Origin of the sequence: Clostridium sp. UBA7339 (genome assembly GCF_002470865.1) — a bacterium.
In the GTDB taxonomy this organism is placed as follows: domain Bacteria; phylum Bacillota; class Clostridia; order Clostridiales; family Clostridiaceae; genus Clostridium_J; species Clostridium_J sulfidigenes.
The window spans coordinates 115343-230685 of the sequence record NZ_DKPI01000006.1; the positions used below are offsets into that span (position 1 = coordinate 115343).

General features: G+C 30.5%; 100 protein-coding genes, 1 other RNA gene, 3 pseudogenes and 1 riboswitch (2 of these 105 running past the window's edge). Of the genes and pseudogenes, 11 read left to right on the top strand and 93 right to left on the bottom strand.

All coding sequences use genetic code 11. The annotated features are described in order from the left end of the window. The 32 genes from B2S02_RS03965 to B2S02_RS04120 form a co-directional block, all read right to left on the bottom strand. Nucleotides 1–458, bottom strand: the 5' end (the start) of a protein-coding gene (locus B2S02_RS03965) for a LegC family aminotransferase (protein ID WP_346920323.1). Its footprint begins 706 nt before the window's first position; 458 of the gene's 1164 nt are visible here — the first part of the coding sequence; its start codon is at nucleotides 456–458; its stop codon lies beyond the left edge, outside the window. Between the two features lie 18 nt (nucleotides 459–476). After that, on the bottom strand, nucleotides 477–1466 hold the full coding sequence (locus B2S02_RS03970; RefSeq protein WP_346920324.1) for an NAD-dependent 4,6-dehydratase LegB: 990 nt from the start codon (nucleotides 1464–1466) through the stop codon (nucleotides 477–479). A 13-nt stretch (nucleotides 1467–1479) separates the two neighbouring features. Further along, nucleotides 1480–1779 carry a hypothetical protein gene (locus tag B2S02_RS03975; RefSeq protein WP_346877359.1) on the bottom strand — a complete coding sequence of 100 codons (300 nt, stop codon included), beginning with the start codon at nucleotides 1777–1779 and terminating at the stop codon, nucleotides 1480–1482. Continuing rightward, the gene (locus tag B2S02_RS03980; protein WP_346920325.1) at nucleotides 1769–3580 is read right to left on the bottom strand and encodes a motility associated factor glycosyltransferase family protein; all 1812 of its coding nucleotides are present in this window, start codon (nucleotides 3578–3580) and stop codon (nucleotides 1769–1771) included. Before B2S02_RS03980 ends, B2S02_RS03975 begins: the two co-directional genes overlap by 11 nt. Nucleotides 3581–3701: 121 nt before the next feature. Further along, a complete protein-coding gene (hag, locus tag B2S02_RS03985) occupies nucleotides 3702–4547 on the bottom strand; it encodes a flagellin Hag (protein ID WP_346877357.1) in 846 nt (281 codons plus the stop codon). A gap of 189 nt (nucleotides 4548–4736) precedes the next feature. Further along, complete coding sequence (locus B2S02_RS03990; protein ID WP_346877356.1) at nucleotides 4737–5066, bottom strand: hypothetical protein; 330 nt, start codon at nucleotides 5064–5066, stop codon at nucleotides 4737–4739. A 6-nt stretch (nucleotides 5067–5072) separates the two neighbouring features. Then, nucleotides 5073–7100, bottom strand: a complete 2028-nt coding sequence (gene fliD, locus B2S02_RS03995) for a flagellar filament capping protein FliD (protein ID WP_346920326.1) — start codon at nucleotides 7098–7100, stop codon at nucleotides 5073–5075. 12 nt (nucleotides 7101–7112) lie between these two features. Further along, nucleotides 7113–7502, bottom strand: a complete 390-nt coding sequence (fliS, locus tag B2S02_RS04000) for a flagellar export chaperone FliS (RefSeq protein ID WP_346877354.1) — start codon at nucleotides 7500–7502, stop codon at nucleotides 7113–7115. Between the two features lie 15 nt (nucleotides 7503–7517). Beyond that, nucleotides 7518–7865: a flagellar protein FlaG gene (locus tag B2S02_RS04005; RefSeq protein WP_346847867.1), complete on the bottom strand. Its 348-nt coding sequence runs from the start codon at nucleotides 7863–7865 to the stop codon at nucleotides 7518–7520. 228 nt (nucleotides 7866–8093) lie between these two features. Beyond that, nucleotides 8094–8309 (bottom strand): carbon storage regulator CsrA, encoded by a 216-nt coding sequence (gene csrA, locus B2S02_RS04010; RefSeq protein WP_346847866.1) that lies wholly within the window; start codon nucleotides 8307–8309, stop codon nucleotides 8094–8096. Nucleotides 8310–8313: 4 nt separating this feature from the next. Next, nucleotides 8314–8715 carry a flagellar assembly protein FliW gene (gene fliW, locus B2S02_RS04015; RefSeq protein ID WP_346877353.1) on the bottom strand — a complete coding sequence of 134 codons (402 nt, stop codon included), beginning with the start codon at nucleotides 8713–8715 and terminating at the stop codon, nucleotides 8314–8316. Nucleotides 8716–9036: 321 nt separating this feature from the next. Beyond that, the gene (gene flgL / locus B2S02_RS04020) at nucleotides 9037–9972 is read right to left on the bottom strand and encodes a flagellar hook-associated protein FlgL (protein ID WP_346877352.1); all 936 of its coding nucleotides are present in this window, start codon (nucleotides 9970–9972) and stop codon (nucleotides 9037–9039) included. 25 nt (nucleotides 9973–9997) lie between these two features. Then, entirely contained in the window at nucleotides 9998–11686 is a 1689-nt protein-coding gene (flgK, locus tag B2S02_RS04025) for a flagellar hook-associated protein FlgK (protein ID WP_346878714.1), read from the bottom strand. 10 nt (nucleotides 11687–11696) lie between these two features. Further along, nucleotides 11697–12107, bottom strand: coding sequence for a flagellar protein FlgN (locus tag B2S02_RS04030; protein WP_346847862.1), 411 nt, complete (start codon nucleotides 12105–12107; stop codon nucleotides 11697–11699). Next, nucleotides 12108–12395, bottom strand: coding sequence for a flagellar biosynthesis anti-sigma factor FlgM (flgM, locus tag B2S02_RS04035; protein WP_346847861.1), 288 nt, complete (start codon nucleotides 12393–12395; stop codon nucleotides 12108–12110). Nucleotides 12396–12516: 121 nt separating this feature from the next. Further along, nucleotides 12517–13701 (bottom strand): flagellar motor switch phosphatase FliY, encoded by a 1185-nt coding sequence (fliY, locus tag B2S02_RS04040; protein WP_346847860.1) that lies wholly within the window; start codon nucleotides 13699–13701, stop codon nucleotides 12517–12519. Next, a complete protein-coding gene (fliM, locus tag B2S02_RS04045) occupies nucleotides 13694–14689 on the bottom strand; it encodes a flagellar motor switch protein FliM (RefSeq protein WP_346877349.1) in 996 nt (331 codons plus the stop codon). Before fliM ends, fliY begins: the two co-directional genes overlap by 8 nt. Before the next feature lie 26 nt (nucleotides 14690–14715). Further along, the gene (locus B2S02_RS04050) at nucleotides 14716–15114 is read right to left on the bottom strand and encodes a chemotaxis protein CheW (RefSeq protein WP_346847858.1); all 399 of its coding nucleotides are present in this window, start codon (nucleotides 15112–15114) and stop codon (nucleotides 14716–14718) included. 16 nt (nucleotides 15115–15130) lie between these two features. After that, on the bottom strand, nucleotides 15131–15490 hold the full coding sequence (locus tag B2S02_RS04055) for a response regulator (RefSeq protein ID WP_346847857.1): 360 nt from the start codon (nucleotides 15488–15490) through the stop codon (nucleotides 15131–15133). Between the two features lie 17 nt (nucleotides 15491–15507). Then, a complete protein-coding gene (locus B2S02_RS04060; RefSeq protein ID WP_346847856.1) occupies nucleotides 15508–16101 on the bottom strand; it encodes a chemotaxis protein CheC in 594 nt (197 codons plus the stop codon). A 10-nt stretch (nucleotides 16102–16111) separates the two neighbouring features. Continuing rightward, on the bottom strand, nucleotides 16112–18268 hold the full coding sequence (locus B2S02_RS04065; RefSeq protein WP_346880219.1) for a chemotaxis protein CheA: 2157 nt from the start codon (nucleotides 18266–18268) through the stop codon (nucleotides 16112–16114). An 11-nt stretch (nucleotides 18269–18279) separates the two neighbouring features. Next, complete coding sequence (locus B2S02_RS04070) at nucleotides 18280–19044, bottom strand: protein-glutamate O-methyltransferase CheR (RefSeq protein ID WP_346878712.1); 765 nt, start codon at nucleotides 19042–19044, stop codon at nucleotides 18280–18282. Further along, nucleotides 19044–20171, bottom strand: a complete 1128-nt coding sequence (locus B2S02_RS04075) for a chemotaxis response regulator protein-glutamate methylesterase (RefSeq protein ID WP_346920327.1) — start codon at nucleotides 20169–20171, stop codon at nucleotides 19044–19046. The genes B2S02_RS04070 and B2S02_RS04075 overlap by 1 nt, the downstream gene beginning before the upstream one ends. A gap of 25 nt (nucleotides 20172–20196) precedes the next feature. Continuing rightward, nucleotides 20197–20685: a chemotaxis protein CheD gene (locus B2S02_RS04080; protein ID WP_346920328.1), complete on the bottom strand. Its 489-nt coding sequence runs from the start codon at nucleotides 20683–20685 to the stop codon at nucleotides 20197–20199. Between the two features lie 3 nt (nucleotides 20686–20688). Beyond that, complete coding sequence (locus B2S02_RS04085) at nucleotides 20689–21147, bottom strand: chemotaxis protein CheW (RefSeq protein WP_346867717.1); 459 nt, start codon at nucleotides 21145–21147, stop codon at nucleotides 20689–20691. 11 nt (nucleotides 21148–21158) lie between these two features. After that, the gene (locus B2S02_RS04090) at nucleotides 21159–22922 is read right to left on the bottom strand and encodes a FapA family protein (protein WP_346920329.1); all 1764 of its coding nucleotides are present in this window, start codon (nucleotides 22920–22922) and stop codon (nucleotides 21159–21161) included. Nucleotides 22923–23015: 93 nt separating this feature from the next. Continuing rightward, nucleotides 23016–23837 carry an aminotransferase class IV gene (locus B2S02_RS04095; RefSeq protein WP_346920330.1) on the bottom strand — a complete coding sequence of 274 codons (822 nt, stop codon included), beginning with the start codon at nucleotides 23835–23837 and terminating at the stop codon, nucleotides 23016–23018. A 2-nt stretch (nucleotides 23838–23839) separates the two neighbouring features. Next, entirely contained in the window at nucleotides 23840–24478 is a 639-nt protein-coding gene (locus tag B2S02_RS04100) for an HAD-IB family hydrolase (RefSeq protein WP_346848211.1), read from the bottom strand. A gap of 140 nt (nucleotides 24479–24618) precedes the next feature. Next, complete coding sequence (locus B2S02_RS04105; RefSeq protein WP_346847848.1) at nucleotides 24619–25011, bottom strand: DUF1292 domain-containing protein; 393 nt, start codon at nucleotides 25009–25011, stop codon at nucleotides 24619–24621. Between the two features lie 173 nt (nucleotides 25012–25184). Continuing rightward, complete coding sequence (nifJ, locus tag B2S02_RS04110; protein WP_346847847.1) at nucleotides 25185–28697, bottom strand: pyruvate:ferredoxin (flavodoxin) oxidoreductase; 3513 nt, start codon at nucleotides 28695–28697, stop codon at nucleotides 25185–25187. Nucleotides 28698–28921: 224 nt separating this feature from the next. Next, a complete protein-coding gene (locus tag B2S02_RS04115; RefSeq protein ID WP_346877345.1) occupies nucleotides 28922–30322 on the bottom strand; it encodes an MBL fold metallo-hydrolase in 1401 nt (466 codons plus the stop codon). 215 nt (nucleotides 30323–30537) lie between these two features. Continuing rightward, nucleotides 30538–31611, bottom strand: coding sequence for an undecaprenyldiphospho-muramoylpentapeptide beta-N-acetylglucosaminyltransferase (locus B2S02_RS04120; protein ID WP_035129182.1), 1074 nt, complete (start codon nucleotides 31609–31611; stop codon nucleotides 30538–30540). 363 nt (nucleotides 31612–31974) lie between these two features. On the opposite strand from B2S02_RS04120, the gene B2S02_RS04125 reads away from it, so the two are divergent. Together B2S02_RS04125 and B2S02_RS04130 are read left to right on the top strand one after the other, a co-directional pair. After that, nucleotides 31975–32178 (top strand): small, acid-soluble spore protein, alpha/beta type, encoded by a 204-nt coding sequence (locus B2S02_RS04125; RefSeq protein ID WP_150845036.1) that lies wholly within the window; start codon nucleotides 31975–31977, stop codon nucleotides 32176–32178. Between the two features lie 128 nt (nucleotides 32179–32306). Beyond that, nucleotides 32307–32498 (top strand): alpha/beta-type small acid-soluble spore protein, encoded by a 192-nt coding sequence (locus B2S02_RS04130; protein WP_035129176.1) that lies wholly within the window; start codon nucleotides 32307–32309, stop codon nucleotides 32496–32498. Between the two features lie 150 nt (nucleotides 32499–32648). On the opposite strand, the gene recJ is transcribed toward B2S02_RS04130, so the two are convergent. The 11 genes from recJ to B2S02_RS04185 all read right to left on the bottom strand — a co-directional run bounded on the left by recJ (nucleotide 32649) and on the right by B2S02_RS04185 (nucleotide 49688). Next, a complete protein-coding gene (recJ, locus tag B2S02_RS04135; protein ID WP_346920670.1) occupies nucleotides 32649–34424 on the bottom strand; it encodes a single-stranded-DNA-specific exonuclease RecJ in 1776 nt (591 codons plus the stop codon). Nucleotides 34425–34439: 15 nt separating this feature from the next. Beyond that, complete coding sequence (locus B2S02_RS04140) at nucleotides 34440–35759, bottom strand: pitrilysin family protein (protein ID WP_346920331.1); 1320 nt, start codon at nucleotides 35757–35759, stop codon at nucleotides 34440–34442. A 21-nt stretch (nucleotides 35760–35780) separates the two neighbouring features. After that, entirely contained in the window at nucleotides 35781–38696 is a 2916-nt protein-coding gene (locus B2S02_RS04145; RefSeq protein WP_346920332.1) for a DNA topoisomerase IV subunit A, read from the bottom strand. Between the two features lie 11 nt (nucleotides 38697–38707). Next, a complete protein-coding gene (locus B2S02_RS04150) occupies nucleotides 38708–40663 on the bottom strand; it encodes a DNA topoisomerase IV subunit B (protein WP_346847842.1) in 1956 nt (651 codons plus the stop codon). Between the two features lie 400 nt (nucleotides 40664–41063). Further along, nucleotides 41064–42098, bottom strand: coding sequence for a tRNA 2-selenouridine(34) synthase MnmH (gene mnmH, locus B2S02_RS04155; RefSeq protein ID WP_346878705.1), 1035 nt, complete (start codon nucleotides 42096–42098; stop codon nucleotides 41064–41066). A gap of 181 nt (nucleotides 42099–42279) precedes the next feature. Next, complete coding sequence (locus tag B2S02_RS04160; protein ID WP_346847840.1) at nucleotides 42280–43221, bottom strand: alpha/beta hydrolase; 942 nt, start codon at nucleotides 43219–43221, stop codon at nucleotides 42280–42282. A 148-nt stretch (nucleotides 43222–43369) separates the two neighbouring features. Next, nucleotides 43370–44770: an MATE family efflux transporter gene (locus B2S02_RS04165; protein ID WP_346847839.1), complete on the bottom strand. Its 1401-nt coding sequence runs from the start codon at nucleotides 44768–44770 to the stop codon at nucleotides 43370–43372. Nucleotides 44771–44975: 205 nt separating this feature from the next. Next, nucleotides 44976–46250 (bottom strand): serine dehydratase subunit alpha family protein, encoded by a 1275-nt coding sequence (locus tag B2S02_RS04170; RefSeq protein ID WP_346847838.1) that lies wholly within the window; start codon nucleotides 46248–46250, stop codon nucleotides 44976–44978. Nucleotides 46251–46435: 185 nt separating this feature from the next. After that, nucleotides 46436–47305 carry a radical SAM protein gene (locus tag B2S02_RS04175; protein WP_346920333.1) on the bottom strand — a complete coding sequence of 290 codons (870 nt, stop codon included), beginning with the start codon at nucleotides 47303–47305 and terminating at the stop codon, nucleotides 46436–46438. Between the two features lie 200 nt (nucleotides 47306–47505). Next, a complete protein-coding gene (locus tag B2S02_RS04180; protein WP_346920671.1) occupies nucleotides 47506–48303 on the bottom strand; it encodes a hypothetical protein in 798 nt (265 codons plus the stop codon). Between the two features lie 209 nt (nucleotides 48304–48512). After that, nucleotides 48513–49688: an FprA family A-type flavoprotein gene (locus tag B2S02_RS04185; protein WP_346847835.1), complete on the bottom strand. Its 1176-nt coding sequence runs from the start codon at nucleotides 49686–49688 to the stop codon at nucleotides 48513–48515. 460 nt (nucleotides 49689–50148) lie between these two features. On the opposite strand from B2S02_RS04185, the gene B2S02_RS04190 reads away from it, so the two are divergent. Beyond that, a complete protein-coding gene (locus B2S02_RS04190) occupies nucleotides 50149–50727 on the top strand; it encodes a sigma-70 family RNA polymerase sigma factor (RefSeq protein ID WP_346920334.1) in 579 nt (192 codons plus the stop codon). A 340-nt stretch (nucleotides 50728–51067) separates the two neighbouring features. Here B2S02_RS04190 and B2S02_RS04195 read toward each other — a convergent pair whose 3' ends face one another. Then, nucleotides 51068–51883, bottom strand: a complete 816-nt coding sequence (locus tag B2S02_RS04195) for an SGNH/GDSL hydrolase family protein (RefSeq protein ID WP_346920335.1) — start codon at nucleotides 51881–51883, stop codon at nucleotides 51068–51070. Nucleotides 51884–52246: 363 nt separating this feature from the next. On the opposite strand from B2S02_RS04195, the gene B2S02_RS04200 reads away from it, so the two are divergent. After that, nucleotides 52247–54271 (top strand): methyl-accepting chemotaxis protein, encoded by a 2025-nt coding sequence (locus B2S02_RS04200; protein ID WP_346920336.1) that lies wholly within the window; start codon nucleotides 52247–52249, stop codon nucleotides 54269–54271. 173 nt (nucleotides 54272–54444) lie between these two features. On the opposite strand, the gene B2S02_RS04205 is transcribed toward B2S02_RS04200, so the two are convergent. Beyond that, nucleotides 54445–57282, bottom strand: a complete 2838-nt coding sequence (locus B2S02_RS04205; protein ID WP_346920337.1) for a cell wall-binding repeat-containing protein — start codon at nucleotides 57280–57282, stop codon at nucleotides 54445–54447. A gap of 289 nt (nucleotides 57283–57571) precedes the next feature. On the opposite strand from B2S02_RS04205, the gene B2S02_RS04210 reads away from it, so the two are divergent. Beyond that, the gene (locus B2S02_RS04210; protein WP_035129150.1) at nucleotides 57572–58000 is read left to right on the top strand and encodes a CBS domain-containing protein; all 429 of its coding nucleotides are present in this window, start codon (nucleotides 57572–57574) and stop codon (nucleotides 57998–58000) included. Between the two features lie 65 nt (nucleotides 58001–58065). Here B2S02_RS04210 and B2S02_RS04215 read toward each other — a convergent pair whose 3' ends face one another. Then, the gene (locus tag B2S02_RS04215; RefSeq protein WP_346920338.1) at nucleotides 58066–58215 is read right to left on the bottom strand and encodes a hypothetical protein; all 150 of its coding nucleotides are present in this window, start codon (nucleotides 58213–58215) and stop codon (nucleotides 58066–58068) included. A gap of 395 nt (nucleotides 58216–58610) precedes the next feature. Between B2S02_RS04215 and B2S02_RS04220 the strand changes: the two genes are divergently transcribed. From B2S02_RS04220 to B2S02_RS04235, 4 genes are all read left to right on the top strand, one after another. Continuing rightward, nucleotides 58611–58958 carry a zinc ribbon domain-containing protein gene (locus tag B2S02_RS04220; RefSeq protein ID WP_346920339.1) on the top strand — a complete coding sequence of 116 codons (348 nt, stop codon included), beginning with the start codon at nucleotides 58611–58613 and terminating at the stop codon, nucleotides 58956–58958. A gap of 144 nt (nucleotides 58959–59102) precedes the next feature. Next, nucleotides 59103–59489 carry a DUF2085 domain-containing protein gene (locus tag B2S02_RS04225; protein WP_346877331.1) on the top strand — a complete coding sequence of 129 codons (387 nt, stop codon included), beginning with the start codon at nucleotides 59103–59105 and terminating at the stop codon, nucleotides 59487–59489. Between the two features lie 29 nt (nucleotides 59490–59518). Then, nucleotides 59519–60370, top strand: a complete 852-nt coding sequence (locus B2S02_RS04230) for a zinc ribbon domain-containing protein (RefSeq protein WP_346920340.1) — start codon at nucleotides 59519–59521, stop codon at nucleotides 60368–60370. Between the two features lie 33 nt (nucleotides 60371–60403). Next, nucleotides 60404–60751, top strand: coding sequence for a zinc ribbon domain-containing protein (locus B2S02_RS04235; protein WP_346880202.1), 348 nt, complete (start codon nucleotides 60404–60406; stop codon nucleotides 60749–60751). An 85-nt stretch (nucleotides 60752–60836) separates the two neighbouring features. Here the strand turns inward: B2S02_RS04235 and B2S02_RS04240 are convergent. The 22 genes and pseudogenes from B2S02_RS04240 to B2S02_RS04345 all read right to left on the bottom strand — a co-directional run. After that, nucleotides 60837–61049, bottom strand: a pseudogene (locus B2S02_RS04240) (polysaccharide biosynthesis protein); the annotation flags it as partial. Between the two features lie 286 nt (nucleotides 61050–61335). Beyond that, nucleotides 61336–61743, bottom strand: coding sequence for a glycerol-3-phosphate cytidylyltransferase (gene tagD, locus B2S02_RS04245; RefSeq protein WP_346878695.1), 408 nt, complete (start codon nucleotides 61741–61743; stop codon nucleotides 61336–61338). Nucleotides 61744–62025: 282 nt separating this feature from the next. Next, the gene (locus B2S02_RS04250; RefSeq protein WP_346885470.1) at nucleotides 62026–62364 is read right to left on the bottom strand and encodes a HepT-like ribonuclease domain-containing protein; all 339 of its coding nucleotides are present in this window, start codon (nucleotides 62362–62364) and stop codon (nucleotides 62026–62028) included. A 268-nt stretch (nucleotides 62365–62632) separates the two neighbouring features. Then, the gene (locus tag B2S02_RS04255) at nucleotides 62633–63613 is read right to left on the bottom strand and encodes an Rpn family recombination-promoting nuclease/putative transposase (RefSeq protein WP_346878694.1); all 981 of its coding nucleotides are present in this window, start codon (nucleotides 63611–63613) and stop codon (nucleotides 62633–62635) included. 375 nt (nucleotides 63614–63988) lie between these two features. After that, nucleotides 63989–65095 (bottom strand): annotated as a pseudogene (locus B2S02_RS04260) (UDP-N-acetylglucosamine 4,6-dehydratase family protein); the annotation flags it as partial. A gap of 40 nt (nucleotides 65096–65135) precedes the next feature. Then, nucleotides 65136–66284 carry a non-hydrolyzing UDP-N-acetylglucosamine 2-epimerase gene (gene wecB / locus B2S02_RS04265; RefSeq protein WP_346920341.1) on the bottom strand — a complete coding sequence of 383 codons (1149 nt, stop codon included), beginning with the start codon at nucleotides 66282–66284 and terminating at the stop codon, nucleotides 65136–65138. 56 nt (nucleotides 66285–66340) lie between these two features. Then, a complete protein-coding gene (locus B2S02_RS04270) occupies nucleotides 66341–67498 on the bottom strand; it encodes a Coenzyme F420 hydrogenase/dehydrogenase, beta subunit C-terminal domain (protein ID WP_346920342.1) in 1158 nt (385 codons plus the stop codon). 78 nt (nucleotides 67499–67576) lie between these two features. Beyond that, a pseudogene (locus B2S02_RS18235) lies at nucleotides 67577–67682 on the bottom strand (DapH/DapD/GlmU-related protein); the annotation flags it as partial. Between the two features lie 491 nt (nucleotides 67683–68173). Beyond that, a complete protein-coding gene (locus tag B2S02_RS04280) occupies nucleotides 68174–69349 on the bottom strand; it encodes an NAD-dependent epimerase/dehydratase family protein (RefSeq protein WP_346920344.1) in 1176 nt (391 codons plus the stop codon). A 70-nt stretch (nucleotides 69350–69419) separates the two neighbouring features. After that, nucleotides 69420–70946, bottom strand: coding sequence for a lipopolysaccharide biosynthesis protein (locus tag B2S02_RS04285; RefSeq protein WP_346920345.1), 1527 nt, complete (start codon nucleotides 70944–70946; stop codon nucleotides 69420–69422). Nucleotides 70947–71044: 98 nt separating this feature from the next. Next, nucleotides 71045–72268 (bottom strand): polysaccharide pyruvyl transferase family protein, encoded by a 1224-nt coding sequence (locus B2S02_RS04290; RefSeq protein WP_346920346.1) that lies wholly within the window; start codon nucleotides 72266–72268, stop codon nucleotides 71045–71047. Nucleotides 72269–72285: 17 nt separating this feature from the next. Next, entirely contained in the window at nucleotides 72286–73515 is a 1230-nt protein-coding gene (locus B2S02_RS04295; protein WP_346920347.1) for a hypothetical protein, read from the bottom strand. A gap of 251 nt (nucleotides 73516–73766) precedes the next feature. After that, nucleotides 73767–75101, bottom strand: coding sequence for a hypothetical protein (locus B2S02_RS04300; protein WP_346920348.1), 1335 nt, complete (start codon nucleotides 75099–75101; stop codon nucleotides 73767–73769). 319 nt (nucleotides 75102–75420) lie between these two features. Then, a complete protein-coding gene (locus tag B2S02_RS04305) occupies nucleotides 75421–76206 on the bottom strand; it encodes a glycosyltransferase family A protein (protein WP_346920349.1) in 786 nt (261 codons plus the stop codon). 174 nt (nucleotides 76207–76380) lie between these two features. Next, nucleotides 76381–77151: a glycosyltransferase family 2 protein gene (locus B2S02_RS04310; protein WP_346920350.1), complete on the bottom strand. Its 771-nt coding sequence runs from the start codon at nucleotides 77149–77151 to the stop codon at nucleotides 76381–76383. Between the two features lie 20 nt (nucleotides 77152–77171). Further along, on the bottom strand, nucleotides 77172–78035 hold the full coding sequence (locus B2S02_RS04315; protein WP_346920351.1) for an NAD-dependent epimerase/dehydratase family protein: 864 nt from the start codon (nucleotides 78033–78035) through the stop codon (nucleotides 77172–77174). Nucleotides 78036–78055: 20 nt separating this feature from the next. Then, the gene (locus B2S02_RS04320; protein WP_346920352.1) at nucleotides 78056–78688 is read right to left on the bottom strand and encodes a sugar transferase; all 633 of its coding nucleotides are present in this window, start codon (nucleotides 78686–78688) and stop codon (nucleotides 78056–78058) included. A 44-nt stretch (nucleotides 78689–78732) separates the two neighbouring features. Then, nucleotides 78733–79260 carry a hypothetical protein gene (locus tag B2S02_RS04325; protein WP_346920353.1) on the bottom strand — a complete coding sequence of 176 codons (528 nt, stop codon included), beginning with the start codon at nucleotides 79258–79260 and terminating at the stop codon, nucleotides 78733–78735. Between the two features lie 158 nt (nucleotides 79261–79418). Next, a riboswitch (cyclic di-GMP riboswitch) is annotated at nucleotides 79419–79502 on the bottom strand. A 120-nt stretch (nucleotides 79503–79622) separates the two neighbouring features. Further along, nucleotides 79623–80393, bottom strand: coding sequence for a tyrosine-protein phosphatase (locus B2S02_RS04330; RefSeq protein ID WP_346920354.1), 771 nt, complete (start codon nucleotides 80391–80393; stop codon nucleotides 79623–79625). 36 nt (nucleotides 80394–80429) lie between these two features. Then, entirely contained in the window at nucleotides 80430–81083 is a 654-nt protein-coding gene (locus B2S02_RS04335) for a CpsD/CapB family tyrosine-protein kinase (protein ID WP_346877313.1), read from the bottom strand. A gap of 50 nt (nucleotides 81084–81133) precedes the next feature. Then, nucleotides 81134–81808 carry a YveK family protein gene (locus B2S02_RS04340; RefSeq protein ID WP_346920355.1) on the bottom strand — a complete coding sequence of 225 codons (675 nt, stop codon included), beginning with the start codon at nucleotides 81806–81808 and terminating at the stop codon, nucleotides 81134–81136. A gap of 50 nt (nucleotides 81809–81858) precedes the next feature. Beyond that, complete coding sequence (locus B2S02_RS04345; protein ID WP_346920356.1) at nucleotides 81859–82533, bottom strand: YveK family protein; 675 nt, start codon at nucleotides 82531–82533, stop codon at nucleotides 81859–81861. Between the two features lie 429 nt (nucleotides 82534–82962). Here B2S02_RS04345 and B2S02_RS04350 point away from each other — a divergent pair, with 429 nt between their 5' ends. After that, nucleotides 82963–83934 (top strand): LCP family protein, encoded by a 972-nt coding sequence (locus B2S02_RS04350; protein WP_346920357.1) that lies wholly within the window; start codon nucleotides 82963–82965, stop codon nucleotides 83932–83934. 61 nt (nucleotides 83935–83995) lie between these two features. On the opposite strand, the gene B2S02_RS04355 is transcribed toward B2S02_RS04350, so the two are convergent. The 23 genes from B2S02_RS04355 to B2S02_RS04465 form a co-directional block, all read right to left on the bottom strand. Next, nucleotides 83996–85321 (bottom strand): nucleotide sugar dehydrogenase, encoded by a 1326-nt coding sequence (locus B2S02_RS04355; protein WP_346878672.1) that lies wholly within the window; start codon nucleotides 85319–85321, stop codon nucleotides 83996–83998. Nucleotides 85322–85439: 118 nt separating this feature from the next. After that, complete coding sequence (locus B2S02_RS04360) at nucleotides 85440–86564, bottom strand: DegT/DnrJ/EryC1/StrS family aminotransferase (RefSeq protein WP_346876511.1); 1125 nt, start codon at nucleotides 86562–86564, stop codon at nucleotides 85440–85442. A gap of 288 nt (nucleotides 86565–86852) precedes the next feature. Next, nucleotides 86853–87812: a hypothetical protein gene (locus tag B2S02_RS04365; RefSeq protein ID WP_346878671.1), complete on the bottom strand. Its 960-nt coding sequence runs from the start codon at nucleotides 87810–87812 to the stop codon at nucleotides 86853–86855. Nucleotides 87813–87821: 9 nt separating this feature from the next. Further along, complete coding sequence (locus B2S02_RS04370) at nucleotides 87822–89291, bottom strand: MBOAT family O-acyltransferase (RefSeq protein ID WP_346920358.1); 1470 nt, start codon at nucleotides 89289–89291, stop codon at nucleotides 87822–87824. A 262-nt stretch (nucleotides 89292–89553) separates the two neighbouring features. Continuing rightward, nucleotides 89554–90375, bottom strand: a complete 822-nt coding sequence (locus B2S02_RS04375) for a LicD family protein (protein ID WP_346878669.1) — start codon at nucleotides 90373–90375, stop codon at nucleotides 89554–89556. Between the two features lie 63 nt (nucleotides 90376–90438). Continuing rightward, complete coding sequence (locus tag B2S02_RS04380; RefSeq protein ID WP_346885454.1) at nucleotides 90439–91854, bottom strand: hypothetical protein; 1416 nt, start codon at nucleotides 91852–91854, stop codon at nucleotides 90439–90441. Further along, entirely contained in the window at nucleotides 91835–93199 is a 1365-nt protein-coding gene (locus B2S02_RS04385; RefSeq protein WP_346878667.1) for a hypothetical protein, read from the bottom strand. Before B2S02_RS04385 ends, B2S02_RS04380 begins: the two co-directional genes overlap by 20 nt. Nucleotides 93200–93218: 19 nt before the next feature. Further along, nucleotides 93219–94427, bottom strand: coding sequence for a glycosyltransferase (locus tag B2S02_RS04390; protein WP_346878666.1), 1209 nt, complete (start codon nucleotides 94425–94427; stop codon nucleotides 93219–93221). Then, a complete protein-coding gene (locus tag B2S02_RS04395) occupies nucleotides 94424–95626 on the bottom strand; it encodes a glycosyltransferase (protein WP_346920359.1) in 1203 nt (400 codons plus the stop codon). Before B2S02_RS04395 ends, B2S02_RS04390 begins: the two co-directional genes overlap by 4 nt. A gap of 1 nt (nucleotide 95627) precedes the next feature. After that, nucleotides 95628–96752: a non-hydrolyzing UDP-N-acetylglucosamine 2-epimerase gene (wecB, locus tag B2S02_RS04400; protein ID WP_346920360.1), complete on the bottom strand. Its 1125-nt coding sequence runs from the start codon at nucleotides 96750–96752 to the stop codon at nucleotides 95628–95630. A gap of 2 nt (nucleotides 96753–96754) precedes the next feature. Further along, nucleotides 96755–97861: an NAD-dependent epimerase/dehydratase family protein gene (locus B2S02_RS04405; protein ID WP_346920361.1), complete on the bottom strand. Its 1107-nt coding sequence runs from the start codon at nucleotides 97859–97861 to the stop codon at nucleotides 96755–96757. Further along, a complete protein-coding gene (locus B2S02_RS04410) occupies nucleotides 97861–98883 on the bottom strand; it encodes a nucleoside-diphosphate sugar epimerase/dehydratase (RefSeq protein ID WP_346878662.1) in 1023 nt (340 codons plus the stop codon). Before B2S02_RS04410 ends, B2S02_RS04405 begins: the two co-directional genes overlap by 1 nt. 24 nt (nucleotides 98884–98907) lie before the next feature. Further along, on the bottom strand, nucleotides 98908–100107 hold the full coding sequence (locus B2S02_RS04415; protein ID WP_346878661.1) for a glycosyltransferase family 4 protein: 1200 nt from the start codon (nucleotides 100105–100107) through the stop codon (nucleotides 98908–98910). Nucleotides 100108–100142: 35 nt separating this feature from the next. After that, nucleotides 100143–100805, bottom strand: coding sequence for a sugar transferase (locus B2S02_RS04420; protein ID WP_346878660.1), 663 nt, complete (start codon nucleotides 100803–100805; stop codon nucleotides 100143–100145). 649 nt (nucleotides 100806–101454) lie between these two features. Then, the gene (locus B2S02_RS04425; RefSeq protein ID WP_346878659.1) at nucleotides 101455–102306 is read right to left on the bottom strand and encodes a hypothetical protein; all 852 of its coding nucleotides are present in this window, start codon (nucleotides 102304–102306) and stop codon (nucleotides 101455–101457) included. A 34-nt stretch (nucleotides 102307–102340) separates the two neighbouring features. Next, nucleotides 102341–102907 (bottom strand): papain-like cysteine protease family protein, encoded by a 567-nt coding sequence (locus B2S02_RS04430; RefSeq protein WP_346848488.1) that lies wholly within the window; start codon nucleotides 102905–102907, stop codon nucleotides 102341–102343. A 492-nt stretch (nucleotides 102908–103399) separates the two neighbouring features. After that, nucleotides 103400–103807, bottom strand: an RNA gene (gene rnpB, locus B2S02_RS04435) — RNase P RNA component class A. Between the two features lie 283 nt (nucleotides 103808–104090). Beyond that, complete coding sequence (locus B2S02_RS04440) at nucleotides 104091–104885, bottom strand: Nif3-like dinuclear metal center hexameric protein (protein ID WP_346920362.1); 795 nt, start codon at nucleotides 104883–104885, stop codon at nucleotides 104091–104093. A gap of 20 nt (nucleotides 104886–104905) precedes the next feature. Further along, nucleotides 104906–105592, bottom strand: a complete 687-nt coding sequence (locus B2S02_RS04445; RefSeq protein ID WP_346878657.1) for a class I SAM-dependent methyltransferase — start codon at nucleotides 105590–105592, stop codon at nucleotides 104906–104908. 20 nt (nucleotides 105593–105612) lie between these two features. Next, entirely contained in the window at nucleotides 105613–106500 is an 888-nt protein-coding gene (locus B2S02_RS04450; protein ID WP_346920363.1) for a PH domain-containing protein, read from the bottom strand. Nucleotides 106501–106612: 112 nt separating this feature from the next. Next, entirely contained in the window at nucleotides 106613–107686 is a 1074-nt protein-coding gene (rpoD, locus tag B2S02_RS04455; RefSeq protein WP_346878655.1) for an RNA polymerase sigma factor RpoD, read from the bottom strand. 18 nt (nucleotides 107687–107704) lie between these two features. Then, nucleotides 107705–109480 carry a DNA primase gene (dnaG, locus tag B2S02_RS04460; RefSeq protein ID WP_346878654.1) on the bottom strand — a complete coding sequence of 592 codons (1776 nt, stop codon included), beginning with the start codon at nucleotides 109478–109480 and terminating at the stop codon, nucleotides 107705–107707. A gap of 273 nt (nucleotides 109481–109753) precedes the next feature. Further along, nucleotides 109754–110770 carry a deoxyguanosinetriphosphate triphosphohydrolase gene (locus B2S02_RS04465; RefSeq protein WP_346920672.1) on the bottom strand — a complete coding sequence of 339 codons (1017 nt, stop codon included), beginning with the start codon at nucleotides 110768–110770 and terminating at the stop codon, nucleotides 109754–109756. Between the two features lie 366 nt (nucleotides 110771–111136). Between B2S02_RS04465 and B2S02_RS04470 the strand changes: the two genes are divergently transcribed. Then, complete coding sequence (locus B2S02_RS04470) at nucleotides 111137–112213, top strand: CotS family spore coat protein (protein WP_346920364.1); 1077 nt, start codon at nucleotides 111137–111139, stop codon at nucleotides 112211–112213. 84 nt (nucleotides 112214–112297) lie between these two features. On the opposite strand, the gene ppdK is transcribed toward B2S02_RS04470, so the two are convergent. Together ppdK and B2S02_RS04480 are read right to left on the bottom strand one after the other, a co-directional pair. Further along, entirely contained in the window at nucleotides 112298–114952 is a 2655-nt protein-coding gene (gene ppdK / locus B2S02_RS04475) for a pyruvate, phosphate dikinase (RefSeq protein ID WP_346920365.1), read from the bottom strand. Between the two features lie 53 nt (nucleotides 114953–115005). Continuing rightward, a protein-coding gene (locus B2S02_RS04480) for a helix-turn-helix transcriptional regulator (protein WP_346848511.1) crosses the window boundary here: on the bottom strand, nucleotides 115006–115343 show its 3' portion. The gene runs 295 nt beyond the window's last position; 338 of the gene's 633 nt are visible here — the last part of the coding sequence; its start codon lies beyond the right edge, outside the window; the stop codon is at nucleotides 115006–115008.

Genomic DNA, 115343 nt, shown 5'->3' on the forward strand with positions numbered 1-115343 from the left:
ATATTTACACTATTACCAAAAACATGAACTACAATTATGGCTTTTATATGCTTCCTATTAAGCTTATTTATTAATTTTCCACCAATAAATTCACACTCTTCTTCACAAAACATTTTTAGTTTATTAGCATCCATTGTTAATGAATCATCACAATCCATAAATATAGGTTCTGCTCCAATATATCTAACAGGATTTACTGCTGCAATAAATGTCAATGTAGGAACTATGACTTCATCTCCAGCATCTACTCCACTTAAAATTAACGATAAATGAATACCAGCAGTTCCACTTTGACAAGCAACGGCAGATTCAACATTAAGATATTTAGCTATGCTATCCTCAAATTCATTTATATATGCTCCACCAGTAGATACCCATTCTTTTTCTACTGCATCTACTACATACTTTAATTCATTTCCTTTTAAATTAGGTACTGAAAGCGGAATAAACTTCTTCACTTAGCCCATCTCCTTTAATTAAATATTATATATGTCAGCTTTATACTTAGCTAAGTTTTCTGGTTTTCTAAACCATTCTATAGTTTCTCTAATTCCTTCTTCAAAAGTATAACTAGGCAACCAATTTGTTAACTTCTTAATTTTTTCATTTGAACCTAATAATCTATTTACTTCACTTTTATCAGGTCTTAATCTTTGATCATCACATACGATTTTTGCATTTAGATTTATTTGTCTTATCATTTCCTCTGCTAATCTTCCTATGGATATTTCATCTTGAGTAGCTATGTTTATCTCTTCGCCTATGGTTCTATCTGATTTAGCAATTTCTATAAATCCTCTTGCTGTATCCTTAACAAAATTAAAGTCTCTTGTAGGTGTTAAAGAACCTAATTTTATTTCAGTTTCTCCAGATAATAATTGGGTAATTATTGTTGGAATAACAGCTCTAGCTGACTGTCTTGGGCCGTATGTATTAAATGGTCTAACAATAGAAATCGGCATATTAAAGCTTCTATAAAAAGATTCAGCTAACCTATCTGCACCTATCTTAGTTGCTGAATAAGGAGATTGACCCTGATATGGGTGCAATTCGTCTATAGGTACGTACTGGGCTGTTCCATAAACTTCTGACGTAGAAGTTACCAGTATCCTTTCAGTCTCCAAGTCTCTTGCAGCTTGTAGCACATTCAGAGTTCCTTTTATATTAGTATCAACATAAGAATCTGGTGAATGATAACTAAAAGGAATTGCAATTAAGGCTGCAAGATGAAATACTTCATCTACTCCTTTCATAGCTTCTCTAACTCCATTAGGATCTCTTATATCTCCTGTAAACACTTCAATTTCCTTTAACTTATCTTTAGACAATGTATCTAACCAGCCCCATGAATTAAATGAATTATAATATGTAAATGCCTTAACATCATAACCTTCTTCTAAAAGTGTTTCTGTAAGGTGACTTCCAATAAATCCATCTGCTCCTGTTATTAATACCTTTTTACTCATCTAATACACCTCATTAACTTAATTGTTCTATAACTTTATTTATTTCTGGTATAATCTCATATTCAAACATATCACTCATTAAGATTAAATCATTGTTTTTTAGGGCTTCTAATATCTCTTTAAGAATTTCATTGAATTTTTCTATATTAATACAATTACTATTTACTTTTATAGCTTCTGTCATGAATATTTGTATATATTCAAGTATACTTTCAAACACTTGAGTATTTATTTTACCCCCATTGTTTCTTGTTTCTTCATTATTTATACTAATAAGTTCTACTAAATTTTCTGCAAATTCCTTAATATTCACTGTAAGTTTCCCCTTTACATATAGATTTTCTTTCATTTTTTATATATTTTAATGCATATTCAGCTTCATTTAACAAGTTTGAATATAGTATTTTACTTTTTTCATATATTTTCTTAGCCTTACTTAACTCCGTATCTTCATTTCCAATTTTATAATCTGGATTATATAAAACGATATTAATAGTATCTGCAAATAAATATTCTATAAATCTAATTTCTTTAGGTATTTCTCTTATAAATTTATCTGTATCTTCTAAAATCTTTAATGAGCTCTTTAATATTTTATGTTTACTAGTAAAATTATCATAATACTTTTCATTATGTTTTATAGCTTCTATTAATTTTATCTCTAACTCTTTTAAATAATTTATAGCACAATCAATTATATCTATAACTTTATCATCGCTTATACATCCAATCATATTTTCATAATTAACAGATATATGATTCTTATCTATTACATTATCAAACATAACTTTATTATCCATAAATTTTTTAATCTGTGTTCCCTTGATATTTGCTCCGCCTTCTGTGGAATTAATAAATTCTATTTGAGAGTTTCCCTTAATAATTTCCTCAAATTCTTCTCTAAAAAAATTTAATGTCATACTTGTTCTTACCTTATTTCCATATATATCTTCCACGTACGGACTAAAGTTATCAGCTACCTTAGTGATATCTTCTTTATCCTTATACTTTTCTTGTACAAATTCAGCATTTTCTGCATGAACCTTATCATCTGTATATGCTAAATCCTGACCTAAAAATATTATAGGATTACATCCCATATACATAGCTAATTTTGTACAAGTATGTGCAACAGATGAATGAGTAAAATTATAATTAGGATTTTCCACTATATCATTTATCCAAGGTGCATAAGGATAGAACACTCTATTTCCTTTATGTAATTTCAGAACTTTATTAGGCAAAATCTCTGAATGTACTAATGTTACCTCTTCTTTATTAATAACTTCATCAACCAATTCATAAGATAATTCATGGGCATCTATTATAGATAGAAAATCCGCCTTTATTCCTTCTTCTATTAGAGTTCTCCATGTTCTTCCTCCAGTAAAAATCACAGCCTTATCTTCAAACTGTTTAAGTTGACTTATGTTCTTGGATAGTGATGGTCCTGCTGATACTATAACTGCTGGTTTATCACTATATGCATTTTTCATATTCACTATATTTTTACTTTTACTTAAATATTTAAGATCAGAAATGGTAGATTCAAACCAAATCTTAGAAAAAAATATATTGGTGTTTCTATTAATAACTCTTCTTCTTGTGACGCTTCTAATAAGCTCATAAATATTATGAACTTCTGCAGGATATGCATTTCTATAATTAGGGTATTCTTGAACTACAAAGGATTTTAAAGCAATGCTTCCAATATACATTTCTAAATACTTTAAAAATTCATCTGTCATAGAAATTATTGCTATGTTTTCATACTTATTTTCTTTTCCATAGATATATTTATTATAAACCTCAATATTAGGTTCGATTATAATCAGCTTATTATCTTCTTTAATTAAAGGCTCTATTTCTTCTATGTACTCTCCAGTTCCTAATCCAATGATTATACTATGTTTATCTCCATTACTTAAAATAAAATCCTTTATTGAATCTATGTCCCTTTGAACAGAATATTTACTTCCTAAATAAATACTTTTTCCCTCAGTAAATATTCTTAGTATTTTTTTATTATCTTTACTTATTTCTTCATATACTTCATATTCTATAGCTTTATCTATATTATTTTGTGTTAATCTATTAATAGCTATATAAATCACTCCTTTTTTATGTCACTTTTCTATATATCACTATTATCGTTGTTTCAAACAAAAACTTAAATACTCTACACAAAAAAGGCACCGATAAATCGGTACCTTTTAAAAATAATCCAGTTCTAAATTATCTTAATAATTGAAGAACTCCTTGTGGTTGTTGGTTAGCTTGAGCAAGCATAGCTTGTGCAGCTTGTTGTAAAATGTTATTTTTAGAGAAATTCATCATTTCTTTAGCCATATCAACATCTCTAACTCTTGATTCTGCAGCTGTTAAGTTTTCTGATGAAGTATTAACATTAGCAATTGTATGCTCTAATCTGTTTTGCATTGCTCCAAGTTTTGCTCTTTCTCCAGAAACAGTATCTATTGCAGTGTTTATAGTATCTATCATTGCTGTAATACTAGCTGCACTAGTAGCAGATGATATAACTATTTTTCCAGCACTTACTCCTAAAGCACTTACTGTCATAGTTGCAATCTTTAAAGTAACAGTTTGTTTTGAGTTAGCTCCAACTTGTAATAATACTGAAGCATTGTTATCAGCTCCTGATAAAGATCCATTGATAAGTTTTTTCTTGTTAAACTCTGTTTGGCTTGCTATTCTGTTGATTTCATTTTGTAATTCTGTAATTTCTTTACCAATTTGAGCTCTATCATCTTGGATATTTGTATCACTTGATGCTTGAACTGCTAATTCTCTCATTCTTTGAAGAATGTTGTGAGTTTCATTTAAAGCACCTTCTGCTGTTTGAATTAAAGAAATACCATCTTGAGAGTTTCTTGAAGCTTGCTCTAATCCTCTGATTTGTCCTCTCATTTTTTCAGAAATTGCTAATCCTGCAGCGTCATCTCCAGCTCTGTTTATTCTTAAACCTGAAGATAATTTCTCCATAGATTTACCTGCTGAAGTAGTGTTGATTCCCATGTTTCTGTGTGCGTTTAACGCATTCATGTTGTGATTAATTATCATAATTAATTCCTCCTTGATTTTAACGGACATCCTTGTCCTTTTATATTTATAACTTCTTTGATAGAAGTATATAACTAGATATGTTTCTCATGAGTTTATTCTAATTTTATCTTCTAATATATTTATCGGTAGGTTCAAGATGAACTTTATACCTTTTTTTATTTTTTTATCAATTTTTCTTTTTTAATTTTATATCTCTTTATTTATAAAATTAATACCATTAAATTTATTTTCATATGCAAAAGCAGCCCTTTTACTTTTTTTTAATTGAAAGATTTCATCCTTTATTTTACTTCTTTCTTCATTAAGAATATTAAAAGCTTCTTTTTCCACAGTTAACAAATTTATTTCTTCTACTACTTTCTTTAATTCTTCTTTTTTTATATTCATACTGTTCATTTCTTCTATTATTTCTGTTCTTTCTTCTAGAAATTTATCGGCTTCTTCATCATTTTTTATAGCTTCAATAAACTTCTCTGTAATTTCTTTATACCTTAAAAGCAATTCCTTTAATTCCATAATATACTACATTCCTAATTGAGATGTAAGATAACTTTGTTGTGCATTAAGCTTATTCATCATAGATTCTATGGTTGCCCATTTAGAATATAGCTGCTGTTCTCTTTTAGCAAAATCCTTCTCCATATCTTCCATCTTTCTATCATATTTTTTTATAGCTTTTGTTATCTCACTATTAACTGATGAAGCTGAACCTTCTATACCAACTTTTTTAATTAAACTTGATGATATACTTACAGTTTCATTATATAGTATGCCTTTTAACCTTTGAGCAACGCCTGTTGATTTATTCTTTTCTAGAGCAGATAAACTATCATCTGATGGTGGAGTTGAAATAAATAATTTCATTACATCTTCTAAATTATTTTCTAAAGCATTAGTAAGTTTATCTTCATCAATAACAAAAGTTCCATTTTTAGTTCCTTGATAGTCTGCAACTGGTTTAATACCAAACTTCTCTAAATTTCCATCTACTCCATCTACAAGACCTCTCATAGCACTCTTCATAGAATTTGCTATTCTTGATACATCAGAATCTTTATATAACTGTCCTTGCTTAACCTTTTCATTCCAAATTTTTATCTCATTCTCTGACATTTCTTTCTTTTGCTCATCTGTTAATGGCATATAGTTTTTATTTCTTTTTTCTATAGTTAAGGTGTTAAGTTTTTCCATAAGCTTATTATAATCGTTAATAAAATTAACAAGCTTATCTTTTACCCCAGCAGCATCATTTTTACCATTTACACTTATCCCTTCTGCTGGTATTTCTCCTGTAAATTTAAAAGTCATTCCATCTAAAGTTAACGTATTAGAAATACCAGTATGGGTAAACACTCCACCTTTATCATCTTTTACTACTATTTCAGCGTCTGTGCCTTGTGATGACATTGTTGTACCATCTAATATACCTACATCAACTTTACCATCTGCTCCAGCTTTGGTAGAAGTAAATATAATCTTACTTGTATCAACTTCATCTAACTTAGCAGTTACCTTTATGTTTTGTTCTTTTAATACCTTATTTAAATATTCTACTTCTTGTCCATCAACTGCTTTAGATAAGTCAATAACATTTCCATTAATAGATATAGTTTTCCCTTTTATATCAGCTGCATTTAAAGTATTAGTAGTATAAGTAGCATTTATTCCACTAGTAAAAGTTCCAGTATTACCACTTATTTTGATATTAGGATCTTCAACTTTACTTCCTAATACTGTGCTACTAAAAGTAATATTTCCACTGTCATCAATTTCCGCAGTTAATTTTTTATCTTTCAATTTACTCTGTAATAACTTCTCTATATCATCATTAACATTTTCAGGTGTAATATCAATAGTTACTATCTCACCATTTACATTTATTTCGCCATTAGCATCTTTTAAATCCTGAACTGTAAAACCAGTTACAGTTGCGGCTGTTGCATCTATTCCCTCTACTATAGTTCCTACTAATGAACTTGTCCCACCTATTGTAAATGTACTATCCTTACCTAAAACTGTAGATTCAAAGATAAATCCACTTTGATTTCCAGCTTCTGTTCCTGCAAAATCACTATATCTAACCGATACATTCATTCCTGCTGCTTTTAATTCTTTATTTAAGTTTTCAGCCCTTGCTTTTACTGTATCACCTTGTAGCGTAAATTCTTTTCCATTTATCACAAGGCTATTACCTGAATCTAGTCCCTCTGTCACTATTGCCTTAGCTGCTGTGGCTGTATTCCCTGTTACTGTGTAATTTCCCGGCTTTACATCACTACCACCAGTTACAGTTAACACATTCTCATTGGATGATTGAAATTTTACTGTTGACCAATTCTTGCTTAATAGTAAACTATCTGTTTTCGCAACATCAAAATACTTATCATAAAGTTCCTTAGACTCCTTAATTAAGTCTCTGTAAAGTTGTTGTTTTATCTCCATTATGTCTTTTTGTTGCTTCTGTTGTTGAATTTTAATTCTATAGGGCTGCATAGTTTCCTTGACTAATTGGTCCATATCCATTCCTGTGGCAAGTCCTGTTATTCTCATACTTAGTCCTCCTTATCTTTTTCCTTTTGAAACTTCATAAGCTTCCTGCCATGTGTTTCTTACTTCTTCTATAAGTGGCATAACTTCATCTATAATTTTTACATCCTTTTTAATGTTTGCCTGGAAAAGTCTTTCTTTTATAAACTCATATATCTTATACATATTCACTGCCCATTCACCGGCATTTTGATCTAAAGTAATCATAAGCTCTGTAAATATATCTTGAGTTTTCACAAGATTTTCATGACTACCTTTTACATCTTTATCTAATATAGCTTGTCTAGCCATTTTAGCAAATTTTACAGCTCCATCTAAAAGCATTAATAGCAATTGCTCCTTAGAAGCATAATTAACACTATTACTTTTGTACGCGTTATATGCATTAGCACCTGCATTATACATTTTATCTCCTCCAGTTTAGGCCTTTTTGTCTACAAGTATCCCCACCATTTCACACATTTTAGCAACCATATCTAGGATTTTTTTTGGTGGTACTTCGAGTAATACATCCTTGGTTTTATTATCTACTATTTTTATCATTATCTGATTAAATTTATCATGTACCTCATACTCTGCATGGATATCTTCGTCTTCCATAAATTTATTAAGTTTATCAACAGCCTTATGAATCTCTTCTAATTTATAATTTTGATTTTTATCTATAGCTTCCTGTGTCGTTGCATTATTTTGTGATATAGGTTGAACTTCTCTTGCTGGAGTTACACCTTCCATGGCTCTTCCAACATTAACTCTACTAACTTCCATATTAATTCCCCCAAATTATAATATTTTATAATAAATGTTTCGGTAAATTATATTAATTATCTTCCCTGATATATATACTTAACCTCTCAACCCCGCACTATGACAACAACTAGTTAACTATTTAACTAGTTATATAGCTATATAGTTTTATACTTATATAGCTAACTATTTATATAGTCATATAGTTAAAAGTGTGAATATTTAACTATTTGGGGGTTATGTATAAAATTATTTTTTTATTTTAGGTAATAGCTCCATGTTTATTTTAGAAGCATTGATGTTTTCTTCTCCTACTTCTTTATAAAGCTCACTTCTTAATATTTTAACTTCCTTAGGTGCATTGATAGATACCTTAACAGAGTTATCGTCAATTTTAACTATAGTTATCTCTACATTGTCTCCAATTTTAATTCCTTCACCTGGTTTTCTTGTTACCACTAGCATACTATCACTCCTTTATTAAGGGATGTTTAATGCTATAGTTTTCCCTATCTAGAATCATTTGATACCCTAAGTTATTTTTTGAATTTATTATAATAGGAGCCTTTAAATTAGTAGTTATCTTCTTAACATCACTATTAAGAGTAACCGTATTTAAAATCAAAACATCTTCAGGAGCTTCTATCTTAAGAGAATTTATAACAGCCTCTGTTAACTTAACTTCATAATCCACTTTGAAATCAAAGGGAACTATAGTAACAAAGCCAATATTCACATCCTCTGTAGACTTAAGGGTCTTAAAAGGCTCTGACCCTTCTATCTCCTCAAGAACAAAAGTTTTTAAACTCTCAAACCCCGGCAACCCATTATTAAAGGTAATAATATTCTTTTCTTTTTCCTCTACGGCCATAATGACACCTCTTATCTCTATTAATTACTGCTTATCTACTATCAACTTTTATGTGACTTTCTTATATTTGAAAATTCTTTGTAGTGACAAGGATAAGTGGTGCAGAAGCAATAAAATTTGTGATTCTCGAAACTCTTAGTTGTAGCGTTGTGAAATTACCGTAACTCTTGCCACTGACGGCAAGAGCCGAGCTCTGAGCCAGGATGGCCAATAGTGAGGATAGGTAATTTCACAAAAACGTAGACTTAGAGTTTCTTAATTAAAAATATGCTTCAAACACTTATCATGTCACGGAAAAGAATTTTCATAGCCTACAAGTCTCTATAAAAAGTCTAGAATTGATGGCTGAAGGACTTTGGAGCTAGTTTGTAGGGATGCTACGTAGATGGTTCTTGCTACAGCCATCTCCATACTCTTTTCCATGAAATCTATATCTTCATTACCAGATAGTATTTCTGTAAGGTTTTCATTTTGTGCTGTATTCAGCTCCTTAGCACTTTCCATCCTATTTTGCACAGTACCAACCTTAGCACTTATACTAATCATATTTTCTATTACCTTATCCATCTGATCCAAGTTTTCTCCTACAACCTTAGACTTACCATTTACATCACTCAAGTTATGTAGAAGGTCATCAAAGAATTGTGTAACTTCAATATCATTACCTGCTTTGTCCTTAAACTTTAAAACTTCTACAGCATTTACATTGTAATCCACTTTAACACCAGAAGATATCTCTACTTTTAGAGATTTATTTATAATATTTTCATCTCCTGATATACTTATGGAATTTTCACCTGTTACCCCATCTAAATTTACTTCTACTGGTTTTAAAGCTCCATCTTTACCACCAAAGATATACTTTCCATCAAAGCTAGTATTTAAGATCTGTCCAAATTCTGCTACTCTCTCATTTATCTCTTCTTTAATAGCAGTAAGTTCTGATGAACCATAGGCAGCATTTCCAGAAGATACCATAAGTTCCCTTATTCTTTGAAGACACTTAGTACCATTGCTTAGAGCTGTGTCTGTGGTATCCATCCAGTTTATAGTATCCTTTATATTAGTGTTATATTGTTTATTAGCATTTATTTCTGAATACATCTGCATGGATCTTGCTACTTTAAAAGGGTCATCTGAAGGTTTTGAAAATACCTTACCAGTATTTAATTGCTTTTGTATTTTGTTTAAGCTATTTAAGTTAGTATTCATATCACCTAAAAAGCCACTAACCATTACACCATGAGTTATTCTCATTTTATCACCTCAACTTCTTATCTTTTTATCTAACTAGACCAATTACTACATCAAGGAGTTGGTCTACCGTTGTTATTACCTTTGCATTAGCTTGGAAGGCATGTTGGAATTGTACAAGATTTATAGCTTCCTCATCTAAGGATACTCCTGAAGTTGAAAGTCTTCTTTCAACAAGTCCCTTTAACAAAGTGTTTTGGTTTTTAACAATTCTAGTAGCTTCCTCAGACTGAACTCCTAACTTATTTATAGTATTTTTAAAGAATCCCTCTACCTTGACTCCTCCATCTATAGTATTAAACTTTGGTACCTCTCCTCCAGCAGTAGTACCTAGATGTTCCTCTACAAAAGCTTTATAGTCATATACTGAGCCATCCTTCTTTTTACCACTTTGAATACTATCTATATTAAGTCCAAAGTCTCTTAGGCTTGCTAATGCTCCTGCTCTATCTCCATCAGTAGAACCTGAACCCTTACTTGCTCCAGCCTGAATTAGCATAACATTTTTTAGGATATCTGAATTCATTGTTATATTTCCTGCTGTAATACCATCGTAATCAAGAGGGTCATTTCCTGAATTAACAAAGAAGGCATACTGTTCACCTGCTGGAACTCCTTCTGTATGAATAGCATTTACTGCAAATGCTAAAGTCTTTGCCAAGGTATTAACTTGTTCGATGTAACTTTCAGCATCTTCGTGAATTGATTGAAGTCCACCTAGTCTTCCTGAGGATGGATTAAATATTTGATCATTATTTAATGCTCCACCTGTAAGATTCACACTTCCATCTTCTTCAGTAACAAGTACTCTTCCATTATTTAAATTTTCATATTGCTCATCAGAAATGGTAACTCCTGTTAATGTAACCTTATTTTTATCTGAAGTCATATCTCCATTTTTATAGTATTCTATATCATAACTTCCATCTGGATTTTTTGTTAGTTTATTTACAAATCCTAATTTATTAATATCTTGAGAATCTTTATTTCTTATTAGATTCATAGAGTCATTATCTTCTGGTTTACAAGTAATTCCATTAAGTATTTGATTTCTAGTATCGATACCAAACTTTGTACTTAGCTCATCTAAAAGTAAATCTCTGCTATCTAATAAGTCATTCGGATTGTTCCCTGCAATGGTAACAGTTATTATTTCTTTATTTATAGAATTTAATTGATCAAGAATAGTGTTTACTTCAAAAAGGTTGTTTTGTATTTCTTTAGCTGCATTATCCTTAGTATCATTTAACTTCTTATAAGTATGATTTAATTCATCTGCTAAAGCTTTTGCCTTTTGAGCTACTACTGTTCTAGCATCAGACTTTTCTGGATTTTTAGAAAGAGTTTGCCAAGCATCGAAAAACTCCGACATAAGTTCTGACATTCCTGTATCAGAAGGTTCATTAAAAATACCTTCAATTTCTGATAAGTAATCTTGTCTAACACCATAATTTCCAAGAAGAGAGCTTTCTTTTCTTATTTGAAAATCAAGAAACTGATTTCTTGTTCTTTCAATGGAACTTACTGTTACTCCTGTACCAATCTGTCCTACGCCCCCTGCTATGGTTTGAGGTCTTGCTGTTTGAAGTACAATATGTTGTCTTGAAAAACCTGGCGTATTAGCATTTGAAATATTATGGCTAGTTACATTGATATATTGCTGTTGAGCAAACATACCGCCCTTTGATGTATTTAATGTTGCAAATAATCCTGACATAACCTTCTCCTTATCTCTTTATTTTTCCATATCCATTATAAACTACCGGCTCTTTTTTAGGACTTATCATAGCTAACATAGAATTTGTATAGCTAAGACTTTGTTTTATTAGTAGTTCATTAGTTTCCTTTTGAATTACTAAAGCGTTAATAGCTTTAACCATCTCATCATATATACGAGTAATTTCCTTTTCATCTACTTCTTCTACTATTTTTTTAATAGATTCTTTACCTGTTAAGCTTCTTCTCAAACCTTCAGCTCTTGCTAAGTTTCTACTACAATCATCAATATCTTTAGTTATAGCTTCTAATTTAAACACATCTTGAAGAACCAATAGTTCATGTTGAGCTTCTAAAATATCTATAAGAGCCTTTATTGCCTTTAGCTCTTCTTCTAATATTCCTTTAAGCTGGTTTTTCATCTATTGTCCACCTTTCCCATATGCCATCATAGCCTTAGCCAAAACCTGTGAATCCACAGTATAGGTTCCTTTAGAAACTCTACTTTTTATCTTTTCTACTTCTTTATCACTGATACCAACACTTTCTTCTTCTAATGCTAATTTATTCAAGCTCTTTCCTAAAGTTGAAAGCTGACAAGTATCCTTAACCATATCCTTGTTTGATTTAGAATTTTCTGCTTTAGCATTTTCTTTAGTCTTATAGCTATTTACATATAGAGCGTGAATATTTCCATTATTAATTTTCATGTTTTCACTCCCAACTACTTCTCTCTACCTTTATACTCGAACCTATTTAATTAAAGTTTATAGGGTTTTTTAGTAAATTTTTTACAAACTTGTTATTGCCTCATTAATAGAAAAAAAGTCTTTACTTAGAAAGACTTTTTACTCTATCCTCTCCACTAGCAATTTCAGTAATTTTAACGCCAAAGTTTTCATCTACTACAACTACTTCACCATGGGCAATTCTTTTACCGTTGATAAAAATGTCTACTGGTTCCTCTGCTAGTTTGTTTAATTCAATTAAAGAACCTCTAGTAAGAGCTAGAATATCTCTTATATTCTTCTTTGTTCTACCAAGCTCTACTGATAATTCTAATGGAACATCTAATATTAAGTCTATATTTTTAGGCATTTCTGCACCTCTAATTTCTTCTAGTTGTCCAAAGGATGCTTGCTTCACGTTAACAGGTTCTTCATGATTTTCTACAATTCCTTGACCTTGAACACTGTAATTATTTTCATTTCTATTAGTGTCTTTTGAAGCTATTTCATTAGCTACAACTTCATTATTCATAGAAATTTCTTTAGGCTCAGCTACAACTTTCACTTCAGTTGATGCCTTTGTAGATTCTGATACTGGTGCACCTTCCTCAGTTCCCATCATAATACTTACAATTTTCTTTGCTGTAGCAATTGGTAATATTTGAACAATATTACTATCTACTAGATCACCTATAGTCATTCTAAAAGAAACATTCACTATTTCTTCGTCTGCAGATATATCTGTAGATATTTCCTCTGAATTTTCATCACAAACAGAAGATATAGGAGGTGATATATTTACCTCTCTACTGAACATAGTTGCCATGGAAGTTGCTGCTGAACCTATCATTTGGTTCATAGCCTCCTGAACAGCACTTATTTCTAATTCAGAAAGTTCATTTGGCGGCTCTACAACACCATCTCCACCCATCATTAAGTTTGCTATAACAGCTGAATCTTCAATATTTATTATAAATAGATTTCCCCCAACTATTCCACTGACAAATTGAACATCTAATACTATATTAGGTGTTTTAAAGCTTTTTTTCAGCTTATCTAATGTACTAAGAGTTATAGTTGGAGTTGTAATATTTACAGGTTTACCAACTACAGCTGAAAGCGCTGTGGCTGCTGTGCCCATAGATATATTTCCTACTTCACCTAATAAATCCTTTTCTAAATCTGATAATTCCTCAGCTGGTTCATTAACTGGTTCAGTTTCCGAAGAACCACCATCTCCATTTAGAAGTGCATCTATTTCCTCTTGTGAAAGAAACGAATTATCCATCATTCTCAACTCCCTTGTCAATATATTCAATTATTTGAACTGCCTTATTCTTACCCTTTAATCCTGGTTTAGCTTTAAATAGAAGTTCATCTTCAACATAAATATCAACTGTACTATCATAACTTCTATCTAGGGTAACAATGTCTCCTGTAAATAAATTCAAGAAGTCATTTACGGAAATCTTCGTTTCTCCAAGGACAGCCTTCATTGCTACATCTACATTTTTTATAGTTTTGTTTATATTTGCTTTTACCTCTTCACCTTGTTCATTATCTATGGTGCTGAACCAATTTTTTATAACCAAGTTGTCTAAAACTTTTTCTATGCTTAAATACGGAATACATATATTTATAAGTAAACTTGTATCAAACATATCTACACTAAAAGTTACTAATGCTACAGGCTCATTAGGAGCTAGAATTTGATTCAATGCTGGATTAGTTTCTATACTATCTAGAATTGGTTCTACTTCCATTACATCTTCCCAAGCTAACTTTAACTTAGAAATCATCTCCTGATTAACATGCTTAATAATGTTTTTTTCTATATCTGTGAGTTCCTTAAATTTAGGCTTTTTGTCTCCACTTCCTCCAGCTAGAACATCAAATATTCTAAGGACAAATTCCTCGTTAGTCTCTAATATTATTTGACCATCAAGGGGAGGCATTCTAAACAAATTAAGCACAGTGGTGCTTGGAATAGAATGTATAAATTCTTCATAGGTTATTTGTTCTACACTTTCTATCTTCACCTTAACATTACTTCTAAGCTGAGCTGTTAAGTAGTTAGATACTATCCTTGCATAATTATCGTGGATAACTTCTACTGCTCTAATAACATCCTTAGAAAACTTTTGTGGTCTTTTAAAATCATAATTTTTAATTTTAACGTTTTCTTCATCTTTTTCAATGTCACTTGGTTCTAAGTCACCAGAAGACAAGGCAGATAAAAGTGCATCTATTTCACTTTGCGATAAGGTTTCTGCCATATTCTACCTCTTTCTACCCAGTGGGTCTATTGTAGTAGTTTATCAATATCAATCATAGTTAATATTCTATTTTCAAGATTTATAAGTCCTTTTATAAAAGGCTTATTTTTATCTTCATGAACTCTTTTAATCATATCTTCTTCCACATTCATGACTTCTTCTACATGGTCTACAGTTATTCCAACCTGCTCACCATCTAAATCTATTACTATAATGTTATTATTGTTTTCATCACTTACATTCATACCTAAAAGAAGATTAATATCTAATACGGAAAGTATACTTCCCCTTAGATTTATAAGTCCTTTAATATATTTTTCCGCTTTGGGAACCTTTGTGATTTTCATTAGTCCGTTTATTCCTTGAACTTTGCTTGTCTCTACTGCGAATTCTTCGTCACCTATTGTAAAAACCACAACTTGCACTAAAATCCCTCCCATATTATCCTAATACTTTTTTTATAGCTTCAAGTACCCTGTCTGCTTGGAATGGTTTAACTATAAAATCCTTTGCTCCAGCCTTTATAGCATCCATAACCATGCTTTGTTGTCCCATTGCACTACACATAACTATCTTTGCACTTGGGTCAAATGCTTTTATTTGTTTAACTGCTTCTATTCCATCCATCTCAGGCATTGTAATATCCATGGTCACTATATCTGGTTTTTCTGCTTTATAGATCTCCACTGCCTTAATTCCGTTATTAGCTTCTCCAATAACTTCATATCCATTCTTCTCTAAAATATCCTTAACCATCATTCTCATAAAAGTCGCATCGTCTACTATTAATACTCTTGCCATTTTCTACATAACCTCCGTTAATTTAATCCTAATGATTCTAATATTCTTTCCAAAGACCCTGGCGCTGGGATAAAATAAAAATCACCTTTTAAGTCTTCATTCTCCTGAGAAAATCCTGTTTCTATATCTAATACATAGTCATTAAATTGACCAGATTCAATGAAAGTTGTGGAAAGCACTGCTGTAAGCATGTCCTTTGCTACTGCCGGTACCGACGGGAATAGCCTTAAATTAGTCATTTGACTTATGGCATTCATATAGGTTGCAAATATTATGTTACCTATTTCTCCAAGGGCTGAATAACCTAGTTCATTTAACTCTTCTCCCTCTTGCTTTCCAACTAACATTTCTGCAATCTTCATCATTGTAGCTGTATCAAACATAAATAATATATTTCCTGGGGCTTCACCAAGAACTCTTGCAATTACCGCATAAACTACAGTTTCTTCATCTACCCTTTCAAAAATATCCTCTAAGGAAATAACATTTACCCGGGGAACTGATATTTGAATCTCTTTCCCCAAGATTTGCGCCATGGCTGTAGCTGCATTTCCAAGACCTATATTGCCTATCTCTCTCAATGCATCTATTTGTAACTCGGTAAACTCCATAGCTCTCCTCCTAAATAAGTGCTGCTACATCTAAAATTAAGGTTACTAATCCATCACCTAATATGGTAGCTCCAATATATTCTTTTGTCGATTTTAGTATATTTCCAAATGTTTTAATAACTATTTCCTTTTGTCCTAATAATGAATCAACTAGTAAGGCAACTTCTTTTTCACCAACCTTTGCAAGTATTACGTATTTTTTTCCATAATCCTTACTTTCTATATCTAATTTATCATTAATTCTTACTAATTTAAACACCTTATCATTATATACCACAATTTCTTTATTATTTGTTCTTTTAATTTCCTCTGGATTATATTCCATAACTCTATCTATAAATCCTAAGGATATAGCCATAGTCTCTGTTCCAATCTTAACAAGTAAGGATTGAATTATTTGTAGAGTTAAAGGCAACTTTATTATAAAGGAGGTTCCTTTTCCTTCTTCACTGAATACATCTACGGTTCCTCCAAGGCTTGAAATTTTTGTTTTTACAACATCCATTCCAACTCCTCTTCCTGATATATCAGTAACTACTTCATTAGTACTAAACCCTTGAGAGAAAATAAGATTTTTTATATCATTATCACTCATTCCTTCAGTATTAATACCAACTTTCTCTGCCTTAGCCTTAACCTTTTCTACATTGATACCACTACCATCATCTTCTACCTTTATAACAGCCTTGGTACCTTCAGAATAGGCAATTAATTTTATCTTTCCTGCTGCTGGCTTACCTTGACTAATTCTTTTTTCTGCTGACTCAACTCCATGGTCTGCAGCATTTCTAAGTAAATGTATTAAAGGTTCACCTATCTCTTCAATTACAGTTCTATCAAGCTCTGTATCCTGTCCTTGAATTTCAAAATCAATCTCTTTATTTAGTTCCATTGATAAATCTCTTATCATTCTTGGGAATCTATTAAATACTACATCTAAAGGTAACATTCTAATCTTCATAACTAAATCTTGAAGATCAGTAGTAGTTCTTGCTACTTCTTCTAAGGTTTCATTTAATTCCACAATCTTATGATTAGCACTTATTTGCTCTAATCTAGTTCTATGAATTACTAGCTCAGATACCATATTCATAAAGTTATCTAATCTTTCTAAATCCACTCTAACAGATTGTCCAACACCTTTATTTTTATGTTTTACTGGTTGTTTTTTATTTTCCTCTTTGGTACTAGGTGCTGTTTCTACAGTTTTTGCCTTAAGATTATTTTTTGAATCCTTCAGCTCTACTACTTTGTTAGAACTTTCTTTGTCTTTAGCAATTTCAGCAGTATTTGTAGCCTTAGTACTAGTAGCTAAAGCTGTGGCAGCAACTTCATTAGCTCCTTTAGCATCGTTAATACTTTTACCATTTATAACCAAGCCACTTATATCTCTTACATCTACTTGCCTTATTTCAGATATTCCATTAATAGAATTTCTTATTATGTCCTGAGATGTTTCTGTTACAAATACTAAATCAATATCAAAATCAAAATTTTCACTTTCTAAATCTTCAAGCTTTGGATTTGATTTTAGGATTTCTCCATTCTCCTCTAAAGTCTGAAATAAAATAAATGCTCTAGCAGATTTTAAAATAGTTTTTTCATCAAGTCCAACATGAACATGGAAGGTATTGAAATTATTCTTTAAAGCTTCCTTTAAGGTATCAATATCATATTCATCAAGACCTAAGTCTACAATCTCCTCACTGCCAATTATATCTTGTACCACTTCTTTATCTTTATTCTGAATTACCTCTGATGAATTTTCTTCCTTTTGGATGTTTTCATTTCCCTCTGCTATCTTTACTAGCTGAGTTACAATGTTATTAATCTCTAAGTCTCCATCACCTCCATCAGTAATATCACCTACCATGGATTCTAAAATATCTAAACAATTAAACAATACTGTTACCACTTCATGGGTTACTTTAAGTTGTCCCTCTCTAAACTTAGAAAGTACATCCTCCATCTTATGGGTAAGTTCTGCCATTTTAGTATAACCCATAGTAGCAGCCATTCCTTTAATGGTATGTGCAACTCTGAAAATCTGATTTAATATTTCCATATCTTCCGAATCATTTTCTAATATAAGTAATGACTCATTTAATAGTTGTAGATTATCACTTGACTCTTCTAAAAACATAGATAGATATTGAGAAGTGTCCATGTTACCCCTCCTTAAATTTTCTTATAGATAAATGTTGAAAGTTTCTCAAAACCAAAATTTTTATATCCATATATACTTTCTGTAGCACCTATAAATAATAAACCTCCTGGATTTAATGCTTTAGAAAACCTTTCATAAATTTTTTCTTTTACTTCATTAGTAAAATATATAACCACATTTCTACATACAATTATGTCAAAGCCACCTTCATAGCTATCTAATATAAGATCATGTTTTTTAAAGGTTACTAGATCTTTTACTTCCTGGTTAATTATAAATTTTTCCCCCTCATGTTTAAAATACTTATGAAGCTTAACTTTAGGTATGTTTTTAATATCTCCACTTACATACTCTCCTGCTTTTGCTCTTATTAAGATGTTAGTATCTATATCCGTAGCTAATATCTTATGCCTAACACTAGGAGTCATCTCCTTTAGCATCATAGATATAGAATAAGGTTCTGCACCAATAGAGCAAGCTGCACTCCATATTTTTAGTGGTCTGTTATAGGATAATTCACTTTTTATAAAATTTTCAAGTTCCTGAAATATTTGTGGGTTTCTATAGAACTCTGTTACATTTATCGTAACATAATCCAAAAACTTTTCCCTTATGACCTTATCTTTTTTTATTAATATCATATATTCATCTAAATCTTTAGCTCCAGCTCTAGACATAATAGTAAGTATTCTTCTATGTAACTGAGCTGATTTATAGCCAGACAAATCTAAATTAAACTCTCTTAATATAAAACTTTCAAACTTTGTAAAATCCATTAATTCTTCACATCCCCCAGTACTATATTAGCTATTCTTTTACTAATATCATAAAGTGGAATAACTTCGTCTATCATATTAGTTTCATAAGCTGCTTTAGGCATTCCATATATTATACAAGTAGACTCATCTTCTGATATAGTGGCTCCACCTGCTTTTTTAACTTCTATAATTCCATCAGCCCCATCTCTTCCCATGCCAGTGAGGATAATCCCTAATAAATTCTCTCCATATACCTTAGCTCCTGATATAAATAGCTTGTCTACAGCTGGCCTTACTCCCCACATTGGAGGTTCTAAATTTAAGGTTATAGTTTTGTTTCTACTTATCTCCATATGTTTACCACCAGGTGCTATATATACAACATCCTTTTCTACGGACATACCTTCCCTGGCTTCCACCACCTTAACCTTAGAAAATTTATCAAGTCTTTCAGCAAATGCTTTTGTAAAGCCTTCTGGCATATGCTGAACCACTAATACAGGAACTCCTAATTTTTCTGGAAGATTTGTAATGACATTAAATAATGCCTTAGGCCCACCTGTAGATGCCCCCATTACAATTGCTGAGATTTTTTTATTACCTATCTCTTTACTTCTTATAGCTTTAGGCATTGAGTCTCTTTCTCTTATTTTCAATACTGTAGAAACTCTATGTATTTCTCTTTTTTTATCTTCTTTAATGTCAACATCTTTTGTGTTACTAATGGAAGAAGTCTTTCTAACAAATCTGATGCCTCTTATTTTTGAAACTAAAATTTCTCTAACTACATTAATGTTTAAAGAAATTGAACCTGATGGTTTTGGTACAAAATCTATAGCTCCATTTTCTAAACATTCCATAGTTTCCTCGGCACCATCTTGTGTTAAACTACTAATCATAATAACTTTAGTAGGTATCTTTAACTCCATTATTTTCTTCAAAGCTTCTATTCCATTCATCTTTGGCATTTCAATATCTAAAGTGATAACATCTGGAACCTGCTTTTTTAACTTTTCTAAAAGCTCTTCTCCATTTCTTGCAATTGCTATCACTTCCATGTCATCTTCCATATTTATCATGTCTGATATCATCTTTCGCATTAAAGCGGAGTCATCTACAACCATAACTGAAACCTTTTGTACCATATGTAATCACTCCAATCATTAATTTCTATATAATTTTAATACCTTCTCCTACAGTTTTTACATATAGCTCCCCTGTTACTGTATCAAAGGTTATTGTTCTTCCTTTAGTTCCTCCAATTTCTTCACTATCTATAGGTATTTTTCTAGCCTTTAATATATCCTTAACTGCTAGGCTATTTCTAGCACCTATATCCATATTAACCTTACTGTCTGCAAAGTTAAACATAGACGCTCCACCAGCAATCTTGGCTCTTAGATCCTTTTCTTTTGCACCATTTTCTATCATTTCTTTAATCAGAATAGGTATTGCAAGATTAGCAAACTTTATTTCATTTGCTATCTTATTAAACTTTTCACTGTCTGGAAGCATAATATGGGCAAGGCCTCCAATTCCACTTTTTTTATCTATTATGGCAATACCAATACAAGAACCTAGCCCAATTGTCATAAGTCTATCTGGACATTTGGCTATTTTATAATCTGCAATGCCTACTTTTATCTCCTTGTATTCCATAGCTTACCTTTCTATTTTCTCCTTTTCATCCTTTGAAAGAAGTTCATTTAAATTTAAAAGTAAAATAATAGTATTTTTGTTCTTGTCTTTTATTATACCCTTCACATATCGCTTCGATATATTAGAAGATATATCTGGTGTGGGTTCTAAATCCTCAACTTTCCTAGATATAACTTCATTAACAGCTTCTACTATAACTCCCATGGCACCATCTTCGTTTCTAGCAACGATTATTGAACCATCCTTTTCTTTATCTTCCAGATTATATATTCCAAATTTTTTAGCTAAACTAATAACTGGTAATATTCCATCTTGATAATTTATAACTCCCTGTAAAAAATCTTGTGAATCTGGAATTTTTGTTGGCTCTTCATAGTTTAGAATACGTTCTACCTCTCTAATATCTGCTGCAAAGCACTGATCTCCTAATCTAAACACAAGTAATTTAAATTCCTCTGCCACTTTTACCCCTCCTAAATTTTAAACTTATCAACAATTAAATCTCGATTTTTATCTATATATACATGAACATTTTTGCATGTTTCATCCATTATAGTTTCCATATTTCCAACTATAAACTTAGTATTTAAGTAAGCAACATCACAATAAATATGTCCTTCCTTACCTACTACGACCTCCGTCATAACCCCCGAAGGTGAACCTACTACCTTAGCCTTAATTTCACTTTCCGCCTTAACTTTTCCACCTCGAAGCTCGCATTGACCTTCTCCTGTAAAATATATACCCTTTTCTGCGTAAACATTGGATTTATAAACACCTTTTCCATTTATTGTCAAGCCCCCAGAGCAAAATACTGTACAATCTTGAATGTACCCTATTGTAGCATCTGAATTAATATCCTTCATAGCTTCTATGGCCTTTATTTTCTCTTCTGCCAAAGTTTTAACCTTAATTAGTTCTTCTACACCACTTATTAACATGTAGTTCTTATTAGCATATTTAATCTTTAACACTCTAAATAATTCATTGTTATTATCATTAATTTCAACCATTGTATTTAATACTTTATTAATTATCTTTGTTATCAAAGGAAATTTACTCTTTATAACAAGGGCTATAATATCACAATCTCTTATATTCCCCTTTATATCTCCACCTTCTTTAACAGCTATTACAGCCTTATACAAGCTATGAAAACTATCCACTATGGCAGATAACTCTTCTAAATATCCTTTAAACTCAGAGAACTCACTTCTAATCTTTATGGTAGATGAAATTGCACTACCAATAATTTGCATATCTCCCTCTGACCAAAGACTACATCTTACTGCATTTCCCTTTATAATTATGGTATTTCCTGATTTAACCTTCATACCTTCTTTAACATCAGCATTAATAATTACATCGCCTATAAAATTAATATCCCCTGTAGTTATATCTACATCACTAAGAACCTCATGAACATTATTAACCTGAAAAATACATCCCTTTACTTGAGGTTTTCCCTCCATTGTAGACACTATAGTATCCTTATCCTTAAATTTGCATCCTGATTTTACCATCATGTCCTTAACTTTTCTTTTCTTTGGTTGGATAGGTTGTGAAAATAGGTTAATACCTATGGTACCTTCTTTTCCTACAGTACGCTTTGCAAGGATATCATCTTTCTTCACACTTGTTATACTACCTATAGATTTAAAATCTACATTACCACTTTGGTCACTTTTAAATCCTTTATGGGTACTAGTATCAAAATATACTTCTAATACATCATCTATAGGTTCAATAGGTTCCTTTCCTCTAGCCACTACAACATTTTCTATCTTGTCCATATTTTTTATGTCATCTAACATCTTATTGTCAATCCCATAAACTATGTTCTTATCTTTAAGTTCTTTTAATAATTCATCTCTTGTATATTTAGGTGGAAATTTCTCTCCTTTTACCTTTGCATTTAATGTAATCATAGGTGCTTCTGGTGTATCTTCTAAAGTATAAATTACTTCTGGACTATAGTTTATTGATATACTAGCTGTCATTTTGTCTTCACTAATATTTATATTCAATTCTCTTATTGCCTTAGATTCATTAAAAATTATATCTATCTTACTTTCAGAGCTAACTCTAGCTCTTCCTTTTACTTCTTGTTCATCTACAAATAAACCAACATCCTTGCCCTTTACAATCCAAGGACCCTCAGAAATATTTTCTTCATCAGTAATAATCAGTTTGCCATCAAGTACTTTTGCAGTTCCCCTTAATGTCTTATTTTCCACATTATCACCCCTAATACATAATACAGATCATTTCCTTCTAAAATACAAAAACAATACTATAATATATTATCGTATTGTTTTTGACATACTTTACTATTTACTTGTTTTATAATTCTTCAAGTTTCTTGTAATTAATTCTTCAAACTTATCTTTTATATCATAAATTCTTTGATAAATTTTACCATATTTTATAATACCTTCAACTTCATTTATAGGTAGCACCTTAGGAGAAGTTCCAGATATAAATAATCCATCTAAATTTTTTATATGTTCATAATGAATATTTTCTTCTCTTACCTTTAAGCCCAATTCTTCACAAGCTTTTATTATCTCACTTCTAGTTATTCCTGGAAGTACCCCTTCTACTGGGGCTGTAATTATTTCATCACCCTTGATCATAAATATATTGGACTTGCTTCCCTCTGTAATGTACCCTTTACTATTTACTAAAATAGCTTCATAACTGCCACTAGCATCTATTTTTTCATTAACTTTTCCCCTAAAGGAATTATCTATAACCTTTGCATTAGGATTATGTCTTTCTCCAAAATAAAGAATAGTCTTTACTCCATTACTATACATATCCTTAGTTGGATAAGAATGCTTTATAAAAAATATAAATAGATTATCCTTATTTATTACAAGCTTTAAATTACCATTTTCAACTCTGTTTAGAGTTATTAACTTTCCTATGTACTCCTTAATCTTATCCATAGATATAAGTTCTTCTTTTTTTTCTAACTTTAAAGAATTTTCAAGCCTAGCTAAATGTTCATCTAAAAATAGAGGAGCTCCATCTATAACCCTAATAACTTCATATATGCACTTACCTTCTACCACATATATATCTTGAAATTCCTCCCTTTCATAAGCTTCATCATTTTTTATAAAGTAATCATTTATACAATTCTCCATAATTATCGCCACCTTAAAATCTCTAATTCATGATTCTTCTTATAATTTATTAAATATCCCTTGCCAACTAACTTCAAAAGAGGTAAATCCGAAAGAGAATCAGAAAACATATAGGAATTTTTAAAATCCACTTCTATATTGTCTTTTATTAATTCCTCCATTAATCTTTTTACCTTTGCTTCACCTTTGCAATTTTCCCCTAAAATTTTAGGATTAAATTTTCCTTCATCAATATGAAACTTAGTTCCAATAACCTTATCTACTTCTTTTATACTATAAAATTCATTAACATAAAACTCAGGAGAGGCAGAAATTAAATATATCTTATAGCCCTTTTCCTTAAAGTCCTTAATTGCTTTAATTGCATCTTCATACAATATACTCTCTATCTTTTCCTTATAAAATCTTTTCACTAGCTTCTTTAAGTCTTCCTCACTGGTTCCTGCTAAAAATCTTAAAAAATTCTCCTTAGTTCTTCCAGCATTATAAACCTTTAAACCATAAAAAATACCAGTTATTATATGTGATGGTAAGTACCTAAGTAACTTCCTATCCTTCTTAAGCATATATTTATATAATTCTATAGAAGTCTCCTTTTTAGTTAATGTATAATCAATATCAAATATAGCTAGTTTTTCCATGTGAAATTGACCTACTTTCATGTTATTCTTAACCATTGATCATCCATTCCATATCCTTCTTAATATATTATTTCCATAGGAGAATATGGAGTAGCTAAGTATAAAAGCCGCTATATAAATAGCGGCTCTTAAAAGTTTAATTAGTTTTCACTATTTTCATTTGCAAGTAATTCTTCGTAATATGCTTTTGCTGCATCATACTCTGAATCTTCTGGTACAACAAGTTCTCCTACTTCATCATCACCAACTACTTTAAATAAGTATATTGAACCATCATCTGGATTTTGTACTAAGGCATATTCATTTTCTTCAAATAAAAATCCATCAACTATTTCACATTGAGTTACATTTCCTTCTTCATCTTCTAACTCAACGAACATTGCTTCGTGCTCTCCGCAGCCACAACCACACTCTTCGTGCTCATGTTCATGGTCGTGTCCTCCACAGCAGCATTCATGACTTTCTTGCTCATGTCCTCCGCAGCATCCTGTTTCTTTTTTATCTTCATTATTTCCACAACAGTTATTTCCCATATTAATAGCCTCCTTAAATAATACTCCTCTTCATTGTACCCTTAATCTTCATATTTTAGAAGTGTTTTATAATATTTTAATACAAAGTTTTTATTTTCATCCAACAATTATCCTAATTTTGCATAAAGAAAAGGGCTGCCCCAAAACGGAGACAACCCTTAAATTATTTAAAACTATTGTTGAGCTGCAAGTTTTTTATAAGATTCTAATCTTTCTTTTGCATCTTGTTCAGTCTTAACAAATAATTCCTCAGCTACTTCTGGGAACATTTTTTGAAGTGATGCATATCTTACTTCGTTTAATAAGAAGTCTCTGAAAGATTCAGTTGGCTCTTTAGAATCTAAGCTAAATGGATTCTTACCTTCTTCTTTAAGAGTTGGGTTGAATCTATATAATCCCCAATATCCGCAAGCAACAGCTTTTTTAGATTCTAATTGAGTATTACCCATTCCTGTCTTAATTCCATGGTTGATACATGGAGCATAAGCAATTATTAAAGATGGACCTGGATATGCCTCTGCTTCTCTTATAGCTTTAAGAGTTTGAGCTTGGTCAGCTCCCATAGCTATTTGAGCAACATATACATAGCCATAGCTCATTGCCATCATTCCAAGATCTTTCTTCTTAGTTCTCTTACCTGAAGCTGCAAATTTAGCAATTGCTGCAGTTGGAGTAGCTTTAGAAGATTGTCCACCAGTGTTAGAGTAAACTTCTGTATCAAATACAAATACATTTACATCTTCTCCTGATGCTAGAACGTGGTCAACACCGCCATATCCAATGTCGTATGCCCAACCGTCTCCACCAAAGATCCATTGAGATCTCTTAACGAAGAAGTCTTTGAATTTATATAACTCTTCCATTGTTTCGCAGCAAGTTTTGTTTGCTTCGATTAATGGAAGTACTTTCTTAGTAGCAGCTTTTGAAGCTTCTGCATTATCTTTATTCTCTAACCATTCATTTAAAGCAGCTTTTAACTCTTCATTGCAACTTGTTGATACTGCTTTTTTAACTAAGTCAGTAAGTTTTTCTCTTTGGTGATTAGCACCTAAGAACATACCTAAACCGAACTCAGCGTTATCTTCAAATAATGAGTTAGCCCAAGCTGGTCCTTTACCTTCTTGATTCTTAGTGTATGGAGTTGAAGGAGCACTTCCTCCCCAAATTGAAGAACATCCTGTAGCATTAGCTATCATCATTCTGTCTCCAAATAATTGAGTTATAAGCTTAGCATATGGAGTTTCTCCACAACCTGCACAAGCACCTGAGAACTCTAGAAGTGGAGTCTCAAATTGGCTACCTTTAACTGAAGCAACACCTAATGGATTTTCAGGTTTTTTCATTTTAACTGTGAAATTCCAAGACTCTATTTGATCCTTTTGAGTATCAAGAGGTTTCATAACTAAAGCTTTTTGTTTAGCTGGACAAACTTGTGCACAGTTTCCACAGCCTGTACAATCTTGAACAGCTACAGACATTGTGAATTTTAAGCCTTTAAGTTGTCCGCCTTTTGCATCTGCAAGCTTAATAGCTGCTGGTGCATTAGCAAAATCTTCTTCTGTTCCAATAGATGGTCTTATTGTAGCATGAGGACATACATAAGAACATTGGTTACATTGGATACAATTTTCTGGAATCCATTCTGGTACGTTAACAGCTATTTCTCTCTTTTCATAAGCAGCTGTTCCATGGTCAAAAGTACCATCTTCTCTTCCTTCAAAAGCACTTACAGGAAGTTTGTCTCCTTCTTGTCTATTCATAACTTCAACGATGTTTTTAATGAAGTCAGGAGTATCCTTCTTACATTCATTTTTATCTTCTGCATTTTTCCAAGCTTCTGGAACGTTAACTTTAACTATAGCATTAACTCCAGCATCTATAGCATCGTTGTTCATTTTAACAATTTTTTCACCTTTTTTACCATAAGATGTTTGAACTGCATCTTTAAGGTATTTAATAGCTTCATCTACTGGAATAATTTCAGCTAATTTGAAGAAAGCAGCTTGACAAATCATGTTAATTCTTCCGCCAAGACCAATTTCTTGAGCAACTTTTACAGCATTTATTGTGTAGAAGTTTATGTTATGCTCAGCAATATATCTCTTCATTGATGCTGGTAAATGTTCTTCTAAATCTTTTTCATCCCAAATACAGTTTAATAGGAATGTACCACCATCTTTAATTCCAGCTAATACATCATAGCTATTAACATAAGATTGGTTATGACATCCAATGTAGTTAGCTTGATTGATTAGGTATGGAGATTTAATCTCTTCTTTACCAAATCTTAAGTGAGACATTGTTACTCCACCAGATTTTTTAGAGTCATAAGCAAAGTATGCTTGAGCATACATGTCTGTATGGTCTCCTATAATTTTTATAGCACTCTTATTAGCTCCAACTGTTCCGTCAGATCCTAATCCCCAGAATTTACACTCAACAGTTCCTGCTGGTGTAGTAGCTATAGTTCTTGTAATGTCTAGTGATGTATTTGTAACATCATCAACTATTCCTATAGTGAATCCATTTTTAAGTTCTTTTTCTTTTAAGTGATCGAATACAGTAACTATTTGAGATGGAGTAGTATCTTTTGAACCTAATCCATATCTTCCACCAATAATAACTGGTCTTTCAGCTCTATCATAGAATGCATTTCTAACATCTTGATATAGTGGCTCTCCAGCAGATCCTGGCTCTTTTGTTCTATCTAATACAGCAATCTTTTTAACTGTTGCTGGCATATGTTTAAAGAAGTGTTCTAATGAGAATGGTCTATATAAGTGAACTTTAACTAGTCCAACTTTTTCTCCCTGAGCTGTTAAGTAATCAACTGTTTCCTCAGCAACATCACATACTGAACCCATTGCAACAATTACTCTCTCTGCATCTGGTGCTCCATAGTAATTGAATAGGTGGTAATCAGTACCAATTTCTTTATTGATCATTTCCATATATTTTTCTACAACTCCTGGAATTGCATTGTAGAATGGGTTTGAAGCTTCTCTAGCTTGGAAGTATATATCAGGGTTTTGAGCTGTTCCTCTAGTTACAGGATTCTCTGGGTTTAAAGCACTTGCTCTATATGCATCTACTGCATCCCTATTTAAGAATTTTCCTAGAGTTTCATAGTCCCAAGTTTGAATTTTTTGTATTTCATGTGATGTTCTAAATCCATCGAAGAAATGTAAGAATGGAACTCTACCTTCAATAGATGCTAAGTGAGCTACTGGAGCAAGGTCCATAACTTCTTGAACGCTATTAGTAGCAAGTAAAGCAAAACCTGTTTGTCTTGTAGCCATAACGTCTTGATGATCTCCAAATATGGATAAAGCTTGTGCTGCTAATGCTCTAGCACTTACATGTAAAACACCTGGAAGTAATTCTCCAGCAATCTTGTACATGTTTGGAACCATAAGTAATAATCCTTGAGATGCTGTGAAAGTAGTTGTTAATGCACCTGCTTGTAGTGAACCGTGAACTGCTCCAGCTGCGCCTGCCTCTGATTGCATTTCCATTATCTTTAGCTTTTGTCCGAATACATTTTCTCTACCTTGTGCTGCCCACTCATCACAGTGTTCAGCCATTGGTGATGAAGGAGTAATTGGGTATATAGCTGCTACATCAGTATATGCATAGGCTACGTGAGCTGCGGCGGTGTTACCGTCCATAGTTTTCATTTTTCTCATTGTAAGCAACCCTCTTTCTTCTATAAATATTTTATTAGCAAACTCATAATCTTATTTTTTCTTTGTGAAAATGCTATCATGAATTCACTTATATTTAGCTATTTCTCTAAGACATATTAATGCCAAACTAAAGGTTTGGTAATGTTTAACATGACCTTACATTTAAATTATACCTTAATTTTATTAAAATTCAACCCTAAAAATTAACACACTTTGTTAAGTTTTTAATTAATTTCTAAGGGAAATTCATCCAAAAAATCCGGTATAACCACGGAATAATTTTCACTTTTTAATTTATTAGTGAAGGATTCAATATTTTTTCCTTCACCATGAACTAGAAATATTTTCTTAGGTTTTTCCTTCATACTACTTACCCAATTATATAGTCCTGCCTTATCTGCATGACCTGATAGTCCATCCATATAAAAAACTTTTCCTTTAACCTCAATGTTCTCACCTTGGAGTTTAATTCTTTTATTTCCTTTTAACAATTTATTTCCAATGCTCTGGTTCCCTTGATAGGAGGTAATTAATACGCCACACTCTGGTCTAGGAAGATTATTTCTTAGATGGTTAGCTATTCTCCCCCCATCATAAACTCCTCCAGCTACAATAATTATGGATTTTGACTTAACTTCATAAACCTTTTTTCCATCATCACTACTTTCAACAAAATGCAGTCCTTTAAAGTTCAATGGATCATCACCTTTTTCTATAAGAGCCTTAGCCTTCTTATCAAAGTATTCTTCATACTTTCTAAATATTTTGGTAATTCCTGCTGCCAAAGGACTATCTATATATACATTACAGCCCTGCACCTGTCCACTTTCTATAAAAGTATTTAGCATGTATATAATCTCCTGGGTTCTTCCTAAGGAAAAACAAGGAATTATTAAATTTCCGTCACCCTCCATGATATCCTTTACAATTTCTAGGAGTTTTGCATAATTATCTTTTTCTTCATGCATCTTATCTCCATAAGTACTTTCAAGGATTAAAAAATCTCCCTGGAGTTCTTTTTCTGGATTATTTAAAATATCTCTATTAATATTTCCTATATCTCCAGTATATATCAATTTAATCCAACTTTCACCACAATTTTTGATTAAAATTTCACATATTGCAGAACCTAATATATGACCTGCATCTCTAAAAATAACTTTTATATCCTCTTCCAATAGGATTTCCTCATTATATCCGTAGGTATAAAAATTTTTTAGAGCTAGTTCAACATCCTCTTCATCATATAGTGGACTTAAAGCTTTAACTCCCTTACCATGTCTAGAAAGATTTTCAAAATAAGTTTCCTCCTGTTGAATCCTAGCAGCATCCTTAAGTAAATACCCACATAATTCCTTAGTAGGCTCAGTACAAATTACCTTCCCTTGAAATCCTAACTTAAAGAAAAGAGGTATCCTACCACTATGATCCACATGACTATGAGATAACACAATATAATCAATTTCCTTAGGATCCACATTCAATATATCATTACTATAAGACTTCAAATCATTACTTTGAAATAAACCACAATCTAAAAGTATTTTTTTATTATTAACAGTAAGTAAATGACTAGAGCCTGTAACACACTTAGTAGCTCCTAAGAACTTTAACTTTATCTCCATTGAAACTTCTCCTATCTTTCCTACGTTTAATATATTTACTATTATTCACTAATGCTATAGGATTTTATGTATGGACTATTTATATATTTAACATTTTCACTATATAAAAATATCCCTATATAACTATTTATATAGGGAAAATTTTATATATTTAACTATAAAACTATTTAACTAGTTAACTAGTTGTTGTCATAGTGCGGGTTTCAGGGTTTTTCTTATTTTCTTTTACAGCTTTCTATTAGGTCTATTATTTTTCCAAGGCTGTCCCTTTGTTTGCTTTTGCTCATGTTTTTAATATAAGTTTCTTTATCTCTATTAACTTCATCAATAGCTTCTAAAAGAGTCAATGCATTTAAATTTTCTTCCTCTATAACTTTACTATATCCTGATTTATTAAAAGACTTAGCATTTAAAATTTGATCTCCTCTACTTGCCTTAGCTGATAGGGGTATTAAAATATTTGGTTTCTTTAAAGCTAAAAGCTCAAATATAGTATTAGACCCAGCTCTAGAAACTACTATATCTGCCAATTGCATTAAATCTGATAACTGTTCTTTAATATAATCAAACTGAGCGTATCCCTCAACTACATTTAAACTCTTATCTAAATTACCTTTTCCACATAGATGTATTACATTAAAAGTTTTAAGTAAGTCCTGTAACGCTTCTCTAACACATTCATTTATAATTCTTGAACCTAAGCTGCCACCAGTAACTAAAATTACAGGCTTATCATCTTTAAATTTACAAAATTCCTTAGCCTTTGTTTTGCTGCCCTTAAATAGTTCACTTCTAATTGGTGAACCTGTAAGTACAGCTTTCTTTTTATTAACATGATCCATAGCCTCTTCAAAGGTAACACAAATCTTTGTTGCATAGGGCATGGATATTTTATTTGCTAGACCAGGTGTAATATCTGACTCATGTATTATAATTGGAATTTTATTAAAATAAGCTCCTAACACCACTGGAACTGATACAAATCCTCCCTTTGAAAAAACTATGGCTGGTTTTTCTTTTTTTATAATTGACTTTGCTTCAAAAACCCCTTTAATAACCTTAAAAGGATCTGTAAAGTTCTTTACATCAAAATATCTTCTTAACTTACCACTAGAAATACTATGATATTTAATTTTTTCTGCTTCTATAAGTTTTCTTTCTATTCCATGTTCAGTACCTATATACTGTATTTCATATCCTAGCTCCTTTAGCTTGGGCACAAGTGCGATATTGGGAGTTACATGTCCAGCTGTTCCTCCACCTGTCATAATGATTTTTTTGTTACTCAATTTAAAAGTCCTCCTAAAATTACCTAGTAAAAGCTTTAATAGCTTTGAAATATTTAAAATAAAAATATCTAAGCCTTAGACGAGTATATGTAATCTCGCTAAAGCTAAAAATAATGTTATTACTATATAGATTTTATTATAATATGTTTTTTATTATATTAGATATATTATGCTCCTTATTAAGTTATGCCACATATGAAGACAAATGTAAATATAAAATATGAATTTTATATTAAAAACTATTGAATATATACATAAAAAGGTAATTGCTCATAATCTTTCATATGTTTCCACCCATTCTCTTAAATAATCTTCTTATATCCGGGTACAATACTATTATCAAAACAAAGGAGGTGAAAATACATGTCAAACAATAATAATAATTCTAATCAACCAGCAGTACCTCAAGCTAAAGCAGGTTTAAACAAATTTAAAATGGAGGCTGCTCAAGAAGTAGGAGTTAATCTTAAAGAAGGATATAACGGAGACCTAACTTCTAGAGAAGCTGGATCAGTTGGTGGTCAAATGGTTAAAAAAATGGTTGAAGCTTACGAAAAAAATCTTTAATCAAACATTTGTAAGTAGCGTGTGGTAAGTTTATTATTTAAGAAGTTAGCAAAATTTGTTTAAATAATAAGAGGTTCACATTAATATGTTTGTTGACTTCTACTAATTTATTGGAGGAGGAATATAAAATGACAAGCAAAAGTAGATTATTAGTACCAGAAGCTAAAGCAGGTTTAGACAGATTTAAGATGGAAGCAGCTCAAGAAGTTGGAGTTAACCTAAAAGAAGGATATAATGGTGATTTAACTTCTAGAGAAGCTGGATCAATCGGCGGACAAATGGTTAAAAAAATGGTTGAAGCTTACGAAAGAAATTTATAGGATATATTAATATCTGAATAAATTATTTAATAGTAAGTAAACCCTAAATAGGAGATGCACCTTATAGGTGCATCTCTTTATTAATGGGATTTTAACTTTTAATTGACTTTCTTATATAAAACTTTTAATTACCTTTTACATCTTATACTTTTAGTTGCATTTTATATCTTTAAGTTTTAATTGCACACTTCTTCTTCCCATATATTCATTTATATCTGGCTGAAATAATATATTTAGAAATAGACCCTTCGGTCTTATATACCCACTTCCAATATCTCTATATTCATCTCCATAGACATCTTTTAAAATCTCAATAACTTCATCTCTTTTATTGAAATATAAACCATCTATCAGATTATTGGTACTTTCCACATTAAATCTAAATTTAACATGCTGATATTCACTTCCTAAAAATCTTATATCTGCCACTAAAACTCTATTAGCCTTTAGAATTGGCGTTGGATTTCCCTTTCCAAAGGGCTCTAATAACTTGAATTCTTCTACAACCTGTTCTGTTATATAATTTAACTTTATGGGAGAATCTACTCTCATTTTAGAAGCAAGATCTTCCTCACTTAAATAGCAGTTTTCATTTAATAATTGTCTAAACTTTGAAATATTTTTTTCTTCTATGGAAAGTCCTGCTGCCATTGGATGTCCACCAAACTTGCTTAGTAAATCCTTACATTTTAGCATTTCTTCAAACATATTATATTCTTCAATAGATCTACCTGAACCCTTTGGCATATCTTTTCCCTGGGTTAAAATAAAGGTTGGCTTACCATACCTTTCCTTAACTCTGCCTGCTACAATTCCTGCAATACTCTCATGGATATGCTGGTTATATACTACAAGTACTCTATCATTTATCAAAGAAGACCCTTCTATGTCAGCACAAACTTGTTCCACACTTTCTGTGGTAAGGTCTTGCCTTTCCTTATTAAGATTAAAAACCTTTGTAGCAATATCCATAGCCTGACCCATATCTTGACAAAGTAGTAGATCTAAGGATAGCTCAGCAGTTTCTAGCCTTCCTGTAGCATTGATACAAGGACCAATGTTAAAGCCAACATTATAACAAGTTACCTCATCCTTTATATCAATTATATGTTTTAAAGCTTTTATTCCTAAATTTCTTGTATTAGAAAGTATCTTTAGCCCTTCCTTTGCAATGATTCTATTTTCATCCATTAAATCTACCACATCGCATATAGTGCCAATGGCAGCTAATTCTAGAAGATCATCAGTATTTTTATCCTTCATATTCATAGCTCCATATAAAGCTAAAGAAAACTTATAAGCCACACCGGCTCCACATAAAAGTTTAAAGGGATAATTACAATCCTCCTGCTTAGGGTTTATTAAGGCATCACTACTTGGAATTACCATCTTTCTTTCTCCATCTATCTCCTCAAAGGGAAGTTCATGATGATCTGTGATAATAACCTTTAATCCAAGTTCCTTAGCTCTTTTTACCTCTTCTATAGCAGAAATCCCATTATCGCAACTTATTATAAGATTAAAGCCTTCCTCTGCTATGGTCTCTATTCTAGAAATACTCATACCATAGCCTTCATTTTCCCTATGTGGTATATGATAAGCTACTATTCCACCACAGCTTTTTATAGCCTTATAAAGAATGGCAGTACTAGTAACTCCGTCTGCATCATAATCTCCGTAGACCATAATTTTTTCCTTATTATTTATAGCCTCCACCATAATTTCTATGGCCTTATCCATATCCTTCATAAGATAAGGGTTATATAGCTTATTCAAAGAAGAATTTAAAAATTCATCTGCCTTTTCCTTAGTATCTATTCCTCTATTCATAAGCACCCTAAGTGTAATAGGAGTAACCTTTATATCCTTAAGTAGCTCCTTTAAAACCTCCATAGAGCACTGACTATCTTTCCAAACAGTATTCACCAAATCACCTTACCTTTAATTCCTTATAATTCCTATTGTTTCCTTAATAAATACCTTATCTATTACACTAAGGATTTCTTCTTCTGTGCAATTACTTAGGTTATAAAACTCATTTAAAAGTAATTCTCCACCACTGTGCATTATTTCATAGACAGCTAGGTGCATAGATAAAACTATGGATTTCTCTAGAGCTAACATTCTCTTTAAATTTTGACTCTTTATATATTTTTTAAAGAAATCTTCAGTAAATATGCCCTTTAAAGCTTTTACTTTATCAATGTTTTCTTTAATTATCTCTTTAACCAAATCAATATTTTCCTTAGATGTAGATAAAGTTATGGTATATAGTTTTATGCCCTTTTCTTCCTTAACCTTTCCTTGAATATCATATACTAAACCTCTCTTAGTTCTGATTTCATCATAGAGCAAGGAGCTAGTGCCCCCTGCAAAATATTCATTAAATAATTGAAGTAAGGTAACTTCCCTTTCACTTAGGTTATGAATGGGAAATATATATTGAACCTTGCATCCATTAATTGAGAGATTCTCTTCAATATACACTCCAGCCTTGGGATTCTCGTAAAGGGAAAAAGTCTTTTCTTCTTGACTTTCCCTTGATGAAACTCTTTCAGAGCTCCTTTGGGTGAAGGATGATTTTACCCCTTCCAGGACTTCTATTTCACAGGTGTTATGCGTTAATAAAGGTTTTGTCTTATTCAAGGATGCTATTTCACCTTCAATAATTTCAATAACCTCACTTAGGTCTAAAGAAGTTACTACAGAAACTACACAGTTATCTAGGGTGTAAAACTTCTCATGGTACTCCCTTATCTCTTCTAAGGTTAGAGCCTTTATAGTTTCTTCTCTGCCTATGATTAACTCCTTTATTCTTCTTTTTTCAAAGGTTTCATAGAATAAAAAATCTTCACAGTGCTGAACTACATCATCACTCCACTCCTTAAGTTCCTCTATGATAACTGCCATTTCTTCCTTAAAACCTTCTTCTCTAAAGGCTGGATTAAATACTATATCAAAATATATATTAAAGGCATTTTTAAAATCTTCCTTTAAGGAGCTTCCATAATAAACTGCATAGGGATAATTAGTCATAGCATTATGAAATCCTAGGTACTCATTGCATATCTCATTGATATCCTTCTCGCTTTTACTATGGGTACCCTTAAATACCATGTGTTCTACAGCATGGGCAATGCCCAGATTATTAGAATTTTCACTATTAGCTCCTGCTTCTAACCCTATGGTAAAAGAAGTTATATTTCCTGGAACTCTTTCATAAAGCAACCTAACTCCATGTTTTAAAAATATCTTATCCATGCTACCCCCACTTTACTTCTATTACTTAATTAGCTCTACCTTTTCTATAAAGTCATCATCCATAAATACAATGACATTTTTACCTCTACCAGCTCTATTTTGAATTGGTAAGGCTCCTAAATCCACTATGTTCTCTTGACCATTTTGGGTAGTTATTTTCAGGTTTTCTTCAAATAAATCTACGCATAATTCATTATTTTTATTTGAAATAACACCGCTTCTTGCTTTTGCAAAGATAACTTTATCATCATCCTTTAAGCTAATTCCCATAACTCCAGTGGCATTTTTCCCCATGACATTTATAGCTTCTAAATCAAATTTAAGGCACATACCCTTTCTTGTGAAGAGTAACCCTTCTCCTTTGTCAGCTTCAACTTCTACTTTAATTAGCTTATCCTCCGGAGTCTTAAATTTATATGCTGAGATATTAGTAAAATCACCAGTGAATTCTTCTATACTAGTTTTCTTTACTACACCTTTTTCAGTAAAGAAGTAGAAATTTTCTTTAGAGCTTCCTTCATTATCCACAGATATTATTGCAATCACTGGATCCTTAGAATTATAACCTTCAAATAGCTTTTCCAGTTCAATACCCTTTTTATCTATGTTTTGTATCATTAAGGCTGACATTTTAAATAACTCTCCACCAGCTGTAAATAGGAATAACTCACCGTTAGAGTTTGATGTAGTTATAACCGGTTCTCCGCTTCTTCTACTGGAAGTTCTTAAGATCCCCTTTTTATTAACAGTTATATAGAACTCTTTATAATTAAATTCATCTACATAACTACACTGAGTTATACTATCTCCATGGGTTAAATTAACTATAGGTTTTCCAACTATACCTCTATCCACTGGCTCAACCTTAGGCTCCTGTGCAATGAAGTTTAATCCCTTAGCAGTAGTTATTTCAATAAATCTTTCTTCTCTATCTTTATCCACTAATTCAGCACTTATCAATTCTTCATCCTTTTTAAGCTTAATACCTTGTAGTCTTGAATTATTAGTAATAAACTTGCTAAGTTCAGTTTTCTTGATAAGACCTCTAGAGGTCATAAGAAGCACATCCCTAGTAATAGAGAAATCCTGTACTACAAAGGCATTTACTATGTGTTCCTTATCTAAATCTAGAGTTCTAATAAATCCTTGAATTCTCTCACCCTTGTCTCTCCACTTAAACTCAATTAAATTTGCAACCTTACATTGATACATATTTCCCTGATTTGTAAAGATACATAGGGTATCTCTGGTATTACATTCAAAGAAGAATCTATTAAAGTCTCCTTCTCTATATTCTATATCCTCAGTATTTTGTGTTGTTCTAATAAAGGATTTTAAAGCAGTTCTCTTAACATATCCATCCTTAGACATGGTTACTACCACATCTTCCTCTACTATAAGTTCTTCTAATTGAATATTAGCATCACTATCATCTTCTAAAATAGTAGTTCTCCTTGGGTCATCATATTTTTCCTTAACCTCTAGAAGCTCCTTTTTAATAACTTTAATAAGCTCCTTTTCACTACTTAATACCTTCTTAAGTCCCCTAATCTTAGTCTCTAATTCCTTATGTTCCTTTTGGAATATCTTAATTTCAAGACCTGTAAGTCTATAAAGCATCAACTCTAAAATAGCTTCTGCTTGAGGGTTAGTAAAGCCAAATTTGCTTATTAAATTTTCTCCTGCATCCTTTTTAAATTTAGATGCCCTAATAGTTTTAATTATTTCATCCATGATTCCAATAGCTTTAATAAAGCCTTCTACAATATGGAATCTCTTTTCTGCTATTTCTAGCTCTCTTTTTGTTCTTCTTGTAATAACTTCCTTTTGATGTTCTATATAGTATTTAATTATAGTCCTAAGTCCCATGGTCCTAGGCTTTCCACCAGCTAAAGCCACCATGTTAAAGGATATATTACATTGAAGCTCCGTTCTCTTAAATAGATATTTAAGGACTCTATCCGCCGTTTCCTCTGTAGTGTTTTTCTTAAATTCTACAACGGCTCTAATACCATTTCTATCAGATTCATCTCTAATATCCGCAATGGATTCCACTGCTTTGCTATGCTTTTTATCTCCTGTTAAATCAGATATTGCTTGAAGAAGCTTAGCCTTATTTTTTCTATAAGGAAACTCTGAAATAACAAGACCAAGTCTACCACTTTCCAAGGTTTCAAAATGAGTTTTAGCTCTTAAAACCACTTTTCCTTCCCCAGTTTCATAGGCAGCCACTAAAGAATCCTTTCCCATTAATATTCCACCAGTAGGTAAATCCGGTCCCTTTATGTATTCCATAAGTTCTCTAGTGGTTATTTCCTCATTATCTGCATAGGCAATGGCTCCATCAATAACCTCTCCTAAGTTATGGGGTGGAATATTGGTAGCCAATCCTACAGCAATACCAAAGGCTCCATTAACAAGAAGGTTTGGATATTTTGCAGGTAAAACTGTAGGTTCCTTTTCTGTATCAGAGTAGTTATCCATCATATCAACTACATCTTTATCAATATCTTTAAGCATTTCTAAGGCAATGCCAGATAGTCTAGCTTCTGTATAACGCATGGCAGCTGCACTATCTCCATCTATAGATCCCCAGTTTCCATGACCATCTATAAGGGGCTTTCTTGTAGTAAAATCCTGAGATAAAATTACCATGGCATCATAAACTGATGTATCTCCATGGGGATGGTACTTACCTAGAATATCTCCTACTATTCTGGCAGACTTATAATATGGCTTATCTGGGAATGCCTTAAGCATATAAGCTCCATATAAAATTCTTCTATGAACAGGCTTTAGTCCATCCCTTACGTCTGGAAGAGCTCTATCCTTTGATACTTCTACAGCATAGGGAAGATAGTTCTCTGGCATAGCCTCATCTATAGAAACATCTATAATATTATTATCTATTGGAATTGGTTCTTTTTTCTTTGCCATTGTAACACCTCCTAAAATTCACCGTGATTGTACATATAGTTTCTTCTTGGCTCTACCACATCTCCCATGAACAAGGAAATCATCTTTTCAGCCTTAGCAGCATCCTCAATGGTAACCCTTTGAAGAGTTCTAGTAGCCGGATTTAATGTAGTATCCCAAAGTTGGTCTGCATTCATCTCTCCCAACCCTTTGTACCTTTGAATTAATGCACCCTTACCAATTTCCTTCTTAGCCTTATTTAGCTCTTCATCATTATAAACGTACTTACTAACCTCACCATTTTTAGTGATTTTATAAACCTTATAAAGAGGTGGTAATGCAATAAATAAATTTCCATTTTGAATAAGTTGTCTCATATATCTATAAACATAAGTCATCCAAAGGGTTCTGATATGATATCCATCCACATCGGCATCACTTAGTATAATTATCTTTCCATACTTTAATTCCTCTGGTTTAAAGTTTTCTAAAACTCCAGTTCCTATGGCAGTATTAAAGATTCTAAGTTCTTCACTTGCAAGAACATTTTCTAATTTTTGTTTTTCCGTATTCATAATCTTACCCTTAGAAGGCATTATGGTTTGGAATCGTCTATCCCTTGCTTGTTTTGCAGAACCTCCCGCAGAATCTCCCTCCACCACTATAAACTCAGTAAATTCTCTGTCTTTCAAAGTACAGACAGCTATTTTTCCTGCCAGTGGTGCAGTACCATTTCCTATCTTTTTCTTCTCTGCTTCATTTATTTTCTTAATTTTCTCTCTTCTAGCTGCAGCTGAAATAGCATTATTAATAATTACAGTAGCTAGTTCTTTATTATCCTCTATCCATTCACCTAGCTTAGTATAGGCAAGGTCATTCATTGCAGAATAGGCTTCAACATTTCCTAGCTTAGTTTTAGTTTGACCCTCAAAGACTGGATTTGTAATTCTTACCTTTACAATGGCAGTCATACCTTCTCTAATATCGTCCCCTTCAAAGTCCTTATCCTTTTCCTTTAAAAGATTTAACTTCTTACTACCTTCTTTAAAGGCTCTAGTCATACCAGTCTTAAATCCTGTTTCATGAGTACCAGCTTCTTTTGTGGGAATATTATTTACATAGCTAGCAATATGCTCTGCCGTAGAATCTGTAAACTGTATGCATATTTCTCCCGATACCATAAGTCCATTAATTTCTCTTTCTCCTTGGAAAATTATTGGCTCTTTGTGAAGGACGGTTTTACTTTCATTTAAATAATCTATAAAGTCTAAAAGGCCTCTCTCTGAATGATATACTTTTTCTACAACATCATCTTTCCTTGCATCTCTTAGAATTAAGGTAATCCCTTTATTTTGAAAGGATAGCTCCTTTAATCTTTCATCAATTATTTCAAACTTATAATCTACATTTCCGAAAACTTCACCATCTGCTAAAAAAGTTACTTTAGTACCAGTTTCATTAGACTTTCCTACAATCTTCAAAGGTGTAGCTGGGGTTCCCGGCATGTCCCTTTTAAGTTCTTTGTCATATCCATAGTGAAATTTTTGCAGATAAATATTTCCTTTTTGTTTAACTTCTACCTCTAACCACTTAGACAGAGCATTTACAACAGCAGCTCCAACTCCATGAAGTCCTCCTGAGGTCTTATAGTTATTATTATTGAATTTACCTCCTGTGTGAAGTTCTGTATAAACCATCTCCACCCCAGATTTATTTTTAACAGGATGTATTCCTGTAGGTATTCCTCTTCCATTATCTTCTATAGTAACGGTTTTATCCTTACTTAAAGTAACTATTATCCTGTCTCCAAATCCATTGGCAACTTCATCAATAGAGTTATCTAGTATTTCCCATATACAATGGTGCAGACCCTTAGTACCCGTTGAGCCAATGTACATTCCAGGCCTAACCCTTACTGGCTCTAATTTTTCAAGAGATGTGAGATCTGTAACTTCATAAGTACCTCTATTATTCTCCTTTTGCGCCATATTATCCCTCCTTAAAAGTTGAGTTACATTTGTTATTGTATAACTTTATTCCAAAGGAGTAAAGTTTTTTCTTGAAATTCCAAAACAAACGTTCTTATTTTTGCGGTATTTTTTTATTATTTTTCTAATTACTTGAAAAAATAAAATTCTATCCCTTTAATGAACCGCAATGTTCTTTATTTAAATAGTAAATATTAAAATTTTACATGAAAAAGCCTATAATTACTGTTCTGCTATGTTTTCGTAAAATATATTGCTAATCTTATATGGAATATATAGCATGTGCTTTAATATTATTGTTAGGGAATAATATTAGTACGTGCTTAAGGTTTATTTAGATTAGTTTATTTTACAAAAGTCTCATAAACATTAATTATAAGCTTTACTTAATATACATATTTTATTCTTCACATTTTAAATTATTTATAAAGCTTTTTAATTCTTCTACTCCTTCATCTATGGAGTTTATCATAAGCTTTTTGTCATATTCATACTTATCAGAGCTGTGAGTATATAGTGGGTCATAATACCTTACCATAAGTTCCTTAACCACTTCTTCATACTGATCATTATTAACCATATCACAATATATTTCTATGTTTTTTTCACTGATGTGTTTCTTTAATCTTCTTAGTGCATCACAAATTTCTTCATTACAGCTATTATTTTTAGTGTATTCATCAATTATTATCTTACTTCTAAAATCTATTGGAGCATCTACAAATATGTGAAGTCCCCTTTTCATATCAGAATGTATATATTCCGGAATTAAAACCCTTCCTATCCTTCTACTTTCTGCTTCAATGAATACATATTTACCCTTAACAGCCTTTAATTCCTCATAGATATTAGATTCAAACTGCTTTTGGCTAGTACCATCTCCAAGGCCTACAGCACCTAATATGGAGCCTCTATGATTAGCACATCCTTCTAAATCCAATACATCATATCCATCAGCTCTAAGTTTTTTTAAAATCTCAGTTTTTCCAACTCCCGTATTACCATGAAGTACTATATAGGTAACTTTTTCATTAACCTTAGGCAACTCCTCATTTATGAAGGCTCTATAGCCTTTATAACCATCCTTTATTCTGCTAACTCTCATGCCAAGGGCACCTAAAAGATCTGTAATAGATGCACTTCTCATGCCACCTCTAGCACAAAATAATACTACATTTTTATGTTGTTTTTCAAGCTCATGAATTCTATCATATATATAAGGTAGTTTTTTAGATACTGTCTCTACCCCTAATCTCTTTGCTTCCTCAGTACTTTTTCTAGTATATATGGTTCCAATAATTGCTCTTTCTTCATCATTAAAAAGAGGAATACTTACTGCACCGTTAATAGTAGCCTCATTAAATTCTCCTGTACTTCTCACATCAACAAGGACATAGTCTCCAGTTAGATCTTTATATTCTATGGTTTTTGACATAATCATTCCTCCAAATTAAGTAACATCTTTCCATAAGAAGTCATTTGTTTTACAATGGCAAAACTTCCTATAATTTTCTCATAAACAACACTTGCAAACCATAATAAATTCAAATAACTACAACTCTATCTATTCTATATTGTAATGATTAATATGTCAAACTAGAGATAATCCTACTAATCTAATTATCCCCTTTAACCCAGCTATTTAAACACGCCTTAATATCTTCTGTAACCATATCCCTATTTATTTCATTTAATATTTCATGTCTTCCACCTTCATATAGTTTATAACTTAAATTTTTAATACCTAAACTTTTAAAAGTATCAACTAGAGATAATATTCCCTTGCCATAGTTTCCTACTGGGTCCTTATCACCACTAAACATGGTTATAGATAAGTTCTTTGGTATGCTAGCAAGATTGTCCTTTTTATGTATTGCCTTCATTCCCTTTAAAAAATCATAGAAAAAGGATACCGGAAACACTCCTCCACAATAGGGGTCTAGAATATATTTTTCTACTTCCTCCTCGTCCCTACTTAACCAATCATATTTAGTTTTTTGATTTTCTACTAGCTTATTGTAATTTCCAAAGCCTAAATCATCCATTAACTTTCCACTAGATCTTCTACCCCTAAGATTCATTATAACCTTTGACAAAAATATTCCCATATTCATTGAAGTATTAGGTTTACCACCAGTTCCAGATAAAATTACACCCTTAACAGTGTCTCCATATATCTCCATATACCTTTGTGCTATGAAAGACCCCATACTGTGACTAAAAATATAAATATCTAGTGATGGGTTTTCTTCTTTTATAAAATTATTTATTTCACGTTGATCATGAACCATGTCATGGAATCCATCATTATCGCTAATATATCCTAAAGCACTTAGGCTTTCTGCAGATTTTCCATGACCTCTATGGTCATCAGCATAAACTATAAAACCATCCTTAACCAATTCCTTTGCAAATCTATCATATCTGCTACCATATTCAGCCATACCATGAATAAGTTGTATAACTCCCTTAGGTTTAACACCTTCATCTAGCTCCCATTTGTATAAATAAATCTCTTTTCCATCTCGCATTTTTAAATTCATTTCTTTATATGTCATAATATACCCCACCCAAAATATTTTATTTAAATAATTTTCAAATAATTCCCTTATAATAAATTATATATAAATTTTTTTCGGCTGACAACAGTTCACTAAAAAAATCGGTATGATAATTGCTAAGCAACACATACCGATACACAAAGAATTATATAACTATTTCTACACTTTCCTTAGAAACTTGATTTACTATATTATTTATCCACTTGTTACTTCTATATCTTCTAACTACAATAATACATTTTACAATTTCCTCTGCTGCAGTAACTGAAACCACCAAATATATTGGTAGATGTAATATAAAAGCTGCCACAAAAGATAATGGGATTCCGATGCCCCATAGAGTTATACCCTGTACAATGGCACCATATTTAGCATCACCGCCTCCTCTTAAGATTCCAACTACCAAAATTACTGTAAATACTCTAAGAGGCATTAGAGCAGAGTATACATATAGAATCCTTAAAGAATTTCTTAGCACTTCCTCAGAAACTTTAAACACAGTTAAAACTATTGGTGAAGTTATAGCTAAAACTACAGCTAATATAACTCCTGTAATCAAAGAAATTACACATAGTCTTCTAGCATAAAGTAATCCTCGCTTTTCTCTTCCAGCTCCAATTTCCTTACCTATAACTACCACCGCCACATTGGCAAGTCCAAAGGTTATAATCATAAATAGATTAAAGATGGTTGTACATATTTGTATAGATGCCGTAGCTTGAGTTCCTATTCTTCCATAAATTACTGCGTAGGTTAGGTTCCCCAACCCCCAACAAGCTTCATTTAAAAGCACTGGTATCATAGTTACAAATACACTTTTAGTCAGCTCTCTTGTAATATTAAATAAATCTTTAGCTTTGGCAGCTAAAATATTCTTAGAAGTATAGGTATATAAAACTAAAAGTGCACATTCTGAACCTCTAGCTATTATGGTGGCAATAGCTGCCCCCCTAACTCCCATTGCTGGAAAACCTAATAAACCAAATATAAGGACAGTATTAAGAACTCCATTTACAACTAACCCTAAAAAACTAGCTAACATTGGAAGTACAGTATTTTCTACACTCCTTAAAGCAGCTGCATAGTTAAAAGATATAGCTGTAAAGATATAACTAAAACAAACTATTTTTAAATAGCTAGCCCCTATCTTAATAACTTGAGGATCTATGTTGAAAATTGAAATTATTTTCTCTGGAAATAATACTCCTACTAAATTAAAAACACTGGTTATAAGAACACTACTTATAATTCCTATACCTAAAACCTTCTGTATATTATTTTTATCTCTCTTCCCCCAAAGTTGAGCTATAAAAACTGCACATCCTGAACTTATTCCCATTATAAATAAGCTAAATATAAAATAAAATTGATTAGCAATACCTACTGCTGCTAACTCAACTTCTCCAACTCTTCCTATCATCAAAGTATCTAGCATATTTACTGAGGATGCTATTAGATTCTGCAATATAATTGGTAAAGCTAGAAATAATACCATCTTATAAAATTTCTTATCATAAAATAATTCTTTTAAAGTTTTCTTAGTCATAGATATTCTCCTTTCCGGCAAAAAAAAAATACCACTTTGAAGGTTATCAAAGTGGTTTGCTTCAGCACTTGTATAATTTTAAAAATTACACTTCTATTTAGTTTTACAAAACTTAATTTCCTATAAAATTATAGATAATTTAAACCATACTGTCAACTATTACGAGTTAAAAATTTATCCCTTACAAGTTAAAAATTCATCCTTTTTACTTACACATCATCAAATTAAGGATAACTCTGTCTGCATCAGCCATTCCAACTACCCCTAAATCTGCCATATTCTTTATAGTTCTCTCCACATCCTCATGAACAATTCCATCATGAGATGATACTTCTACCCCTTCCAATGCAAGGGCTGCACATAGCACTGATGTACCTACTGCTGTAGAAATTTTTAGAGCACATCCTGGCTTTGCTCCATCACAGACCATACCAGAAACGTCTGCCACCATATTTTTTATAGCTTTATTTATAGCACATAGTTCTCCTCCTAGCATATAAACAATGGCACAACTAGCTCCAATTGAAGCTGCAACTCCACATCCACATAGAGCTGAAAGTCTTCCTATAAAGCTTTTTACATGAATAGTTATAAGATCACTAAGGGCTACGGCTCTAACTAAAGTATCATCACTAACTCCTAGTTTTTCTGCCGCTGCAATTACAGGTAAAGTAGCTGTTAATCCTTGGTTTCCACTACCTGCTGTACTCATTACTGGCAGTGTACATCCATCCATTCTAGCATCAACGCCTGCAGCAGTTAATCCCATGGCATAAGTTTGAAGTGAATCTGCAAACATTTTACTGTTCTTTCCATCTAATAAAATTTTTCCTGCTTTAAGTCCATATTCTTCTTTTCTTCCAGCCTCTGAAACTCTACGATTCATTTCTATACCTTCCATTAAGAACTCTATATCCTCATAGGGTACAGTTTTTATGAATTCATATATATCTTTAACAGATAACTGTTCCTCGTCTCCATTATCCTCTGTAGCTACAGTTTTAACCTCTTCGATTTCAAACAATATCTCTTCATTTCTAGTAATTAAAACTATATTGTTATGTTTATTTTTAATTATTACAGAAGAGCTATCATGGCCCTTATGTCCAATAACCTCTACATAAAGTTTTTCCGGCGCTTTAGTAAGGTCTATTGTAACCTTGCCCTCTGCTAAATATTCCTTTGATTTATCAATATCTGACTTAGTAACATCCTTTAAAACCTCTAATCCTGCCTCTGCATTGCCACCAATAGCTCCAAGGGCTGCTGCAATATTTAAACCAACCATTCCTGTACCAGGTATTCCTACTCCCATACCATTTTTTAGAATATTACAGCTAACAAGAACCGTAACCCTATCTGGAACTCCTCCTAAAGCTTGACTACATTTCGCCGTTGCAAGGGCTAGAGCTATGGGCTCTGTACATCCTAAGGCTGGTATAACTTCTCTCTTAAGAATATTTATGTATGTATTTTTCATTATTAACATCCTTCCTTAATAGACTGTTTTTAATTTAAACAGCTCTTTAATTTAAATAGTACATTAATATTTAGGCTCTGTTGAAATTAGGTAATGGTTTACATTATGTGCTAACCTTCTCCATTAGGTTTTAAAGTTTTTTAACATCCTAATTATATCAAAGGGAGGGCTTTATTTCAATATTATTAAAGCCCTCTAAAATATTCTGGTTTAAAGTTATTTTGTCCTGCTAAAAAACCTTCTATATCTGAAAGTAATCTTTCCTTTTCTTTACCTAATACTGCAGCTAGTGGTGCATAGTTTGATGCATGATTGCTTCTAAATATGCAGTTTGTAAGATCTAGTTCTTTAACAAGGTGATAAACCTCCTCCATTACTTCCATAGGATTTAAAAGCATAAGAGCTCCTCTTTTTATTTCTTCATATATAGGTGCATCTTCAGGAGTCATAAGAGTTAAAAGGCCTAGATAATCTGGATTTATGGCATTAATAACCTTTGCTGAGTTTAAAGCATGATTTTTCCAGTTTTCTAACCCACCTAAGCCACTTATTAGAGTGCAAGATAGTTTTATTCCACTATCCTTAATTTTTCTTCCAGCCTCAATAAGTTCCTTTGAGGTTGCTCCCTTATTCACTTTAAGCAGAACCTCATCATCTCCGCTTTCTATACCTAGATATACCATTGCCAAACCCTTACTTTTTAAAAGCTTTAGTTCTTCTGGAGTTTTAAGTAAAATGGACTTGGGACTAGCATATACAGTAATGCTTTTACATTCTGAAAATAATTCTTTAATTTTATCCAAAATTGTAATAAGTCTTTCTGTAGGCATGATAAGAGCATCACCATCAGCTATAAATATTTTTTCTATATATCCATACCTCTCCTTAGCCCAAACTAAATCCTCAATTACCTCTTCTAAAGCTCTCATTCTAAACTGCTTTGCCTTATACATATTACAAAAACTACATTTGTTGTGAGAACAACCAATGGTAGCTTGAACTATTAAACTTTTTCCTTCACTAGGTGGTCTATAAACAGCACCTTCATATCTCATAAATTTTCCTCCTTCATATATAGAAATCCTTATCCTAGGATATAGAAGCTCTTTCCTCCACCTTTAAATAAGATGGGAATACTAGAGCTGGTAGTCATGGAATAAAAAAGGAATACATCAAAATTTAACTAACCTTAATAGTTAGCATTTAATTCTGATGGATCCCTTAATTTTTTAACAAATAGTCATGGTATACACTACTAATCATTAATATGTTCATGATTTTTCAAGTGATTCATGCAATATTCCTTATGTCCACTACATTTTGAACAATATCTAAACTCCATATTAGGGTCATCTCTTTCAGTTATTCCACATACAGTACATCTATGACGTACATAATCTTTCATCTCTATGACTTTAAATTTTTCCTTATTCCTCTTAACTTTCTTCTTAGTTTTAAATAACTCTATAAAGTCTTTTCCAAAGAAAATAAAGTAGTTAGCTAAGGATGCAAGGATCATGAGTTTTATTCCAACTCCACCCATTATAAACTGTTGTGCCAAAAGCACTGCATTTAAAATTCCTAAATACTTAACTTTAACTGGTAAAATGAAAAATAGTAAAACTTCATGGTTAGGATATATGGATGCAAAGGCTAAAAATAAAGTTAGATTTATAAATACCCCTGTAGCAGGACTACCTCCAATTAAAGATACAATTATGGTAGCAATCATCCCTACTAAATAATATATATTAAATTTAAAGCTTCCCCAAGCCTGTTCTAACCCCATACCTATAATATAATAGAAATAAAGGGTAAAGAGTATCCAAAAGGCACTGGTTGCTGGTGGAATTAAAATAAAGGTAATTAACCTCCACACTTGACCTGCCATTACTGCCTGAGGTATTAACATTAGGTTTGCCTCTAACCCTGGATTTATAACCTCTAATAAAAATACAGCCAAATTAGCTGCTACAATGTATTTCATCAATCCACTAATGGCATACCTGCCATAATTTCTCTCTAATTTATTTAACCACTTCAATATAATCACTCCTATAAAAATGCAATGAAATTTATCAGCTTTCTTACATTTTACCATATTTTCTCTCTATAGCCTATTCCATAATAAAATCTTTCATGTAAACATATTATTAAGTTTGAAATTAGTATTGGCTATGAAAAAAGGTATGGAATATAACATTTTTTATATTATATCTCATACCTTAATAATATACCATAATCTATTATTATATACTAAATTTATTTTAACATTCCAAGGAAGTTATCAGCAAATTCATCTGCTAGCTTAAGTTCTTCTTCACTTGGTACAAAGTTAAATTTAAAACCTGGATCAATTACATTAAATTTAAGGCTCTTTAATCTCTCTGAAAGCATAGGCACACTTTCTCCACTCCAACCATAAGATCCAAAAGCTCCAGCAATTTTACCTCTATTTACAATAGCACTAACATGAGCAAGTAAATTCCAAGCTGGCTCCACTGCATCTTGATTTATAGTAGGAGAACCTACTAATATACCACTTGACTTTTCTACAAGAGATACAAGTTTCTCTAAAGGAGTAGTTGTAATTTCATGAACTCCAGCCTTAATTCCTCTTTTTTCAATGGCATCCTTTAAATGATTTGCAACCTTTTCTGTATTTCCATAGGCAGAAACATAGAATATTTGGATGTTTTTTTCTTCAATAGCAGCTTCCTTAGCCCAAGTTTTATATAAATTTTTATAATACTCTCTATCATCAATATGAATTGGACCATGGCTAGGAGCAATAATTTCAGTTTCTATATTTTCAATCTTATCAAGGGCCGTATTAATAAATTTTTTGAAAGGTCCCATGATAACATCAAAATAATACTTCATTTCAGTTTCATAGTTTCCAGAACAACTGTCAGTAATGCACCCACTTGGTGAATAGTGACATCCCATAAAATCACATGTAAATAATATCTTTTCATCTGCTAAGTAAGTAAATATACTGTCAGGCCAGTGAAGATTTGGTGCATTTACGAATCTTAATGTCTTCTTTCCTATAGATAGCTCTCCTGAAGCATCTATAGACTTAAATTCCATGTTTATAATTCCTCTAAGATATCTTACTGCAGCCTTTGATCCAACAACCTGAGCTTCTGGATATTCCTTTAATAGTTCCTTTAATGAACCACTATGATCAAGTTCTGTATGCTGAACTACAATATAATCTATTTTTTTATCACCAATAATAGATTTAATATTCTTTAAATATTGTTCAAAGTATCCATCCTTAACTGTGTCAACAATAGTGATTTTTTCATCTTCAATTAAATAGGAATTATATGTAGTTCCCATTTTTGTTTCCATTATTATGTCAAATACTCTAAGTTCAGGATTATTAACCCCAACCCAATGAACTGAATTAGTTAATTTTAAAGGTTCCATTTCATTACCTCCGCATTCATATTATCTTCCATACTTACATATTAACAAACAATTATTATCTATTGCAAGATATTCTGCATTATTTTAAAATTTTTTTATAATACAGAAAGAATATATTCAAACCATTTAAATCTCTTATCTCTTGATAATATATATTATTCTGTTTTAATTATCAACTAATACAGTATATCAATATCCTGTATATTTCTCCCTTGTATATTTCCCTTATATATATTGTTCCTCTTTCACTATATATTATAAGAAAACATATAAATATAAAATTAAAATTTTAATCCAGATATTTTTATTCAAATATTTTGTTCAGATATTTTTTATCCAAATATTTCAATTGTATATTTACACAAACTAATGTTTGTGTTAAAATTTTTTTATCAGTTATATTTCCACTTTTTCAAAAAAATGCATATATATTATTAAAGTATTTTAGGGGGTTATATCTATGGATTATTCCAATTTAAAGAATCTTATATTAAAAGCAAAAAATAAAGACCAAAGTGCAATGGAAGAATTGATTAATGAATACAAATACCTAATAATTAAAGAAGCTTCAAAGGTTCATGTCCGAGGCTATGAAATGGAAGACTTAATTCAAATGGGAAACATAACCTTAATACGTTGCCTTGAAAAATACACTCCGGAAAAAGGCAATTTTACAGCTTATATATCCTATGCAATAAAAAATAACTTTAATTACCTAATAAGGCAAAGAGCAAAAGATAATGAAGTACAAACCATCGAAGCTCCAATTGAAACTAACCTTAGAATAGAGGATACTTTAATAGCTGATGCATCAACTGAAGATAGTTTTATAGAAAAAGAAATGTATAAACTTATAAAAAGAGAAGTGGACAACCTCCAAGATAACTTAAGAGATCTAATAACCTTCATATACATAAATTGTGAAGGCAACCTAAAAGATTATTCAAAATCCAGAAACCTTAACTATTCAACAGCAGCAAAAAGAAGAACCATAGCTCTTAACAAGCTAAGGTCTTCACTTAATTCTTTATGTGTATAAATACTTTCAAAATAATAAGCAATTTAAATAATTCCTAATGAAAATTCTTAGAAATGACAAAAGTTAATCAATGCAGAAACCATTGAAAATTTAATGTTAAAAATTCTTAGCTCCAAGTAGTAAAATTGCTGTAATTCTTGCCACGGAAGGCAAGAGCTGAACACTGAGCCACGAAGGCGAATGGTGAAGGTAAGCAATTTTACTAAGTAGGAGCTTTAGAATTTCTTCATTAAATCTTAGTTTCAAATGATTAACTTGTCATGAATAAGAATTTATATATATATCACAAAACTACAATATTATTATGCATATCTACTATGTGTATCAACTTTAGTATATCCTACTTAAATATCTCCTTTAAACCTTCGCTGATAGTCTTGGCTACTTTTTCGTTTCCAGCTTCATTTAGGTTCATATTATCTACAGTATAATCAGCTATGTTATCTGCTTCTATTCCACTTTCATTAAATAAGTCTATTACTGGTATAGAATTTTTATTACATACTTCTTTAATTGCCATGGAGTAATCCTCTAGACCAAGATCAATATTGTTTTTATCAGGATAGCTTGGCTGTCCTTCAATATATCCATGCTTTAATGGAGTTAAAAATACAAATTTTGCCTCAGGCTTAGCCTTTTGTGCTGTATTTATAACCGCTTGCACATCTCCGTAAAAAGATTCAACTTCTCCCCCATCATCTTTAGTTCCTAGAGCTCTTCCTTTAGTGTAGTCATTAGTACCTACCATAATAATTATAATATCTATATCCTTGAGGGCTTCTCCATTAATTAAGTTAAGCATACTACTCATAACTAAGCCATTATTAGAGTTATTTGTTACACTTTTTAAATTCAAAAGAGTTTTTACCTTTTCTTGATATGTACTTCCTTTTGAAACTCCATCTCCAAGAGAAAGTAGAGTTTTTCCTTCCAAAATGAACTTTTCTTCACTTCCTTTGGTTTCTCTCTTAACATTACCTTCTTTTTTCTCTTCTTCCAGTTTAGATGTTAGATTTATTGAGCTTTCATATAGTTTCTTACTTTCTAAAATCTTTTCTTTTTCCTTCTTAGATCTATTTATACCTAAAGCTAAAGTAGCAATTAACGCAACGGATAATACTATGCATAATATGGTTTGTATCCTATCTTTTCTCATATATTCCCCTCCTTACCAGTATATTATATCCTATATTTGTATGTTTTCAAAGTAATATTGAAATTTAGAACTCCTATCTTCAATTTCTATAGGTTTAAGCTTCATTAGTTAACAACTTAAGCCTAATTTTTTTGATTGTTTAAGTTAAAAAATTAGTATTATTTGTATAAAATATTTTAATTCTGTTGTTTTATAGGATAATTTGTTATAATATGAATTGGAATACAAACTACATATTTTGCAATATTTATTTTTAAAGTAACCTATTTACACTATGTTGCATCTAGCATGTTATAAATATCTACCCTTAAGTAGTAGTTATTAAAACCAAAATCTATAGATTAATTAAATGGAGGGATGAAAATGAAAAATCTAAAAAACTTTAAAAGGAAGTTTAAAATAAAAAGTATTAAAACAAAATTAGTTATCTACTTCTCTGTGCTAATTTTATTATCATCAATTTCATTAGAGATGATTTCTACGCAAAATATTAATATTGCTCTTACAAAAGAAGCAGAAAAATCTCTAGTTTCACTAGCAGCCGAAGGAGCACGAGTAACAGAGAGTAGAAGTGAGACTCAAGAACAGTGCTTAAAAACAATAGCTCTATTAGACAAAATTAAGAGCATGGATTGGGCATTACAACAACCTATACTACAAAGACAAGTAGAAGGACTAAATTTTCTTGATATTGCTGTGGTTGATCCTGATGGTACTGCCCGTTATTCAAATGGATCAACTAACCAATTAGGTGATAGAGAATATGTAAAAAAGGCTTTAAATGGCGAAGTGAATGTATCCGACTTATTAATTAGTCGTGTAACCAATGAAATTGTTTTAATGTATGCAGCCCCTATTGAGAGAGAGGGTAAAGTTATAGGTGCTTTAATAGGGCGTAGAGACGGAAATGCTTTAAGTGAAATTATAGATGATATTGGATATGGTGATGAAGGATATAGCTATATTATTAATAGTAATGGAACAATAATTGCTCATCCAGACAGGGAAAAAGTATTAAATCAGTTTAATCCGTCTGAAGAAATGAAAAAAGATAAAAGTCTAACCTCAATGTCTACGCTACTTCAGAAAGCATTGAAAGATAAGAAAGGAGTTAGCACCTATTCCCTTGAAGGTAATGATTTATATGCTGGATTTGCTCCTATTGAAGGTACTGATTGGATATTTATTACTACTGCCAACAAGAGTGAGGTTTTATCTGCAATTCCTAGGCTACAAAGAACAATTATAATAGTTACTTCTATAATTTTATTTATTAGTATTGCTATTACATATTTAATTGGTAAATCCATCACTAAACCTATTATAAAAACAATAAAACATTCAGAAAAAATAGCTAATTTAGATATTACAGAAGATATTTCTGAAGACTATCTTAAAAAAAATGATGAAATTGGAGCCTTAGCCCAAGCTCTACAAGGCATAATTAAAAATCTTAGGGATATTATTGACAAAGTCAGTGATTCTTCTGAACAAGTTACTGCTGCTTCAGAGGAGTTGATGGCTACTTCACAACAATCAGCCATAGCTGTAGACGAAGTATCAAAAACAGTAGAAGAAATAGCAATGGAAGCCTCTGAACAATCACTAATTACAGAAGAAGGTTCTTCAAAAGCTACTATATTAGGAGAAATTATTGAAAAAGATCAGAAAAATGTGAGAAATTTAAATACTGCTTCAATGAAGGTAACAGAAGTGGTTAATGAGGGTTTAAATGACATTGATACCCTATCAAAAATAACAGAAGAAAGCAATGATGCAACAAAAGAGATATATGAAGTTATATTAAAAACTAATGATAGTTCTAATAAAATTGGACAAGCAAGTAATGTCATTGCCTCTATAGCAGAACAGACTAATTTATTAGCATTAAACGCAGCAATAGAAGCAGCAAGAGCCGGTGAAGCAGGTAGAGGTTTTACAGTGGTAGCAGATGAAATCAGAAAATTAGCCGAACAATCTTCAACTTCTACAAAAGAGATTGATGGAATGGTTAATGAATTGCAAAAAAATGCTAAAAATGCTGTAAATACAATGGAAAGGCTATCTAATATATCTAAAGAACAAGCTAGTAGTGTAATTAATACTAGAGATAAGTATATGTTAATTGCTGAATCAATGAAAGAATCTGGAAAAGTAGTTAAACAGTTAAATGTTTCAGGAGAAAATATGGAAAAAACAAAATATGAAATACTAGATATTTTAGAAAAGCTTTCATCCCTTGCTGAAGAAAGTGCGGCTGCAACTGAAGAAGCAACAGCATCCATGGAAGAACAAGTTGCCTCTATAGAAGAAATTGCAAATTCTAGTGAAAACCTATCAAACTTAGCACAAAACTTACAAACAATTATTATGAAATTTAAAGTTTAAAAAGCAAAATTTATAAAATTTTTAAACATGAACTTCTGGTTTCTTTTGCCTCACAGCTCAGCATACATACTAATGATTTACACATAACAAAAGCTGGTGTGAAATACCACACCAGCTTTATATTCAAGTCTAAGAAATAGTAGTATCCTCCATACTTGGACTCTATTACTTAATTACTGTTGAATGCAACTTTTTAAAGAATTTACTGCTTTATCTGCAATTCCACCACCAGTTCTTATGATTATATTTCCAAATCTCTTATCTAGTACAGTTTTTTGTTCTGTTGTTAAGTCATCATCTGATAAAACCACTGGTGATCCATTAAGGGCTGCAACTGGACCTGCTGCTAGAGCATCTACTAATTCATATCCTTTTGCTATATAAGTTTTATTTACAACACTTCCATAGAATTTATCTATAACCATGGCATTAGTTGCATATCTATCTTTGCCACCTAATCTATTCTTTGTTATATTTCCTGAAGTGATTCCATTAACCTTACTTAGTACATTGTCAGAAACTACCCCAGTACCACCTATGATATAGGCATTTTGTAGAGATTCTGATTGTAACCAACTATAAACTTTCGTTGGAATTGTATCCTTTTCTACTAAAACTATTGCCATCTTATCTCTACCTGCTACGGAAGCTATGGATAGAGCGTCTGCTTCACCATGTCCATTACTTATAACTACTTTACTTACTTCATAGCAATTTTTATCAATATACTTAGCAATCTCTAAAGATGTCTCATATCTATCTTTTCCACCAATTCTCTCCACGTTAGTTACACCTAGTGCTTTTAAATCCTTTATTACACTGTCATTAACTACTCCACTTCCACCTACAATAATAGCATTTTTTGCACCTAATCTCTTTATTTCACCTTTAGTTCCTTCTGGGAGACTACTTGCTTCTGTTAAAAGTAAAGGTGCTTTTTTAAAGGTTGCTAGTGGTGTAGCAGCTAATCCATCTGCTAAAGCTCCACCATTTGCTATCATTACAGTGTTTGCAGTTGTAAATTGACCCTTACTTAGTCTAACTGCTGTATCGTATCTATCAGTACCTATTAATGCATTAATTTGTACATTTCTAGCAACAACATTAATAACTCTAGGTATACTTACCTTGTTTCCATCGCTATCTGCTACTGTATAAGTTAAAGTGTATTTACCTACTTTATTTGTATTTATGGTTCCACTAACAGCTATTTTTGAAGTTAAGATTCCGTCTTCAAGATCTGCAGCTGTAACTCCAGCTTTTGTATCAAACACATTTCCAACTGTTGCATTCTTAGCTGTAGCTCCTGAAATAACTGGTTTCTGTCCTTTATATGCCACTCCAGTTGAAGCAAAACTATTCTTTATTACAGTGATCTCATTAGATCCTTTTCCATATAAGTCAGCTGCAGCTTGTACAAGGCAGTATGCTGCTTGTTGAAAATTAGTATCCGCATGCATGTACTGAGTTAATGCTCTGTAATATATCTTTGCAGTCTTATCCATTCCTATACTTTTAGCTATATTATATGCTGCTTTATTTGGAATCCCTGAATTACTATGAACTCCACCATCATCATCTGTCTTAGGAAGATCCCAATAATTATCCATATGAGCTGGTTGACCATATATGGTAGGATCTGCTAAACTTCTTAAAGCATCCCCTTGAATGTTAGGAGTATAGATGTCATCTCCTACAACCCAATCAGCTGAGTTAAATTTCCAAGTTCCTCCATTAGCAACATTATACTTATCATAAGTTGAAATAAGTACTCCAAACACATCAGCCATAGATTCATCTAATGCACCTGGTTGATACTCATAGACAAGTCCAGCTGTATACTCTACTAATCCATGAGTCATTTCATGACCAACTACATCTAAATCTCCGCTTAGGTATGTAAATTCTTCTCCATCTCCATCACCGTAAAACATCATATCTCCAGCCCAAAAGGCATTATTGTAATTTGAGCCAAGATGAGTAATTGATTCTATTGCCATGCCCTTATTATCTATACTATTTCGATTAAATAAATTTTTATAAAAATCTATTACCTTATCTGCATTATAGTGAGCACTTACTGGAGCTTTATGTTCTTCAGCTGTAAACTCCTTAGTAGTATTTGAAACTAAAAACATATTAAATTGCTCCTCAGTGCTGTTTTTCGCATCATAGGTAGCTATAGCTTCTGTGGCTACATTTGTTAAATCTACCATTCCATATTGTACTTTATCTTCAGCTTCATCTTTATATTCACTTAACTTTAGCTCTCTAGTTTTTCCTAGAACATCAATACCTGTTCCAGTTACTGAAGTATTATATCTTATCTTATTTTCTGTTTTTATTACCTTACCAGAATTAACTTCAATATAAACATCGTAACATCCTATGGTAGGCTCCATAAAGAAAATATTTATTTTGTAAACTTCATAGTTCACACCATCTTCAGTTATTACTAGCTTTTCAGCCTTTGGCGTCTTTTTTAATTTTTTAAATTCAAATTGACTTTTTGCTATTTCAATAGCTTTCTCAGGAGAAATAACCTTACTACCAAGAGTAGTGATTTCTTTATTTTCTTCAAGGTTACCGTTAACACTAACTATAACTCCATTTTTATCATAGTGCACATTTATTAAACTGTTATCTACTTCTGTTCCCTCAATAACTTGTGCAAACTTTACAAAAGTATCTCCTATGTCATCTTTATTTACTTCAACAACCTTTAGTTCCTCTTTTGTATTGTCAATTCCAAAGAGCTCTTTGTTTTCCTCTAAAAATTTAGTTGCTGAACCCTCGCCTGGAACTTCTTTATCAGAAAGCTCTCCTGATAAAAAGACTTGTCCATCATTTACCTTTAGTTCCACTGTTTCATCACTTAGCTTTTCAAGTTTCTCTATAGCTTGTACTTTTTTTGTTTCTTTATCTACCTCTAATTCTGCAGCAAAGGCAGGTGCCGAAACAGTACAAGTTAATGATAAGCCTAAAATAAGTGAAATTAGTTTTTTTCCCATAATTATCCCCTCATTTCTCTAGCGAATGGTCTGACTTTAATAATTCAGTCAACACCTATTTATCATATTACCATAAATATTAAAAAATTGTAACTATTTTGCTATAATTTATAGGTTGTTTTTAGGATATTTTGAATTTTTTAGGCTAATTTAAAAATCTTTTAGACTTTATTGACCTTTATAGCCTGATATATAGATCTATATCTAGTATGAATTTCACAAAAATTTCAGCATATCAAGCTAATAAATAATAATTTAATTGGTTACTCTATATATGGAGGTGAAATTTATGAAAGTAAAAGAAATCATGTCAAAAGATGTTGCTTGTTTAACCCCAGAGGATTCTATTGAAAAAGCTGCTCAACTTATGAAACAATATAATGTTGGTTCCATACCAGTATGTAGTAACAAAATGATAAATGGTATTGTTACTGATCGTGATATTGCTTTAAGGTCTGTAGCCTCAGGTCAGGATTCAGCTCAAACAAAAGTGAGAAATATCATGACTTCAAACCCTACTGTAGGGAACCCAGAAATGGATGTTCATGATGCTGCTGAAATAATGAGTAGAGAACAGATACGTAGACTTCCAATCGTAGAAAATAATAGTCTTGTAGGTATTGTTTCACTAGGAGATATTTCCCTTGAACCTATTCTTTCTGACAATGCCCAAGATGCTCTTAAGAGTATATCTGAACCAACAGGTAACCAAATGTAATTTAAAATTGGGGTCAGACTCTATCCCATTTTATGGAACAAATCTGACCCCATAGTAAACTAACGCTATTCTACCCCTGATTTATTAGGTATATAATTTTCTATTGCTAATAAATAACTTCCAAAAGTACATAAGGCTATAACATCATAGAGCATATCAATATCTATTCCACTATCTTTAATTAATTTCGTAATATCATCCATTATTATTGTCATCTCATTATAATCTTCTATGTTTATTTTATCATGATTATAAGCTTAATCTATATATTTTAATGTTTCTCTTATAATTTCCTTTAATCTCCTTTAATTTCCTTTAATTTGATAAATTCAAACCCTGGTTAGGAAGCAAAATTCTTTCTACCTACCGGCTCACCATAAATGCTCGTTGTAGAGAAAAAAGAGTTCCTGGAATTAAATGGGCTCCGTTATGCTGCATCCACTTACTATAAGTACAACAATAATTATGAATAAACCGTGAATATGTCTTATTTTGCCTCAGCAGGCTTAGGGAGTTACTTTTGTACCTAAATTGTTTACTATTTCTACAATAAATGATACAATTGTTAATGGAATTTATACAATATTTTAATTTTAAGGGGGATATATACATGTTTTGTTCAAAATGCGGGAAATCAATTCCTGACAATGCCATCTACTGTCCTGAATGTGGCAATAATACAAATCCAACTAGCCAACAACAATCAATGGGAAATATTCAAAATACATATAACAATGGGCAACCAATTGTTAACGATGAGCCAAACACCCTTGCAAACATAGCAAGTTGTTGTTTTCCAATAGTTGGACTAGTACTTTATTTAGTTTGGAAGGATACAAAACCAAAGAGTTCAAGTGCAGTTTGCAAATGGGCCCTCGGTGGGGTTATTGCCGTAGTTATTATATACATACTCTGTATTATATTAGGCTTAGCTGGAAGTTCATTTTCTTCTTACTAGAATAACTGTAAACTTTTAATTATTTTTTATATTATAATGTTTTGATTAAAGTAGTAGCTTAATATATTAGCTACTACTTTAATCAAAATCCGCATAAAATCATAATTGTATACATATTATTCATTGTGTTTAGGCTAGCAACTAATGGGTTTTAATGAGAAAGGAAAAAATCAAAATATGAAAATACTTGACTATCTTTTTATATGTCACAAGCTACCTGAGCGTTCATTCTTTTATAAAGGAAAGCAGTTTCCTATTTGTGCTCGTTGCACTGGTATATTAATTGGATACTTAATAGCATTACTAATGGCATTTTTCATAGAAATACCCTTGATGTTTAGTTTTGTTCTATTGATACCTATCGGAATTGATGGTATAGGACAATACTTAGGAAAGTGGACAAGTACAAATACAAGAAGGCTAATCACAGGTATTTTAGCTGGCATTGCTACAATATATATTATTATTTTTATTGGAAAACTTGGTTATAGTCATGGAGTTAAATTACAAAAAATTTTGAGGGGCCTATAATATATGCCTCATTGGAGGAATTAAATAGAATGATTAATTATGATAAAAAATCCATTAATACTAAAAAAATAATTTGTCTTGCCATTGCCACTTCTATAGCTATAATTACATCTTTAATTATAGATTTTGTACCTTTTAATGATGTACTTTATGAAGTTATATTATGCTTTCTCTTAGCAATTCTAGTGTTTATAGGGTATGCTTCCTCTAACATCTTAGACGTGGGATTAAGTACTTGCATTTTTTTATTTCTAGGTCCAATTTTAGCTATACCCATAAATATGTTCAAAAATGATATTAGCATAGATAATGTGCCATTCTTATTATTAGAATTATGTTATTACGGAATATATATTATTACGATTCTAATATCATACTTGATAAGTTCATATTTCAAAAATAAATCTAAAACTATTGACTTAGTTATACAAATATTATTAATAACCCTTGGGATTATAACATCATTTTCATTATACTCTTTTATCAGATGTTTTGTATTGAGTATGACTTTTAATGATAATTATTTTACTGGCTTGGGTGATTTCATTTTTGGAAACCTTAAGTATTCTCCAATACTTATATTGTTTGTTTCATTAACTTTATTTATTAGTAAATTGATATTTAAAAAGAGAGTTATCACAAATTCTATAAACTTTAATGAAAAACTTGTACTAGATAATCTCGATAATGTTTGTAGAAACTGTAAAACCCCACTTAACCCTGACAGTAAATTCTGCACAACTTGTGGTACTCCTATAGCGAGTGATACAAATGCCATTTCAAATATGGATGAAAATGAAACTCTTTGTAATAATTGCAAAAAAGTAATAAGTGTTGATGCTAAATTCTGTATACACTGTGGTAACCCAAAAATCAAATAAAAAACTAACTTAATTTTTAAGGAGGATTCGCATATGTATTGTTCTAAATGTGGAAAAGAAATTCTAGATAACGTCACCTTCTGTCCTGAATGTGGCAATGCTACAAATCCAAATAACCAGCAATCAATGAATAATAATAATTCATATAATTATGGCCATCCAATAGTAAAAGATGAGCCTGACACCATTGCAAATATAATAGCTTGTTGCTTTCCTATCGTTGGAATAATAGTTTATTTTATGTGGAAGGATAATAAACCAAGAAGTTCAGATGCTATAGGTAAATGGTCATTGTTTGGATTCATAGCTTCAATCATTTTTACCGTTGCTATATATATATTCTTCTTTATAATTGCACTAGCATGTAGTACGCCTTACTAATAATATAATAAAATGTAATGGGGTCAGACCCCATTACATTTTATTATATTTAACTATTTAAAATTTTCCTTAGGAAACTATATAAATATAACCCTATTATGTTGTTTTTAATTGCATCAGCCATATTCTCTTCCATCAGAGGAACATGCTTATGAGCAGCAGCATGAAATACCACATCAGGTCTATACTGGCAAAATACCTGATCCATTCTCACCAAATCCCTCACTGAAGTAATTATCACACTTTTACACAGCTGAGGACATTCTCTATTAAGCTCCATTTGTAAATCATAATCATTATATATCCAAAATTACATATATTCACCTTTAGTTTTTGTAACCACATTATACACGATTGCAGAATTGCACTTTAATAAGGTTACTATCTAGATTTTCTTTGGTATCAAATATACCATTTTACCATACTTTCCGTCCTATATTAACATTCTATTCACATCCCCCGAGGGTCATTGCAAAAGGCTTGCCTTGAGCTTCCTAATTATTTAACTTATACTGTTTTTATTTATATCTTAGACAATAAAATTAGGACTAGTAAATCAATAACTAGTCCCATGATAATGTATATTATTTACCTATCGCAACTTGTCCTATACCTAGTTCCTGTTTTATTTTAGTTGTTGATATTTCAGGAGTTCTCCCTAAATATATAACTTTACAGTATTCTTTAAGAAAATCAAACTTTCCTTCCCAATCATCTCCAATGACAAAAGTATCTACATGAAATTCTTTTATATCATGAATTTTTTGTTCCCAATTATTTTCTGGAATAACTAAATCCACATATCTAATTGCTTCTAATAATTTTTTTCTCTCCTCATATGAAAAATAACACTTCTTACCTTTAACTTCATTAAACTCATTTGTCGATAAAGCTACTATTAAATAGTCTCCTTGCTCTTTGGCTCTCTTTAATATGTTTATATGACCATAATGCAATAAATCAAATGTGCCGTATGTAATTACTTTTTTCATTATTAAATTCCTCCCAAAAAATAAATTGCTTTATTTTTTATATTTCCCTTTATTACTTATTATAATACTATATATGGTAATCAGCAACTGTCTGGAATAATATTGACAAGTGCTATTACATAATTTCTAATTATTTTATCATTATTAAGGGATTTATCTTAATATAGCTTCCCTCCCCCTCGGAACCATCATAAGTTTTTAATTCTAGCTCCCTTACTACATTACCAATTAAAGTTACTTTATTCATAAAACATTACCTCCATAAGTTAATTTGCTAGTCTCTTAACCTTTGTCACTAACAACTAATCTTATTTTTTCAGAAGATGTTTCTAGAAATAAATCTAAAGTTATCATTTCAAATTTGCATATAGCTATAATTCTTTTCCTTACTAATTTCCTTTGATAAAAATCATGAGTATGTCTATTCCTAAGTCTCACTATTCCTTGAAGTTTCTTAGAATCCTCTGAAGATATGAATCCAAAGTTTGATGATAATTCTATTATATCAACTCCTGATTTATTAGGTATATAATTTTCTGTTGCTACTAAATATGTTTCACACATATCTAATATAAATTCACAGAAAGAATTAAAGTAAGATATCATGGCTTCATCTACTATTTCATCATCACTATTTGGATTTCTCTTTAAACACTCTCATATTCTCACTAAAAAGACTTTACTTTCTACAAGCTTTTCTTCTAGCTTTTCTTTTTTATATTTATAATATCCTCCACTCTCTAAATCTACTTATTTATATTATAACCAAACTCATTAAAACCTGCACTAGATTTCATGTTTTTATGTTCTTATGTTCTTCCCGGTGTAAACCCTTATTACTACTAAAGTTAAGTCTCCTAGAAACAAATTAGAGACTAACTTTAATTTGCTAGTCTCTTAATCTTTTTACTTCTTCTATTGTTAAGCCTGTTTTCATAGAAATAGTTTCATCATCTAAAATATCTAATAAGTTTTTAGCTATCTCTATAGCTTTATTTTTTTCGCCTTTTTCGATGCCTTTTTCGATACCTTCCTCTATTCCTTTTTGAATTCCTTCTTCTCTTGTTTTTTCAAAAGTTTCTTTTATTGTCTTTGAAATGTTAGAAGTCATGATAGCCACCTCCTCTTTATTTGCAATTAAAATATCTTCTATTCTTTCTCCTAATTTATCTTTAATTTCATCTGATAAAGTATTCTTTAGCCAACGCCTTAACATGATTTTTTGTTCTTCACTTAAGGTATTAAATCCTATGGCAATATCCTTAACTCTACTTATAAATTCTTCAATGTCAACTTTTTGATCTAATAAAAACACTGCTGATGCTATATTCTTTAGTTCCATTAATTGTTCTTTTTCATATTTATTTATATCTATTAATATATACTCAAAATCGATTATGTTATTTCCAAATAATTCACTTTTGCTTATAACATTTTTAAACTTTTTCTCTACTGTCCACTTATATTCACCATTATATAACACTATAGGTACTATTGCTGGTAATTTAAAGTCTTTGCTTTTTACTTCTACTTTTTTAGTGTTTTTTAAAACTTCTCTCCATATTTCTGTCATATATAAAAATAATCTTATAGGCATACTATAATCCACATATGACTGAAATTCTAACAAAATATAAAATATAACTTCTTTATTTTCTATTGTAGCCTTATAAACTATATCAGATTCTAACTCCTCATAGTCTGAAAGAATATATGACTTATTTACTAACTCAATATTATCTTTTGTAATATCTTTTCCCCATGAACTTTTAACAAAACTTTGAACCATATTTATTAAAATTTCTTTATTAGAAAATAAATCCTTATAACTTTTATCATGTATATGATGTATTTCTTTTTTTATCTTCATTTTGTTCTTCACCTATCATTTTAAAATATATTTACTTACTTATATTATAACCAAACTCATTAAAAACTGCACTATATTTTATGTTTTTAGTTTCTTCTATTAGCAAGCCCCGGTGGGGAAGCTAAATTCTTTCAGCCTACCGGCTCAGCATAAATGCTGATCACACAAAAAAGAAGAATACATAAATATTCTTCTTTCATTGAACAGAGTCTGTGTAATAAAATGTAATGGGGTCTTACCCCATTACATTTTATTATATTTAACTATTTAAAATTTTCCTTAGGAAACTATATAAATATAAAGCTATAAACCTAGTTAACTTTATAACTTTATCCATATTTAACTATAAAACTATATAACTAGTTAACTAGTTGTTTACGTAGCAAGGGTTTGCGAGATTTCAGCTATTGGGGATACCCCGTAATCTAACCCCATAGGGTAGTAAGTAGGAACCTTTTCTTTCATTAATTTTATAATTTCTTCTTTAGGCATATTGTCTACGTTTTTAAATTCTTTTATAGATGATTCTATGAAGGTTATATTTGCTTCTTTAGGTTTTTCTACAAAGATTTTATCGTGTTCTGTAGAAGTTAATGCAACTTCATCCATGAGTAGTTCTTCATAAAGTTTTTCTCCAGGTCTTAGACCTATATACTCTATCTTTATATCAACCTCTGGCTTATAACCTGAAAGAGCTATTAATTCCTTAGCTAGGTCCACCATCTTCACTGGCTTACCCATATCAAGGACAAATATTTCTCCACCCTCGGCAAAGCCTCCTGCTTGAATTACAAGCTGAGCTGCTTCTGGTATAGTCATAAAGAACCTAGTTATCTCTGGATGTGTTACTGTGACAGGACCACCTTTATCAATCTGCCTTTTAAATAGTGGTATCACAGAACCATTACTCCCTAAAACATTTCCAAATCTCACAGCTACAAAATCAGTTTTACTAACTTCATTAAAAGCTTGTACTATAAGTTCACAAAACCTCTTAGTAGCTCCCATTATATTAGTAGGATTCACAGCTTTATCTGTACTTATTAATACAAACTTATCTACTCCATACTTATGGGCGCACTTAACAACATTATAGGTACCTATTATGTTGTTTTTAATTGCATCAGCCATATTCTCTTCCATCAAAGGCACATGCTTATGAGCAGCAGCATGAAATACCACATCAGGTCTATACTGACAAAACACCTGATCCATTCTAACTAAATCCCTCACTGAAGTAATTATCACACTTTTACACACCTGGGGGCAGTCTCTATTAAGCTCCATTTGTAAATCATAAGCATTGTTTTCATATATATCTAAAATAAGAATTTTCTTTGGTGAAAATTTAGTTATTTGCCTAATTATCTCTGAACCAATACTTCCTCCACCGCCGGTTACAAGAATAACCTTATCCTTGATATACCTATCAATGTGCTCTGATTTAAGTTGTATTGTATCCCTACCTAATAAATTCCTAATATCTATATCCTTCATATTTCAATCTCCTAGTATTTAAAGACTATTTTGAAGCAGCAACTTCCTCTAATGTTTCAGCTTCTTGGACAGAAGTGCCTAGATCCTCCAAAATATCTGCTATTCTCCTACTTGCAAAACCATCACCATATGGATTACTTGCATAGCTCATTTTTTCATATTCTAATTTATCCTCAAGTAATAACTTAAATGTATTATAAATAATCTCTTCATCAGTTCCCACTAATTTTAACGTACCAGCGGCTATTCCTTCAGGTCTCTCTGTGGTATCACGCATAACAAGCACAGGCTTACCTAAACTTGGAGCTTCTTCTTGAATTCCACCACTATCAGTTAAAATCAAATGAGATCTAGAAAGGAAATTATGAAAATCTAATACATCAAGTGGCTCAATTATTCTTATCCTATCACAATCACCAAGAATTTCATTTGCAGCTTGTCTTACTGCAGGATTCATATGAATAGGATAAATAGCCTTAATATCTGTTGTTTCATCTACTATCCTTTTAATAGCCTTAAACATATTGTACATAGGCTCGCCAAGATTTTCTCTTCTATGAGCAGTTATCATAATAAGTCTACTACCTTCTGCCCATTTAAGTTGTTCATGAGTATAATCTTCTCTAACAGTAGTTTTCAGTGCATCGATAGCTGTATTTCCAGTAACATATATAAAGTTAGGTTCCTTGCCTTCTTTAAGTAAATTCTCTTTTGATAATTCAGTTGGAGCAAAGTTATACTTTGCTATAATTCCGACAGCTTGTCTATTGAATTCTTCTGGATATGGTGAATAAATATTATAGGTTCTGAGTCCTGCCTCAACATGGCCTATCGGTATCTGCATATAAAAACATGCAAGAGAAGTTACAAAAGTAGTTGAAGTATCACCATGAACTAAAACTACATCAGGTTTTACTTCTTCTAATACAGTTTTTATACCATTAAGAATATTTGTTGTTATATCAAAAAGAGTCTGTTTATCCTTCATTACAGATAAATCATAATCAGGCACAACATCAAATGCTTCGAGTACTTGATCAAGCATTTGACGATGCTGTCCAGATACACAAACAATTGTTTTAATATTTTTTCGAGTCTTTAGTTCCCTCACCAAAGGACACATTTTTATTGCTTCTGGTCGTGTTCCGAAAACAAGCATTACCTTTTTATTCATTTTTTATCCTCCTCACATATATTTTTTACCCATTTTAATTTTTAGCGTATATTTTATCATCTTTCTATTTTAAAAAATTTCTTCACTCTTCTCATATAATGATTACTTTTTTCTATTCTGAAACACTTATATATTAATTTATCAAATTGAAGTTTATCAATATTATCAAAGAAAACCTTACGGGAATCAACCTTTTCTGCTGGGGATAAAATACGCTTATTATTAGGCAATGCAGCTTCTATAGTACTCTCCATACAAAAAATATATTCTCTAATGCCATTAAAAAGTTTATCCCCCTTATTAGAATTTATCATAACTAAAGATGTTCCTTGATCGTTATCTAACTTTTTATCAAAATTACCTACACCCCAAAAGTCTGCTAATGTAATGTCCGAATCATGTGGTATATATTTATACTGACATTCATAACAACTTGGACGAACGTACAATGTGTATTTGATATATCCCCCCATATACAAATCAGAGTTTCTATCCTTTAAATAGTTTTTCCCATTTTCAAATTCAACCTTTGTACTGAATCGATTCCAACCATAAGTTTTATTCTTAAACCATACTTTTTTAATTTTTGAATTATATTGTTTTTCTAACATTGATAAATATTTTCTATATACTTTTGGTGAATTTATTCCTAAACATACAAAATCACAAAGCACTAGATTATCATAGGACTTTTTTAGAAATCTCTGTATTCCCGCTACTTGACAAGGAGTCCCGCAAAACATTACTATCTTTTGTTTGTCTAGCAACTCTTTTATTTTAATATAAACATTCCCTACAACACTTTGTGCATATTTAGATTGTCTCAAAAGTGAAATATCTTCAATTCTATGAATTATAGTATGTTCTACCTGATGAAATTCATTATATTTTGCTCCAACCACATATCCACCATTTTTAATTATGCTTTTAGCAAGTTCAGTAAATACCCCTCCTGAAGTACTATTAAAACGAACCTCTTCATCTAATGACCATGCTGCATAGATATTAGGTGTATCCTTTTTATCAGTAATTTCATTTTTATTTAATGTTGGACAAACTCTTTCACACATATTACATTTTATACAAATATTTTCATCTATCACTGGATATACAAAACCTTCTTTATCTTCTTCCATCGATATACATCGTTTAGGACAAATATTAAAGCATGCATAGCAACCAGTACAAAGACTTTTTTCTAAACTATTTACCATAATATTAATCTCCAATCTTAATATTCTCTTTAATTACTCGCGCAGGAACACCTGCTGCTAAACAGTTGGATGGAATACTTCTAGTAACAACAGAACCTGCTGCAATAATTGAACCATCACCTATTTTAACACCTTTAAGAATAGTTACTCTTGAACCTATCCATACATTCTTTCCAATTTCAACTGGTGCTGTCATCTGGTAGCCCTCATAATCAATTTGATGTGCATCTGAATCCATAATTGTTACATCATGTGAAATTTTTGCCTGTTCACCAATGGTTATCCTTTCATGGCATCGTATTTTTATATTAGAATTAACATATCCACCATTTAAAATAAGCTGTCCGCCTCTAAAAACTATTATATCTCCACCATAAAATACAGAAAATCTTCCATTAACATCTAATCTTGATTCTTCATCTAATCTTATAATTGTGCTTCTTCCATTTTTTCTCATGCAGTTTGCGTTAGTAATTAATAAGTCTTTCAAAACTATTCGAGATTTCTTATGAAGAATAAAACAACTTTTTTTTTGTGGAAACAGTCGTCCTTTAGATTCAATAGTGAATCTTCTATCTAGTTTATTAAAAGTTAAAAATGATAAAATTTGTAAGTTCATAATATACTTAATTGCATTACTTAATTTCATTTTATTAAATCCTCTTTCAATATGTACTATATTTTTATTCGGTTGCTAAGTCTTTTAATTCGTAAGCTCACTCCTGTTAGAAACCATCTCATTTTATTAAAAATCTTATAAAACACAACAACAACAAGAGACTTAATATAATTAATATTATTTATTGCTTTAGAATTATATGGTTCAAAAGTCTTGTTACTCTTAATCTCATTCATGTATTTTTTATAATATCTATGAATTAGAATATCAATTTGAGCATTCCAATAGTGATCAATTGACATTAATTGGGGATTTGATTCATAATGTTCTATTGTATTTTTTATTCCTTCACTAAACATAGTTTGACAATTAAAATTAGTAACTGCTGACTTAATTTTTGTATTGTCAAATTTTCTCATTATCGATTTATCTCCAGTCAATTCACCTCGCATTTCTACAATTTCTTTTTCAATAATTTGCGAAGGTATATGTATAATTTTTACTTTTTTACCTACCACATCTGCTATCTTTTCAAGTGATTCTTGCCAACTTAAATGTTCGTCTGAAGTAATATGAAATGCTTGTCCCATAGCATTAGGATTTCCAAATAAGCCAACTACACCTTTTGCAAAATCTTCTGTATGTGTAAGAGTACATATTGCTTTTCCATCATCCCACATTACAATAGGCTTATCATTAAGAATTCTATCAATTAATGTCCACTGTTTATTTTTACTAATTAATGCAAATGGAATCCTTGTTGTTCCATATGTAATATAAGGTCTAACAATTGTATATTGAAGATTATTAATTCTAGACTCTTCTTCAAGTATTTTTTCACAACTTATCTTATTTTTTGAATAATCCCAATCGTAATTTGTCAAAGGTGTTTCTTCAGTGATGACTTCCTCTGGATTATCCTTTGAATATACAGTAGCCGATGAAATAAAAATATACTGTTTACACTTATTACGAAACAACTCCAATGTTTTTAACATTTGTTTAGGTGTATATGATAAGAAATCAACTACAACATCAAATTCCAAATGTTCAAGTTCTTTTTTTAAACCTATTGTATTACTAATGTCTCCGATTATAACATGTACATTTTCTGGTGCATATTGTAATCTTTTTCCTCTATTAATCATATATAAATCTATTTTATCTTCTATACACTGTCTTGCTATATCCTTACTGAGTACTCCTGTACCCCCAACTAACATTACTTTCATCAGTATCCTCTCTTCTCATTCATATATTTATTATATAAAAATAATTTACCTGCTTCTATAAGTAACCATTTTACCTATTTACAATAGGTATCTTCATTTTCATTAATGGCCCTCTCACTAAATCTTTCTCAAATTTATTCATACCAATTAACCACATTGAAATTATATATGTAATTAAATATATTAATACTGCAACTATAAAAACTTTAATATTAAATAAATCTAAAGTTTGATATATTATTATCCCTAGAATAGTAGGAATGATTAACGATGGAATAAACTTAAAAATTTCTTTCCAAAAATATTTAATGTTTATCCCTACTTTTTTACTATAGTAAATATTCATTATAATAACATTACCAATTATTTGAGCAATTGCTGTACCTATTGCTGACCCAATACCACCATAATATTTTGCAAGATAAATACTTATAAACAAATTTCCTATAGCAATTAAAAAGTAAACAACAGATCGAAATTGATGCATATTCTTAGCCTTTTGAATTTCTATTCCTATGTTTTGAATCAAAGGTATAGTTGCTGAAATCATTAATATTAATACAATCGGATATGCTTCATGATAATCCACACCAGCCCACATAATGATAAATGGTTTTCCAAATATTGTCATACCTGATAATATCAGGGCTAATATTATAAACTGTATACGTCCTATTCTGGTAAATAAAGATGTTAATTCTAAATTATCACTTTCGGCTGCAACCATTCTATTAACCTTAGGTATGAATACATTTGAAATAGCAGTGGATAATGATAAATAATACGTATTTAATTGAGCTGCTAACCCGTATATAGCTACAGTTACAGTTCCATATAATCTACCTAAAATAAATTTATCCACATTCCAATTTATTTGATCTATGATCATGTTTAAAAATATATATGATGAAAAAACTGTCATTTCCATCATCAATGAAAAATCAAATTGATAAAATACGAATCTGATTTTTAGTTTTTTGAAACAAAAAATTAAATTTGATAAATCTATACTCATAGTAAGAATAGTTGTTACAATTACCATTCCTATAGATTTATATCCCATTAATAAAATTGGTAACATTATAAATGGATTCGCAACAACTTTAATCATTTGTAATAAGTTTTGAAAAATAAATTTTTCATTAGCAATAATATAGGATTTAAATACACTAACTGGGAACGATAAGGCTAAATTAAATACCATTATTATCATTAATATTTTAGCTGTATGAAGTTCATTCACTGTAAGTTGTTTACCAAGTATTGGCTCTATATTAAAAACCAAAATTAATCCTGATAACATAGCAATAAATCCTATTACAGAAAAAACAACCAGAAACATTCCGTTGAGTTTTGCTATATTGTATTGGTCATTATTAACCTTATAACGAGAATAATATCTCATATAAGCACTACCAAAACCAAAACTAAGCAATCCTAAATAACTTACTACCGATGCTACTAAATTATAAAGACCATATTCACTTTGCCCTAATAGTCGAATCATAATAGGCGTATATGCTATGGATATGATATATCCAAGTAACATTGATATGTATGATATAATAGCTCCTGCTTTTAATTGATTAATTTTCATAAATAATCCTCGTCCTTCAATGATCACTAGTACACCTTTACTTTATGTACTCCATAAAAAAGTCACATTTTAATGTAAAGTTTCAAGTTTACTATTTATTATACTATATTTTTAAATAATTCAACTATTGCCTGTTCTTCGCTTTGAATTTCTTTAATACGCTGATTAATTTTTTCGGATATAATCTCCTTATTAGAGAGCATTTCTAATGTTTTACTTTTTAATTCTTTTTCTATGTCTATTAGAGGAATAGACCATCTAGAATGACCATAGATATAATTTGCCATACCTAGTCCCTTTTGACTATAGGTCAAAAATATTGTTGGCACCCCTTCAGAAATCGCATTAACTGCACAATGCATTCTCGCAGCTATAACAATATCACACGTTTTAAGGAATTCCTTCGTTCCTAAAAATCCTTTGGCATTTTCTAATATACTTACAGACTTTATATAATCTTCAGGTATACTATCGTAAATCTCTTTCAAGTAAACTAAATCATTATCTTTTTTAGATAATGGACTTAATACGTGAGGTACTAATATTATCTCTGTATTTTGTATAGTTAGTAAATCTTTAATAGTGTTACATATTTGCTCTTTGAATCCTTTATTATCTTCACCTATTTGCTCCATTATAGATAAATGGCTAAGATTTAATGCAATTCTTAACTTATTAGATTTATGATACTTTATATTATCATTTGCATGTTTTACATAGAACGCCGGATCAGAACATAAATGCAAGTTAGATACTACATTATTATTCTTTAGATAATTGAATGTCCTTTCTTCTCTACAAAATATTTGTTTGATATCTTTTAGATGATTAAAATAATATTCCTTAACTTCCTCCTTTTCTCCAAAAGGTCCTATAGATGCTCCCCATATTATTAATGGTTTATATTTTAAAATAGTTTTATCAAACTCAACAATAGCACTGTGTTTAGTTTCTTTATTATTATCTATAATATGTTTAGGTATAGTATAAATATCTCCTCCTACAGAAAAAATAATATCACATTCATCTGCTACAGATTCTGCATTCCAAAGCTTTAATTGCCTTTGTACTGATATGATTCTTAAAATTTTATTAACTATACGTCTTAACAACATATTTTTACTCATAGGAACATGTTTTACTGTAATATTTAAATCATTTATTATTTCTTTATCTTCTTTAGGGAAATATGTATATAATACTACTTCACAGTCCGGCCATGTATTCTTTATTAATTTATAAGTACCTCTAACAATAGCTTCACATCCATAATTATATAAACCATACATACCAAATAAACCAATTTTTATTTTCTTATTCATAATCATTCCTCCAAAGCCTAAAATTCACCTAAAATCTTTCTCCCCATATATTCTGGAGTAAGTTGTTCTGATATATGGTAATCATTTGTTCCTAATTGTTTTTTCGCAGCTTGTATCGCTTTTTTTATATCCTCTTCATAATTTTCACATAAAATAAATCTCTTAAATGATTCTAAATAAACTCTTAATTCTTGTTTATATTCACCATCTAAAATAACAATAATAGGCTTATTATATGAAGTGCAATAATATATTTTCCCCGGAATTTGAGTTCCTCTACTATTGCATATGCACACTAAAATATCTGATTCTTGCTCCATTTGAAGAGCTTTTTTATACGCAACCATTTCTTGAACTGATATATTATCTGTACTCTGTAATTTTATATCTGAAGGTCCACAAATATTTAATTTAACTTCACATGTTCTTGCAGTATTGTATAATGGAACAATGTTTCTAATTGTGGAATAATATGCACCAAAATACCCTATTGAAATATTATTATTCGGCCTAATTTCTGCCCTACTATACTCTTCATTGTCAACCTCTGCATATGCTTGACTAGCATAATCCATTTTAAAATATAGTTTCATGAAAGTTTCTTTTTGCTTTTTTAATGTTAGTGGTGAAGCATATATTACCCTATCTGCCTTGGCTATCAATTTATTTTCATGATATTTTACTAGTCTGTTTCTCCAATCATTACTTCTTGTAATATCATTCAACATTGGATCTCCCCAATACTGAATCCATTTAGCTTTACAATTCTTATTTTCCTTATATATTCTTTCAACTATTAAATGAGAGGATTTAGGATCGGAAGCAGACATAATAACATCATATTCGTTATAATCTATTTTTAGCTTAGATACTCCCTTAACATTAACTTTTTGTGCATCAAATATAGATGTATTAATATATACCTTTTTTATTAAACTTCGGCATATTATCAATCCAGATTTTATTAATCCTTTCTTTGGTTTTGTATATGATCCTTCTTTAGTATTTTGCTTTTTAGCCATTAGCATAGTATACATAATATCGATATCTATATAATAAGAATGTCTAACAACTTTATTAATATCGTTTATAGTATCATCATAGCTAATAGTGTTTTGATTTGGTCTTAACGTCATAATATCTATATCATGACCTATTGCTGATAAACCTTTTACAATACCTTTATTTTGAATAGTTGCCGATGTATTATTTTCAAAAGCAACCATAGATACAAATAATACTTTCATTCAAACACCTCTAGTAAAAAATAATTTAATACTTTTATAATCTGATTTGTAATAATAAATTTGAAAATTAAACCAAAGCATAATTTTCTTTTAATATTCTACATACAACCAATTTAAAATAAATATAAAAAATTTCTGAATTTAAATTTATTAATATATAAAACCACATTAGTGAGTAATTCTTTAACAACTTATAACGTAAATATTAATGAGTTTTAGTTTCCTAACATTAATTCTTACATCATATCTATTTATTTAATTAATAAATAGATACTTGCACCCAAAATAAGGATCCACGTCATAAAAATTCTCGATACTATTTTTCTTTTCTTTGAAGCTTTAAAAAATTCTCTAAATATTAAAATCACCATAAATGGATATATTGATATAAAATGTCTAAAAGTAAATGTAGTTATTACCATTGCAATGAAAAAAATCCAAAATATTAACGTGACTTTATCAATACATTTTATATTTCTAAATAAGTATGGTAATAAGTATATTTGAGCTATTACTCCAATGGATATAATTACTTGAAAAAAAACATCTATATCCTCAAACATTTTAAAAACATGTAAAATATGTATAGGAAGTGGTGAAACTAATCCATAAGCAATTCTCAGTAAAATTCCGAAAGGAAATAAATTTACAGAAAATATTATTTTTGAAAGACCGTCACTTAAATTTAAAATATATTCCGTATAATATCCTGTAAAATATTCCAGTTGCTTTCCAACACCTAAGTAACTATAAGAAGCTACACCCAAAATTATAGCAATCAAGAAATATATAGAATTCCTACTTGTCAACTTCTGATCTTTTAAAAATATATTTAAAATAATTATTATAAAAATAAATATAAGATTTTGGGATCTTAGCCAATATGAAATATATGTTAAAATCAAAGTGATTAATATTACTAATAAACGTTCATATTTTTTTCTCTGCTTACTTGTATATATATCCCACAAATAAAAAATACCAAATAAAATTAGTATATTTAAAGTATCTCGAAAAATATGAATACTTATATATAAAGAATTAGGAAACAATGTAATAGCGTATAATACAATTAAATTCTGTTTTTCACTAAAATCATAATGATTACTAAAATATTTAAAAACAAGCATTCCAAGAATCATGTTAAAGTATATATTAAGTACACGATAAGCAATTGTATGATATCCACCTAAGATATTAGAAAATCGTATAATCCAAGACATAATCCATACAAATCCATTTGCACTATAAAATCTAAATTGTGATTCTTGTAATAACTGCTTAGGCATATAATATTCTTGATCAATAACGTATCTACCATAATTTTCAAAACTTAAATCATCTGAACCTCCAATATAATACGGGGCACCATACTTTGATATATACCCATAATATAAAACTATCATCAAAAATACAGAAATTAAAAATATTAATGATAGTCTATTAAAAAGTTTTTGATTTTCATTTCTAGAAAAACACAACAAAATCAAAAGTCCAATTGAACCTATAACAAGTATACTTATACTTGAGAACACTAAGCTAAGTAAAGTTAGTGTGACAAAATTTAATATAATAAATAGTATCATATAATCAACCTCATCTTACATTTTAAATTATTACAACTTATCTAACATTTCTACATTTTCATATAATAAAATATCTAACTTTTGAAAAACGTTGTTTACCATGCAAAATTTAACATATACAATATGAATAATTTTAAAATTTACATAATATAAATAAATGCATATCATTTATCATAATACATTACATATTGAACATCAAAGTAGATTAATCTTATTTATTTTAAAATTATAAAGATAGAATTAGTTGATTTATTTTTGCTAATAAAAGTCTTTATTATAATGTATATCTAATAGCTATAGAATAACTTAACATCTTAAGTTATAATTTTCTAACTTCTTTTATACCTTTAATCATTAATTTAAACGCTTCTTTAGAATCTTTTTGATGTCTAAACATTTTTCGATGCCTTATAATAAATTGTAGACATAAAAGTTTTGACCATCTTTTGGACAAAAATGTAAAAAGAGCTCCTTTATCTATAAAAAATTTATCTGTGTATCCATTAAACCAAGTAGATTCATTATGTGTTACAGTCCCAATTTTTTTAGGTGATGCATATATTTTAAGTCCCTTTTTTATACAATCCATTAAAAATAAACTATCTTCTCCACTACCATACTTTGCTCCTCCACCAAATAGAAGAGAAAAGTATATATTAGCTTTTCTTATGCTTTCTGTTCTTATTGCAACTCTAAAAGTTCCATATCTTAAGCAATTATAAAATCTTACTCGCTTCTCTTTAGGAATTATGTATTCTTCTCGCTCTGGATTAGTACTTGGAACATTAAAAATAATAACATCTGCACTTGGATTTTTTCTAAAAGCTTCTATTATAATATCTTTATAATTATCATCATACTTAACATCATCATCTGCAAATAAACATATATCTCCAGTTGCTCGCATGAGAGCACTGTTCCTACTTAATCCAACACCACGCTCAGCAAAGGATAACATTTTTATGTTGTACCCTTTATAATTAAATTCCTCAAGCTTATTTTTATCGCATTGATTGATAAATATAGCATCAGATTGTATATTCATTTTTTTAATCAAACTATGGTCATTTTGATTCATAGTTGAAACTAATACATTTAAATTCATTATAATCTCCCTTAATATTTCTTAAAATCTAGTAGCATAACAACTTCTATTTTATTACCATAATTAAAATTCTCTTATATCTTAAACGTATTTTCATAGCTATAATATTTAAGCTAAAATTAATATATAATCCTTAGCATCTTATACATTAATTCGATTATTATCATATGTTTATTAAAACAACCTCTTCTTTGTTGCATTAAACATGTATCCTATCTGACAATACAAACTTTTTAACAAAGGGAGATTTTGTCTTTCTCTTAAACATGCATAATACCGTTTAGCATTTTTAAATTTGTTACTCGACACAGAATTTTCAGCTACTCTATATTCTGCTAGATTTTCATCAAGTCCATATGCTATATTCCCTTTTTTCAAATACTTCATCCATGTTAACACGTCTTCCAAATGGCCAATTTCAACTTTTACCTCACCTAATACTTCTTTATCCATAATAACTGTCAAGCAACCAATTATTGTATTCTTTAAATATTGATTATAATTAATCTTTTTAGGTGCATGAAAAATCTTTTTCTGTCCTTCTGGCTTATCACTCATAATTTCATATGAAGTAAAAGTAAAAGCATAATTATTATCTATCATAAAATTAATTTGTCTCTCTAACTTATTAGACTTCCATGCATCATCAGAATCAAGGAATGCAATAAATCTTCCTCTTGATATTTCAATAGCTTTATTCCTTGCAACCGCAGCACCAGTATTAACTTCTTGATTATAAATCATGATTCTTGAATCTCTTTTAATATATTCTTCAACAATTTCTTTCGTATTATCAGTTGATTTATCGTTGACAATTATCATTTCCCAATTTTGATAAGTCTGGTTAATAACACTATCCATACATTCTTTTATATACTTCTCACAGTTATATGCAGGAGTAATGACTGATACTAAGTGTTCAGTATAACCCTTTTTTTCATTCATCACTAATCCCTCCCTTCTAATTACTTTTCAGTTTTAATAACTGACTCTCTCAAATCCCAAATTCTATAATTTTCTTTATATTCACTCATACTTTTCTCATAAACCAAATTCCCAAATGCCTTATTAACTGTACCCACAAAATTGCCCATTAGCTTCAATATTGGATTGAATACCATAGTAAGTTTTATCCTCTTCCCATGCACCTCAGCCACAAGCTTCACTAATTCACTTGTACCAACATACTCACAATTTTGAGGATAAAATATTCCTCTTTCTTCATTCAAAATCATAAGTCTAATGAATTCACAAAGGTTATCTATATGAAGCATACTTCTTTCATTTTTAACATTAGGAAATATCGGTAGCTTTTTAGCCATTTTAGCAAGCTTAGGATAATTTCCTTTTGAATCTTTTCCAAATATCATAGGTGGTCTAATTACTACCACATTGAATTTATCGTTTTGGAGTGATAGAATTCCTTCTTCGGCTTGTAACTTGCTCCTACCATAGAAGTTACTTGGCTCAGGCACTGTATTTCTATCTATAACTCTTTTATGATTAATATGACTACTATCACCATAAACTATTATACTACTCATAAAAATAAACTGCTTAACGCCTTCTGCTTCTGCCTTCTTTGCAGTTTCTATAGTTAAATCACGATTTACTTTATAATATAATTCTTCCATACTAGGATCTGTAGAGACATGAGCAATCCCCGCCACATGAAACACTACATCATATTCTGAAAAACTCTTCTCTCTCCAAGTTCCATCTACCATATCCACAGTATCAACTAAATAATCTTCTGACCATTGATTTAGCCACTTTTCAAAACTTGTACCTATATAACTATTAGCACCTGTTATAAGTATTTTCTTCATCTGCTAATCACCTTCCCATATCAAATCGATACCGAATCCCTCTCCACTTCTTTTCCCTCTACCGCTTCCTTAACTCCACCTTCTACAACGCCCTCTCTTTTCAGTACAGAAACAATAGTACCAAAGAAGCATTTTGCATCCATTTTTACTCCCAAATTTTCAACATAATTTCCGTCATATCTTGCCTTGTCTTCAATGGATACTGTATCTCTTCCATTGATCTGTGCCCATCCAGTGAGACCAGGACGTATGTTATTAGCTCCATACTTGTCCCTTTCTGCTATTAAATCATATTGATTCCATAGAGCAGGTCTAGGTCCAACTATCGCCATGGAGCCAGCTATTATATTCAAAATTTGTGGCAATTCATCTAAACTAGTCTTTCTTAAGAATTTACCTACCTTAGTTATATATTGCTCTGGATTTTTAAGGAGATGGGTTGGCATATCCTTAGGTGTATCTATTCTCATGGTGCGAAATTTCAGAATATTAAAGTGAATTTTATTAAACCCTACTCTCTTTTGTTTAAAGAAAACAGGACCTTTAGAGTCAAGTTTTATAGCTATAATAATTATCAAAAATAATGGTGATAGTAAAATTAATCCTATAAGTGCAAGTATAAAGTCAAATAATCTTTTTACTTTTAAATACATATCAATTCCTCCCTTAAGTTAAAGTAATATTATGATCTATTACTTCATCCCTTTAAATTATTATATTCTATAACCTGACCACTATTAATTTTAGATAAGGCAGCAATGATGCAGTTAGACTTTACCACTGCTCCACAGTCTACATGACATCCATAACCAATGGTGGCATCATGATCAATAATTGTTCCAATACTTATAATAGAACCCTTTTCAATCTTTGAGTTTGTATTTACAACTGCTTTAGCTTCTACTACTGTACCTAAAGATACTGTAGCTGATGGACTAATATATGCCGTAGGATGAATTAAGGTTGGAATTTGAAATTTATTCTTTTCAAGTTCTTCAATCCACTCCATACGTAGTTTATTGCTTCCAAAGGCTGGTATTGCATAGGTATATTCTTCTATAAATTTCGAATTTTCAGAGCATAACCCTATGGCTTCATTAGAATTATCATCTAAAAAGTCTATTTTATTAAATATCCCCATAGCTTCTGCAACTTCCTTAACAACATGACCATGGCCACCAGCACCTAGAATTATTAAATTCTTATTTGAGTTATGATTTGTCATATAATAACCCCCTAAAACTTTAACTTTATATTAACCACTAATTAAGACTGCCCACCAATTCTTAATTTATAAAACCAGATAAAAATAACCCACCGCTATCTTTTACTAACTCATATACCATAAATTTCCCCTTCAAACTTATAGTTACCCCGAATTAATAAGATAAAGGTGGGTTGCGCTACTAACTCCCTGTAGTCCAAGCGCCCAAGTACAGACTACAGTTCATAATTCCCTTTAAATTTAAGTTATTTATGTCGAATTTTATTTAACCCCTATCGATTCTAAAAAGTTCCCCCAATTTCCCGACTTTTATATAACCGATACACCCAGTTCAAATTCATGCACATTGAACATCGTTCAACTCATCTTCTAAATATTTTTAAAATCCCACCTTGTTTTCTAATTCTTTCTCCTCGAAATTCAACCTTATTGTTCATTAAGATTTCCTGAGAAATGTTCTCCATCTCCCTTACATATCCAGGGTTTATTTTTTCTATAGCTTTTATCCCCGTTGTCATATCTGTGCTTCTAACTTGGGATCTATGACCATCGGAACCTATAGTGCTATATATTTTATGTTTTACAAATAATTTTGCAGTCTTTTTAACTCCACCACCAAAATCTCCTGTTATGCTCCCTGTGTTTAGTTGAAATAAAAACCCCTCTTCAATAAACTTATTTATCAATTCTGGGGCTTCTATAAATGTTTTATATCGCTCTGGATGAGCAATGATAGGTACAACTCCCTTTAATTGAAGTTCATAGATATCATTTATAACTTCATCCACAGAAAACTCTCTTAAAGGAAATTCTATTAACATATATCTACTGTTTTCTATGGTACTTATATCACCACATTGAAAACTTTCTAGAATTCTACTGTTATAGTAAACTTCTTGCCCACAATATATTTCTATATCTATGTCTTTTTCTTTAGCTAAAATTTTCAATTTAGCTACTTCTTTTTTAATTTCTTCATAAGATACTTGAAACCTACCCCTAAAAAAATGGGGAGTGGCAACAATTCCTGTGGTTCCTGACTTTTTTGCTAATTTAAGCATGTCTACAGTCATATCTTCATCTTTAGATCCATCATCCACTCCATGAAGTATATGGCTATGAAAATCTATCATAAGCACTCCTCCAACCTTTAAGTGAAATTTTATATATTATTTATCACCATAATAGTAATAATAGCTGTTTCTTTTAGTGTCTACTCCATTTAATATGGTACCGATGATATTTGCATTAACCTTTTTTAAAAGATTAATAGAATTTACAACAGAATCTTTTTTTGTTTTTTCTGCTCTAATGACAAGTAATGTTCCATCGGCTCTAGTAGATAGTATTTGCGCATCAGTAACGGCTTGTACTGGTGGCGTATCTAATATTACATAATCAAAAACCTTTTTTAAGGCATCTATGAGAGCCTTCATGGATTTTGAACCTAACATCTCAGATGGATTAGGTGGAATCTTACCTGAGGTCAATACGGTAAGATTATTATTATATCTATGTCCTACTACAGAAATACTCTCCTTCCCAACTATTACATCAGAAAGTCCTGCAGTATTAGATATTTCAAATTTTTTATGTAGTGATGGTTTTCTTAAGTCACAATCTATAAGTACCACCTTTTTATCTCCTTCAGCTATGGATAATGCTAAGTTTCCTGCTGTAGTACTCTTTCCTTCTCCTGGTTCTGCACTAGTTACTACTATTACTTTATATTCCTCATCAAAGGATGAATATTGCAAATTTGTTCTTAGAGTCCTATAACTTTCTGAAGCTATAGACCTGGGGTCTTTTTCTACTATAAACATTAATTTCTCTCCTTAAGTAAAAATCTATTAAGATTATCTGCTGTAACTTTCTACTGCTCAGTGTGAGGTATAGTTCCTATTACAGGAATATCTAATTCCTTTTCTAATTGTTCCCTATTTTTATATGTATTATCTAAAAACTCTAGTAAAAAGCTTATTCCCACGCTTACCATTAATCCTAATAAAAAGGCTATAGCTATATTCATTTTTTTATTAGGGCTCACTGGTATTTCTGGAACTTTTACTGATTCTATAACTTTTATATTACCATTTGGCACCAAAACCTTAGATGTAGTTACAAACTCATTAGTTATAGCTTGTACCATAGTTGCTGCCATATTAGGATTTTTATCATCAATTTTAATTTGAAGGATTTGTGTATCAGCTACAGTTACCACTGTAAGCTTCTTAAGAACTTCATCTTCTGTTAGATTACTGTTTGCAACCTTTATAGCTCTACTAACTAAATCTCTAGTTTTTATGGCTTCAGAATAAGTCTTCATTAACTTTTGATACATGGCTATTTCATTTTGATCATAACCTGCCTCTGCTCCTGCTTCTTTACCTATAAATAACTTAGTACTTGCTTCATACTTAGGACTTATTAAGAAAAAGCTTACCAAACCTGATACTAAAGTCGCTAATAAAGTTACTATTAGTATCAACTTCCACCTTTTCTTTAACACTTCTAGAATTTCTCCAAGGCTAATTACTTGTTCTTCCAAAATTATTATTCCTCCGTTTCCATCTTGTGTTAATCATCCTACTTAAGATTTTATAGGTCTATCTTTGGTATTATTCCTAAAACTGGTATGTTTAATTCTTCTTCTAGCCTATCTTTATTTTTATAGGTGTTATCCATAAACTCTATAAGGAAGACAACGCCTATTCCAATAAACACTCCCAATACTATAGCTATTATAAGCCCTATACTCTTGTTAGGACTTACTGCTCTTAATGGAAATCTAGGTTCTTCTAGGACTTGTACATTTCCATTAGGAACTAATTCTGTTGATAATTTAACAAATTCATCTTTTATAGCAGATACTAACTTTACAGCTTCTTCTGGTGAGCTGGTCTTATACTTTATTTCAATAATTTGTGTATCAGCTAGGGATACCACTGTTAAATTTTCAACTGCCTCTTTAGGCTTTATTTCGAATCCTGTTTTATCTATAGCTTTTTTTACCAAATCTTCAGTTTTAATAATTTCAGCATAGGTCTTTAATAATTTTTGATACATTTGTATATCTAAAATATTATATCCTTCCTGCTGACTTTCTTCTTTACCTATAAATACCTTAGTGGTTGATTCATATTGTGGAGTTATTAGTAAAAATAATGCTATTGATGCTACTAAAGTAGAGGTCAAAGCAAATACCAATATAATTTTCCACTTTCTTTTTAAAATTTCGAAGATGTCATTTAAACTAATAATATTCTCTTCCAAATTAATTCTCCTTACAAAATCAATTTATACATATTACAACATTTTATGTATATTTTTACTATGTAAAAATATAATTTGAATATCTAGTTGTAACATCCGTATAATAGTACATATTTCTTTATATTTCAATTGCATACATAACTGTCACATTTGTATAATATCATATTTCCAGTAACATTACTAGTAAAAAACCAATGTTACTAGTAATATTATGTATAATTATGAATAATAACCTAATGTATTCTACAATATCCTTGATTTTGCGCCTATATATACTATTATTTTTATTATTAGTTCATAATTATATCATCGTATCATGTTCATAAAAATTTATAATAAACTTCATGGAATAATTGACCATTATGCTTTTCTTTATATTTACACCTTTAACATATGATGATAGAATTAGGTACAGAGAGGAGTGTAACTATGTCACAAAACAGAATTGATCCTGAAAAAAAGAAAAATAAAAGAAGAAAAAAGAAAAAACGCTCACTGGGATTTAAAATTTCAATGGGAATTCTAGGAGTGTTGATATTTATAATAGCTATTGGAGGAGGATATTTTTATTCATTATATAATAAGATGGATAAAGTAGAGATTGACAAATCTAAGTTAGGTATTGCTTCAAAGGATGCCTTTAAAGAATACGACAACCATGAATCCATAAAAAATATAGCTTTATATGGTATTGATGCAGAAGAGGGACAAGCTGGTCGTTCTGACTCCATAATGATAGCTACCATTGATTCCGCTCATAATAAGGTTAAAGTAACATCTATTATGAGGGATTCTTATGTTAATATCCCAGACCGTGGTATGGATAAAATAAATCATGCCTATGCCTTTGGAGGGCCAACCTTAGCTTTAAGAACCTTAAATGAAAACTTTGGCCTTAATGTAGAGGATTTTGTATCAGTAAACTTTTCTTCATTGCCAGAAATTATTGATGTCCTTGGTGGAATTACAATAGATATTACTGAAGAGGAAGTATCTCATATTCCTGGAGTAAGTTCTACAGGCCCTACCTTATTAACAGGTAATCAAGCCTTGGCCTATTCTAGAATAAGATATGCTAGTGGTGGAGATTATGAAAGAACCCACAGACATAGAAATGTAATGTCTGCAGTGTTTAATAAAGCTCTTGCTGCATCTCCTACATCTTATCCTAGTATTCTAAATAACATCCTTCCTTTAGTTCAAACTAACCTAAGTTCTGGTGATTTTATATCTCTAGCAACTAAGGTAGCCGGTTTAGGAAATGGGAATTTAGAGCAAGAAAGATTCCCAAGAGATGGAGATGGAGCTGGTGATATGAGCACTGGAATATACTACCTAAAGTTTGATATTGAAACTGTTAAAAAACAAATGAGAGATTATATATTTGCCGATAAAAAATAATAGTAAAAACACCGAATATCTAAGATATTCGGTGTTTTATTTATGTTGTTTATTTTTTATATTACAATCTCCAGTAAACCACAGAATCTGTATCTACACTATGTCTATCAATGATGCCTTTTACATCTATGAACACATCTTTTTCTACTTCATCCTTAGCTGCTGCTACTTCATCTAAAGCTTCGCTTCTATATAGTGGAGCAAAGTCTTTAATGGTCATTTCTCTGTAATTATGATGAGATACAGCAAGTATAATAGCATCTACCTCTTTAATATCTTCCATAGAAACCATATCTATTCCATACTCATGTTTAATTTCTTCTTTACATGCTACAGGATCTGTGGCTAATACATTAACTCCATAATCTTTAAGTTCATCTATAATATCCACTACCTTTGTATTTCTTGTATCTGGACAATCTTCCTTAAAGGTAAGTCCAAGAACTGCTACCTTTGCATTTTTAACTCTCTTATTAGCTTTTATTAAACTTTTCACTGTGTTCTCTGCGATATACTTAGCCATTCCATCATTTATGTTTCTTCCAGCAGCTATAACCTTTGATTCAACACCAACCTCTTTAGCTCTGTGGATTAGGTAATATGGATCTACTCCTATACAGTGTCCTCCTACTAAACCTGGGTTTAGCTTTATAAAGTTCCACTTACTACCTGCAGCATCTATTACAGCTTTAGTATCTATACCCATTCTATCAAAGATCATAGCAAGTTCATTAACGAAGGCTATGTTAACATCTCTTTGACAGTTTTCTATTAATTTAGCTGCTTCTGCAACCTTTATGCTTTCAGCTCTATATACTCCAGCTTCTATAACTAGTTCATAAGCTTTAGCAACTGTATCTAGAGTTTCTTCATCCATACCAGATACTATCTTCATTATGTTTTCTAATCTATGAACCTTATCACCTGGGTTTATTCTCTCTGGAGAATATCCTATTTTAAAATCTTGTCCACAGATAAGTCCAGATTCTCTTTCTAGTATTGGTACACAGATTTCCTCTGTTACCCCTGGATATACTGTAGATTCATATACTACTATAGAACCTTTAGTTAAGTTTCTTCCTAAAATTTCACTAGCACCTATAACTGGTCTTAGATCTGGAGTTTTATCTTCATTAGTTGGAGTTGGTACTGCAACTATATGGAAGTTACATCCTCTTAGTTTTGTTTCATCACTTGTAAAATCTACAGTAGATGCTTTAATAGCCTCATCGCCAACTTCATTAGTCACATCTACTCCGCTTAAGTACTTATTTATCTTTTCCTTGTTTACATCAAATCCAACTACAGGAACCTTTTTAGCAAAAGCTACTGCTAAAGGCATTCCTACATAGCCAAGTCCTACTAAGGATATTTTTAAATCTTTCATTATATCGTCTCCTACTGTTCAAATTAGCAATTACTATTTTAATAAATATTGATACTTTTTTAACAATTAATTAGGTTTATCCAACAACCTGGTTGTTGTTGGATAAACAAAGCCTTTATTAATTATAAAATTCTTTTATACATTCACATATATATTCAACTTCTTCATTAGTAAGCTCTGGATATATAGGTAATGCAAGAATTTGCTTACACATCTTTTCAGTTACTGGGAACTGACCTTCTTTGTATCCTAGGTATTCAAAACACTTTTGTAGGTGTAATGGCTTTGGATAGTATATACTAGTTGCCACACCTTTAGATTTCAAGAATTCCGCAAGACCATCTCTGTTTTCAGCAAAGATATTAAATACATAATAAACATTCTTTTGGTTTGCAGCCTTAATGCCTTGAACTTTTACACCTTCTACATTTTTTAATCCTTCAGTGTAGAGCTTAGCAACTCTTCCTCTATTTTCTATGGCATTGTTTATATATTTAAGTTTAACCCTTAAAACAGCTGCTTGCATAGCATCTAATCTTGAGTTATAGCCTACATAGTCATAGTGATATTTCTTTGATGCTCCATGAACTCTAAACATACGGCACATATCTGCTAGTTCATCACTATTAGTAACTATCATTCCACCGTCACCATATCCACCTAATGTTTTAGTAGGGAAAAATGAAAACACACCCATATCTCCAATGGTTCCTGCGTGTCTATATCTTTCTTCACCTTGCATCTGCCATCTCATTCCAAAGGCTTCAGCAGCATCTTCTAGCACCTTTAAATCATGTTTCTTAGCAATTTCCATTATCTTATCCATATCACACATTTGATTGAATAAATGTATTGGAAGTACTCCTACAGTATTATCATTAATAGCAGCCTCTAATTGAGCTACATCCATACCACAGGACTCTTCATCTATATCAACAAATACAGGTTTACCACCATGCTTTGCAAGACAAGATGTCGAAGCTAAAAAAGTAAAAGGTGTGGTTACTATTTCCTTATTATCACTAAAACCAAGGATATCTGATGCTATAACTAAAGCATCCGTTCCTGATGCCACTCCTATGGCATGTTTAGCTCCAGTAAAATCTTTTATTTCTTCCTCAAAGATTTTAACTTCATTTCCTAATATAAAAGCTCCACTATCTATTATATTTTTTATAGCTCCATCAAACTCATGTTTTTTTTCTTTATATTCTCTTTGTGATTCATAAAAATTGATCTTCATTCTTCTTCCTCCTATTTTTACACATACAATTGTACACCAATTTATAAAAAAGTAAAATATTTTTTTCTTATGTTTAATAAAATTTCATACTAAACAAATATACCACAAATTAGGTATTATATCATCTATTAATATATTATCAGTTTTTTTCTTTGAGATTATGATAAAATTCTTAATAATTTTGATGTGTGGGGTGTAAGAATTAAAATTTTATTATTAATATAAGTAGTATAAAATAATAAAACTACCTTAGAAAATGTTTAATTCTAAAATAGTTTTATTTATATATCACTTATAATCTATTAATGCGTTATTTATATCCTCAGCTAATTTGTTACTGCGTATCTTCTCACCTTCACTATTCAAATGATATATAGTATCATACATATATTTAGTATCAAAGAAATACTCTGTGGGATTTGATATATATTTAATATTTAACTCTTTTTCCACTGTATTAACCATATTACTATACTTATAACTATCCGACCTATTAGAAGACTTCATTATAGGAGCTGCGGTAAAGAATATCTTTGCACCCTTTTTCTCTACAAATTTACGATAATTAATCAAAAATTTCTTAGTATCATCATAAATTTTAAAGTCATCTATATTTATATTACCATATTTTTTTTCATCATACTTTTCTGTTATAATCGACTTTTGTCTATCATAAATCATTTGCCCTTTATCATTAAATGAGCTTGAAGAATATACATCTTTTTGTATTTCATCTGTACTTATTCTCTCGGCTTTTTTATTTGCATACTTAAAAATATAATCTATAATATCATCATAATTTTGAAATCTAATATGCTTATATAAACTTATATGATTATCTATTCCACTCATAACTAGGTCCACACCTAGTTTATCAAATGCACCTTCTTCAATCCATCCATATTCATAAGCCAAAATAACTATATCTCCATTATTAATGTTAGCTTTTGATAACTGCGTAGGAAAATTACTTCCAAAGCCTGCATGTAACCCTAAGTTAACTACATCATAACCTGTACTCTTACTGATAATCTCTTCATTAATTCCAAATGCTGCACTTGAACCACCAATAATTATTATTTTAGGGGTGTTAGTAGTAATTAACTTATCATATTTTCTCACTATTACAGATTGGTATGTATCGGCAAATCCAGAACCCATCACTTCAACTACTCCAATAAATATTGTACTCATTATAGCAATTACTAAAGCTATAATAATGGTAATCTTAATAAAAAACTTCTTCATTGTGCCTCCTTAAAATTGAAAATATATAAATGAAGAATCTCCAGCAGCTTGTCCACTAACCCAATAAAAAATCAAAACGACTATAACCACGGAATATATGCTATACCTAAATATACCATGCTGATTTTTAATAAAGTCTCGAATGCTGTGATTTCTTCTATATAAAGAAACTAGAACTAAGCATAATAAGCTTATAAATAAGTAAAATAATTGATAGGTTGTAAATCCTAAATCAAAGATCTTATTGCTAAATAATCCAATTAAATCTATTGAGAATATTTTTCTTATAATTTCTATAGCTATTTTTGCTGATGGAGCTCTAAAAAATATCCATGCAAAACTTGTTAAAATGAAAACCCATGTAATTTGTGAAGCTTTATAACCAAAGGATCTCTTATTAATATTTAATATATTAATAATTTTAATTCTAATTGGCTTTAAAATATCTCCTACAACTTGGTATAACCCATGCAATCCTCCCCAAATAACAAATCCCCAACTTGCTCCATGCCATAATCCACTTGCCAAAAACACCATCATTATATTTCTATATTTTTTAATTGTTCCTTTTCGATTACCTCCTAGTGGAATATACAAATACTCTCTAAACCAAGCCCCTAAAGTAATATGCCATCTTCTCCAAAATTCACTTATACTTTTAGAAAAATATGGTCTATGGAAATTTCTAGATAATTTAAATCCCATTACTTCTGCAGACCCCATAGCTATATCTGAATAAGATGAAAAATCACAATATATTTGTAATGAGAAGCAAATAGTGGCTATAATCAAGTAGAATCCACTGTATTCAGTATAGTTATTATATATATTATTTACTATAATAGCTAATCTATCAGCTATTATTAATTTTTGAATGAAACCCCAAACCATTAGTAGTAATCCGCTTTTAACTCTTTCAAACTCAAACTCATGAGTTTCTTGTAATTGAGGTAATAAATCTCTAGATTTCTCAATTGGTCCAGCTACCAATTGAGGAAAAAATGAAACAAACAACGCATATCTAAAAAAATTATATTCAGCCTTTATATTTCCTTTATATATGTCTATGGTATAGCTTAATGCTTGAAATGTATAAAAAGATATACCTACTGGTAAAATTAAGTCAAATACCGGTGTAGCTATTCCTATATTAAATTTATTTAAAATTATATTCATATTGTCGAATACAAAATTAAAATATTTAAATAAAAATAGTATCCCTAAATTTATAGCAAAACTACTAAAAACAAAAAGTTTCTTCATCTTAACTTTTTGCTTATATTTTTGTATCAGTATTCCACTTAAATATGTAATTAAAGTAGATATTAGCATTAATATTGCATATTTAGGATTCCATGACATGTAAAAATAGTAGCTACTAATTAGTAGCCATATATACTGCACTCTTCGTGGAATTACAAAATAAATTCCTAACACTACAGGAAAAAAAATCAGGAAATCGTATGAATTAAATAGCATTTTAGCCTCCCCTATAAAGTATAGTAAATACGAAATTTTCCTTCTAATTCTATTTACTATAATATATCTAGATAATATTAATTATTAGTTTCTTATACTAAATATAAATTAATTTATATTTAGTATTACCTTACTATCAGAATACAATCAATTATCGCTAGTTAAGGATAAAATATTATGATTCTAAATAAATTTAATAATATTACGAACCAATAAAATTGAATTTTGATTAATAAAAACTTTAGTTTAGCACTCCTTTATACTATTTTTCTCCTAAATCTATTTCAACTATTCCATGTCTATTATATCTTTTGTCTTCCGGTGGAGGGGTCATATAATCTCCATAAAAATATATGAGATATTTATCATAATCTTTCGGAACTAAAAAATTATATCCTTCAAATTCAACATAGGCTAAATTACTTAACCATTCTTTTTTTATTGTTTCTTTATAATATCCATATGAGCCACCTAAAGCCACAACATATTCTGTATCAATACTATTATACTTTTTAAATTCTTTTTCTATTAATTTCTTTATCTTGTTAGTTGAAATAAATAATGTTATAAACTTTATAAATTTATAAACTAACATCTTAACTACTTGTTCCTCTGTCCAAAGTTGATATCCTAATTTACATAAAAGCAATCTTTTTAACATATAAGTTTTAGTACTATGAAATTTCTTAGAAATATCATTTGTAGGTACATTATCAAATGGAAATATATCAATAAATATACCTTGATGACCTTTACTTCTACATGAATTTTTTTCAATATACTTAGTATTATTTATTCTTATTTTAGTAAATGGTAATCCATAAAATTCATCTGTATTCACATTTTGCAAAAAATATTTTTCCGACAAATCAGTTTTTGCAACTAAAATAAATCTTTCATATTCTTCTCTTAACATCCCAATGTCTAAGTCATCATCCCAAGGTATAAAACCTTTATGACGAATAGCACCTAGCAATGTTCCAGCTACTAAAAAATACTTAATTTCATGCTTATCACATATTCTTTTTACTTCCAAAGCTAGATCTAATTGCAGTCTATGAACTTGTTCTAACATATTGTCCATTTTAATCTCCTAATTCAAATATTTTAAGTTTATTCTATGTTAATATAGTTAACTGTCATTTCTCTATTTTAATAATCCACCTAAAAATTTTACTTCCTTTAATATTCTTTTAGCATGTAACCCAAAAATAATAAGCGCTACAGGGCAATAGATTAATAAATTGGTAGGTGTTGGTATAAAGTAATTTATAGCAATAAATATTATAATAATATAAGTCATGTTATTTCTATTATCATTACTCCAATTGTTTATCTTAAATAACTTTCTTTCAGTATATATTGTAATTAAAAAGTATGATAAAAGATAAGCAACAACAACTATACCAATACTTTTATTAAAATAAAATCCAACTGAAGTTAATATCATCATTAATCCTAAACCAATTATATTATTATAAAAAATTTGTTTTTCTAGCCTAAATACTTTATAAAACAGAGTTATTAGCATATTATTTTTTATATTAAATAGTATTACTGGAAATAATATCATTAAGAATTCTAATACTAAAGAATATTTTGGTATTATATATATTATAAAAAATACTGCTACATAATAAGCTAATAAAAGTATTCCAGAAATATCATTTAGTATGTTATTCAAGCTTTTGTAGATACCTTTTAATTTTTTAGTTTCTATTCTTCTCATCATAGGATATAAAACTGTAGAAATTGATACTATAGTTTGTAAAACTAATGAAAGCATTGAGGTTGCAAAAGCAAAATATGAGAATTCCTTTATTCCAAAATTTCTTTCAATAAAGAACTTTATATAGTTACTCATCATCATAGAAATAATTGCTGAAAACATTAAAAAGAATCCAACTTTAACATTAGTTATAATCTCATCTCTAACTTTATTTAGCTTATATCTTTGACCAAAAACTATTTCTTTACAGTTATATGAAAAGTAGCATATAACACAAATTCGAGCAATAAAATCTGCACATATATATATTTCATAATTATTTATAGGTAACACTAACGTAAAAACTATAAATGTGACTAATAGTATTCTCTCTAATGATATACCAATAGAATACTGTTTGAACTTACCAGTTATTTGACAAATATGTATAAAAAACCCTTGAATATTAAATAAGGTTATATTTACTGCAAATCCAATATATACAAATAAATTAGGGCTATCTGAAAACAACCATAATAGAGTTAATATCATAGCTAATGATACAAGTATTGTATATATGATCAGATATTTAAATTCAGTTCTGAATAACTTAAAATCTAAATCTTCATATTTATATCCACCATATCTTAAATTTACGCCATCAGAAAAACCAAGTATAAAAAAACCACAGTAGCTAGTATATAATACGAATAACTGCCAATATCCAAATCCTTCTGTAGATAATTTCATGGGTAAAATAAAAGTTAGCATCACACCTAATATTAAAACCAATAAATTAGACGATGAAACTTTTAGTACATTTCCTAGAAAGCCACTATTTAATATTTTTTTCATTTTTTAAACCTCTAAATTTAAAAATTGGAATTTCTAATTTTTTTCTTTCAAAAATTTTAGTTATAAACCAAATAAACACTAATCCAAAAAATGCAACACATGTAGTTGGAAAATTAAATATTTGATTATTAGCTGACATATATAAAAACATAGTTCCAAATAACGTTAATATGCATAAAGCAATGGGATTATTAGTTTCAATAAAAGATAACCATATCTTAGCAAATACATATCCTATAATAAACATAACTCCTATTACTCCAACAAAAGAAACATCGTTTGCAAACCACAAATACATAGTATGCCAGTTAACTGTAGAACTCCATCCGAACTCTTCTAGTTTTACTAAGTATGTTCTTGAATATAAGTCTATACTCAACATTTCTTTGGAATTAGCCATTAAGAAATTAGAAAAACCAATACCATAAGTAGATGTAAAAGGTAAATTCAGTGCCATTGAAAGTGCATAATATCCCTGACATAAATAAGTACTAACTATTAAGATCATATTAAATATACCAGTAGGTAATATTGATTGTAATATACTATTTTCTTTTACTTTCATTCCTGCCATTATGCTACCTAAAGAATGTCCCACATTATCAGATATTCTACTGCTAATATTATTTGTAAAATATACCAAGAAAATGATAATAGCCAATACTGATGCACTTATTATAATTTTATTTTTTTTAAAGAATTTCTTCATATTTACTTCTCTAATATGTTTAATCTTCTTTAAGAAAATTACTATAAAAATAATAAAAAACAAATCAAATATACCTTTGTTAGTCCCCTTTAATATCCACTTAGACAATTCAAAAAATACTAAAATTATAAATGTTATCTTTGCATGATATTTTAGATGTTTAAAATAGTAAGTACATAATGGTATTACGCAATAAAAAGCAGGTGCAAGTAATACATTGGTCCAAATTACTAATTTAAAATATATGTTAGACTTAGGCTTATATGAATAATAAAATTTAGCTGGATTCTTAATAGCCTCTATTAATGTTTGAAATAGGTTATCAATTCTAACATCAAAATCCAAAAAAAATCCACACAATGTTATGGCAAGTAGTATATATAAAAATATAGTTAATATTTTTATTATATTAATGTCGTATTTACTATAATCAATATTAACATACTTGTGTTTTCTAACAGAAATAAAATATCCAAAAAATAAAGCTAAATTTAATATTATTAAATATGAATAAAATTTACCTGGATTATTTATATTCCACTCCCAAGGTGATATTGCAAACAACAAAATTGTAAATGTTGAATATGCAAGTACTGTGAATATCGGCAAATATTTTATTGAGGTTTTTTCTTGCATCTAAAAAATCTCCTTTTCTCTATATTGTGTTTAAAAAGTCACTTAGTCGATTACCTTGTTTTAAATTATTTTTTTCGTTTAAAACAAATTTTCGAGCACTATCTCCTTTTTTTGAAAGTATATTTTTATCATTATTAATCATAAATTTTATTGCATTTACAATTCCATTTTCTGACTCATCCTCAATATAGTATATATAGTTATCATATTCTGAAGGAATTCCTTTTAAACGCGTAGTTAATACTGGTCTTCCTGTTAACATATATTCCATTGTTTTTGAAGGAAAAGAATATTTAGTATATTCTTCATTGGTTGGTCTAGGATTAACTAAACAAAAGGCTTGCTTTTCTATCTTCATTAGTTCATCATTGCTTATGCTACCTTTATAAAATATATTTTTATGTTTTTGAGAAACTTTTTCTATGTAATCTATTTGATTTCCTAATCCAAAAAGCCACAATTCATATTTAGAGTCTATTTTAGTAAATGCGTCAACTAACGTTCTTATACCATACTGTTCTTGTAACCCTCCAGCGTAAATAAACATATTTTTATGCTCAGGGGTAAATTCATCTTTATTTTCTTCGTAAGGTACTAGTCCCTCAATAATTACATATGGCTTATTCATAGTATTAATAAGATCATTAGTTTGTTTAGTGATTAATATAAACCCACTAACTTTATATTTTAACTTTTCATATACTTTTCTACAAAATTTTATTTTAAAACTTTCATTGTCAATATTTTTCAACTTTGCCATGTAATTATATACATCTAATACACTATATACTATAGGGGTTTTAAAAAACAGATTACCAATATGAACGGCTATGATTTCTGAATAGTACGATCCATCAATAATAATAACTTTATCCTCTTTAGCATTTTTAATATTCCAATAAACTATATATATCAAAGATTTTAATATGATAGTTAAATGTTTTATACCTGGAAAATTAAAAAAACCTAACATTAAATAAGTCTTTTTACCTTCAATTCTTTTACTTCCTTTAAAATACTTATATGAAAACGCATTTTTTGAAATAGGAGCTCCAATTAATGAAGTTACTTCTTTTATATTTCTATCTTTACTTAGTCCATCAATTAACAGATTGTTATATTTTGCTATAGGTTCTAAACTATTTGAATTTTTACTTACTCTTCTTTTTATTATTTCTTTTATCCTAGTAGGATCTACTGCTGAAGATATATATAGCACTTTTTTCATATTTTATCCCTACCTTTTTCATAAAGGTCTACATATTTATTATATGCATGATGTTTATCATAAACTCTAGATTGTTTAACACATTGCTCACTAGATAAATTTTCTTTACCTAAATCTATAATTTTACTTACTGCTAAATCTATATTTCCTTTTTCAATAATTATTCCACAACCCTCATTTAAGCTTTCTCCACTTCCACCTGTATTAAAGGTTATAACTGGAGTACCACATGCAAGTGATTCTAAGTTAGTAGTTGGAAAATTATCTTCTAAAGTAGGATTTATAAATACATCTGCAGTGGAATAAATTTCAGCTAATTCTTGTACATTACTAGTTCTTGTTATTCCTATAATAGAGTTAGGTAGTTCATTTTTTTGTTTTTCTGTTACACCAACAATAACAACCTTATAACCAGAGTTTAATTTTTCTGCTAGTTGAACTAAATATTTTAAGCCCTTTCTTTCTTCCCATACACTTGCTACACCTAGAATTACAAATTTATCTTTAATATCATACTTATCTCTAAAATTACCTTCTACTGGTTTAAAAACATCCAAATCTATACCATTATTAATTACCTTAACTGGATATTTTCCTAAAAAAGAATCTTTTACTAAATCACCTAACCATATAGATGGTGTAATAATAGTTACATTTTCTAAGGAAGTAAATATTTCTTTTTTCTTTTTATAATTCCATTTAGTATTATCAAGTAATTTAGATGATGGATATGTTCCCTTTTGCTGACAATCAATACATCCTACTCTCCACTTTTCACATTGAGCATAATCAAAATAGGAACAGTGCCCTGTAAAAGCCCAACAATCATGAAGAGTCCATATAACCGGCTTATTTACTTTTTTTAAATATTCAAATAGCATTTCTATATTAATATAATATCCATGTATATTGTGAAGATGGATTACATCTGGATCATATGCTTCAACCTTTTTTATAAATTCTTTAGTAGCTTTAGTAGATCCAAATCCATGCTTGTCAAATATTCTTGTTTTAGCTACATGCATATAATTATCCAGATTCGTACCTATTTTAATAGATTTTATACTTTCTGGTGCAGTACCACGACCATAAGCTATTAAACACTCATGGCCTCGTTCTTCTAGTACTTTATAAAGATCTGTAGCTATTCTTCCAGTACTTCCAAATCCACATACTGAATTTATCTGTAAAATTTTCATTTTATTTTCTCCATATAAATTTATTTATTACTGATGTATATCCTTGAATAGCATTTACTACCTTCATTCCTACATTTACATCTGTATAATCATGAACTTTTACTGTTTCTTCACCTAATGATTTTTGTTTAACTATAACTTCCATTGCTTGAGTTATGCTATCAAAAGTTATTCCACCAAGAACTATTGAACCTTTATCAATGGCTTCTGGTCTTTCAGTGCTTGTTCTTATAGATACTGCTGGGAACCCCATGATATTAGACTCTTCTGCTAAAGAACCACTATCTGATAATACGCAGAAAGCATCCTTTTGAAGTTTATTATAATCATAGAATCCAAAAGGCTTTAATTGTTTAATATTTTCATGGAACTTGATACCTTTATCCTCAATTCTCTTCCAACTTCTAGGATGAGTTGAATAGATTATTGGCATATTATATTCCTCAGCTATAGCATTTAAAGCATCTGTTAAACTTTTAAAGTTTTCATCATTATCTATATTTTCTTCTCTATGAGCACTTACTAATATGTATTTACCTTTTTCTAAAGATAATCTTTCTAAAACATCACTAGCATCTATATTAGGCATATACTTTTTAAATACTTCTGGTAATGGTGACCCTGTTACAAAAGTATATTCCTTTCTCATACCCTCTGATAAAAGATATCTTCTTGCATGTTCTGTATATGCTAAATTTATATCACTTGTGCAGTCAACAATTCTTCTATTTATTTCTTCAGGCACATTTTGATCAAAGCATCTATTTCCTGCTTCCATATGGAATACTGGGATTTTTAACCTTTTAGCTGAAATAGCACTCAAACAACTGTTAGTATCACCTAGTATTAATAGTGCATCTGGTCTTTCTTTAACTAATATCTTATAGCTTTCAGCTAATATATTTCCCATGGTTTCACCTAAATCTTCTCCCACTACCCCTAGGAAGTGATCTGGTTCTCTAAGTTCTAGCTCTTTAAAAAACACATCATTTAAAGTATAATCCCAGTTTTGTCCTGTATGAACTAATATATGTTCAAAGTATTCATCACACTTTTTTATTGTCTCAGCTAATCTTATAATCTCTGGTCTTGTTCCAACTATAGTCATTACCTTTAATTTTTTCATCTCTATACCTCCAAGAATATTGTATCAGGAACCTGTGGATCAAAAACTTCATTAACCCACATTATGGTCACCATATCAGTATCACCAGTATTAACAATACTATGAGTATATCCTACTGGAATATCTACTACTTCAAGCTTTTCTCCACTAACTTTATATTCTATTATTTCTTCACTACCAATTTTTCTAAATCTAATAAGTCCAGTTCCACTGACCACAAGAAACTTCTCATTTTTTGTATGGTGCCAATGGTTTCCCTTAGTTATACCTGGTTTAGATATATTTACAGATACCTGACCTCTATCTGGACTCTTTAAAAACTCAGTAAAGGAACCTCTATTATCTACATTCATCTTTAGAAGATAACTAAATTCCTTCTCTGGCAAATAACTAAGATAGGTACTATATAACTTCTTAGTAAACCCATCCTTCATATCTGGAACCATTAAATTCTTTCTACTATCTTTAAAGGAATTTAAAAGTTCTACTATTATTCCTAATGTCACTTTATGCTCTACGTCTACTGAAGCATACCCTATTACTTCTTCATTAGATTTCATAGAGTTTATAAAGCATCTTACTACATCATCTATATAAACTAAAGTCATTTCTTTACTAGGATCTGATACCCACACTTCTTCACCCTTGGCTATGTTATTACAAAAAGTAGCCACAGCAGAATTATAGTTAGGTCTACACCATTTACCAAAAACATTTGGTAATCTATATAGGAAAACTCTTGCTCCTGCAACTTCCTTATATTTTAACAATTCCTCTTCAGCCATTTTTTTGCTTTTTCCATAAGCATTATCTAGCTCTGCTTGAATAGATGAAGTTATTAAAATAGGAGTGTTTTTATTATTCTCTAGTAATAATTCTATTATCTCCCCTGTTAACCCTGAATTACCTTCAAAGAACTCTTCTTCCTTTTCAGGTCTATTTATTCCAGCAAGGTGAAAAATAAAGTCTGAAGTTAATACCCCTGACTTTAACTCTTCTTTAGAATTTTCTTTATCTATGGATAGTATTTCATATCCACCTATTTCTTTTAACTTTTCAATTAGATTTTTACCTATGAAACCATTTGAGCCAGTTACTAATACCTTCACTATCTATTCCTCCATGCTTCCAATTCTTCTTTAATATAATCTAGTGTTAAAAGTTTTGCTTTTACTTCTTCTACATTTAAAAGTTCCGTATTATTAGAGTTATATTCTTCAAGTTGTGTTCTTCCTTCATTTCCATCAGTAAAGTACTTATCATAGTTTAAATCTCTTTTATCTGCTGGTACTCTATAGAAATCTCCCATATCTATAGCATTTGCACATTCCTCATTAGTTAAAAGTGTTTCATACATCTTTTCTCCATGACGAATCCCTATTATTTTTGTTTCAGATTCTACTCCAAATAACTCTTTTACAGCTTGAGCTAAAACTTCAATTGTGCAAGCTGGTGCCTTTTGAACCATAATGTCTCCACTTTCTGCATTTTCAAAAGCAAAGGCAACTAACTCTACAGCCTCTTCTAGACTCATTATATACCTTGTCATCTTTGGTTCTGTTATTGTAAGTGGCTTTCCACTCTTTAATTGCTCTATAAATAGAGGAACAACTGAACCTCTTGAACATAGAACATTTCCATATCTAGTTCCACAGATTAAAGTCTTCTTTGGTGATACTGTTCTTGATTTAGCTACAAAAACTTTTTCCATCATTGCTTTAGAAGTTCCCATAGCATTTACAGGATAAGCTGCTTTATCTGTAGATAAACATATTACCTTTTTTACTCCAGCTTCTATGGCTGCTGTAAGTACATTGTCAGTTCCTATAACATTTGTTTTTACTGCCTCTAACGGGAAGAATTCACAACTAGGAACTTGTTTTAATGCCGCTGCATGAAATACATAATCTACGTCATACATAGCAGCTTTAATACTTTGCAAGTCTCTTACATCACCTATGTAAAACTTTATTTTACTATTATTATATTTTTTTCTCATATCATCTTGTTTTTTTTCATCACGAGAAAAGATACGAATTTCTCCAATGTCAGTATTTAAAAATCTATCTAAAACTGCATTTCCAAAGGATCCTGTACCCCCAGTAATTAATAATACTTTATCTTTAAACATAATTAATACGCCCCCCGTTTATATTCATTTTGTAATTACATTATAAAACTTTCGAGTTACTTTTTTTCTTTCATAACATGAATTAAATACAGTTCTAACATTAGAACAAATTTCATCATATAACAATTTATTATTTTTTATATTATATATAAATTCCGTAATTTCTTTTGATTCATTACTGCTAAATTGTCTTCCTAAATTATATTTGTTAACCATATTTCCTATTTCGCTATCTTTGTTCATTATGGCTATTAGCGGCTTTGCCACTGACATATATGTGTATGTTTTAGATGGTACGCCTAGTCCTTCTATACCTTTCTGCAAAGTAGTTATAAAAACACTGGCAGAGTTTAATAGATTATTATACTCTTCTCCATACATATAATCGTAAACTTCAACGTTATGTAAACTTTCATTTTCCTTAGCTTCTATAATATAGTCCCTTCTATTACCATTGCCAACGAATATAAATTTTATTTCTTCATCATCTTTTAATTGCCTTGAAACATCTAATAAAGTATCTACATCATGAACTTTACTTATATTACCCGAGTAGACTATATTAAATTTATTTTCCATTACAGAGTTCATGAAGAATTCACTACCTACGTTTTTTTCATAAGTTACTTTTGAGTCTGCCCAGTTTGTTACAATTTCTATTTTATCCTTATCTATACCTTTATTTACGATTACCTGTTTCATGTCGCTTCCCAAGGCAATTATTTTGTGGGCATTATTATAAACTTTATTATTTATACGATTCATAGCCTTAGATATAATACTATTTTCCTTTATAACATTAAGTTTCTCTGCTACATCAGGATATATATCGTGAACAAGGTATATATATTCCTTTTTTTTAAGTTTCTTCATTATATATCCAATATAAGGTACCAACGGCGGATTAGATACAAATAAAATCTTATCATAATCTTTTTTTAACAACAAATTTATAAACACATTCCATGTAAATACAGCATAACTAATTATCCTTTTATATTTACTATCCCTATCTCCATCAGTGGTAAATATACGTTTTATATTGATGCCTTTATACGTTTCATATTTATCCAATTTTTGTTTTTCTTCCCTACAACCATTTTTCGTAGTTAAAACATCTACTTCCAATCCATATTCCACAAAATCCTCTGATAACTCTGTTAATATTTTTTGTGTTCCCGTTTTGTAAGGATAAAAAAACTCTGATACAACTACTATTTTCATTCTACCACCTCTAATATTTGCTATAGTTATCTTAATTATCTAGCTCCATCTCCTGTAAAAACCACTGCAATAGTCCTAAACAAAACTTTAATATCTATCATAATGCTTCTTATTTCTATATATTCTATATCATATTTAAGCTTTTCTTCTGGCAATAAATCGTAGCCACCATTTACCTGTGCCCAACCTGTTAAACCAGGTTTTACAGCTAGTCTATCTCGAAAGTTTGGTATAGTCTTTTCAAATTTTCTATAGAAAAATTCCAACTCTGGTCTTGGTCCTACTACACTCATATCGCCTTTTAAAACATTTAGCAATTGTGGCAATTCGTCAATCCTAGTTTTTCTTATAAATTTACCAAAGGTAGTAATTCGACAATCATCCTTGCTTGCCCACTTAAATCCTTCAGATTCTGCATTGTAAACCATAGATCTAATTTTATACATAGTAAATTCCTCATTATTAATCCCAACTCTCTTTTGAGCAAATATAGGGCTTTTAAAATCTTGGAAAAATACTATGAGCATTGATATTATAAGTATTGGACTAGTAACTATAATTACTATTATGCTAAATACAATATCAAACCCTCTTTTTAATAGATTATAAATAAATAAACTTGATTTCTTTTCGGTATAATCTAAATTTTCTTTATAATTTACATTAATTTCTTCACTATGCAAGCTTGCCTTTTCCATAGTTCTTACCTCCAAACAAAATAATACTAAACTTCCCTTATATAATATACGATATTAAAAGAGACATATTACTTATAACACCATATATTTCATTTCATCTTCTGTAATGAGTTTTATTTTCTATATTTTATTTATGTACAACCAATAAGCTTGTCTAATTTTTAAGCTCCACGAATCTTTGTTAACCTACACAATTACTAGCTTTCGTTAACAAGAACATTTTATTTCTGTCGTTACTCAAAAAATTATATCACAATTTATAATAATTTGCCATATATTTTACTGTTTACCCGCGAGGTTATATCCAAATATATCCTTTAATTAAATCTTTTATATAAACTTTAATATATTTAAAACAATACTATATTCCTATGTTTTAATATTCTTAGCTTTTTATGTTTTTATGTCCTTCCTTGTTTAAACCCTTGATAGTACTATGATTTAAGCTCCTAGGAGATACTCTTTTCTTTATAAAAATATATCTTAATTCTACCATTGTTTTAATAAATTTTTTTAAATTTTTTTAAAGATTTTTTATAGTTAAAATTATTTTTTCATAAAGCAAAAGACTAGGATTGGGGGAAATCCTAGTCTTTTTATGGTATATACAAACACTATGAGGCATATATTTAGTGCTTGTAGGAAATGCTTATTGTTTATTAGATTTTAGGGATTTTTTATTTACTATTATTAATAAACCTATAGATACTATTGCTATTCCCACAAATATTATTTTTATGGAAGCTATTATAACCTTATCTTTATCACTACCTTCTTCCATAGCTACATCCTTTGATGAAGCCTCTACGTCATAAGGGGTATATTTCTCTGCAATTTGGTTCATCAATTTATCTATATTGTATAGTTTACCATTTTCAAAACCTAGCACTTCCGCATTGTTACTAAAAGGAATTGCAAACTCCTTATTATCCATATTTATGTAAATAATATTAGTAACATATAAATCTGTTCTGACAAATTTCATTTCATCTATGTTTTTTATTTCATTATCCTCAAGAAGCTCTATTATCTTTTCTTTATCTAGTAAGAAGGAATATCCCTCTGTAGCTAGTCCATCTGAAAAACCAGCCATGGACCAACCTTCACCTTCAGTCTTTTTTATAAAGTTAACTAAAAGAGTTTTATTATCCTCTTGAAAAGCTGGTGCAACCCACCTATACTCATCTGAAATATTCTTTTTAAACTCCTTATTTTCTTTATAGTGTTTTACAATATCACTATCCTGAAGGTTATATATTTTTATAAAGCTTTCCACTTGAAAATATGGTGCCTTCTCTATCTTTAATATATCTTTTATCTCTTCTGAAGCTTCATCTAAAATACCCTCTATGCTACCTCTATCGGAAGATACCTGCAATGATTCTTCACTTAATAATGTAGATACATCTCTATCCCCATCTACGGCAAAAACTGTTATTGATGAAAATAACAGAACAATTATTAATGATAAGTTTAAAAATTTTATACCTATACCCTTCATAAAATATCCCTTTCCTTTGAGTTTTTAGTAAACTCTATCTTCCATAAACAGTTTCTTCATATTTTCTACTATTGTAACTTCCATCTTTAAATGCTTGATATGAACACCAATGGGTAGTTGCATCCCATGGATCTACATAACGAAGAGTGTTACTATATTCATATACTGCATCAATTACTACAAAGTGACCACCATTTCTATTTCCATAGTAATCATAATATCCGCCTAGAGTTATTAGAGGGCTCTGCTTGTCCATTATCTCTGAACGAATAGAATTAATGGTCCATGTACCTCTGTCTACATAAAACCTCTTTTGGTTCTTTGATACATAGGTAGCTACGGATGCTGCAGCATTAGATGTGTTGGGATAATTTTCATATCCTCCTGTAACATAATAAACTCCGTCTGCTTGAGTTCTAGTAGAGCTTGGATTTACAGCTTTTCCTGCCATTTCTCCCGATGCTGCCCAGCACCATTGTGTTTTTTGTTGTCTTATAACTGGCACTCCTACATAATACCAATTTTCCGCAAAAGCTACAGTTGTCATTGAGAAAAGAAAAATAGCTAGTAAGAATATACTTAATAGACTTTTCTTTTTCATTATTATAACCTCCCCTTAAATAATATTATTAAAGATTAAAATCTTTAATTTCAATTAAGTCTTTTTCATTTTGTAAAGCTATGTAACTATTTCGAAACCAAATTTGAAGTTAATTGTTTCATTTTCATGCAATTTACTAAATTTTCTTTATATTAGTATAATATAACATATTTAAGAATTAGGAAACTTCATTTCACTTCATTTAAGGCTATTTATGTAAAATAACCTTATTTTCCTATATATTACTACATTTTTGTAGCTATTTCAAAGATTTTTACTGATTATTTTTATTATATGATACATTTTATTTTATATTAAGTTTCATTTTGCAAGAATATATTTTTCCTCCATAAGGTTAATACTCAATTCTGATGAAAAATAAAAATCTTATTCTTTCTAATTGAAAGAATAAGATTTTAAAAAGTAAATTATTCACGATTTGTTCAAAAATGCTAAAATAAAAACACTAAGTTCATACCTTAGTGTTTTAATGGATCGAGTAAGTCTATAAGCCGAGTTCTGTGTTAGACAATCATCTATCTAGGCCCATTATTACTAATGGGCTCAAGCGATACACCCGGGAACGGGACGGGCAGCCCCATAATGTTCCACTTTCGATCTTGCTCCAGATGGGGTTTACATAGCCGCAAAGTCGCCATTGCGCTGGTGAGCTCTTACCTCGCCTTTCCACCCTTACCTTAAATTAAGTGAGAGTCTAAATCTAAGATTTAGTCCCTCGAACTTATACATTCTAACAAGTTAGAATGTATTCCTTAAGGCGGTATATCTCTGTTGCACTTTCCTTAAAGTCGCCTTCACTGGGAGTTACCCAGCACCCTGCCCTATGGAGCTCGGACTTTCCTCTCCTGATTTCTCAGCAGCGATTGTCTGGCTTACTCGCAAAATTAATATTAACATAAATCTTTTATCATTGCAACGCCTTTAAATTTTCTATTTTTAGTTATAATACCCATATATGAAACTATTTAACTAGATTAATAGATAAATATAAACCTATTTACCTATGAAACTATAGAAAATTTTAACTATATACCTAGTTAAATATATAAAATTTAAACTAGTTAACTATTTAAATAGTTAACTAGTTGTTGGCATAGTGCGGGTTTCAGCGTTTTCCCCTCTATTCAGGCTGTTTTTATAGGAGTATTAGAGCTAGTATTAATTAAATAAAATTATAGGGATCCCTAGTAGCGTTTGACATAATAATCTCCACACCCCTAGGCTCTAATACTTTTTTAATCTTTTCTGATAAACTAATTACAAGGGGCCATTCTGAATTAAAATGTCCTATATCTATTACAGAGAGTCCCATCTCTTCATAGTCAGATACAAAGTGATAGGTAGTATCCCCTGTGATTAATAGTTCAGCACCTAGGTCATAGGCTTGCTGCAAGTAATCTTCTCCACTTCCATTGACTAAAGCTATAGTTCTTACTTTTTTATTTAACTCTCCAGAGTATCTTAAATTTTGTATTTTTAATTTATCTTTAATGCCCTTTATTATTTCCTCTAGGGTAGTCTCTTCCTTCAGCTGAACTATTCTTCCCACTCCTGCTGTAGGATCTGATGGCGCCACTTCAATGATTTTACTTTCTTGAAAGCCAAGAATCTTTACAAATTCATCATTTAAGCCACCCTTTACAGTATCCCAATTAGTATGACTAGAATATAGGGCTATACCATTTTCTATTAACTTCATTAGCTTTTTACCTTGGAGACTATCTGTGGTTATGGTTTTAGGCTTTATAAACAGCAATGGATGATGAGTTAAAATAAGTTGAGCTCCTAGTTCCTTTGCTTCCTCTATGACCTTTATGGTGCAATCTAGAGCAACTAGGACCTTTGTTACTTCCCTTTCTCTATCTCCAACCATAAACCCAACGTTATCGTAGCCTTCTTTTAAGTTTAATGGCGCAAGGCCCTCCATTATATTAATGATTTCATTTATTTTTACCATAAAAATATACCTCCGCCCATTTACTCAAGCAAAAAGCCCTTTATCCTTTGAATTTTATCCCATAACTCCAGCTTTCTTTTTCTTGAATTTTCTGTGTCACCCTTAAGTTCTTCATGGATTCTTAAATACTTTTCTAACTTATAATTTAAATATTCCATATAGGTATTATCTTTCTTACCTAAAAGCAGCTTACTTATTTCATAAAAAATAGGCTCAATAACTTTAGGCTTATCTCCCCAGGATATTTTCATAATTTCATAGTATTTTTCTTCATCATATATAATCCACTCATCTAGGATGTTACACCCTGAGGTATAAAGATATTCCCTTAAGACTTCTGGATTTTGTACTGGCTGAACTATAACATAGTCTAACGCTTTAAAAACAGCCTTACTCTCCTCTAGGATATCTCTTATCAAGTTTCCTCCCATACCGGCAATTACAGCTGCCTCTACTTCTCTAGGAGTTACAGTTGTAAGTCCTCCTCCAAGTCTACATTGTATCTTATGTTGCAAATTATTATCTCTAACATTTTTTTTAGCCTTTTCCACGGGACCTTTATTAATATCACTAGCTATGGCAAAGTCTATTTTATTTCTTTTTAAAAGTTCTATGGGTACATATCCATGGTCTGTTCCTACATCTACCATAGATTTAACCCCTGTGATTAAATCACTTATTAATTTTAATCTTTTGCTAATTATCATATTTTCACCTAACACCTTATTTATATAACAGACATAATAAGTCTCATTTGAATATATAGGAATACTATTGCCACTAAAAGTGAAATATAGATATACCTATAAGCAGACTTTTTATCATATTTTGCACAAAAGTGAGCTGCATAATACATACAGAACATCACTGCCATATTTAATAGACCATAGAGCATCTGGGCAAAAGCAAATTGCTTGTCTGTACCTACTTCTCCCGCTTCTTTGGACACGTTAATAACTAATGGCATTACATCTGGAAGTTTATTTAGTATATATAAAACCATTGGAAAAAAAGTTGTAAATAAAATTATTGTACTAGTTAAAATCAATGGATACATAAACTTTTTATCCTTATGTAGTCTACTTACCTTATTATATTTCTTTGTCCAAGTATTTTCTTCAATACCCAGGCCTTCTAAAATTTCTAGGAATTTTTCAGAGTTCTTAGGTGACACAGCATAGCTTATGTCTTGAGTTTTTAAATATATAACACCACTTCCGCTTGTTACAAACATTCTAGCGGTTCCTAAATTTTTTACTGCAATTCTTCCTATGGCAAATTTATTAGAGGATATACCCGAAAGGCTTATACCTCTTATTTTTCCCTTTTCCACAGTGTAGCATTCTACATCACTTAAGGGTAAAATTACTTTTTTAAGTCCTCCCAGTGCACTTATTCTCACTTCACTATTTGTTATTTCATACTTTACAGTTAACCATACTCCAATATGATATAAGTAGAATATATTACAAATGACCAACATTACTCTTATTAAACTCAACATAAGATAGGAATCTATAACATAGGCAGACCAAACCCCTATTACATTAAACATAACAAAAGTGAATATAGTTGGAATTATTTCTAGTTTCTTATTGCTATTGAAACTATTCATGGATTACCTCCTTATAAATTGTGTATACTTTTATTTTATATTATACTAAGGGATTTTGTCTATTACAAATTTTGTATATATAACAAAAGAGCTGCCAAAAGACAGCCCCTCACTAATCTAAATAATCCTTAAGTTTTTTACTTCTACTTGGATGTCTTAACTTTCTTAACGCCTTCGCTTCAATCTGTCTAATTCTTTCTCTTGTTACATTGAACTCTTTTCCAACTTCCTCAAGGGTTCTAGCTCTTCCGTCATCAAGACCAAATCTAAGTCTTAACACCTTTTCTTCCCTTGGAGTTAAAGTTCTAAGTTGACTTATTAATTGTTCCTTTAACATGGTGAAAGCTGCTGCTTCTGCAGGAGCAAGGGCATCATCATCAGGAATAAAATCTCCAAGATGAGAATCTTCTTCTTCACCTATAGGTGTTTCTAAAGATACAGGTTCTTGAGCAATTTTCATTATTTCTCTAACTTTATCTACGCTCATATCCATATGTTTTGCAATTTCTTCTGGTAATGGCTCTCTTCCTAATTCTTGAAGAAGCTGCCTTGATACTCTAATTAACTTATTAATAGTTTCTACCATGTGTACTGGTATTCTAATAGTTCTAGCCTGGTCTGCAATAGCTCTTGTAATCGCCTGTCTAATCCACCATGTAGCATAGGTACTGAATTTAAATCCCTTACTGTAGTCAAACTTTTCTACAGCTTTTATAAGTCCTAAATTACCTTCTTGAATCAAATCTAAAAATAACATACCACGACCAACATATCTTTTAGCAATACTTACAACTAATCTAAGGTTTGCTTCTGCTAATTTCTTTTTAGCATATTCATCACCATTTTCTATAAGCTTAGCAAGTCTCATCTCTTCTTCACCTGATAATAGGGGCACCTTACCAATCTCTTTAAGGTACATTCTAACTGGATCATCTATGGCAATTCCTTCTGGAATTGTTATGTCAACCTCTATTTCTACTTCTTCTTCATCCTCAACTTCTGGCTCTAAACCTATAACGTCTATGCCCATAGATTCTAGAACTTCATAAATCTTTTCTATTTGCTCTGGAGTTAGTTCTACACCTTCTACTTCTTCCATTATCTCTTTATAAGTTAAATTCCCTTTTTTCTTACCCTTTTCTACTAATTTTTTTACTATAGCAACTTTTCCTGCTTTGTCCTTCATTCCATTACCTCCTCTCTTCTATAGTTTTCCCATTTCCTTTTGTATATCCATAAGCTCTCTAGCTAACATCAAAGTTTCCTCAACCAACCCTTCAGACTCACACTTTCTAATTTTATCCATAATTTTCTTTCTTGACTCCTCTAACTTGTATTTTTTTATGTTATTCACGCAGTCACTTACCATTTTGTCTATGGATCCTTCATCTATATCAACTTTATATTCTTGAATTTTTATCCATTCCTTTGTGAATTCACTATCCTGCATAGTTTGCAGGTTAATAATCTTTATCAATTCTTCCTTAGAGCACATATTATTTTCTTTAATGATTGTATAAATTACTTTATGTGCCTTTAATATAAGGTCATCTTCATTTACATTACTAAATATTTTATCACTTAGCCTTTTATCAAGGGCAAGGCTTAATACCGTTCTTTCAGCCCTAACAAACCCAGGCTCTAAATATAATTTTTGCCCAAACTTCCTATTTATATTATGATTTTTGCTATTTTCTATAGATTTATTGGGATTTTTATCTAAGGACTCCATTATAGCTTCTTCACCTATGCCACTTTTCTCTGAAACCTGCTTAGTATATACAGCTTTTTCTAGTGGATCAAGATCCTTTAGCACGCTAACTACTCTCTTTAGGTATTTAATCACCATTTCCTGTTTTGAAAAGTCAATTCCCTTTTCTGCCATCCTTAGTTTAAAATCTATAATTGGTAGAGCCCCGTCTACTAGATTTAGAAATTTTTCCCTGCCGTAGGATCTAATAAATTCATCGGGGTCTTTTCCGCTAGGAATTTGAAGAATTTTAAGGTCAAATCCAGATTTTTGTAATATTTCTAAGCCTCTTATAGTAGCATTTTGACCTGCTACATCTGAATCAAAGGATACTATTACAGTATCAATATATCTCTTTAATAATTTACATTGACCTTCTGTTAATGCAGTTCCTAGGGTGGCAACTACATTTGTTACTCCTTGTTGGGAAAGAGAGATTACATCCATGTAACCTTCAACCATGATAACTGTTCTAGCTGGATTATTCTTTATTGCTAAATTTAATCCATAAAGATTTGTTCCTTTATGAAATATTGGGGTTTCGGGAGAGTTTAAATATTTGGGTTTAGAATCATCTAAAACCCTTCCACCAAAGCCTATTACCCTACCACTGACATTAAATACAGGAAATATAATTCTATTTCTAAATCTATCGTATATATTTCCCTTTTCATTTTTTGTAGTAAGTCCTAGTTCTAATATTTCTTCTTCACTAAAGCCTCTTTGTTTTAAATAGGAACGTATTCCCTGCCAATTGTCTAGTGAAAAACCAATACCAAACTTTTTAATAGTTTCATCTGTTATACCTCTTCCCTTTAGGTATTCATAAGGAGCTTTAAATCTTTTTAAATTAGTATAAAAATATCTGGCCGCTTGTACGTTTATATCATACATTCGCTTAAATTTTTCATTAGTTGCTGAACTTTTACCTGGTGAATCTGCATCATCTACTACAATGCCTACCTTTTCTCCAAGAAGTTTTACTGCTTCTGGGAAAGCCATGTTCCTAGTTTTCATAACAAAACTTATTACATTACCAGCCTCTCCGCATCCAAAGCATTTATAAATTTGTTTTTCACTTGATACAGTAAATGAAGGTGTTTTTTCATTGTGAAATGGACATCTTCCTAAATAATTTTTCCCCGTTTTTTTTAAGGTTACTACCTCTGAAACGATATCCACTATATCATTTTCCTCTTTTATTTTTTGTATTATTTCTTCAGAAAACATTATTAACTCACCTCACTCTCAAGTGATTCTAAACTTAAAGAAACCTACTAAATATATTATTCATTAAGTCTAAAAGAATTTAACTTTACGTACAAATTCCTAGCTCTTATAATTCGACATATATCTCTTAAATCCTTTTTTTTAAAAGTTTTTTGTAATATAATTGTATTGTTTGTTATATATATATTCTTTATAAGATATAGTTTTCCTTCATAAAGAGTTACTTTATTTAAATATTTATATAGATAAAATCATTATTTTAAATAAATATCCTTAACTAGGTATATATATGTCCTTAAACAGATCTATACAGTATTCATCACTCATTCCTGCTATGTAATCAGCAACACCTTGATTAAGTCCTTCTTCCTTGGCTATGGACTTGTAAAATTCAGGTAGCTTTTCTTCATGAAAATAAAAATATTTATAAAGCTGAATAAGAATAAACCTAGCTTTATCCCTTTCTTCTTTTAGAAACTCTCCATTATAGACTTCTTTAAACATAAAATCTCTAAGCTTTTTAAAGTTATAATCTACATCTTTAGATAATGACACTTGAATATCATTGGAATTTATATTGCTTTTTGTTCTATAGATACAGTCCTTAACTAAGGTATCTACTCTCTCTCCATGAGTATTCCCTAAAATCTCAAGTATATCCTTTGGTATATCCTCCATAGATAAAATTCCTGCTCTTAGGGAGTCATCAATGTCATGATTTACATAAGCTATTTTATCGCTATACTTTACTACTTGACCCTCTAAAGTAAAAGCCTTGCTACTGTTATTAGAAAAACCACTATGATATAGTATTCCGTCCAGTACCTCCTTTGATAAATTTAACCCTTGTCCATTATTCTCTATATATGTTAATACCCTAACACTATTTTGGTTGTGGCTAAAACCATTGGTAAGTAATTCATTAAGCACTTCTTCTCCACTGTGAGCAAAGGCAACATGTCCAATATCATGACCTAGGGCTATGGCTTCTATTAAGTCTTCATTTAGTCCTATGCCTCTACCTATAGTTCTAGCAATTTGCGCCACTTCCAAGGTATGGGTAAGCCTGGTTCTATAGTGGTCGCTCCAGGTTTTAATATATACTTGAGTCTTTCTCTTTAGCCTCCTGAAGGATTTACAGTGTATTATTCTATCTCGGTCAATCATATAGGCAGTTCTAACTTCATCTAATTCTTCTCTTCTAGCCCTACCCATAGAGTTTTTAGATTTTGAGCCTTGTGGTATTATACTATACTCTTCACTCTTTTCTATGTTTTCCCTAATATTCATCATTGCACCTACCTTTATTTCTTGTTGAATACTCAAAGTTATGCTTAGATGTTGAAATTTAGCTTATAAAAACTTTTATATTATAACATAAACTATTGTTTTATTTCTACAACCTTTAAGTATTCTATATATTTAAAATATTAAATTTAATCCCTTCTAATTATATTTAATAACTATATTATGTATGTATATAATTTCTTTATTATGTATATAGTTTCTTTACTATCCATGAATATTCCTTTAATGGACCATAAATTTTTTTCAATTTTTCAAGGAACTGATATATTTATCATAAATTTTTCATAAATATAATTATAGTAGAGATATTTAGTATTATCTTATAGTATTTTTAAGGAGAGAAGTACAATGAGTAACGCAATAGCAGATAGTTCTAGTTCAAATTTACTATCGCCAAGTAATATTAAGAAAAATGTATTACCTTATTATAATTTATCTAGTAACTGCAGTATATATCAGGTGAAGTTTAAGGATACAGATAAGCAAAGAGCTGTATATAAAATAGAAAGTGATTCCCATGAGTATTGTTTGAAAAAAGTATATTATGATGTAGATGAACTGCTTTTTATTTATTCAGCCATAGAATGGTTATATCGTAATAATATAAATGTACCTAGAATACTATCTACTACTAATCATGGAAGATATGTAAGGTATAATGATATGTTATTTATTCTCACAGATTGGATTCAAGGGGATAAATGCGATTTTGATGATATAAATAATGTAAATATGGCAAGTAGAAATTTGGGACAAATTCATGAGACTTCTTTAGGATTCTCCCCAATTTTAGGTAGTAAACATAAGGAAGGTTTCACCAATCTTACAGATTCTTTAAATAAACATACTCTTCAACTTGTTAAAAATGAAAAGCTAGCACTAAAGTATAAAGATTATTTTTCTAAAATATATAGAGTTAGCTTTACTAATAGCATGTGCCTAGCAAATTTATCAACTAATGTAGCCAATACTATAGACTATGACAACTTATCCATATCCATTTGTCACAATGATTATGTAAGTAAAAATCTTATTGTTAATCAGGGTAAAATTTATGTTATCGACTTTGATAAATGTAGATATGACTATTCAGCCTTTGATATTTCTTATTGTTTAAGGAGACTGATGAGAAGAGAAAATACTTGCTGGAATGGAGATTTAGCCATAAACTTTTTACAGGAATATGAGAGCAGTCACCCTTTGACCTTTGATGATTATAAATATATCCTTGCCTACTTGGCTTTCCCACAGAAATATTGGAAATTATCTAGAGATTACTATAAAAATATATCAAAATGCAATAAAAAAGCCTTTATTAATCTTCTTAATAAAGCTGTATTCCACAATGATATCCATATTGATTTTAGTTATAAACTACTGGATTATATTGAAAATAAATTCAGCACTAAAATTTCCTTTAAATAAGACTCTTAAAGATATATAAAGAGGTTATCTGAAAACATTTTAATTCTTTTCAGATAACCTCTTTGTTAATTATTATTTTTTATTTTATTTGCATCCACAGCAACATTTTTTTCTAGGATTTTTAACTTCAGCTTGAGCAGCTGCAAGTCTTGCTACTGGAACTCTGAATGGTGAGCATGATACATAGTTTAATCCTACTTCATGGCAGAATTCAACGGAAGATGGATCTCCACCGTGCTCTCCACATATTCCAAGTTTGATGTCTGGTCTAGTAGATTTTCCTAGGTCTGCAGCCATCTTAACAAGTTTTCCAACTCCAACTTGGTCTAATCTTGCAAATGGATCAGATTCATATATGCTCTTGTCATAGTAGTGTTTTAAGAAGTTTCCAGCGTCATCTCTTGAGAATCCAAAGGTCATTTGTGTTAAGTCATTAGTTCCAAAAGAGAAGAACTCAGCTTCTTTAGCTATTTCATCAGCAGTTAAAGCAGCTCTTGGAATTTCTATCATTGTTCCTACCATGTACTTCATATCTATGCCTGATTCTTTTATGATTTTATCAGCTGTTTCTGTAACTATGTTTTTAACATACTTAAGCTCTTTTACTTCTCCAACTAATGGTATCATGATTTCAGGTACTATATCATAACCTTTTCTAGTTTTAACATCTATAGCAGCTTCTATTACTGCTCTTGTTTGCATTTCAGCTATTTCTGGGTAAGAAACTGCAAGTCTGCAACCTCTGTGACCCATCATTGGGTTGAACTCATGTAATGATTCAACAGTATTCTTTAGATCTTCAAAAGTAATTCCAAGTTCTTTAGCTAATTCTACTATTTCATCATCTTCATGAGGAAGGAACTCGTGTAGTGGTGGATCTAAGAATCTTATGGTAGCTGGTCTATCTTGTAACTCCTCGTAGATTCCTATAAAGTCACCCTTTTGCATTGGTAATAATTTTTCTAGAGCTGCTCTTCTTGTAGCTTCATCCTTAGCAACTATCATTTGTCTTATAGCCATGATTCTCTCACCTTCAAAGAACATGTGCTCTGTTCTACAAAGTCCTATTCCTTCTGCTCCGAATTTAACTGCTTGAGCTGTATCTCTTGGATTATCAGCATTAGTTCTTACCTTCAAGCTTCTTAGTTCATCAGCCCATGCCATAAATGTTCCAAAATATCCACTTATTTCAGGATCTACAGTTTTAATTTGTCCTGCATATACATTTCCTGTACTTCCATCTATTGAGATGTAGTCTCCTTCTTTATAAGTAACTCCACCTACTGCAAAGGTCTTATTTCCTTCATTTACTGTTAAGTCACCACAACCAGCAACACAACATGTTCCCATTCCTCTAGCAACAACAGCTGCGTGAGAAGTCATTCCACCTCTTACTGTTAATATACCTTCAGAAGCAATCATACCTTCAATATCTTCTGGTGAAGTTTCAAGTCTTACTAAAACTACCTTTTCACCATTTTCATGGGCAGCTTTTGCATCTTCTGCAGTAAAGTAAACTTTACCACAAGCAGCACCAGGAGATGCTGGAAGTCCTTTAGCTATAACTGCTGCAGCCTTAAGCGATGCTGAATCAAAGGCAGGGTGTAATAATGTATCTAATTGTTTTGGTTCAACTTTAAGAATTGCTTCTTCCTTAGTAAGCATTTTCTCTTCTACAAGGTCAACGGCTATTTTAAGGGCAGCTTGAGCTGTTCTCTTACCGTTTCTTGTTTGTAGGAAGTAAAGCTTACCTTCTTCTATAGTGAACTCCATATCTTGCATATCTCTGTAATGGTTTTCTAAAGTATTTACAATATCCATAAATTGTTTATATACTTCTGGATTTTCTTGTTCTAATTGTTCTATTTTTTGAGGTGTTCTGATACCAGCAACAACATCTTCTCCTTGAGCATTCATTAAGTATTCAGCAAATATTTTCTTTTCTCCTGTAGATGGGTTTCTTGAGAATGCAACCCCTGTTCCAGAAGTATTTCCTTTATTACCAAATACCATTTCTTGAACGTTTACTGCAGTTCCCCAACTGCCAGGAATATCGTTCATTCTTCTGTATACTATAGCTCTAGGATTGTTCCAAGATCTAAATACAGCAGTGATAGAAGCTATTAATTGTTCTGTAGGGTCGCTTGGGAATTCTTCTCCCTTAGCTTCTTTGTAGTAAGCTTTAAATTTAGCTACTAATTCTTTTAAGTCTTCTGCATTTAATTCTGTATCAAGTTTTACGCCTCTAGCAGCCTTCATCTCATCCATGATATCTTCAAAGTTTCTCTTTTCTACTTCCATAACTACATCAGCAAACATTTGAATGAATCTTCTGTATGAATCGTATGCAAATCTAGGATTGTTTGTTTTATTAGCCATTACTTCAACGGTTTCATCGTTTAATCCTAGATTAAGGATAGTATCCATCATTCCAGGCATAGATGCTCTAGCACCAGATCTTACTGAAACCAATAGTGGATTTTCTAAACTTCCAAACTTTTTGCCTGTAAGTTTTTCAAGTTCAGCCATTTTTTCATGAATTTCGTCAACGATTTCTTCTGCAATTTTCTTTCCATCATCATAGTATTTATTACAAGCTTCAGTTGTTACTGTGAAGCCTTGTGGCACTGGAATTCCTATGCTTGTCATTTCTGCAAGGTTTGCACCCTTTCCACCTAGTAAATTTTTCATGCCGCCGTTGCCTTCATTAAAAAGGTACACATATTTTTTCTTTTCCATGTTATACAACCCCTTAACTCTTAAATTATAGTTATATAGTCAAATGAATAAAATTATTCATTTTCACCCAATTTTACAAATATCATAGAAATTGTTGTCTTAGATATTTTTCCTACAATTTTCGGAACTTCTTTTCCCCTTAAAAGTTCTAGCCTTACAACAGGTAAGGAATCTACCTGATGCTCAATTATTTTTTTTGCAGCATCAAAGGCTGAATCTTCCTCTGATACACTAACAATATTCGGCATTCTAGTCATGATAATTCCAACGGGTACTCTATGCATATCAGCTGTTCCCATAGCCATCTTTATAAAGTCTTTTCTAGATACAGCTCCTAATAGTGCTCCTTCATTTTCAATGAATAAAGTTCCTGTGTCATTTAAAAAAAGTG

Bases quoted from the DNA above. Each gene is read 5' to 3' on its own strand.
- B2S02_RS03970 (WP_346920324.1), bottom strand. From the start codon at position 1,466: ATGAGTAAAAAGGTATTAATAACAGGAGCAGATGGATTTATTGGAAGT.
- hag (WP_346877357.1), bottom strand. From the start codon at position 4,547: ATGATAATTAATCACAACATGAATGCGTTAAACGCACACAGAAACATG.
- B2S02_RS03990 (WP_346877356.1), bottom strand. From the start codon at position 5,066: ATGGAATTAAAGGAATTGCTTTTAAGGTATAAAGAAATTACAGAGAAG.
- fliD (WP_346920326.1), bottom strand. From the start codon at position 7,100: ATGAGAATAACAGGACTTGCCACAGGAATGGATATGGACCAATTAGTC.
- fliS (WP_346877354.1), bottom strand. From the start codon at position 7,502: ATGTATAATGCAGGTGCTAATGCATATAACGCGTACAAAAGTAATAGT.
- B2S02_RS04005 (WP_346847867.1), bottom strand. From the start codon at position 7,865: ATGGAAGTTAGTAGAGTTAATGTTGGAAGAGCCATGGAAGGTGTAACT.
- csrA (WP_346847866.1), bottom strand. From the start codon at position 8,309: ATGCTAGTGGTAACAAGAAAACCAGGTGAAGGAATTAAAATTGGAGAC.
- fliW (WP_346877353.1), bottom strand. From the start codon at position 8,715: ATGGCCGTAGAGGAAAAAGAAAAGAATATTATTACCTTTAATAATGGG.
- flgL (WP_346877352.1), bottom strand. From the start codon at position 9,972: ATGAGAATAACTCATGGTGTAATGGTTAGTGGCTTTTTAGGTGATATG.
- flgK (WP_346878714.1), bottom strand. From the start codon at position 11,686: ATGTCAGGATTATTTGCAACATTAAATACATCAAAGGGCGGTATGTTT.
- B2S02_RS04030 (WP_346847862.1), bottom strand. From the start codon at position 12,107: ATGAAAAACCAGCTTAAAGGAATATTAGAAGAAGAGCTAAAGGCAATA.
- flgM (WP_346847861.1), bottom strand. From the start codon at position 12,395: ATGAAAATTAATAATGGAAATATTCACGCTCTATATGTAAATAGCTAT.
- fliY (WP_346847860.1), bottom strand. From the start codon at position 13,701: ATGGATAATTCGTTTCTTTCACAAGAGGAAATAGATGCACTTCTAAAT.
- fliM (WP_346877349.1), bottom strand. From the start codon at position 14,689: ATGGCAGAAACCTTATCGCAAAGTGAAATAGATGCACTTTTATCTGCC.
- B2S02_RS04055 (WP_346847857.1), bottom strand. From the start codon at position 15,490: ATGGCAAGAGTATTAATAGTAGACGATGCGACTTTTATGAGAATGATG.
- B2S02_RS04060 (WP_346847856.1), bottom strand. From the start codon at position 16,101: ATGGAGTTTACCGAGTTACAAATAGATGCATTGAGAGAGATAGGCAAT.
- B2S02_RS04065 (WP_346880219.1), bottom strand. From the start codon at position 18,268: ATGGACACTTCTCAATATCTATCTATGTTTTTAGAAGAGTCAAGTGAT.
- B2S02_RS04070 (WP_346878712.1), bottom strand. From the start codon at position 19,044: ATGGATTTTACAAAGTTTGAAAGTTTTATATTAAGAGAGTTTAATTTA.
- B2S02_RS04075 (WP_346920327.1), bottom strand. From the start codon at position 20,171: ATGGTACAAAAGGTTTCAGTTATGGTTGTAGATGACTCCGCTTTAATG.
- B2S02_RS04080 (WP_346920328.1), bottom strand. From the start codon at position 20,685: ATGGAATACAAGGAGATAAAAGTAGGCATTGCAGATTATAAAATAGCC.
- B2S02_RS04095 (WP_346920330.1), bottom strand. From the start codon at position 23,837: ATGGAGAATTGTATAAATGATTACTTTATAAAAAATGATGAAGCTTAT.
- B2S02_RS04100 (WP_346848211.1), bottom strand. From the start codon at position 24,478: ATGGAAAAACTAGCTATATTTGATATTGATTATACATTAACTAAAAAG.
- B2S02_RS04105 (WP_346847848.1), bottom strand. From the start codon at position 25,011: ATGGGAAATAACTGTTGTGGAAATAATGAAGATAAAAAAGAAACAGGA.
- nifJ (WP_346847847.1), bottom strand. From the start codon at position 28,697: ATGAGAAAAATGAAAACTATGGACGGTAACACCGCCGCAGCTCACGTA.
- B2S02_RS04115 (WP_346877345.1), bottom strand. From the start codon at position 30,322: ATGGAGATAAAGTTAAAGTTCTTAGGAGCTACTAAGTGTGTTACAGGC.
- B2S02_RS04125 (WP_150845036.1), top strand. From the start codon at position 31,975: ATGTCAAACAATAATAATAATTCTAATCAACCAGCAGTACCTCAAGCT.
- B2S02_RS04130 (WP_035129176.1), top strand. From the start codon at position 32,307: ATGACAAGCAAAAGTAGATTATTAGTACCAGAAGCTAAAGCAGGTTTA.
- B2S02_RS04140 (WP_346920331.1), bottom strand. From the start codon at position 35,759: ATGGATAAGATATTTTTAAAACATGGAGTTAGGTTGCTTTATGAAAGA.
- B2S02_RS04145 (WP_346920332.1), bottom strand. From the start codon at position 38,696: ATGGCAAAGAAAAAAGAACCAATTCCAATAGATAATAATATTATAGAT.
- B2S02_RS04150 (WP_346847842.1), bottom strand. From the start codon at position 40,663: ATGGCGCAAAAGGAGAATAATAGAGGTACTTATGAAGTTACAGATCTC.
- mnmH (WP_346878705.1), bottom strand. From the start codon at position 42,098: ATGTCAAAAACCATAGAATATAAAGATCTAACTGGAGACTATGTCCTT.
- B2S02_RS04160 (WP_346847840.1), bottom strand. From the start codon at position 43,221: ATGACATATAAAGAAATGAATTTAAAAATGCGAGATGGAAAAGAGATT.
- B2S02_RS04165 (WP_346847839.1), bottom strand. From the start codon at position 44,770: ATGACTAAGAAAACTTTAAAAGAATTATTTTATGATAAGAAATTTTAT.
- B2S02_RS04170 (WP_346847838.1), bottom strand. From the start codon at position 46,250: ATGAAAAATACATACATAAATATTCTTAAGAGAGAAGTTATACCAGCC.
- B2S02_RS04175 (WP_346920333.1), bottom strand. From the start codon at position 47,305: ATGAGATATGAAGGTGCTGTTTATAGACCACCTAGTGAAGGAAAAAGT.
- B2S02_RS04185 (WP_346847835.1), bottom strand. From the start codon at position 49,688: ATGGAACCTTTAAAATTAACTAATTCAGTTCATTGGGTTGGGGTTAAT.
- B2S02_RS04190 (WP_346920334.1), top strand. From the start codon at position 50,149: ATGGATTATTCCAATTTAAAGAATCTTATATTAAAAGCAAAAAATAAA.
- B2S02_RS04195 (WP_346920335.1), bottom strand. From the start codon at position 51,883: ATGAGAAAAGATAGGATACAAACCATATTATGCATAGTATTATCCGTT.
- B2S02_RS04200 (WP_346920336.1), top strand. From the start codon at position 52,247: ATGAAAAATCTAAAAAACTTTAAAAGGAAGTTTAAAATAAAAAGTATT.
- B2S02_RS04205 (WP_346920337.1), bottom strand. From the start codon at position 57,282: ATGGGAAAAAAACTAATTTCACTTATTTTAGGCTTATCATTAACTTGT.
- B2S02_RS04210 (WP_035129150.1), top strand. From the start codon at position 57,572: ATGAAAGTAAAAGAAATCATGTCAAAAGATGTTGCTTGTTTAACCCCA.
- B2S02_RS04215 (WP_346920338.1), bottom strand. From the start codon at position 58,215: ATGACAATAATAATGGATGATATTACGAAATTAATTAAAGATAGTGGA.
- B2S02_RS04220 (WP_346920339.1), top strand. From the start codon at position 58,611: ATGTTTTGTTCAAAATGCGGGAAATCAATTCCTGACAATGCCATCTAC.
- B2S02_RS04225 (WP_346877331.1), top strand. From the start codon at position 59,103: ATGGGTTTTAATGAGAAAGGAAAAAATCAAAATATGAAAATACTTGAC.
- B2S02_RS04230 (WP_346920340.1), top strand. From the start codon at position 59,519: ATGATTAATTATGATAAAAAATCCATTAATACTAAAAAAATAATTTGT.
- B2S02_RS04235 (WP_346880202.1), top strand. From the start codon at position 60,404: ATGTATTGTTCTAAATGTGGAAAAGAAATTCTAGATAACGTCACCTTC.
- tagD (WP_346878695.1), bottom strand. From the start codon at position 61,743: ATGAAAAAAGTAATTACATACGGCACATTTGATTTATTGCATTATGGT.
- B2S02_RS04255 (WP_346878694.1), bottom strand. From the start codon at position 63,613: ATGAAGATAAAAAAAGAAATACATCATATACATGATAAAAGTTATAAG.
- wecB (WP_346920341.1), bottom strand. From the start codon at position 66,284: ATGAATAAAAAGGTAATGCTTGTTTTCGGAACACGACCAGAAGCAATA.
- B2S02_RS04270 (WP_346920342.1), bottom strand. From the start codon at position 67,498: ATGGTAAATAGTTTAGAAAAAAGTCTTTGTACTGGTTGCTATGCATGC.
- B2S02_RS04280 (WP_346920344.1), bottom strand. From the start codon at position 69,349: ATGAAAGTAATGTTAGTTGGGGGTACAGGAGTACTCAGTAAGGATATA.
- B2S02_RS04285 (WP_346920345.1), bottom strand. From the start codon at position 70,946: ATGAAAATTAATCAATTAAAAGCAGGAGCTATTATATCATACATATCA.
- B2S02_RS04290 (WP_346920346.1), bottom strand. From the start codon at position 72,268: ATGAATAAGAAAATAAAAATTGGTTTATTTGGTATGTATGGTTTATAT.
- B2S02_RS04295 (WP_346920347.1), bottom strand. From the start codon at position 73,515: ATGAAAGTATTATTTGTATCTATGGTTGCTTTTGAAAATAATACATCG.
- B2S02_RS04300 (WP_346920348.1), bottom strand. From the start codon at position 75,101: ATGATACTATTTATTATATTAAATTTTGTCACACTAACTTTACTTAGC.
- B2S02_RS04305 (WP_346920349.1), bottom strand. From the start codon at position 76,206: ATGAATTTAAATGTATTAGTTTCAACTATGAATCAAAATGACCATAGT.
- B2S02_RS04310 (WP_346920350.1), bottom strand. From the start codon at position 77,151: ATGAATGAAAAAAAGGGTTATACTGAACACTTAGTATCAGTCATTACT.
- B2S02_RS04315 (WP_346920351.1), bottom strand. From the start codon at position 78,035: ATGAAGAAAATACTTATAACAGGTGCTAATAGTTATATAGGTACAAGT.
- B2S02_RS04320 (WP_346920352.1), bottom strand. From the start codon at position 78,688: ATGTATTTAAAAGTAAAAAGATTATTTGACTTTATACTTGCACTTATA.
- B2S02_RS04325 (WP_346920353.1), bottom strand. From the start codon at position 79,260: ATGACAAATCATAACTCAAATAAGAATTTAATAATTCTAGGTGCTGGT.
- B2S02_RS04330 (WP_346920354.1), bottom strand. From the start codon at position 80,393: ATGATAGATTTTCATAGCCATATACTTCATGGAGTGGATGATGGATCT.
- B2S02_RS04335 (WP_346877313.1), bottom strand. From the start codon at position 81,083: ATGTTTATAGTAGAAAAAGACCCCAGGTCTATAGCTTCAGAAAGTTAT.
- B2S02_RS04350 (WP_346920357.1), top strand. From the start codon at position 82,963: ATGTCACAAAACAGAATTGATCCTGAAAAAAAGAAAAATAAAAGAAGA.
- B2S02_RS04355 (WP_346878672.1), bottom strand. From the start codon at position 85,321: ATGAAAGATTTAAAAATATCCTTAGTAGGACTTGGCTATGTAGGAATG.
- B2S02_RS04360 (WP_346876511.1), bottom strand. From the start codon at position 86,564: ATGAAGATCAATTTTTATGAATCACAAAGAGAATATAAAGAAAAAAAA.
- B2S02_RS04365 (WP_346878671.1), bottom strand. From the start codon at position 87,812: ATGAAGAAGTTTTTTATTAAGATTACCATTATTATAGCTTTAGTAATT.
- B2S02_RS04370 (WP_346920358.1), bottom strand. From the start codon at position 89,291: ATGCTATTTAATTCATACGATTTCCTGATTTTTTTTCCTGTAGTGTTA.
- B2S02_RS04375 (WP_346878669.1), bottom strand. From the start codon at position 90,375: ATGGACAATATGTTAGAACAAGTTCATAGACTGCAATTAGATCTAGCT.
- B2S02_RS04380 (WP_346885454.1), bottom strand. From the start codon at position 91,854: ATGAAAAAAATATTAAATAGTGGCTTTCTAGGAAATGTACTAAAAGTT.
- B2S02_RS04385 (WP_346878667.1), bottom strand. From the start codon at position 93,199: ATGCAAGAAAAAACCTCAATAAAATATTTGCCGATATTCACAGTACTT.
- B2S02_RS04390 (WP_346878666.1), bottom strand. From the start codon at position 94,427: ATGAAAAAAGTGCTATATATATCTTCAGCAGTAGATCCTACTAGGATA.
- B2S02_RS04395 (WP_346920359.1), bottom strand. From the start codon at position 95,626: ATGAAAATTTTACAGATAAATTCAGTATGTGGATTTGGAAGTACTGGA.
- wecB (WP_346920360.1), bottom strand. From the start codon at position 96,752: ATGAAAAAATTAAAGGTAATGACTATAGTTGGAACAAGACCAGAGATT.
- B2S02_RS04410 (WP_346878662.1), bottom strand. From the start codon at position 98,883: ATGTTTAAAGATAAAGTATTATTAATTACTGGGGGTACAGGATCCTTT.
- B2S02_RS04415 (WP_346878661.1), bottom strand. From the start codon at position 100,107: ATGAAAATAGTAGTTGTATCAGAGTTTTTTTATCCTTACAAAACGGGA.
- B2S02_RS04420 (WP_346878660.1), bottom strand. From the start codon at position 100,805: ATGGAAAAGGCAAGCTTGCATAGTGAAGAAATTAATGTAAATTATAAA.
- B2S02_RS04425 (WP_346878659.1), bottom strand. From the start codon at position 102,306: ATGAAGGGTATAGGTATAAAATTTTTAAACTTATCATTAATAATTGTT.
- B2S02_RS04430 (WP_346848488.1), bottom strand. From the start codon at position 102,907: ATGAAAAAGAAAAGTCTATTAAGTATATTCTTACTAGCTATTTTTCTT.
- B2S02_RS04440 (WP_346920362.1), bottom strand. From the start codon at position 104,885: ATGGTAAAAATAAATGAAATCATTAATATAATGGAGGGCCTTGCGCCA.
- B2S02_RS04445 (WP_346878657.1), bottom strand. From the start codon at position 105,592: ATGATAATTAGCAAAAGATTAAAATTAATAAGTGATTTAATCACAGGG.
- B2S02_RS04450 (WP_346920363.1), bottom strand. From the start codon at position 106,500: ATGAATAGTTTCAATAGCAATAAGAAACTAGAAATAATTCCAACTATA.
- rpoD (WP_346878655.1), bottom strand. From the start codon at position 107,686: ATGAAGGACAAAGCAGGAAAAGTTGCTATAGTAAAAAAATTAGTAGAA.
- dnaG (WP_346878654.1), bottom strand. From the start codon at position 109,480: ATGTTTTCTGAAGAAATAATACAAAAAATAAAAGAGGAAAATGATATA.
- B2S02_RS04465 (WP_346920672.1), bottom strand. From the start codon at position 110,770: ATGAATATTAGGGAAAACATAGAAAAGAGTGAAGAGTATAGTATAATA.
- B2S02_RS04470 (WP_346920364.1), top strand. From the start codon at position 111,137: ATGAGTAACGCAATAGCAGATAGTTCTAGTTCAAATTTACTATCGCCA.
- ppdK (WP_346920365.1), bottom strand. From the start codon at position 114,952: ATGGAAAAGAAAAAATATGTGTACCTTTTTAATGAAGGCAACGGCGGC.